The sequence below is a fragment of the Enterobacter cloacae complex sp. HYC042_NIDB genome (assembly GCF_056673315.1).
Genome location: NZ_CP109650.1, coordinates 4,406,249 through 4,517,434, shown reverse-complemented (window position 1 = coordinate 4,517,434; position 111,186 = coordinate 4,406,249). Strand labels below are relative to the sequence as shown.

Below are 111,186 nucleotides of genomic sequence, written 5' to 3'. Positions count from 1 at the left end.
GTGAAGACCAGAAGCAGCACCTGGAGCTGAGCCGTGATATCGCCCAGCGCTTTAACGCGCTTTACGGCGACGTATTCAAAGTGCCAGAGCCGTTTATTCCGAAATCCGGCGCGCGCGTGATGTCGCTGCTGGAGCCAACCAAGAAGATGTCCAAGTCTGACGATAACCGCAACAACGTTATCGGCCTGCTGGAAGATCCGAAATCGGTGGTGAAAAAGCTCAAGCGCGCGGTCACCGACTCCGACGAGCCGCCTGTGGTGCGCTACGACGTGCAGAACAAAGCGGGCGTCTCCAACCTGCTGGACATTCTCTCCGGCGTGACCGGCCAGAGCATTCCCGAGCTGGAAAAACACTTCGAAGGCAAGATGTACGGCCACCTGAAGGGTGAAGTGGCAGAGGCCGTTTCCGGCATGCTGACCGAGCTGCAGGAGCGCTACAACCGCTACCGTAACGACGAAGCCTTCCTGCAGAAGGTGATGAAAGAGGGCGCAGAAAAAGCCAGCGCGCGCGCGTCCGAAACCCTGAAAGCGGTGTACGAGGCGATTGGGTTTGTGGCGAAACCTTAAGCCGCCACCCGACAAATACGGACTCAATAAAAAACCGGGAAATCCCCGGTTTTTTTACGCCTGGAAAACGCTTACTGCTGTGCCGCCGGGCCGCAACCGCCGATGATCTTCGAAATGGAGATCGCCGGGTGCAGCAGGTAATCGTAGCTGCAGTTATTTTTAGTATTTTGAACGTGACCGGTGCAGGCGGTCAGAGTCGATAACAGGCCAACCAGAACGGCGGCTTTTGCCAGCTTGAACATACGCATTCCTTGTCTAAAAATCTTAAATTGGATGTAACACGAGGGAATAAATGGAAAAGTTCCACTATGCGAGCGGTATGTTATCGACTGAGGTATGAAGGGAGTAGTCCGCTTAAGGACTACTCGAAGGGGGGAGAATATGCGTTAGTGATTCGAGAACCAGTTCAGCTTATCGCGCAGTTCAACCACGCGACCCACCACAATCAGCGCCGGGCTTTCGACCTGCTGCGCCAGCTCACCGAGCTGCGTCAGCGCGCCATTCACCACGCGCTGCTTGATTGACGTCCCGTTTTCCACCAGCGCAACGGGCATATCAGCCTCCATGCCGTGTTCCAGCAGTTTCGCCTGGATGGTGGCGGCCTGGTTCAGCCCCATGTAGAACACCAGCGTCTGCTTTTCAGCGGCCAGGTTATGCCAGTCCAGCTCGCTGCCGGTTTTCAGGTGGCCCGTGACCAGACGCACGCTTTGAGCGTAGTCGCGATGTGTCAACGGAATGCCTGAGTAGGCTGAACAGCCGGATGCCGCCGTTATGCCCGGCACCACGGAGAACGGAATGCCTGCATTGCACAGGGTTTCCAGCTCCTCGCCGCCGCGGCCAAAGATAAACGGATCGCCGCCCTTGAGGCGCACCACGCGTTTTCCCTTTTGCGCTTCACGCAGCAGGATCTGGTTAATCTCCTCCTGCGGCACGCAGTGATAGCCTGCCCGTTTACCGACGAAGACGCGGTCGGCGTCGCGGCGCACCAGGTTCATGATGTCATCGGAGACCAGGCGGTCATACACCACGATATCCGCCTGCTGGATCTGCTGGAGCCCTTTCAGGGTCAGTAAACCCGCATCTCCCGGACCAGCCCCGACCAGCACCACTTCACCACGGTGATCCAGCGGCTCGCTCAGCAGCTGCTCGGTCGTCTCTTCAACCGCTTTCGCGTCCTGATTCGCCAGCGACTGCGCCAGCCTGTCGTTAACGAAAAATTTCTCCCAGAAGCGACGACGCTCACCCACGGTTGAGAAGGTTTGCTTCACGCGGGAGCGAAGTTGCCCGGCGTAGTGGGCTATCTGGCCGAGATGCTGCGGCAAAATAGCTTCCAGTTTTTCCCGCAGCAGGCGGGCAAGTACGGGCGAGCGGCCGCCGGAAGACACCGCGATCATCAGCGGTGAACGGTCGATAATCGACGGCATGATAAAGCTGGCCTCTTTCGGCGCATCCACCACGTTGCAGAAGATCCGGCGCGCTTCGCAGGCGTCGCTGACGCGCTGGTTCACTTCATCGTCATCCGTCGCGGCAATGGTCAGCCAGCAGGTATCCAGCAGGGACTCATCAAACTCTCCCTGCACCAGCGTGAGCATCCCTTCCTGCGCCCAGACGTCAAACTGCGGAGCGAAGGTGAGGGCATTGACGGTCAGTCGGGCTCCAGCATCCAGCAACAGGCGCGCTTTGCGTTCAGCCACATCGCCGCCGCCCACAAGCAGGCAGTCGCGATGGCGTAATTGACAGAAAATCGGCAGGTGGTCCACGACGTTACCTCACAGCATTCAAGGAGGGGGTAAGAATTGACGTCAGGATAACAGCAGGAATCGTACAGAACATACGGTTTTTCCTGCCGTTACCCATAAGGGGTCATAAGCCTTTCCTATTGGAAAGGCGGAGGGTTACGCTTTGAGCTGCACCTTGCCGTCCTTCACGCGGGCGTCGTAGTGCTTCACCGAGAAGCTTTCATCTTCCATGCAGTGCCCGTCGGTTAAGCGGAAACGCTGCTTTTTCAGCGGGCTGGCGACCCACAGCTCACTCTGGTGTTCAGCAATCAGACCGCGGGAGAGCACGCTGGCCTCAAAGAACGGATCGATATTGCTGATGGCAAAGACCTGTTCATCGTGGCGAGGGCGGAAAATAGCTACCTGCTCGTTACCCAGCAAAGCACAGACGCCGGTTGCTGGCAGAATGTCGTTAATGTTGCAGATGTTTACCCACTGGCTCATGCGTTTTCCTCCACCAGCATCACCGGAATGCGTTCATACGGGGTTGCAGGACGATGCTGTTCGCGCTCCGGCACTACCTGCACGTTCGGGTCGCGCTGGGTGCTGTTGATAAAGTGTTTGAAGCGCGTCTGCGCCGCCGGGGTGTTGACGGTTTCGGTCCACTCGCAGATCACCGCCTCGCGCAGGCGAGCCATCTCGGATTCCAGCTGTTCGTTCAGACCCAGCTTGTCATCAATGATGACCGACTTCAGGTAGTCGATACCGCCTTCGAGATTATCCAGCCAGGAAGCGGTACGGGTCAGCTTATCGGCGGTACGGATGTAGAACATCATGAAGCGGTCGAGATACTGGATCAGCGTGTCGCGATCGAGATCCGCCGCCAGCAGGTCGGCGTGGCGTGGTTTCATCCCGCCATTGCCGCACACGTACAGGTTCCAGCCTTTCTCGGTGGCGATGATCCCTACGTCTTTACCCTGCGCTTCCGCACATTCACGGGTACAGCCGGAGACGCCGAACTTCATTTTGTGCGGGGTACGGATGCCTTTGTAGCGGTTTTCCAGCTCGACGCCGAATCCCACGCTGTCGCCCACGCCGTAGCGGCACCAGGTGCTGCCCACGCAGGTTTTCGCCATACGCAGCGCTTTGGCATACGCGTGACCGGTTTCGAAGCCCGCTTCAATCAACTGACGCCAGATTTCCGGCAGGTCATCCTTCTGCGCGCCAAACAGGCCGATACGCTGGGAACCGGTGATTTTGGTGTACAGATTAAACTCACGGGCGATACGGCCCACGGCGACCAGCCCTTCCGGGGTGATTTCGCCACCGGCGGAACGCGGAATGACGGAGTAAGTACCGTCTTTCTGGATGTTCGCCAGGAAGTTATCGTTGGTGTCCTGCAGCGGCGTGTGTTCTGGTTTGAGCACGTACTCATTCCAGCAGGACGCCAGCAGGGAGCCAACGGTCGGTTTACATACTTCACAGCCGTAACCCTGGCCGTGTTTCTCCAGCAGTTCGTCGAAGGACTTGATGCCTTCCACGCGGATCAGATGGTACAGCTCCTGGCGAGAGTAGGCGAAGTGCTCGCACAGGTTGTTGTTCACTTCGATGCCCTGTTTCGCCAGTTCAGCGTTCAGCACCTGAGTCACCAGTGGAATACAGCCGCCGCAGCCGGTACCGGCTTTGGTTTCGGCCTTCAGCGCCGCAACGGTGTGGCAGCCTTTGTTGATGGCGGAGATCAGCATGCCTTTGGTGACGTCGAAGCAGGAGCAAATCTGCGCGCTGTCCGGCAGTTTATCTACGCCGATAGATGGTTTACCGCTGGAGGCGTGCGCCGGCAGGATCAGCGCGTCCGGGTTTTCCGGCAGCTCAATGGCGTTCAGCACCAGCTGGAGCAGGTTACCGAAGTCGCTGGTATCGCCCACCAGCACTGCACCGAGCAGGGTTTTGTTGTCCTGGCTGACGATAAGGCGTTTGTAGACCTCTTTGCTTTCGTCCAGATAGACGTAGCTGCGGGAATTCGGGGTGCGGCCATGCGCATCGCCGATACCGCCTACGTCTACGCCCAGCAGCTTCAGCTTGGCGCTCATGTCTGCGCCGGTGAAGGCGTTTTCGCTGCCGAGGATATGGTCCACGGCGACCTGCGCCATTTTGTATCCTGGTGCCACCAGACCGTATACCCGGTTATTCCAGCTGGCGCACTCGCCAATGGCGTAGATATCCGGATCGGAGGTCTGGCAGGTATCGTTAATCATGATCCCGCCGCGCTGGGCTACGGCCAGGCCGCACTGCGTGGCGAGCTTGTCGCGCGGACGAATACCGGTGGAGAAGACGATGAAGTCCACTTCCAGCTCGCTGCCGTCGGCAAAGCGCATGGTTTTACGCGCCTCTGTGCCTTCCTGCACGATCTCTTTGGTGTTCTTGCTGGTGTGAACCTTCACACCCATGCTTTCGATTTTACGACGCAGCTGGTCGCCGCCCATGTGGTCCAGCTGTTCCGCCATCAGCATCGGGGCAAATTCGATAACGTGGGTTTCAACGCCGAGGTTTTTCAGCGCGCCTGCCGCTTCCAGGCCCAGCAGGCCACCGCCAACAACCGCACCGCGTTTGCTTCGACGTGCGCAGGATTCAATGGCGTTGAGGTCTTCAATGGTACGGTAAACGAAGCAATCCTGGGTTTCCGACCCTTTAATCGGCGGGATCCACGGATACGAGCCAGTCGCCATGATCAGCTTATCGTAAAAAACCGTACGCCCGGCGCTGGAGTGGATCACTTTCTCCTGACGGTTGATGGTGATAGCGCGTTCGCCCACCAGCACTTTTACGCCATGCTTCTCGTAGAACCCTTCGCGCACCAGAGAGAGCTCTTCGGCGGTATGGTGAGAGAAGTAGGAAGACAAGTGCACACGGTCGTACGCCTTGCGGGGTTCTTCACAGAACACGGTAATATCGAACTGGTCAGCATCGGCTTTATCGAGAAGATCCTCAATAAAGCGGTGGCCGACCATGCCGTTACCGATGATAGCGAGTCTGACTTTGCTCATTTTTGCCTCGATTTCTTTTCTATTACTGCCTACCTTAACGATTCAGCAGGGGCACTTATTGATGCAAATCAAATACGCCTTCACCTACCCCTTAGTGGGTATATCTATGATTTGTCAGGTTTTTTATAAGTAACGGATATTGTTTGATTTTTGTGCTTGCTTGTTTTTCGCACAAATTTGACGGGGTTTTTTACGAATCGGCAGTCAGAGCGGGTAAGCAGGGTAAAACCCCTTTGCAGAACGCAAAGGGGTTTTGACGATTAGTGGGTAGCCGTTGCCGTATTGTGCTGGCGGTGACGGGTCACGAAGCCCAGAATGAAACACATGATAAACACCACGGCATACAGACCGTTAGCGGTGTGCAGCGCGGCCAGCGGGCCGCTGTGCGCCACAATCGGGCCCGTGACCACGAAGGTCAGCATGGTGCCGATGGTGCCGCAGGTCAGCACGAAGTTCACCAGCTTTGGTGAAGCTACTTTGGTCTGCAGGGAGCCCAGGGTGATGATTGAGGTGTAAATCGCGCTGGAGAAGAAGCCCAGGGTCAGGATGAACCATGGCATATGCTCCGGGGCACCGTTGATGAACAGATACATCAGCACGGTCGCCAGACCCGCCAGGACGGTCAGAATACGTTGCAGGTCGAAGAAGCGCAGGATGAAGCTAAAGGCCCACATGCCGAACATGTAAGACATCCAGAAATCGCTCACCAGTTTGCCCGCGTCGTTCAGGCTCATGCCCAGACCTTTAGCGTATTCAGGTACCCACGAAATAAAGCCCAACTGACCGAGGATGTAGCACAGGGCGGCAATGGAGAGGAACAGCACGCCGATACCCCATTTTTCCTTCGCCACCGGCTCTGAGGTGGTCTGCGCTTTTTTGCCCAGCACCGGGAAGTCACAGCCGAAGGTCAGAATGAAGATCGCGACATAGACCAGACCGATACAGGCGTATACCCAGTACCATTCAATGCTGCGCGCGAGCAGATACGCGGCGACCATCGGGAAAATCATCCCGGCCATGCTGAAGAAGGAGTCGGTAAACAGCAGGCGCGCGCCGCGCTGGCGGCCTTCATACATGTGCGTAATAAGGAACGTACCGATCGACATCGTGATCCCGCTGACAAGGCCCAGCACGAACATGGCGGCGGAGAACAGGGCGATGCTGTGGCTCAACATCAGGCCCGCCACGGCGGCAACCATCAGCACGAAGCCGAAGCGCAGCTGGGTTTTCAGCGGGACGATTTCCATCAGCCAGGCATTCAGGAAAATTGAGATCAGGATCCCCGCGTTGAGGAAGGTGAAGGTGTTACTCATGCTGGAAACGGGCAGCTGGAAGTAGTCTGCGATATTTCCCATCACCATCCCGGTGACGATCACCAACGCGCCGGTCAGGGCGTAGGAGAAGAAGCTTATCCATGTGAGCTTGATGCGATTGCTGTTAGTCATGTCTGGCCTGTTCATAAAAAGAAAAGCGCCGGTAGGGCGCTGAGAGCGGGCAGATTTTAGTCGCTAAAGTGATCTATTCCTATCTTTTAAGGGAAATGAATATGCCATTGCAGGTTTTAGTGTGATCTAAATCACACTAAATGGCGGTATAACCAATCGTTTGCGCAGTAATAATTGTTTCAATTTCGTAAAATTAGGTAAAAGGCTGGTCTCGGTTCATACTGCTCTTTAGAATCAAGCCATTCGCTTTTTATACTGCGCTTTGTTAAGGAATTCTCATGCTCAAATCAACACTGGCGGCTGTCGCAGCTGTGTTTGCTCTTTCTGCCGTTTCCCCTGCTGCGCTGGCAGCCAAAGGGGACCCTCACGTTCTGCTGACCACCTCTGCCGGGAACATTGAGCTGGAACTGAATAGCCAGAAAGCTCCGGTTTCTGTGAAAAACTTCCTCGACTATGTGAACAGTGGTTTCTATAACAACACCACCTTCCACCGCGTGATCCCTGGCTTCATGATTCAGGGCGGCGGCTTCAACGAGCAGATGCAGCAGAAACAGCCTAACCCACCCATCAAAAACGAAGCGGACAACGGCCTGCTGAACAAGCGCGGCACCATCTCCATGGCGCGCACGGCGGATAAAGACAGCGCCACCAGCCAGTTCTTCCTCAACGTGGCGGATAACGCTTTCCTCGACCACGGCCAGCGCGACTTCGGCTATGCGGTCTTCGGTAAAATTGTGAAAGGGATGGACGTGGCGGACAAAATCTCTCAGGTTCAGACCCACGATGTCGGTCCATACCAGAATGTGCCGTCTAAGCCAGTGGTGATTCTCTCCGCGAAAGTGCTGCCGTAATCGTTCTCCCACACGGGCATATCCTGCCCGTGTCTTTCAGCCCTCCCTGCGAAAGCGCGTTTTGCTGCTTATACTTGTGGCAAACGGACTATTCAGGGAGGCGTTAAGTGAAAAAACTCACCGATAAGCAAAAATCCCGTCTCTGGGAGCAACAGCGTAACGTCAATTTTCAGGCCAGTTGTCTCCTTGAAAAAGGTAATGGTCCTTCAGAGCCCGGCATTGAGACGCTGGAGCTTGGGCCTTCGGCGCCCGGGCTACCGCATCTGTGCCTCATTCATCGCCATCTGTATCACAGAGAGATGAAGCAGGCAGGCGAATTCCGTACCGACGATATTTTTAAGGGTGACATTCCCTTCTGCCATTTTGAGTACATCGAGACGATGGGTAACGAACTGATGGCGGCGCTGGAAAGTGATAAGTATCTTGTGGGTCTTGAAAAAGCGGCGTTTGTTGAAAAAGTGAGCCATTACTACTGTGAAATCAATATGCTGCATCCCTTTATGCGCGGTAATGGCATTGCTCAGCGCGTCTTCTTTGAGCAGCTGGCCATCCACGCGAATTACGCGCTGGACTGGCGGGATATTGATCCCGAGCAGTGGGTGGCGGCGAACCGAAGCGGTGCCACGGGCGATTTGACCGCGCTGAGCGCTATCTTTGCCAAAGTAGTGAGCGAAGCGCGGGAATCTGAGTAGAATAGGGCGGCATTTTTTTCGGGAGCCGCCATGATTCTGCTGATTGATAACTACGATTCCTTCACCTGGAACCTTTACCAGTATTTTTGTGAACTGGGTGCAGAGGTGGTTGTCCGCCGCAACGACGAACTCAGCCTGTCTGATATTGAGACGCTGGCTCCGCAGAAAATCGTCATTTCGCCGGGACCGTGTACGCCGTCGGAATCGGGCATTTCTCTGGAGGTTATTCACCACTATGCCGGCAGGCTGCCGATCCTGGGTGTCTGTCTCGGTCATCAGGCGATTGCCCAGGCATTTGGGGCTACCATCGTGCGTGCCGCGAAAGTGATGCACGGCAAAACCTCGCCGGTCACCCACACCGGCACGGGCGTATTCACAGGGCTCAATAACCCGCTAACCGTGACGCGCTACCATTCGCTGGTGATTGACCCACCGACGCTGCCCGACTGCTTCGACGTGACCGCCTGGAGCGATACGCAGGAGATCATGGGGATTCGCCACCGCGAGTGGGATCTCGAAGGCGTGCAGTTCCACCCTGAAAGTATCCTCAGCGAGCAGGGGCACGCTCTGCTGGCAAATTTCCTCAATCGCTGAATATCTGTTGCCTTGTTGTGAGTTTTTATGCATATTTTGTGATTATATTTTCACAATGAATGTGACATAAAATGGATGGGCATGACATGGCAACTGAACAACCAGCAATTACCCGCGCGACATTCGATGAAGTGATTCTGCCGATTTATGCACCGGCTGAGTTTATCCCGGTGAAGGGGAAAGGCAGCCGCGTCTGGGATCAGCAGGGCAAGGAGTATGTGGATTTCGCGGGCGGTATTGCGGTCACGGCGCTGGGCCACTGCCATCCTGCGCTGGTGGACGCGCTGAAAACCCAGGGCGAAACCCTGTGGCACACCAGCAACGTGTTCACCAACGAACCTGCGCTGCGACTGGGCCGTAAGATCATTGATGCGACCTTTGCCGAGCGCGTGCTGTTTATGAACTCCGGCACCGAAGCCAACGAAACCGCCTTTAAGCTGGCGCGTTACTACGCCACCACGCGCCACAGCCCGTACAAAACTAAAATCATCGCCTTCCATAACGCCTTCCACGGACGCTCTTTCTTTACCGTCTCCGTTGGCGGCCAGCCGAAGTATTCCGACGGCTTCGGTCCGAAACCAGCCGACATTATCCACGTGCCGTTTAACGATCTGCACGCGGTGAAAGCGGTGATGGACGACCACACCTGCGCGGTGGTGGTGGAGCCGATTCAGGGCGAAGGCGGCGTGACCGCGGCAACCCCGGAATTCCTGAAAGGGCTGCGCGAACTGTGCGACGAACATCAGGCGCTACTGGTGCTTGATGAAGTGCAGTCCGGGATGGGGCGTACCGGAGAGCTGTTTGCCTACATGCACTACGGCGTGACGCCGGATATTCTGACCAGCGCGAAAGCGCTCGGCGGCGGTTTTCCGGTGAGTGCGGTACTGACGACGCAGGAGATTGCCTCTGCGTTCCACGTCGGGTCTCACGGCTCGACCTACGGCGGTAACCCGCTGGCGAGCGCCGTGGCGGGTGCCGCGTTCGACATCATCAACACCCCTGAGGTGCTAAACGGCGTTAGCGCGAAACGCGAGCTGTTTGTGCAGCATCTCCAGCAGATTAACAATAAGTACGACGTCTTCAGCGAGATCCGCGGCATGGGGCTGCTGATTGGTGCGGAACTTAAGCCGCAGTACAAAGGCCGCGCGCGCGATTTCCTGCATGCCGCCGCTCGCGAAGGGGTGATGGTGCTCAACGCCGGGCCGGACGTGATGCGTTTTGCGCCGTCGCTGGTAGTGGAAGAGAAAGATATTGACGACGGGTTAACCCGCTTTGCCGCGGCGGTCGAGAAGATCGTAAAAGGCTAATACTCGGTTCGCTTTAACCGCCGCGTTAACCAAATGCCGTGATGCGGGCGCTGACGCCATGCCACCGACGAAATGGTGTGCATGGTGTTCAGATGTCCCAGTACGCGCTGCAAATGCTGCTCCAGGGTGCTCATCGGCCCGTGGGTCAGCGTCTCCGGTGCCTCCAGAATGTTCGAATCCCCCGACTCGCCCGGCGCGTCATACTCCAGACGCTGCTGACACCGCTGCAGGGCAATTTCACAGGACTGCAAATAGCGCTGCGCCAGATCCGGCGTCAGCATCGTGTGTTCGCGCGCCAGCGTGGTCATGGCGTTAATGTGCTCGACGATAAACTGGCTGTGCGTGACCCACAGCTTCATATCGGCAAGATAGTGTGAGTTAAAGCCCGGCTCCTGCATCGCCTGGTTGAGCGAGTTAAACAGGGCGTTGTGCGCCTGGTTGACCTTCATCCGCTGATACGCCAGCGGGGAGGGCTGCGGATCGTCGCTCAGGATCAGACGAATGGCCTGCTGATCAGCCTCCAGCGCGTCGTGGGCGTTCTGCCTCAGCAGCCCGCTCTGCCACTGCGGCCACAGCCAGACCATGCCGCCAAAGGCAATCAGGCAGCCGATCAGGGTATCAATCAGCCTGGCGACAATAAACTGTTCGCCGTTAAGCGTCAGCAGCTGAAGGGTATATACCGCCGTCACCGTAAAGCCCACCATCGCCCAGCCGTAGTTTTTGCGAATGATTAGATAGCTTACCAGGGTGATCGCCAGCATGCCCGCCAGGGTATAGCCCTCGGGCACGTGAAAATGCAGCGTCACGCCCGCAATAATCAGCCCCGCCATCGTGCCGCCTGCCCGGTGCAGAATGCGCACCCGCGTGGCGCCATAGCCGTTCTGGGTAACAAACAGCACGGTCATTAAGATCCAGTACGGTTTCGGCAGGTGGAGCGCCATGCCCATCAGGCTGGCGATACTGAGCATGACGCTAATCCTTGCAGCGTTGCGCAGAGCGGAAGATTTCAGAGACAGGTAGCTTCTCAGCGCCGGCAGCAGCGGCAGACGTTTCTGTTTATCCGCCATCAGGTCACGGGAATAAAGCGGGCGCTGGGTGCGCAGCACGCGGGCGATGCGGCTGAAGTGCCAGGCGGCAAACTGGCCGACCGGGTTATCCGGGTGCTGACGGGCGATTTTCTCCAGCGCGCCGAGCTGTTTGTCCATGTTAAAGCGCGTGGGGTAGCGGTGGTAGAGAATATCATCGGCCAGCACCCGCAGGCGCGCGGAGACGGTTTGTGCGTTCCAGCGGATCACCGCTTCGGCATGGCTGCGCTCAACCAGCTTTTGCACCTCCTGCGGGTGGTGAAGGCTAACGGAGATATGCTCCTGAAGATCCAGCCCCACCTGGAAGGTGCGCAACAGCCGTTTATATTCGTGGTTCTTGTTGGCGGCGAGCATATGCAGCTGCTGATAGCACTGGCTTATCAGGTCTACCACCTTTTGCTGGCGCGTCAGCAATGGCGGTAAGGATTTTTCCGGATCCGTATGCTGGGTGAGCAGGGTGTATTTGGCTTCACAGTAATCCGCAAGCTGCACGTAGAGCAGGCTCAGAGATTCGCGCAGCGGCTGCTCCCGCCACAGCCAGAACCAGAACCAGTTAAACAGCCCGTACCACAGCGTGCCGAGGGCGTAGATCAGCAGCGGCTCCCACACGGGCATATTACCGGCGAGGCTCAGGGTGAAGATGGCCGCAATGAGTGACGCGGGAAGCAGCCGGGCATGGAGCGAGCTGATTTCGGCGGTGACGCCGAGGGTCATCGCCAGCACGGTCAGGATCAGCGGCAGGGGAATATCGCGAGCCAGCAGAAGCTGCACCGCGAGGCTACAGCCAGCAAACAGCGAGCCGCCAATTATCAGACGTTTGAAAAAGCGTTTATGGGGCGTGTCCAGACCGGCAATGTTGCAGCAGGCGGGGACGAGAGAAAACAGCAGGCCCTGCTGAAGATGTCCCAGGATCAGGCCCACGGCCACGGGAAGACACAGCACCAGCGTTTGTCGTAGTGCGTAGTTAACTTCCGGGTGATAGATCAGCCTGCGCCACATGGGGAATAGAGACAAAAACGGCGTGACACCTCGCGATGGCACGCCGTTTAGGCAGGATTAACGGGTTCCGTAAACCACGATGGTTTTACCGTGGGCGGAGATCAGGTTTTGATCTTCCAGCATTTTCAGAATACGGCCCACCGTTTCGCGGGAGCAACCGACGATCTGACCGATTTCCTGACGGGTAATTTTAATTTGCATGCCGTCCGGGTGGGTCATCGCGTCTGGCTGTTTCGCCAGGTTCAGCAGAGTCTGCGCGATACGGCCAGTCACGTCCAGGAAGGCGAGGTTACCCACTTTCTCTGACGTCACCTGCAGACGGCGCGCCATCTGGGAAGAAAGACGCATCAGGATGTCAGGGTTAACCTGAATCAGCTGACGGAATTTCTTATAAGAAATTTCAGCCACTTCACATGCTGTCTTTGCACGAACCCAGGCGCTACGTTCCTGGCCTTCTTCAAACAGGCCCAGTTCACCGATAAAATCGCCCTGGTTCAGATAGGAAAGGATCATCTCTTTGCCTTCCTCATCTTTGATCAGCACTGCCACCGAGCCTTTGACGATGTAATACAAGGTTTCCGCTTTTTCACCCTGGTGAATCAGCGTGCTCTTCGATGGGTACTTATGAATGTGGCAATGAGACAAGAACCATTCGAGAGTCGGGTCTGTTTGCGGTTTGCCAAGCACCATGCGCTGTTATCCTCTGTTATAAGCTGTCACCAGAGTCATCAGATGCATCCGGACTCTGGGGTTGCAATCGAATTCTTACCCATACCCTGGGAAGTCGGCTGTCGTAACGTTTCGCAGCCAGTAAAGTTTGATGTCCTCTGCATACATGTGTAACGTCAATGTATTACTGTAGCATCCTGAGTGTTTTAGCATAGCTTTTGCCGCGTGTCTCCTGGTGTCTCGCTTCAGCATGATGCAGGTCGCCTTCCATTGCGAGAAATGTAACGCACGCGTAATCTGTCACCAAAAATGCAACGTTGGAGTTAATGAATATGCAAGCGCGCGTGAAGTGGGTTGAAGGTTTAACGTTCCTGGGCGAGTCCGCATCAGGACACCAGATTTTGATGGATGGTAACTCCGGCGATAAAGCCCCAAGCCCAATGGAAATGGTGCTGATGGCGGCAGGCGGATGCAGCGCGATTGACGTGGTGTCGATTCTGCAAAAAGGCCGTCATGACGTGACGGATTGCGAGGTTAAACTCACCTCAGAACGTCGCGAAGAGGCGCCACGCCTGTTCACCCACATTAATCTGCACTTTGTTGTCACCGGGAAAGAACTGAAAGACGCGGCGGTCTCACGCGCGGTGGATCTCTCTGCGGAGAAATACTGCTCTGTGGCGTTAATGCTGGAGAAAGCGGTAAAAATCACCCATTCGTATGAAGTGATCGAGGCTTAATTATTGGGGCATCGTGCGTGTTGATGCCCTCACCCTAACCCTCTCCCACGGGGCTGAGGGTTCCCCAGAAAAATGAAAAGCACGATGAAGTGTGATCTACTGGTTGCGCTAACAAATCAGAAGAGACCTCATCGTGCCTTTACAGACAGTCTGCCAGAAATTTTTCTCCGCGTCTTTATCTGACATTCACAGCTTCCGGGTTAATGTCCTTGTTTCCATGGCCGTCGCGCTCACCCACGGCGCATCCCTGACCCTGACCAGCCTGGGGCGAACCCTTCCCGGCAGGGCGCACGTCAAAAATAAAATTAAACGTGTTGACCGTGCCCTGGGTAATGCCGCCCTTCACCGTGATATTCCCCGCATTCAGCACCTGCTCACACATACCATCACCTCCCTGATGCCCTTCTGCGTTATCGCTGTCGACTGGACCGGCTGGCATGACAGGAACTGGCATCTTCTGCGGGCAAGCCTGGTCTGTAATGGTCGTTCACTTCCGCTTATGAGTGAGGTTGTCCCCGCAGAGCTGGCGCAGAACAGTGATGTCCAGTGCCGCTTCCTTGACCGCCTGCATGCTGCCATCCCGAAAGATAAAGCCATTACCATCCTTACGGATGCCGGCTTTCGGACAGACTGGTTCCGGCATGTAAGTCAGCTGGGCTGGAGCTTCACTGGCAGAGTCAGGGGCTGTATCAGCTTCCGGCTGGACGGAGATAAAAAGTGGATGAAAATCAGCGAGCTTGAGGCTACCGGGCAACCGGTCTGCGTGGGTTACGGTGTCCTGTCCCGTAAACACCGTATCCCCTGTTACGGCCGGTTTTATCTGCACAAACGCCCGGAGGCAGGGCGTCGCGGAAAGGGAGGCATGCCAAAAACACAGCGGGAACACCGCAGCAGTGCGCGGGAGCCCTGGCTGCTGTTCAGTAATGCAGAAGGGCTGGAACCGCACCAGATAATGGCCCTGTACAGCCGACGAATGCAGATAGAACAAAACTTCCGGGACGACAAAAGCCCACGCTTCGGGTTCGGTCTGAGGCTGAGCCGGAGCCAGGGAAAAGGGCGACTGGAAGTGCTGAATATGGTCGCGGCGATGGCAAGTCTGGTGATGTGGCTGGCAGGTTACAGGGCAGAAAGGCAGTGTTTACACTGGCATTATCAGGCAAGCAGTATCAGGCACAGGCGGGTGCTGTCTTACCTGAGTCTGGCAGAAGAAGTGCTCCGGCATGAACCTGGAAAAGTGAGGCGGCTGAATATAGGTAACGAGATGAAAAAGCTGGGAAAAGAGTACAGTAATATGGTCATGGAGGCATGACCATATTACTGGGGATCCCTCAGCCCACGGGGAGAGGGAACATGTTCACGCGATCTGTTTCCCTTCCATCAGTCGCTCCACCAGCGGCGTCATGATCAGCTCCATTGCCAGCCCCATTTTTCCACCGGGAACCACTAACGTATTCATGTGGGAAATAAACGAGCCCTGCAGCATCGCCAGCAGCCAGGGGTAATCAATGCCTTCAAGATTGCGGAAGTGGATTACCACAAAGCTCTCATCCAACGAAGGGATGCTCTTCGCCGCGAACGGATTGGAAGTGTCCACCGTCGGCACGCGCTGGAAGTTAATGTGCGTGCGGGAGAACTGCGGCGTGAGATAGTTGATGTAATCTTCCATGGAGCGCACCACCGAGTCCATTACCGCCTCGCGCGAATGGCCGCGCTCGCTCATGTCGCGCGTCAGCTTCTGGATCCACTCCAGGTTAACGATCGGTACCACCCCGACCAGCAGATCCACATGGCGCGCCACGTCGTGCTGAGGTGTGACAACGCCGCCGTGCAATCCTTCATAAAACAGCACGTCGGTGGGTTCCGGCAGCGGTTGCCAGGGGGTAAAGGTGCCCGGCACCTGATTCCAGGGTACGGCTTCGTCGTAGGTGTGCAGATACTTACGGGACTGCCCGGTACCGCTCTGACCGTATTCGCGGAAGGTTTGCTCCAGCAGGCCGAAATCATTGGCTTCCGGGCCAAAGTAGCTGATGTGTTTACCCAGATCGCGTGCCTTGCGGATCGCCATGTCCATCTCAGGCCGCGTATAGCGGTGAAAGCTGTCGCCTTCGACCTCCGCCGAACGGAGATTCAGCTGGGCGAAAATCTTGCGAAAAGCGAGGCTGGTGGTGGTGGTTCCCGCACCACTCGACCCCGTAACGGCAATAATGGGATGTCTGGCAGACATAGCAACTCCCTGACGGAAAAGGTTGGAAGATCAGCCGTGAAACGCGTTGCGGGGCATGATATTGACCGTCTCATGCAGTTCTGACCACACCAGCACCACGTCGCCGCTTTTCAGCTGGCGTTTTACATCGTTGACCTTTTGCTCAAGCGAACGCTCATGTTCACCATAATCGGTGCCTTCGCGTAATACAAAGCTTTCAATCAGATTATCGAGCGTTTCGGGAGCCAGATCCTGCCAGGGAATGATCATTTTGCACCATCCAGATAAGGAGTCAGCCAGTCAGGAATGCGCGCTTCCAGCCACATTTTCGGCCTGCGCAGCGTGCCGCCGATGAACCCCACGTGGCCACCATGTTCGGTCAGCTGGTAGTGAACGTTGTCAGGCAGGAATTCCTGCGCGGGAATAGAGTGATGATCCATGAACGGGTCATCTTTGGCGTGAATGATCAGCGTCGGCTGCGTGATTTTGCTGAGCAGCGGCATGGCGCTGCACTGTCGGTAATAGTCGATAGCATCGGCGAAGCCGTGAATTTTGGCGGTGATCAGATCGTCGAATTCGCGGATGCAGCGAACCTTTTTCAGCTGGCGCAGGCTTACCGGCAGGGTATCCGGATAGGCCTTCAGCTTTCGCGCCGCGTTGGCTTTCAGCAGGTTGAGCAGATAGCGCTGATAGACGCGAGAAAAGCCTTTTTCCATGTGGTAGCTGCACTGCTCCAGCATAAACGGTGCGGAGACAATCACTGCCGCATTCAGCGGTACGCTTTCGCCCTCTTTGGCCAGCAGACAGGCGAGCATATTACCGCCCAGCGAGTAGCCCACGGCGGCCGTTGGCGCGGCGCCATAATTTTCCCGCAGCCAGTGCAGAAACCACGTGCCATCTTCGGTTTCACCCGAGTGATAAATGCGTTTCTGACGATTCGGCTCGCCGCTACAGCCGCGAAAATGCATCACCACGCCGAGCCAGCCGCGCGCTTTGGCGGCCTCAATTAACCCATGCGCATACGGACTGTGCAGGCTGCCTTCTAAACCGTGAAAAACCACCAGACGCGGCTTATGAAGAGCCTGTTCCGGCGCTTCGCTCCAGGCGAGATCCAGAAAATCACCGTCCGGCAGATCGAGCCGTTGCCAGTGCGGAGTGAACTGGACCTTGCGGCGGATCAGCCGCGGCAGCATGGTCTGCAAATGGCAGTTGGTCACGCCGCGCATGGGCACGAACTCGGTGCTGTCTTCGGCTGTAATGTCGAAGTCTGATGGAATGATTTGGGTCATAAGGACGATGCTGATTCTTGTCAGAAATTCACTATACCTTCCGAATTGTACCCCGTTTAGCCTGGATTTCCGAACCAGAGATAGATTCCGTTCGCACAACGGGGTAAAAATTCAGTCTGCCTGCAGCATCGCTTCCAGCTGTTCCTGGGCATCCAGCCATGCCATTTCGCACTCTTCGAGGCTGGATTTAGCTTTCGCCTGCGTTTGCAGACAATCCGTTAGCTCCGCTTTACGGCTCTGATCGTACAGGTCGCTGTCGCCCAGCTTCTCTTCGACGGCGGCAAGCGTGGCGTTGAGCTTTTCCATCTCTTTTTCAAGACGGGCAATCTCTTTACGCAGCGGCTGGGTCTGGGTGCGCAGTTCCGCTTCGCGGCGCTTCTGGTCTTTACGCGACTGTGCGCTGTTGACGTTGTCTTTCGCTGACTCTTCCGGCTGGTTTTCCTGCTTTTGTACGTCCGTCAGCCACTGCTGGTAGTCTTCAAGATCGCCGTCGAACGGTTCGACTTTGCCGCCGTGTACCAGGTAGAGATCGTCGGTGGTGGAGCGGATCAGGTGGCGATCGTGCGACACGACAACCAGTGCGCCTTCGAACTCAATCAGCGCTTCGGTCAGCGCCTGACGCATGTCGAGATCCAGGTGGTTGGTCGGTTCATCGAGCAGCAGCAGGTTGGGTCTCTGCCAGACGATCAGCGCCAGCACCAGACGGGCTTTTTCGCCGCCCGAGAAACGCTCGGTGTTTTCGGTCACCTTATCGCCCTGGAAGCCGAAGCCGCCGAGGTAGTCGCGCAGCTTCTGCTCCATTTCCTGCGGCGCAAGACGCGCCAGATGCTGAATCGGGGATTCATCCGCGCGTAAAAATTCCAGCTGATGCTGGGCGAAATAGCCAAGCTTAATGCCCTTCGCCAGGCCGATTTCACCGCTGGTTGGGTTAAGCTCGCCCGCGAGCAGCTTAATTAATGTTGATTTACCGGCGCCGTTGCGCCCCAGCAGGCCAATGCGCGAACCCGGCACCAGGTTAAGCTTGATAGAGTCGAGGATGATGCGATCCCCATAACCCGCGCTGACCTTTTCCATCTTCAGAAGCGGGTTCGGCAGGCTTTCCGGCGCGCGGAAGCTGAAGTGGAACGGGTTGTCCACGTGCGCCGGGGCAATCATCTCCATGCGTTCCAGCATCTTGATGCGGCTCTGGGCCTGCTTGGCTTTTGACGCTTTAGCTTTGAAGCGATCCACGAAGCTCTGCAGGTGCGCCACGCGCTGCTGTTGGCTTTCATACATCGACTGCTGCTGGGCAAGGCGCGTCGCGCGCTGGCGCTCGAAAGAGCTGTAGTTGCCGGTGTACTCGAACATGGTTTGCTGTTCGATATGAATGATTTTATCCACCACCGGGTCGAGGAAGTCGCGGTCGTGGGAGATGAGAATCAGAGTGCCCTGATAGCTCTTGAGCCACTTCTCGAGCCAAATAACCGCATCGAGATCGAGGTGGTTGGTCGGTTCATCGAGCAGGAGCAGGTCTGAGCGGCAGATCAGCGCCTGCGCCAGGTTGAGGCGCATGCGCCAGCCGCCGGAGAAGTCGCTGACCGGGCGTTCAAGCTGTTCATTGCTGAAGCCCAGGCCGTGCAGCAGGCTGGAGGCGCGGGAGCGAATGGTCCACGCGTCGATGGCGTCCAGCTTGCCGTGAACGGTAGCGATGGCGTGACCGTCGTTGCGCTCGTTGGCCGCGTTGAGTTCCGCTTCGAGCTTACGGTATTCGCGATCGCCGTCGATAACATAGTCGAGCGCCGGTTCGCTCAGGGCTGGCGTCTCCTGGTTTACCCACGCGAGCTGCCAGTTCCCCGGGAAGGTAAAGTTACCGCCATCCGCGCTAATCTCGTTTTTCAGCAGCGCCAGCAGGGTGGATTTACCGCAGCCGTTTTTGCCGACCAGACCCACTTTCTGGCCCGGGTTGATGGTAGCAGTGGCGTTATCCAGCAGGACGCGCACGCCGCGACGAATTTGTAACGAGGAGAAAACAATCATAGAAGCGCCGTATGTTCCGACTATGTTAATTTGTCATTATGATAATGTAAGGTGTGGGCCATTTTCCCCACCGGGCCGCCATGGTAGCCCAAAACGACAACAATACACAAAAACAGAACCGGGAGGGGAGTGATGTCTCAGACAGCGAAAGTGCTGCTGCTGTATGCCCATCCGGAATCTCAGGACTCGGTGGCGAACCGGGTGCTGCTTAAGCCGGCCACACAGCTCAGTAACGTCACGGTGCACGATCTCTACGCGCACTATCCTGATTTCTTTATCGATATTCCTTACGAGCAGGAACTACTGCGTCAGCACGACGTGATTGTGTTCCAGCATCCGCTTTATACCTACAGCTGTCCGGCGCTGCTGAAAGAGTGGCTGGACCGCGTGCTGAGCCGGGGCTTCTCCAGCGGGGTGGGGGGCAACCAGCTGGCGGGAAAGTACTGGCGCAGTGTGATCACCACCGGTGAACCCGAAAGCGCTTACCGTCACGACGGGCTGAACCGCTATCCCATGAGCGACATCCTGAGGCCGTTCGAGCTGACGGCGGCCATGTGCCGCATGCACTGGATGAGCCCGATTATTGTTTACTGGGCGCGGCGTCAGGATCCGAAAGCGCTCGCAAGCCACGCCAGAGCCTACGGCGAATGGCTGGCATCACCGATTCCGGCAGGAGGTCGTTAATGGAAGGATCGAATTTACTCCTCGCCGGGGTGTTGTTTTTATTTGCCGCCGTCGTCGCGGTGCCGCTTGCCGCCCGTATCGGCATCGGGGCGGTGCTGGGGTATTTGCTCGCGGGGATCGCCATTGGCCCATGGGGACTGGGTTTCATCAGCGACGTGGATGAAATTCTCCACTTCTCGGAGCTCGGCGTGGTGTTTCTGATGTTCATCATCGGTCTCGAACTGAACCCCTCGAAGCTGTGGCAGCTTCGACGCTCTATCTTTGGCGTGGGCGCCGCGCAGGTGCTGTTTAGCGCCGCGATTCTGGCTGGCCTGTTAATGCTGACCAACTTTTCCTGGCAGGCGGCGGTGATTGGCGGGATTGGTCTCGCAATGTCGTCGACGGCGATGGCGCTGCAGCTGATGCGCGACAAGGGGATGAACCGCAATGAAGCCGGACAGCTGGGCTTTTCGGTGCTGTTGTTCCAGGATTTAGCGGTGATCCCGGCGCTGGCACTGGTGCCGCTGCTGGCGGGCTCGGGCGACGATCACTTCGACTGGGCAAAAATTTCCATGAAGGTGCTGGCCTTCGCGGGCATGCTGATTGGCGGACGTTTCCTGTTACGTCCGGTGTTCCGCTTTATTGCCGCCTCGGGCGTGCGCGAGGTGTTTACCGCCGCGACGCTGCTGCTGGTGCTCGGCTCGGCGCTGTTTATGGACGCGCTGGGGCTGTCGATGGCGCTGGGCACCTTTATTGCCGGCGTGCTGCTGGCGGAGAGTGAATATCGGCACGAACTGGAAATTGCCATCGATCCCTTCAAAGGGCTGCTGTTAGGCCTGTTCTTTATTTCGGTGGGAATGGCGCTCAATCTTGGCGTGCTTTATACCCATCTGCTCTGGGTTGCGGTGAGTGTTGCGATCCTGGTGGCGGTGAAAATGCTGGTGCTGTACGTCATGGCGCGTATCTACGGGTTGCGCAGTTCGGAACGCATGCAGTTTGCCAGCGTGTTGAGCCAGGGTGGCGAGTTTGCGTTTGTGCTGTTCTCCACCGCCTCCTCCCAGAAGCTGTTTAAAGATGACCAGATGGCGCTGCTGCTGGTGACGGTAACGCTGTCGATGATGACCACGCCTCTGCTGATGAAGATGGTGGATAAACTCCTGTCGCGCCGCCTGAATCCGGCAGACGATGAAGATGAAGCGCCGTGGGTAGAAGACGATAAGCCGCAGGTGATCGTCGTGGGCTTCGGCCGCTTCGGGCAGGTGATTGGACGCCTGTTGATGGCGAACAAAATGCGCATTACGGTGCTGGAGCGCGATATCAGCGCGGTCAACCTGATGCGCAAATATGGCTACAAGGTCTATTACGGCGATGCCACTCAGCTTGAGCTTCTGCGCTCGGCCGGGGCGGAAGCCGCGGAGTCTATCGTCATCACCTGCAACGATCCGGAAGATACAATGAAGCTGGTGGAGCTATGTCAGCAGCACTTCCCGCACCTGAATATTCTGGCGCGTGCCCGGGGGCGTGTTGAAGCTCACGAATTGTTGCAGGCAGGTGTGAAACACTTCTCCCGTGAGACGTTCTCCAGTGCGCTGGAACTGGGGCGCAAGGCGTTAATCTCCCTGGGGATGCATCCTCACCAGGCGCAGCGCGCCCAGATGCACTTCCGCCGGCTGGATATGCGCATGCTGCGCGAATTAATGCCTGTGCATAGCGATACGGCGCAGATCTCCCGCGTGCGGGAAGCGCGGCGCGAGCTGGAGGAGATCTTTCAGCGAGAGATGCAGCAGGAACGACGCCAGCTCGACGGCTGGGATGAATTTGAATAAAGGGTAACGAAAGATGGCTGTACGTAAACGCTTTATCGCGGGTGCAAAGTGCCCGTCTTGCCAGGCTCAAGATACGCTGGCCATGTGGCGCGAAAATAATATTGATATAGTTGAGTGCGTTAAGTGCGGTCACCAGATGCGTGAGGCCGACAAAGAAGCACGCGATCACGTTCGCAAAGAAGAGCAAGTGATCGGCATTTTTCATCCAGACTAGCGATATGCTCTGAGTTTTTTTAAGCTTAAGGGTACACGGGTGCAGATTTCCGCTACAATCTGCGCCAGCAATTTTCCCACGCTCAGGAGATATCATGAAAGTAGCAAAAGACCTGGTGGTCAGCCTGGCCTATCAGGTACGTACAGAAGACGGTGTGTTGGTTGATGAGTCTCCGGTGAGTGCGCCGCTGGACTACCTGCATGGTCACGGTTCCCTGATTTCCGGCCTGGAAACTGCGCTGGAAGGTCATGAAGTTGGCGATAAATTCGACGTTGCTGTAGGCGCGAACGACGCTTACGGTCAGTATGACGACAACCTGGTTCAGCGCGTTCCTAAAGACGTGTTCATGGGCGTTGACGAGCTGCAGGTTGGCATGCGCTTCCTGGCTGAAACTGACCAGGGGCCGGTTCCTGTTGAAATCACTGAAGTTGAAGACGACCACGTTGTGGTTGACGGCAACCACATGCTGGCTGGCCAGAACCTGAAGTTCAACGTAGAAGTTGTTGCGATCCGTGAAGCGACCGAAGAAGAGCTGGCTCATGGCCACGTTCACGGTGCGCATGGTCACGACCATGATCACGATCACGGCCACGACGGCTGCTGCGGTGGTCACGGCCACGACCATGGTCATGACCACGGCCACGGTAAAGGTGGTTGCGGCAACGGCGGCTGCGGTTGCCACTAATTCCGTCATGCGGAAAATAAAAAAGCGGGATAATCCCGCTTTTTTTACGCCTCAATAATGAGGTGGTGGCGTCTCTTCCGACTGAGAGGCAATATTTGACGGCTGCGTCGCCTTCAGCTTTTCCGTAAGCAGGCGCATATGATCCCGCAGTTTCGCCATTTCGAGTTCGTGCGCGGTCACGGTCTGGTTAAGCTCTTCGATGGTGATGTCCTGAAAAGCCAGGCGGCTTTCCAGCTCAGCCATTCTCGCTTCTATCATTGTGTCCTTCATCATTCACCTCGTTTATATCTGATACGCCATATTGGCCCAGCGGCGGCGCAGTTTAACTGAGTTTATCCTTAAGTGCAGTCTCTATCCCGTTGGCAAGAAACTTATTTAAACAAAAATAGTCTGAAAAGTGGCGAGAATTGGAAGTGTCTGTCTGTAGATTTCTTCCGCAACGTTTTATAGTACGTCACTCATTTACGTTTAACGCTGGGGTGAGAGTCCCCAGGCCCTGGAGATATGGATGAAATCACTGTTTAAAGTAACGCTGCTGGCGACGACGATGGCTGTTGCACTGAACGCGCCGCTGTCATTCGCTGCTGATACTGCTGCGAAGCCTGCTGCCACTGCAGACAGCAAAGCGGCGTTCAAAAATGACGACCAGAAATCCGCCTACGCACTGGGCGCATCTCTGGGCCGCTACATGGAAAACTCTCTGAAAGAACAAGAGAAACTGGGCATCAAACTGGACAAAGCCCAGCTGATCGCGGGTGTTCAGGACGCTTTTGCTGATAAGAGCAAACTGTCTGACCAGGAAATCGAACAGACTCTGCAGGCGTTCGAAGCGCGCGTTAAGGGTGCCGCTCAGACCAAGATGGAAGCGGACGCTAAAGACAACGAAGCGAAAGGCAAAGCCTACCGCGACACCTTTGCTAAAGAGAAGGGTGTGAAAACCTCTTCTACTGGTCTGGTGTACAAAGTTGAGAAAGAAGGTACTGGTGATGCGCCTAAAGACAGCGACACCGTTGTGGTGAACTACAAAGGTACGCTGATCGACGGTAAAGAGTTCGACAACTCTTACACCCGTGGTGAACCTCTTTCCTTCCGTCTTGACGGTGTGATCCCAGGCTGGACTGAAGGCCTGAAAAACATCAAAAAAGGCGGCAAAATCAAGCTGGTTATCCCACCGGATCTGGCCTATGGCAAAACTGGCGTCCCGGGTATCCCGGCTAACTCCACGCTGGTCTTCGACGTAGAGCTGCTGGACATCAAACCAGCGCCGAAAGCGGATGCGAAACCGGAAGCGCAGGCAGATCAGAAAGCTGCGACAGACGCTAAGAAGTAATGTGATGCAAACCGCCGCCTTTTAAGGCGGCGGTTTTTTATTGTGGGGCAGATATAATTAACACTGGAAAGCGTTAGGCACGCTGTATTAATTTAGTTGTCCGTGTAGATAATGAGCCTGCCCTGAAAACCTAACGACAGGCTCCTGAAAAGGAGTGTTTTTTTCATGTCCAGGTCGCTTTTAACCAACGAAACCAGTGAACTTGATTTGCTGGATCAACGTCCTTTTGACCAGACCGACTTCGATATTCTGAAATCCTATGAAGCGGTAGTGGACGGGTTAGCGATGCTCATTGGTTCCCACTGCGAAATCGTATTGCACTCCCTGCAAGATCTTAAGTGTTCCGCCATCCGCATTGCTAATGGTGAGCATACCGGCCGTAAAATTGGTTCGCCAATTACCGACCTTGCATTGCGTATGTTGCATGACATGACCGGCGCGGACAGCAGCGTCTCAAAATGTTATTTCACCCGCGCCAAAAGCGGCGTGCTGATGAAATCAGAAACCATCGCGATTCGAAATCGCGAGCATCGTGTGATTGGGCTGCTGTGCATCAACATGAACCTTGATGTGCCATTCTCGCAGATCATGAGCACCTTTATTCCGCCAGAAACGCCAGACGTTGGCTCTTCTGTTAACTTTGCCTCCTCCGTTGAAGATCTCGTCACGCAGACGCTTGAGTTCACCATTGAAGAGGTCAATGCTGACCGCAACGTATCGAACAACGCCAAGAATCGCCAGATCGTACTCAATCTCTACGAGAAAGGGATTTTCGACATTAAAGATGCCATCAACCAGGTGGCCGATCGTCTGAACATCTCCAAGCATACGGTTTACCTCTACATCCGTCAGTTCAAAAGCGGCGATTTCGTGGGGCAAGATAAGTAATGCGTTTTGCATTAATGGTGACGGGCCCGGCGTATGGGACTCAACAGGCCAGCAGCGCGCTGCAGTTTGCGCATGCGCTGCTGGCGGCCGGACACGAACTGGCGAGCGTCTTCTTCTATCGGGAAGGGGTGTATAACGCGAACCAGTTTACGTCGCCGGCGAGCGACGAGTTTGATCTGGTCCGCGCCTGGCAGGCGTTAAATGAAAAGCAGGGCGTTGAACTGCATATCTGCGTGGCGGCGGCGCTGCGTCGCGGCGTGACGGATGCAGCCGAAGCCGAGCGCCTGGGATTATCAGGCGCTAACCTGCAGCCTGGTTTTTCGTTGAGTGGTCTGGGCGCATTGGCTCAGGCGGCGTTAACCTGCGACAGAGTGGTGCAATTCTGATGAAGCGTGTGGCATTTGTTTTTACTTCTGCGCCGCACGGCAGCACCTCTGGCCGGGAAGGCCAGGATGCGCTGCTTGCGACATCGGCGTTAACAGAAGATATCGGTGTCTTCTTTCTGGGGGACGGCGTGCTTCAGCTTCTGGCGGGCCAACAGCCGCAGGCCATTCTGGCGCGCGACTACATCGCCACCTTTAAAGTGCTGCCGCTTTACGATATCGAAACCTGCTATGTCTGTGCCGACTCTTTAACGGCGCGCGGTTTAAGCGATAAGACGCCTTTTGTGCTGGATGTGACGACCTTACCTGCCGCAGCACTCCGTGAACAACTCTCCCACTACGACACCATTCTGACTTTCTGAGGCTTCCATGCTCCATATTCTCAGCCATTCACCATGGCAATGTGATATCGACACGCTGTTGAGCATGCTGCGCGAAGGTGACGATCTGCTGCTGATTCAGGATGGCGTGCTCGCTGCGCTTGAAGGCGGCCGTTTCGTTGAAATTCTCACGAACGCCCCCATAACGGTCTCTGCGCTGAAGGACGATCTGGATGCGCGGGGTCTTTCTGGTCAAATTTCAGCCAAAATTGACGTGGTTGGCTATACTGATTTCGTCAATCTTACTGTGACGCACGCCAGTCAAATGAACTGGTGATTTGAGATCGCTGTATATTTCTTGACACCTTTTCGACGTAGCCCTAAAATTTCGCGTCCTCATATTGTATGAGGTCGTTTTATTACGTGTTTACGAAGCAAAAGCTAAAACCAGGAGCTATTTAATGGCAACAGTTAACCAGCTGGTACGCAAACCACGTGCACGCAAAGTTGCAAAAAGCAACGTGCCTGCGCTGGAAGCCTGCCCGCAGAAACGTGGCGTATGTACTCGTGTATATACCACCACTCCTAAAAAACCAAACTCCGCACTGCGTAAAGTATGCCGTGTGCGTTTGACTAACGGTTTCGAAGTGACTTCCTACATCGGTGGTGAAGGTCACAACCTGCAGGAGCACTCCGTGATCCTGATCCGTGGCGGTCGTGTTAAAGACCTTCCGGGTGTTCGTTACCACACCGTTCGTGGTGCGCTGGACTGCTCAGGTGTTAAAGACCGTAAGCAGGCTCGCTCCAAGTACGGCGTGAAGCGTCCTAAGGCTTAATGGTTCTCCGTTAAGTAAGGCCAAACTGATTTATCTTAATGTCAAACTAAACTCGTAGAGTTTTGGACAATCCTGAATTAACAACGGAGTATTCCCATGCCACGTCGTCGCGTCATTGGTCAGCGTAAAATTCTTCCAGATCCGAAGTTCGGATCAGAACTGCTGGCAAAATTTGTAAATATCCTGATGGTAGATGGTAAAAAATCTACTGCAGAAGCAATCGTATACAGCGCGCTGGAGACCCTGGCTCAGCGTTCTGGTAAAAATGAACTGGAAGCTTTCGAAGTCGCTCTCGACAACGTTCGCCCAACTGTAGAAGTTAAGTCCCGCCGCGTTGGTGGTTCTACTTATCAGGTTCCAGTTGAAGTTCGTCCGGTTCGTCGTAATGCCCTGGCAATGCGTTGGATCGTTGAAGCTGCTCGTAAACGCGGTGATAAATCCATGGCTCTGCGTCTGGCGAACGAACTTTCTGATGCTGCAGAAAACAAAGGTACTGCAGTTAAGAAACGTGAAGACGTTCACCGTATGGCAGAAGCCAACAAGGCGTTCGCACACTACCGTTGGTAATCCCTTCGGAGTATTAGTCACCAGGCGGGCGCTTCAGAGAAGCTGCCCGCTCTGGGTAACTTAACTGAACGCCTAAAGAAACAAACGAGGAATCAAATGGCTCGTACAACACCCATCGCACGCTACCGTAACATCGGTATCAGTGCGCACATCGACGCCGGTAAGACCACTACTACCGAACGTATTCTGTTCTACACCGGTGTAAACCATAAAATCGGTGAAGTTCATGACGGCGCAGCCACCATGGACTGGATGGAACAGGAGCAGGAGCGTGGTATTACCATCACCTCCGCAGCGACTACTGCATTCTGGTCAGGTATGGCTAAGCAGTACGAACCGCATCGCGTAAACATCATCGACACCCCGGGCCACGTTGACTTCACCATCGAAGTAGAACGTTCCATGCGTGTTCTTGACGGCGCGGTAATGGTTTATTGCGCAGTTGGTGGTGTTCAGCCACAGTCTGAAACCGTATGGCGTCAGGCGAACAAATATAAAGTTCCACGCATCGCGTTCGTTAACAAAATGGACCGTATGGGTGCTAACTTCCTGAAAGTTGTTGGCCAGATCAAAACCCGTCTGGGCGCGAACCCTGTTCCGCTGCAGCTGGCAATTGGTGCTGAAGAAGGCTTCACCGGCGTTATCGACCTGGTGAAAATGAAAGCCATCAACTGGAACGATGCAGACCAGGGCGTTACCTTCGAATACGAAGATATCCCGGCTGAGATGCAGGACCTGGCTGACGAATGGCACCAGAACCTGATCGAATCCGCTGCTGAAGCTTCTGAAGAGCTGATGGAGAAATACCTGGGTGGTGAAGAACTGTCTGAAGAAGAGATCAAAAAAGCTCTGCGTCAGCGCGTTCTGAACAACGAAATCATCCTGGTAACCTGTGGTTCTGCGTTCAAGAACAAAGGTGTTCAGGCGATGCTGGATGCGGTAGTTGACTACCTGCCATCCCCGGTTGACGTTCCTGCGATCAACGGCATCCTGGACGACGGTAAAGATACTCCGGCTGAGCGTCACGCAAGTGATGACGAGCCGTTCTCTGCACTGGCGTTCAAAATTGCTACCGACCCATTCGTGGGTAACCTGACCTTCTTCCGCGTTTACTCTGGTGTGGTTAACTCTGGTGACACCATCCTGAACTCCGTGAAAGCGGCGCGTGAACGTTTTGGCCGTATCGTACAGATGCACGCTAACAAACGTGAAGAGATCAAAGAAGTTCGTGCGGGCGACATCGCTGCAGCTATCGGTCTGAAAGACGTGACCACTGGTGACACCCTGTGTGACCCGGATCACCCGATCATTCTGGAGCGTATGGAATTCCCTGAGCCGGTAATCTCCATCGCGGTTGAACCAAAAACCAAAGCTGACCAGGAAAAAATGGGTCTGGCTCTGGGCCGTCTGGCGAAAGAAGACCCATCATTCCGCGTATGGACTGATGAAGAATCTAACCAGACCATCATCGCTGGTATGGGTGAACTGCACCTGGACATCATCGTTGACCGTATGAAGCGTGAATTCAACGTTGAAGCGAATGTGGGTAAACCTCAGGTTGCTTACCGCGAAGCGATTCGCGCGAAAGTTACCGATGTTGAAGGTAAACACGCTAAGCAGTCTGGTGGTCGCGGTCAGTACGGTCACGTTGTGATCGACATGTACCCACTGGAGCCGGGCTCTAACCCGAAAGGTTACGAGTTCATCAACGACATCAAAGGTGGTGTAATTCCTGGCGAATACATCCCAGCCGTTGATAAAGGCATCCAGGAACAGCTGAAAGCGGGCCCTCTGGCTGGCTATCCGGTTGTTGACATGGGTATCCGTCTGCACTTCGGTTCTTACCACGACGTTGACTCCTCTGAACTGGCGTTTAAACTGGCTGCGTCTATTGCCTTTAAAGAAGGCTTTAAGAAAGCAAAACCAGTTCTGCTTGAGCCAATCATGAAGGTTGAAGTAGAAACTCCTGAAGAGAACACCGGTGACGTTATCGGTGACTTGAGCCGTCGTCGCGGTATGCTGCGTGGTCAGGAATCCGAAGTAACTGGCGTTAAGATCCACGCTGAAGTTCCGCTGTCTGAAATGTTCGGATATGCAACTCAGCTGCGTTCTCTGACCAAAGGTCGTGCATCATACACCATGGAATTCCTGAAGTATGATGATGCGCCTAACAACGTTGCTCAGGCCGTTATTGAAGCCCGTGGTAAGTAATCCACAGGATTAAAACCTAAGTCCCGTGCTCTCTCCAGAGGGGAGAGCACTATAGTAAGGAATATAGCCGTGTCTAAAGAAAAATTTGAACGTACAAAACCGCACGTCAACGTTGGTACTATCGGCCACGTTGACCATGGTAAAACTACCCTGACCGCTGCAATCACTACCGTTCTGGCTAAAACCTACGGTGGTTCTGCTCGTGCATTCGACCAGATCGATAACGCGCCAGAAGAAAAAGCTCGTGGTATCACCATCAACACCTCTCACGTTGAGTACGACACCCCGACTCGCCACTACGCACACGTAGACTGCCCAGGCCACGCCGACTATGTTAAAAACATGATCACCGGTGCTGCGCAGATGGACGGCGCGATCCTGGTTGTTGCTGCGACTGACGGCCCAATGCCTCAGACTCGTGAGCACATCCTGCTGGGTCGTCAGGTAGGCGTTCCTTTCATCATCGTGTTCCTGAACAAATGCGACATGGTTGATGACGAAGAGCTGCTGGAACTGGTAGAGATGGAAGTTCGTGAACTGCTGTCTCAGTACGATTTCCCGGGCGATGACACTCCAATCGTTCGCGGTTCCGCGCTGAAAGCGCTGGAAGGCGAAGCAGAGTGGGAAGCGAAAATCATCGAACTGGCTGGCTTCCTGGATTCTTACATCCCAGAACCAGAGCGTGCGATTGACAAGCCATTCCTGCTGCCAATCGAAGACGTATTCTCCATCTCCGGTCGTGGTACCGTTGTTACCGGTCGTGTAGAGCGCGGTATCATCAAAGTTGGTGAAGAAGTTGAAATCGTTGGTATCAAAGAGACTGCGAAGTCTACCTGTACTGGCGTTGAAATGTTCCGCAAACTGCTGGACGAAGGCCGTGCTGGTGAGAACGTTGGTGTTCTGCTGCGTGGTATCAAACGTGAAGAAATCGAACGTGGTCAGGTTCTGGCGAAGCCAGGCTCAATCAAGCCACACACCAAGTTCGAATCTGAAGTGTACATTCTGTCCAAAGACGAAGGCGGCCGTCATACTCCGTTCTTCAAAGGCTACCGTCCACAGTTCTACTTCCGTACAACTGACGTGACCGGTACCATCGAACTGCCAGAAGGCGTAGAGATGGTAATGCCAGGCGACAACATCAAGATGGTTGTGACTCTGATCCACCCAATCGCGATGGACGACGGTCTGCGTTTCGCAATCCGTGAAGGCGGCCGTACCGTTGGCGCGGGCGTTGTTGCTAAAGTTCTGGGCTAATTAATTATCCCTGAATAAAAAAGGACGCTTCGGCGTCCTTTTTTGTTTTCTGTACCTTTCCTTGTCACAAAATTTCGCATTTTTTAACCGCTCCCGGCCCGTATCCTGGCGTATGTGCTATTGTAATCATAACCATTCTCACTTACACTTTGCGCATATTTTGAACGGGAGTCTCTATGTACGTTTGTTTATGTAATGGTGTAAGCGACAAGAAAATTCGTCAGGCCGTTCGCCAGTTTCAGCCACAATCTTTCCAGCAGCTTCGCAAATTTGTTCCGGTGGGAAATCAATGCGGTAAATGCGTTCGCGCAGCGCGTGAGATCATGCAGGACGAACTGATGCAGATCCCGGAATTCAAAGAGATCGCGTAAGCCCCTATCTTTTTTTTGACATCCCCGTAGCCCGTTCTACGCTTCAATGAGTGGAAGCGGAGGGACTATATAATGAAAGGTGATGTTAAAATCATAAGTTATCTCAATAAATTATTGGGAAATGAGCTTGTCGCAATCAACCAGTACTTTCTTCACGCGAGAATGTTTAAAAACTGGGGTCTGACACGTCTGAATGACGTTGAGTACCATGAATCTATAGATGAGATGAAACACGCTGATAAATACATCGAGCGTATCTTATTCCTTGAAGGCATCCCAAACCTGCAGGATCTCGGCAAGCTGGGCATCGGTGAGGATGTCGAAGAGATGCTGCGTTCTGACCTCCGGCTGGAGCTGGAAGGTGCGAAAGATCTGCGCGAAGCCATTGCTTATGCTGACAGCGTCCATGACTATGTGAGCCGCGATATGATGATCCAGATCCTTGCCGATGAAGAAGGCCACATTGACTGGCTGGAAACCGAGCTGGATCTCATTAGCAAAATTGGCCTTCAAAACTACCTACAGTCTCAGATCAAAGTGGAAAATTAATCAGATTTTCCCATCCAACGCATAAACCCGCTGCTGCCAGAAATGGTCCAAAAGGCAGTGGGTTTTTTAATGCTCCTTTATCTGAGGTGAGAAATGAAAAAACAAGAATGCAAAGCAGCGCCACAAGCGCGGCGAGTAACGCCAGTTTAGGCAGTATGCACCAGCCATGCCACGCACCAAGTCCTGCCAGATACTTCACATCGCCATATCCCATTCCTTCCCGCCGGCAGATAAGCCGATAGCCCCAGTAAATCGTGGCAAAACCAAGATATCCAGCCACCGCTCCCATTACGGCACTCGGCAGAAAATCAGGATGGATAAAGACCTGGTAGAGCAGGCCCGTCCAGAGCAACGGGCAGAGAAATTTATCGGGCAGCAAACCGTCGCGAATATCAGCGCGTACGAGTAAGGCCGTCAGAGAAAAATAGATCATCAGGAAGGGGAGGGTGGTTAGCATGGAAAAGGCCTCAAAAGGTTTTGAGCGCATACTCGTTACAATCTGCCTGTCCGGCAACGCACAAAAACAGCAATTGCGTAGCGGCTTCAAATAAAAAAATTCAGAAAGGATATACGGCGTAAAAAGTTGCGCAGTCCTACGCATACTGAGCCTTTGACGCTTAATTTCTAAACGGCACTTGCGTCTTTCTCTGATTTACGTATAATGCGCGGGCTTGTCGTAATTGACGGCGGGTTCAATCAGAACCAGAGTAGCTCATTTTGTTACTCAACAATGCTCCCAATTGGGGGGCTACGTAAGAACGGTTACACTCTCCCATCAATCGTAATGGGTTTGAGGAGTAATCATTTTCGTTTATAAAATAATTGGAGCTCTGGTCTCATGCAGAACCAAAGAATCCGTATCCGCCTTAAAGCGTTTGATCATCGTCTGATCGATCAATCAACCGCGGAAATCGTCGAGACTGCTAAGCGCACTGGTGCGCAAGTCCGTGGTCCGATCCCGCTGCCGACCCGCAAAGAGCGCTTCACCGTTCTGATCTCCCCGCACGTCAACAAAGACGCGCGCGATCAGTACGAAATCCGCACTCACAAGCGTCTGGTTGACATCGTTGAGCCAACTGAGAAAACCGTTGATGCTCTGATGCGTCTGGATCTGGCTGCCGGTGTAGACGTGCAGATCAGCCTGGGTTAATCAGGTCATCGAGCGATTGAGAGGTTGAAACAATGATTGGTTTAGTCGGTAAAAAAGTGGGTATGACCCGCATCTTCACTGAAGATGGCGTTTCTATCCCAGTAACCGTAATCGAAGTTGAAGCAAACCGCGTTACTCAGGTTAAAGATCTGGCTAACGATGGCTACCGCGCTATTCAGGTTACCACTGGTGCTAAAAAAGCTAACCGTGTAACCAAACCAGAAGCGGGTCACTTCGCTAAAGCTGGCGTAGAAGCTGGCCGTGGTCTGTGGGAATTCCGTCTTGCTGAAGGCGAAGAGTTCACCGTAGGTCAGGACATTAGCGTTGAGCTGTTTGCTGACGTTAAAAAAGTTGACGTAACCGGTACCTCTAAAGGTAAAGGTTTTGCTGGTACCGTTAAGCGCTGGAACTTCCGTACCCAGGACGCTACTCACGGTAACTCCTTGTCTCACCGCGTTCCGGGTTCTATCGGTCAGAACCAGACTCCGGGCAAAGTGTTCAAAGGCAAGAAAATGGCAGGTCAGCTGGGTAACGAACGTGTAACCGTTCAGAGCCTGGACGTAGTACGTGTTGACGCTGAGCGCAACCTGCTGCTGGTTAAAGGTGCGGTCCCGGGTGCAACCGGTAGCGACCTGATCGTTAAACCAGCTGTGAAGGCGTAAGGGGATAGCAATGGAATTAGTATTGAAAGACGCGCAGAGCGCGCTGACTGTTTCCGAAACTACCTTCGGTCGTGATTTCAACGAAGCGCTGGTTCACCAGGTTGTTGTTGCTTATGCAGCTGGTGCTCGTCAGGGTACTCGTGCTCAGAAGACTCGTGCTGAAGTAACTGGTTCTGGCAAAAAGCCATGGCGCCAGAAAGGTACCGGCCGTGCGCGTTCAGGTTCTATCAAGAGCCCGATCTGGCGTTCAGGTGGCGTGACCTTCGCTGCGCGTCCACAGGACCACAGTCAAAAAGTTAACAAAAAGATGTACCGCGGCGCGCTGAAAAGCATCCTGTCCGAACTGGTACGTCAGGATCGTCTGATCGTTGTCGAGAAGTTCTCTGTTGAAGCGCCTAAAACTAAGCTGCTGGCACAGAAACTGAAAGACATGGCTCTGGAAGATGTGCTGATCATCACCGGTGAGCTGGACGAGAACCTGTTCCTGGCCGCACGTAACCTGCACAAGGTTGACGTACGCGATGCGACTGGTATCGACCCGGTTAGCCTGATCGCCTTCGACAAAGTCGTAATGACTGCTGATGCTGTTAAGCAAGTTGAGGAGATGCTGGCATGATTCGTGAAGAACGTCTGCTGAAGGTGCTTCGCGCACCGCACGTTTCTGAAAAAGCGTCTACTGCGATGGAAAAAACAAACACCATCGTTCTCAAAGTTGCTAAAGACGCGACCAAAGCAGAGATCAAAGCTGCTGTGCAGAAACTGTTTGAAGTCGAAGTCGAAGTCGTTAACACCCTGGTAGTTAAAGGGAAAGTTAAACGTCACGGACAGCGTATCGGTCGTCGTAGCGACTGGAAAAAAGCTTACGTCACCCTGAAAGAAGGCCAGAACCTGGACTTCGTTGGCGGCGCTGAGTAAGTCGGAGGAGTAATACAATGGCAGTTGTTAAATGTAAACCGACATCTCCGGGTCGTCGCCACGTAGTTAAAGTGGTTAACCCTGAGCTGCACAAGGGCAAACCTTTTGCTCCGTTGCTGGAAAAAAACAGCAAATCCGGTGGTCGTAACAACAATGGCCGTATCACCACTCGTCACATCGGTGGTGGCCACAAGCAGGCTTATCGTATTGTTGACTTCAAACGCAACAAAGACGGTATCCCAGCAGTTGTTGAACGTCTTGAGTACGATCCGAACCGTTCCGCGAACATCGCGCTGGTTCTGTACAAAGACGGCGAACGCCGTTACATCCTGGCCCCTAAAGGCCTGAAAGCTGGCGACCAGATTCAGTCTGGCGTTGATGCTGCAATCAAAGCAGGCAACACCCTGCCGATGCGCAATATCCCGGTTGGTTCTACCGTTCATAACGTAGAAATGAAACCAGGTAAAGGCGGTCAGCTGGCACGTTCCGCTGGTACTTACGTTCAGATCGTTGCGCGTGACGGTGCTTATGTCACCCTGCGTCTGCGTTCTGGTGAAATGCGTAAAGTCGAAGCAGACTGCCGCGCTACTCTGGGCGAAGTTGGCAATGCTGAGCATATGCTGCGCGTTCTGGGTAAAGCTGGTGCTGCACGCTGGCGTGGTGTTCGTCCTACCGTTCGCGGTACTGCGATGAACCCAGTCGACCACCCACATGGTGGTGGTGAAGGTCGTAACTTTGGTAAGCACCCGGTAACTCCGTGGGGCGTTCAGACCAAAGGTAAGAAGACCCGCAGCAACAAGCGTACTGATAAATTTATCGTACGTCGCCGTAGCAAATAATTTTAGAGGATAAGCCATGCCACGTTCTCTCAAGAAAGGTCCTTTTATTGACCTGCACTTGCTGAAGAAGGTAGAGAAAGCGGTGGAAAGCGGAGACAAGAAGCCCCTGCGCACTTGGTCCCGTCGTTCAACGATCTTTCCTAACATGATCGGTTTGACCATCGCTGTCCATAATGGTCGTCAGCACGTTCCAGTCTTTGTTACCGACGAAATGGTTGGTCACAAACTGGGTGAATTCGCACCGACTCGTACTTATCGCGGCCACGCTGCTGATAAAAAAGCGAAGAAGAAATAAGGTAGGAGGAAGAGATGGAAACTTTAGCTCAACATCGCCATGCTCGTTCTTCTGCACAGAAGGTTCGCCTTGTTGCTGACCTGATTCGCGGTAAGAAAGTGTCGCAGGCCCTGGACATCCTGACCTATACCAACAAGAAAGCTGCGGTATTGGTCAAGAAAGTACTGGAATCTGCCATTGCTAACGCTGAACACAACGATGGCGCTGACATCGACGATCTGAAAGTCGCGAAAATTTTCGTAGATGAAGGCCCAAGCATGAAGCGCATTATGCCGCGTGCGAAAGGTCGTGCAGATCGCATCCTGAAGCGCACCAGCCACATTACTGTGGTTGTGTCCGATCGCTGAGACTCTGGAGACTAGCAATGGGTCAGAAAGTACATCCTAATGGTATTCGCCTGGGTATTGTAAAACCATGGAACTCTACCTGGTTTGCGAACACCAAAGAATTCGCTGACAACCTGGACAGCGATTTTAAAGTACGTCAGTACCTGACTAAGGAACTGGCTAAAGCGTCTGTATCTCGTATCGTTATCGAGCGTCCAGCGAAGAGCATCCGTGTGACTATTCACACTGCTCGTCCTGGCATCGTTATCGGTAAGAAAGGCGAAGACGTAGAAAAACTGCGCAAGGTCGTAGCGGATATCGCTGGCGTTCCTGCACAGATCAATATCGCTGAAGTTCGTAAGCCTGAACTGGACGCTAAATTGGTTGCTGACAGCATCACTTCTCAGCTGGAACGTCGTGTTATGTTCCGTCGTGCTATGAAGCGTGCTGTACAGAACGCAATGCGTCTGGGCGCTAAAGGTATCAAAGTTGAAGTTAGCGGCCGTCTGGGCGGCGCGGAAATCGCACGTACCGAATGGTACCGTGAAGGTCGCGTACCGCTGCACACTCTGCGTGCTGACATCGACTACAACACCTCTGAAGCGCACACCACTTACGGTGTAATCGGCGTTAAGGTATGGATCTTCAAAGGTGAGATCCTGGGTGGTATGGCTGCTGTTGAACAACCGGAAAAACCGGCTGCTCAACCTAAAAAGCAGCAGCGTAAAGGCCGTAAATAAGGAGCGTCGCTGATGTTACAACCAAAGCGTACAAAATTCCGTAAAGTGCACAAAGGCCGCAACCGTGGTCTGGCGCAGGGTACGGATGTTAGCTTCGGCACTTTCGGTCTGAAAGCTGTTGGCCGTGGTCGTCTGACTGCACGTCAGATCGAAGCAGCACGTCGTGCAATGACCCGTGCAGTTAAGCGTCAAGGTAAGATCTGGATCCGTGTATTCCCGGACAAACCGATCACCGAGAAGCCACTGGAAGTTCGTATGGGTAAAGGTAAAGGTAACGTGGAGTACTGGGTTGCCTTGATCCAACCGGGCAAAGTCCTTTATGAAATGGACGGTGTTCCGGAAGAGCTGGCCCGTGAAGCCTTCGGCCTGGCAGCAGCGAAACTGCCTATCAAAACCACCTTTGTAACTAAGACGGTGATGTAATGAAAGCAAAAGAGCTGCGTGAAAAAAGCGTTGAAGAGCTGAACGCTGAGCTGCTGAACCTGCTGCGTGAGCAGTTCAACCTGCGCATGCAGGCTGCAAGTGGCCAGCTGCAACAGACTCACCTGCTGAAGCAAGTGCGTCGCAATGTTGCACGCGTTAAGACTTTACTGACTCAGAAGGCGGGTGCGTAATGACCGATAAAATCCGTACTCTGCAAGGTCGTGTTGTTAGCGACAAAATGGAGAAATCCATTGTTGTAGCTATCGAACGTATTGTGAAACACCCGATCTACGGTAAATTCATCAAGCGTACGACCAAACTGCACGTACATGACGAGAACAACGAATGTGGTATCGGCGACAAGGTTGAAATCCGTGAATGCCGTCCACTGTCCAAGACTAAGTCCTGGACGCTGGTTCGCGTTGTAGAGAAAGCGGTTCTGTAATACAGTACGCCTTCTCAATACGAATAAACGGCTCAGCGATGAGCCGTTTATTTTTTCTACCCATATTGCAGAAGCGGTGTTATAATGCCGCGCCCTCGATATGGGGCTTTTTAACGGCTCTGATTTTAGAGTCTCAGGTAGTAGTTGACATTAGCGGAGCACTAAAATGATCCAAGAACAGACTATGCTGAACGTCGCCGACAACTCCGGTGCACGTCGCGTAATGTGTATCAAGGTTCTGGGTGGCTCGCACCGTCGCTACGCAGGCGTAGGCGACATCATCAAGATCACCATCAAGGAAGCAATTCCACGTGGTAAGGTCAAAAAAGGTGATGTGCTGAAGGCGGTAGTGGTGCGCACCAAGAAGGGTGTTCGTCGCCCTGACGGTTCTGTCATTCGCTTCGATGGTAATGCATGCGTTATTTTAAACAATAACAGCGAGCAGCCTATCGGCACGCGTATCTTTGGGCCGGTAACTCGTGAACTTCGTACTGAGAAGTTCATGAAAATTATCTCTCTGGCACCAGAAGTACTCTAAGGAGCGAATCATGGCAGCGAAAATCCGTCGTGATGACGAAGTTATCGTGTTAACCGGTAAAGATAAAGGTAAACGCGGTAAAGTAAAAAATGTTCTGTCTTCCGGCAAACTTGTCGTTGAAGGTATCAACCTGGTTAAGAAACATCAGAAGCCGGTTCCGGCCCTGAACCAACCAGGCGGCATCGTTGAAAAAGAAGCTGCTATTCAGGTTTCTAACGTTGCAATCTTCAATGCGGCTACCGGTAAGGCTGACCGTGTAGGCTTTAGATTCGAAGACGGCAAAAAAGTCCGTTTCTTCAAGTCTAACAGCGAAACTATCAAGTAATTTGGAGTAGTACGATGGCGAAACTGCATGATTACTACAAAGACGAAGTAGTTAAGAAACTCATGACCGAGTTTAACTACAATTCTGTCATGCAAGTCCCTCGGGTCGAGAAGATCACCCTGAACATGGGTGTTGGTGAAGCGATCGCTGACAAGAAACTGCTGGATAACGCAGCAGCTGACCTGACAGCAATCTCCGGTCAAAAACCGCTGATCACCAAAGCACGCAAATCTGTTGCAGGCTTCAAAATCCGTCAGGGCTATCCGATCGGCTGTAAAGTAACTCTGCGTGGCGAACGCATGTGGGAGTTCTTTGAGCGCCTGATCACTATTGCTGTTCCACGTATCCGTGACTTCCGTGGCCTGTCCGCGAAGTCTTTCGACGGTCGTGGTAACTACAGCATGGGTGTCCGTGAGCAGATCATCTTCCCAGAAATCGACTACGATAAAGTCGACCGCGTGCGTGGTTTGGATATTACCATTACCACTACTGCGAAATCTGACGAAGAAGGCCGTGCTCTGCTGGCTGCCTTTGACTTCCCGTTCCGCAAGTAAGGTAGGGTTACTGAATGGCTAAGCAATCAATGAAAGCACGCGAAGTAAAGCGCGTAGCTTTAGCTGATAAATTCTTCGCTAAACGCGCTGAACTGAAAGCGATCATTTCTGATGTGAACGCTTCCGACGAAGATCGTTGGAATGCGGTTCTCAAGCTGCAGTCTCTGCCGCGTGATTCCAGCCCGTCTCGTCAGCGTAACCGCTGTCGTCAAACAGGTCGTCCACATGGTTATGTGGGCAAGTTTGGGTTGAGCCGTATCAAACTGCGTGAAGCCGCCATGCGCGGTGAAGTGCCAGGCTTGAAAAAGGCTAGCTGGTAATTACCAATTGAATCACGGGAGTAAAGACAGATGAGCATGCAAGATCCGATCGCGGATATGCTGACCCGTATCCGTAACGGTCAGGCCGCGAACAAAGTTGCGGTCACCATGCCTTCCGCCAAGCTGAAAGTGGCAATTGCCAACGTGCTGAAGGAAGAAGGTTTTATCGAAGATTTTAAAGTTGAAGGCGACACCAAGCCGGAACTGGAACTTACTCTCAAGTATTTCCAGGGTAAAGCTGTTGTAGAAAGCATTCAGCGTGTCAGCCGCCCAGGTCTGCGCATCTATAAGAAAAAAGATGAGCTGCCAAAAGTTATGGCTGGCCTTGGTATCGCAGTTGTTTCTACCTCTAAAGGTGTTATGACTGATCGTGCAGCGCGCCAGGCTGGTCTTGGTGGCGAAATTATCTGCTACGTAGCCTAATCGGAGGAAAGAATGTCTCGTGTTGCTAAAGCACCGGTCGTTATTCCTGCCGGCGTTGATGTAAAAATCGACGGTCAGGTTATTACGATCAAAGGTAAAAACGGCGAGCTGACTCGTACCCTCAACAAAGCTGTTGAAGTTAAACATGCAGATAACGCTCTGACCTTCGGTCCACGTGATGGTTTCGTGGATGGATGGGCTCAGGCTGGTACCGCGCGTGCCCTGCTGAACTCAATGGTTGTTGGTGTTACCGAAGGCTTCACTAAAAAGCTTCAGCTGGTTGGTGTAGGTTATCGTGCAGCTATCAAAGGGAATGCAGTAGGCCTGTCTCTGGGCTTCTCACACCCTGTTGAGCATCCGCTGCCGGCCGGTATCACTGCAGAATGTCCGACTCAAACTGAAATCGTGCTGAAAGGCGCTGATAAACAGCTGATCGGTCAGGTTGCAGCAGATCTGCGCGCCTACCGTCGTCCTGAGCCTTACAAAGGCAAGGGTGTTCGTTACGCCGACGAAGTCGTGCGTACCAAAGAGGCTAAGAAGAAGTAAGGTAACACTATGGATAAGAAATCTGCTCGTATCCGTCGTGCGACCCGCGCACGCCGCAAGCTCAAAGAGCTGGGTGCAACTCGCCTGGTGGTACATCGTACCCCGCGTCATATTTACGCACAGGTAATTGCACCGAACGGTTCTGAAGTTCTGGTAGCTGCTTCTACTGTAGAAAAAGCTATCTCAGAACAATTGAAGTACACCGGTAACAAAGACGCCGCTGCAGCTGTAGGTAAAGCTGTTGCAGAACGCGCTCTGGAAAAAGGCATCAGCAATGTTTCCTTTGACCGTTCCGGGTTCCAATATCATGGTCGTGTCCAGGCACTGGCAGATGCTGCCCGTGAAGCTGGCCTTCAGTTCTAAGGTAGAGGTGTAAGATGGCTCACATCGAAAAACAGGCTGGCGAACTGCAGGAAAAGCTGATCGCGGTAAACCGCGTATCTAAAACCGTTAAAGGTGGTCGTATTTTCTCCTTCACAGCTCTGACTGTAGTAGGCGATGGTAACGGTCGCGTTGGTTTTGGTTACGGTAAAGCGCGTGAAGTTCCAGCAGCGATCCAGAAAGCGATGGAAAAAGCCCGTCGCAATATGATTAACGTCGCGCTGAACAACGGCACCCTGCAGCACCCAGTTAAAGGTGTTCACACGGGTTCTCGTGTATTCATGCAGCCAGCTTCAGAAGGTACCGGTATCATCGCCGGTGGTGCAATGCGCGCCGTTCTGGAAGTTGCTGGGGTTCATAACGTTCTGGCTAAAGCATATGGTTCCACCAACCCGATCAACGTGGTTCGTGCAACTATTGATGGCCTGGAAAATATGAATTCTCCAGAAATGGTCGCTGCCAAGCGTGGTAAATCCGTTGAAGAAATTCTGGGGTAATTGACCATGGCAAAGACTATTAAAATCACTCAAACCCGCAGTGCAATCGGTCGTCTGCCGAAACACAAGGCAACGCTGCTTGGCCTGGGTCTGCGTCGTATTGGTCATACCGTTGAGCGCGAGGATACTCCTGCTGTTCGTGGTATGGTCAACGCGGTTTACTTCATGGTTAAAGTTGAGGAGTAAGAGATGCGTTTAAATACTCTGTCTCCGGCCGAAGGCTCTAAAAAGGCGGGTAAACGCCTGGGTCGTGGTATCGGTTCTGGCCTCGGCAAAACCGGTGGTCGTGGTCACAAAGGTCAGAACTCTCGTTCTGGCGGTGGCGTACGTCGCGGTTTCGAGGGTGGCCAGATGCCACTGTACCGTCGTCTGCCGAAGTTCGGCTTCACCTCTCGCAAAGCAGCGATCACAGCGGAAATCCGTCTGTCTGACCTGGCGAAAGTTGAAGGCGGCGTTGTAGACCTGAACACGCTGAAAGCGGCTAACATTATCGGTATTCAGATCGAGTTCGCGAAAGTGATCCTGTCTGGTGAAGTTTCTACTCCGGTAACTGTTCGTGGCCTGCGTGTTACTAAAGGTGCTCGTGCTGCTATCGAAGCTGCTGGCGGTAAAATTGAGGAATAAGTAGCAGATGGCTAAGCAACCGGGATTAGATTTTCAAAGTGCCAAAGGTGGATTTGGCGAGCTGAAACGCAGACTGCTGTTTGTTATCGGCGCGCTGATTGTGTTCCGTATTGGCTCTTTTATTCCGATCCCTGGTATCGATGCCGCTGTACTTGCCAAACTGCTTGAGCAACAGCGAGGCACCATCATTGAAATGTTCAACATGTTCTCTGGTGGTGCTCTCAGCCGTGCTTCTATCTTTGCTCTGGGTATTATGCCGTACATTTCGGCATCGATTATTATCCAGCTGCTGACGGTCGTTCATCCGGCCCTGGCAGAGCTGAAGAAAGAAGGGGAGTCTGGACGTCGTAAGATTAGTCAGTACACCCGTTACGGTACTCTGGTGCTGGCAATATTCCAGTCGATCGGTATTGCTACCGGTCTGCCGAATATGCCTGGTATGCAGGGCCTGGTGTTAAACCCAGGCTTTGCATTCTATTTCACCGCTGTTGTTAGTCTGGTCACAGGGACGATGTTCCTGATGTGGCTCGGCGAACAGATTACTGAGCGTGGTATCGGTAACGGTATCTCAATCATTATCTTCGCCGGTATCGTTGCGGGACTCCCGCCGGCCATCGCCCATACTATCGAGCAAGCGCGTCAAGGCGACCTGCACTTCCTCCTGTTGCTGTTGGTTGCAGTATTAGTATTTGCAGTGACGTTCTTTGTTGTCTTCGTTGAACGTGGTCAACGCCGCATTGTGGTGAACTACGCTAAGCGTCAGCAGGGTCGTCGTGTCTATGCTGCACAGAGCACACATTTACCGCTGAAAGTGAATATGGCGGGGGTTATCCCGGCTATCTTCGCTTCCAGTATTATTCTGTTCCCGGCAACCATCGCGTCATGGTTCGGGGGCGGTACTGGTTGGAACTGGCTGACAACAATTTCGCTGTATTTGCAGCCTGGGCAACCACTTTATGTGTTACTCTATGCGTCTGCGATCATCTTCTTCTGTTTCTTCTACACGGCGTTGGTCTTCAACCCGCGTGAAACAGCAGATAACCTGAAGAAGTCCGGTGCATTTGTACCAGGAATTCGTCCGGGAGAGCAAACGGCGAAGTATATCGATAAAGTAATGACCCGCCTGACTTTGGTTGGTGCGCTTTATATTACTTTTATCTGCCTGATCCCGGAGTTCATGCGTGATGCAATGAAAGTACCGTTCTACTTCGGTGGGACCTCACTGCTTATCGTTGTTGTCGTGATTATGGACTTTATGGCTCAAGTGCAAACTCTGATGATGTCCAGTCAGTATGAGTCTGCATTGAAGAAGGCGAACCTGAAAGGCTACGGCCGCTAATTGGTCGCCTGAGAAGTTACGGAGAGTAAAAATGAAAGTTCGTGCTTCCGTCAAGAAATTATGCCGTAACTGCAAAATCGTTAAGCGTGATGGTGTCATCCGTGTGATTTGCAGTGCCGAGCCGAAGCATAAACAGCGCCAAGGCTGATTATTTCGCATATTTTTCTTGCAAAGTTGGGTTGAGCTGGCTAGATTAGCCAGCCAATCTTTTGTATGTCTGTACGTTTCCATTTGAGTATCCTGAAAACGGGCTTTTCAGCATGGTGCGTACATATTAAATAGTAGGAGTGCATAGTGGCCCGTATAGCAGGCATTAACATTCCTGATCAGAAACATGCTGTGATCGCATTAACTTCGATCTACGGCATCGGCAAGACCCGTTCTAAAGCCATCCTGGCTGCAGCGGGTATCGCTGAAGATGTTAAGATCAGTGAGCTGTCTGAAGGACAAATCGACACGCTGCGTGACGAAGTTGCCAAATTTGTCGTTGAAGGTGATCTGCGCCGTGAAATCAGCATGAGCATCAAGCGCCTGATGGATCTTGGTTGCTATCGCGGTTTGCGTCATCGTCGTGGTCTGCCAGTGCGCGGTCAGCGTACTAAGACCAACGCACGTACCCGTAAGGGTCCGCGCAAACCGATCAAGAAATAATCGGGGTGATTGAATAATGGCAAAGGCACCAGTTCGTGCACGTAAACGTGTAAGAAAACAAGTCTCTGACGGCGTGGCTCATATCCATGCTTCTTTCAACAACACCATCGTTACTATTACTGATCGTCAGGGTAACGCATTGGGTTGGGCAACAGCCGGTGGTTCCGGTTTCCGTGGTTCTCGCAAATCCACTCCGTTCGCAGCTCAGGTTGCAGCAGAGCGTTGCGCTGAAGCCGTAAAAGAATACGGCATCAAGAATCTGGAAGTTATGGTTAAAGGTCCGGGTCCGGGTCGTGAATCTACTGTTCGCGCTCTGAACGCCGCTGGTTTCCGCATCACGAATATTACTGATGTGACTCCGATCCCTCATAACGGTTGTCGTCCGCCGAAAAAACGTCGCGTATAACGCTCGTTTTTTAGGTTAGTTGGAGATAGAAAATGGCAAGATATTTGGGTCCTAAGCTCAAGCTGAGCCGTCGTGAGGGCACCGACTTATTCCTTAAGTCTGGCGTTCGCGCGATCGATACCAAGTGTAAAATTGAACAAGCTCCTGGCCAGCACGGTGCGCGTAAACCGCGTCTGTCTGACTATGGTGTGCAGTTGCGTGAAAAGCAAAAAGTTCGCCGTATGTACGGTGTGCTGGAGCGTCAGTTCCGTAACTACTATAAAGAAGCAGCACGTCTGAAAGGCAACACAGGTGAAAACCTGCTGGCTCTGCTGGAAGGTCGTCTGGACAACGTTGTATACCGTATGGGCTTCGGCGCTACTCGTGCTGAATCACGTCAGCTGGTTAGCCACAAAGCAATCATGGTAAACGGTCGTGTTGTTAACATCGCTTCTTATCAGGTTAAAGCGAATGACGTTGTTAGCATTCGTGAGAAAGCGAAAAAGCAATCTCGCGTGAAGGCCGCTCTGGAGCTGGCTGAGCAGCGTGAAAAGCCAACCTGGCTGGAAGTTGATGCTGGCAAGATGGAAGGTACGTTCAAGCGTCAGCCTGAGCGTTCTGATCTGTCTGCGGACATTAACGAACACCTGATCGTCGAGCTTTACTCCAAGTAAAGCTTAGTACCAAAGAGAGGACACAATGCAGGGTTCTGTGACAGAGTTTCTAAAACCGCGCCTGGTAGATATCGAGCAAGTGAGTTCGACGCACGCCAAGGTGACCCTTGAGCCTTTAGAGCGTGGCTTTGGCCATACTCTGGGTAACGCACTGCGCCGTATTCTGCTCTCATCGATGCCGGGTTGCGCGGTGACCGAGGTTGAGATTGATGGTGTACTTCATGAGTACAGCACCAAAGAAGGCGTTCAGGAAGATATCCTTGAAATCCTGCTCAACCTGAAAGGGCTGGCGGTGAGAGTTCAGGGTAAAGATGAAGTTATTCTTACTCTGAATAAATCTGGCATTGGCCCTGTGACTGCAGCCGACATCACCCACGACGGTGATGTTGAAATCCAAGCCGCAGCACGTGATCTGCCACCTGACCGATGAGAACGCAGCTATTAGCATGCGTATCAAAGTTCAGCGCGGTCGTGGTTATGTGCCGGCTTCTGCCCGAATTCATTCGGAAGAAGATGAGCGCCCAATCGGCCGTCTGCTGGTCGACGCATGCTACAGCCCTGTAGAGCGTATTGCCTACAATGTTGAAGCAGCGCGTGTAGAACAGCGTACCGACCTGGACAAGCTGGTCATCGAAATGGAAACCAACGGCACAATCGATCCTGAAGAGGCGATTCGTCGTGCGGCAACCATCCTGGCAGAACAACTGGAAGCTTTCGTTGACTTACGTGATGTACGTCAGCCAGAAGTGAAAGAAGAGAAACCAGAATTCGATCCGATCCTGCTGCGCCCTGTTGACGATCTCGAATTGACTGTCCGCTCTGCTAACTGCCTCAAGGCAGAAGCTATCCACTATATCGGTGATCTGGTACAGCGTACCGAGGTTGAGTTGCTGAAAACGCCGAACCTGGGTAAAAAATCTCTTACCGAGATTAAAGACGTGCTGGCTTCACGTGGTCTGTCTCTGGGCATGCGCCTGGAAAACTGGCCACCGGCAAGCATTGCTGACGAGTAACCGGATCACAGGTTAAGGTTTTACTGAGAAGGATAAGGTCATGCGCCATCGTAAGAGTGGTCGTCAACTGAACCGCAACAGCAGCCATCGCCAGGCTATGTTCCGCAACATGGCAGGTTCACTGGTTCGTCATGAAATCATCAAGACGACCCTGCCTAAAGCGAAAGAGCTGCGTCGCGTAGTTGAGCCGCTGATTACTCTTGCCAAGACTGACAGCGTTGCTAATCGTCGTCTGGCATTCGCCCGTACTCGTGATAACGAGATCGTGGCAAAACTGTTTAACGAACTGGGCCCGCGTTTCGCGAGCCGTGCCGGTGGTTACACTCGCATTCTGAAGTGTGGTTTCCGTGCAGGCGACAACGCGCCGATGGCTTACATCGAGCTGGTTGATCGTTCAGAGAAAGCAGAAGCTGCTGCAGAGTAATCTGCAGTAACGTAAAAAAACCCGCCTCGGCGGGTTTTTTTATATCCGCATTATCCCCACTTCTCTACAATACCTGTATCAATTTTGTTCATCCCCTGGAGTTGATGATGTGGTTGCTTGATCAGTGGGCAGAACGCCATATTCGCGATGCCCAAAATAAAGGCGATTTCGACAATCTTCCCGGGAGCGGCGAACCTCTTGAACTGGAAGATGATTCGCATATTGCGCCTGAACTCCGGGCTGGATACCGTTTGCTAAAAAATGCTGGCTGCCTCCCGCCCGAGCTTGAGCAGCGCAGAGAGGCTGTTGAACTTGTCGATCTGCTAAAAGGGATCCGTCAGGACGATCCTCGACATAAAGAACTTAGCCGCAGGCTTGCCCTGATCGAGCTCAAGCTGCGCCAGGCAGGAATGAGCACGGAATTCCTGCATGGGGAATACGGTGAAATATTGATGAAGAAGATAAACGAGGAGTAGCGATGTACCGTATCGGTGAACTTGCAAAGCTCGCGAACGTAACGCCGGACACTATCCGATATTACGAAAAGCAGCAAATGATCGATCATGAGGTACGCACGGAAGGCGGCTTTCGGCTTTATACCGATAACGATCTGCAACGTCTAAGATTCATACGCTACGCCCGACAGCTTGGCTTCACGCTTGATTCGATCCGCGAGTTATTATCGATCCGCATCGATCCTGAGCATCACACTTGTCAGGAATCCAAAAGCATCGTGCAAGCCCGGCTTGATGAAGTTGAAGCCCGTATTCTGGAACTGCAAACCATGCAGCGCTCTTTGCAAAGGTTGAATGATGCCTGCTGCGGAACGGCTCATAGCAGTATTTATTGTTCAATTCTGGAAGCCCTTGAACAGGGAGCCAGTGGAGAAACTCGGGGATGTTGATTTTTAATCTACTCGGGTCTAGACTTCCGTCGTCATAAACCATGCTCAGGAGAAATTATGAGCCGCTATCAGCACACGAAGGGACAAATTAAAGATAATGCCATCGAGGCTTTACTTCACGACCCGCTTTTTCGACAGCGCGTTGAAAAGAATAAAAAAGGGAAGGGGAGTTATCTGCGTAAAGACAAACATGCAAAACGGGGTAACTGGGAGGCCAGTGGCAAGCAAGCGAATCGCTTATTTACCACTGGCCTTCCTGTTTTTAACTGCTGATTAAACGCGGTTATTTTGCTCTTTTAACAGATCGCGAATTTCACTCAGTAACACTTCTTCTTTCGTTGGTGCAGGCGCTGCTGCTGGCTCTTCTTTTTTACGGTTGAGCCGGTTAATCAGCTTGATAGCCATAAAGATAGCAAACGCCACAATCACGAAATCAAATACGTTCTGGATAAACACGCCGTAGTGCATTACAACTGCCGGGATATCACCCTGGGCTTCACGCAGCGTGAACGCGAACTGTTTGAAATCAATGCCCCCGATTAGCAGCCCTAAAGGTGGCATGATGATGTCCGCTACTAATGATGAAACAATCTTGCCGAATGCCGCACCAATAATGACACCCACTGCCAAATCAACCACGTTCCCGCGCATCGCAAATTCGCGAAATTCTTTAATAAAACTCATTATGTTCTCCTTGTGCCAGCTGACGACTATAAGTTTAACAAATGATTAGCCAATTGCCATGCGGGATAATTAAACGTTATGAAAATAAAAGGCACAGAAATAAAGAGGGTAAAGTGCGGGGCTCTATTGAGAGCCCCGACGTATTAAAGGAAGAATGGACTAGGCTGGAATAAACGTTCGACGTCGGTAATAAATTTTTTATCGGTAAGGAACATAATTACGTGGTCACCTTGCTCAATACGCAAATTATCATTGGCGATCATAACGTCATTCCCGCGCACTACGGCGCCGATAATAGTGCCCGGCGGCAGCTTAATTTCGTCGATGGCGCGGCCCACAACGCGAGAGGTGGTTTCATCTCCATGAGCTACTGCTTCAATGGCTTCTGCCACCCCGCGACGCAGAGATGAAACGCCGACAATGTCCGCTTTACGTACATGGCTCAGCAGAGCGGAAATGGTCGCCTGCTGCGGTGAAATGGCAATATCAATAACGCTGCCCTGAACCAGGTCGACATACGCCTTGCGCTGGATAAGCACCATGACCTTCTTTGCTCCCATACGTTTGGCGAGCATGGCGGACATAATATTCGCTTCGTCATCGTTGGTGACGGCAATAAAGAGATCAACTTGATCAATATGCTCTTCAGCCAATAATTCCTGATCCGACGCGTCGCCATAAAATACGATCGTATTTTGCAGTTTTTCCGCCAGCTCAGAAGCACGCTGTTGATCGCGCTCGATCAATTTCACGCTGTAGTCTTTTTCCAGCCTTCGCGCCAGGCCCGCGCCGATATTGCCACCGCCGACCAGCATAATGCGTTTATAAGGCTTTTCGAGACGCTGCAACTCACTCATCACCGCACGAATATGCTGAGAGGCCGCAATGAAGAAGACCTCATCCCCCGCTTCGACAATCGTGGAGCCTTGAGGGCGAATAGGTCTGTCGTGGCGGAAAATGGCGGCGACGCGCGTATCGATATGCGGCATGTGCTCACGCATTGTTGAAAGCGCATTGCCGATCAACGGGCCGCCGTAATAGGCCTTAACGACGGCAAGACTGACCTTACCTTCGGCAAAGTTCACCACCTGCAGTGCGCCTGGATATTCGATCAGACGATAGATATTGTCGATAACCAGCTGTTCTGGCGCGATGAGATGGTCAATAGGAACCGCTTCTGAATTAAAGAGCTTCTCAGCATCGCGGACATAGTCCGGAGAACGGATGCGCGCGATTCGGTTAGGGGTGTTGAAAAGCGAGTAGGCTACCTGACAGGCCACCATATTGGTTTCGTCAGAACTGGTCACCGCAACGAGCATGTCTGCATCGTCGGCGCCGGCCTCGCGTAGCACGCGCGGGTGTGAACCATGGCCCTGCACAACGCGAAGGTCAAATTTGTCCTGTAAAACGCGCAGACGATCCCCGTTGGTATCAACGATTGTGATGTCGTTGTTTTCGCCAACCAGGTTTTCCGCCAGCGTTCCGCCCACTTGTCCTGCGCCCAGAATGATAATTTTCATATCTCGTGACCTGTTCTCAACATCACTCTTTGATTAGCTTAGCGTAAAAGAAGCCATCGCCTTCTTCCGCGCCCGGCAGGTTTTGCTGACCCGGGCATTCAGGCGTTCCCGTATCGCGCAGCGTTGCGTCCGGGGTACGTTTAAGGAAGGCCGTGATTTGCTGGCTGTTTTCTTCTGGCAATACGGAGCAGGTTGCATAAACCAGCGTGCCGCCGGGTTTAAGATGTGGCCAGATTGCGTCAAGTATGTCCGATTGCAGTTGGGCAAGTTCCTTGATATCGCGATCGCGGCGCAGCCACTTGATATCCGGATGGCGACGAATCACGCCTGTTGCAGAGCAGGGCGCATCCAGCAAAATGCGGTCAAACTGGGTTTCACCACACCATTCTGCGGGCTTGCGTCCGTCGCCCTGCTTAACCTGAGCCTTCATGCCCAGACGCTTGAGGTTGTCGTAGACGCGTGACAGGCGCTGCTCATCGACATCCACGGCCATTACGCTGGCCTGCGGAGCCACTTCAAGAATGTGCGTTGTTTTTCCGCCAGGCGCGGCGCAAAGATCGAGGATCTGTTCCCCGTTTGCTGGTTCAAGCCAGGTCATGCAACCCTGAGCCGAGGCATCCTGTACGGTCACCCAGCCTTCATCAAAACCAGGTAAAGCATGTACCGGTGCAGGGGAGGCTAAACGCACGGCATCCGGATAGGCTGCATGCGTGAATCCACTCATTCCGGTTTCTTCCAGTAATGCCAGCCATGCGTCACGGGTGTGGTGATTACGGTTGACGCGTAACCACATCGGTGGGCGTTGATTATTCGCTTCGGCAATGTTTTGCCATTGCTGCGGATACGCTTTTTTAAGGCGATTCAGCAGCCAGTCCGGGTGCAGAAAACGTGTTTCGCTTTGTGCAAATTCAGCCAGTAGCTCATCCTGCTGACGCTGGAACTGACGCAGTACGCCGTTGATCAGCCCTTTCAACTGAGGGCGTTTAATCGCAACGGCACCTTCCACCGTTTCAGCCAGCGCGGCGTGAGGTGGAATGCGGGTATGAAGAAGCTGATAAAACCCCACCATAATCAAATAATGTACGGTGCGCTGTTTGCCAGTCATTGGGCGCGACATCAGCTTATTAATGAGCCACTCAAGCTGAGAAAGGGTGCGCAGGACGCCAAAGCAGAGTTCCTGGAGCAGGGCTTTGTCTTTATCAGATACCTTTTGTTGCAGGGGAGGCAGGATGTTACTCAATGACTGGCCCTGCTCAATAACCTGCTCAACGGCTTTGGCCGCCATACTGCGTAGATTTTGTTTTTTCATAACTATAAAAATAAAAATGCCCGGAAACACCGGGCTTTAAGCATATATTGGATTAGGCAAGACGATTACCAGGTATAAACCATTCGCGACGGGAATTTAATAGATCCTGAGCGCTCATGGCTTTCTTACCGGCCGGTTGCAGCGATTCAAGATTCAGGATCCCTTCTGCTGTCGCAACCTGGATACCGTTCTTGCTGGCGTCGATAATCGTGCCGGGTTCAGCAGCCGTATTGCCATTAATGACTGACGCTTTCCAGACTTTCACTGGCTGCTCATCAATCTCCATCCAGCTCATCGGCCACGGATTAAAAGCGCGGATGCAGCGTTCAAGTTGAGCGGCAGACAAGGACCAGTCGAGCCGGGCTTCTTCTTTACTCAGTTTTTCAGCATACGTCACCAGCGCCTCATCCTGAACTTCCGGCTTCGCCGTATTATCAGCAAGCTGCTGCAGCGTCTCGATAAGCCCTTGCGGACCGAGGCCTGCCAGTTTGTCATACAGCGTAGCGCTGGTATCGTCTGCAGTAATAGGGCACGCCAGTTTATGCAGCATGTCGCCAGTGTCTAAACCTACGTCCATCTTCATGATTGTGACGCCGGTTTCAGCATCCCCCGCCCACAGGGAGCGCTGGATAGGTGCCGCACCACGCCAGCGCGGGAGCAAGGAGCCATGCACGTTGATACAACCCAGACGAGGCATATCAAGCACCGCTTTTGGCAGAATTAAACCGTAAGCCACCACGACCATTACGTCGGCGTTCAGGTCAGCAACCAGCTGCTGATTTTCCTGAGGGCGTAAGGATGCGGGCTGGAAAACAGGAAGCCCATGCTCTTCTGCCAGCACCTTTACCGGGCTCGGCATCAGTTTTTTACCGCGACCAGCCGGACGGTCCGGCTGGGTAAAGACGCCGACAACCTGGTGACCAGAAGATAACAGCGCGTCAAGATGACGCGCTGCAAAATCAGGGGTTCCCGCGAAGATAATACGTAGTGTTTTAGACACGATGATCCTTGTATCCGGGGGGACGTTATGCGCGAGAGCGCAAACGATCCAGTTTCTCTACTTTTTGACGAATACGCTGCTGTTTCAACGGCGAGAGGTAATCGATAAACAGCTTACCGACCAGGTGATCCATCTCATGCTGAATGCAAATTGCCAGCAGGTCATCTGCTTCCAGTTCGAACGGATTACCGTCACGATCCAAAGCGCGAATTTTCACTTTTTCGGCACGTGGCACCAAAGCGCGCTGTTCCGGAATAGAAAGACAACCTTCCTCAATGCCCGTTTCACCGCTCTTCTCAAGCAATTCAGGGTTGATCAGCACCAGACGCTCATCGCGATTTTCAGAAACGTCGATCACGATAATACGCTTGTGAATGTCTACCTGCGTCGCCGCCAGGCCAATGCCTTCTTCGGCGTACATGGTATCGAACATATCATCAACGATACGCTGGATTTCTGCATTCACTTCTTTAACCGGTTCAGCGACGATGCGAAGGCGCTCGTCCGGAATATGTAACACTTGCAAAACTGCCATAAATTTCCAGAGTCGTGTTCAGGAGTTGATAAGAATATTACTTCTATTCTAGACAAATCCCGGGTCGATTGACAGCATCAGTGACCAATCGCAATGATTGCGCAGGCCGCTTATGGCAGGGGGAAAGGATGACGTCTATCGAGATATGGCTACGGCTAGTACACACAGGTTCATTATGTGGCGATGGAATGCTGGAAGCGGCTGCACGGCTGCACAAGCAAAAAAATATCGATGCTTCCGCTGTCAGAGACGCCGGGCTGTCAGCAAAACAGGCTGAACGGTTCTTTGCTCCAGATGAGGGTGAGCTGGAGCGTAGTCTGGTGTGGCTTGAGCAGCCGGGAAATCATTTATTGACGGCAACCCATCCGCTTTATCCTCCTTTACTTCGAGCAATTCCTGATTATCCCGGTGCATTATTCGTAAAAGGTAACCCTGAAACGCTTAATGCTGCCCAGCTGGCGGTCGTGGGTAGCCGTGCGCCGTCATGGTATGGAGAACGATGGGGGAAAATTCTGTGCGAACAACTTTCGCAAAGTGGTTTCACAATCACCAGCGGACTGGCCTGCGGTATAGACGGTGTTGCTCACAACGCCGCGCTGTCTGTAAAAGGGCGTAGCGTGGCCGTACTGGGGAACGGCCTGTTTAGCATTTATCCCCGTCGGCATCAGGCGCTGGCTATGCGGCTTATCGAAGCTGACGGGGCGATAGTGTCTGAGTTCCCTCTTTCGGCGCAGCCCCGGCCGGCAAACTTTCCGCGTCGTAATCGAATCATCAGCGGGCTTAGCCAGGGTGTATTGGTCGTTGAAGCGGCAGTGCGAAGCGGCTCGCTGGTCACTGCACGATGCGCGCTCGATCAGGGGAGGGAGGTTTTCGCCTTACCCGGCCCGATTGGTAACCCGGGGTGTGAAGGACCACACTGGCTGATAAAGCAGGGTGCGACGCCGGTAACAGAAGCGCGGGACATTCTTGAAAATTTGCAATATGGCTTGCAATGTCTGCAGGAAGATCCCGAAAAGCGACATTATTCATCAGATCAGGGAAAGGTGGCATTGCCATTTCCCAAGCTCCTGGCTAACGTAGGAGATGAGGTAACACCTGTTGACGTTGTCGCTGAACGTGCCGGCCAACCTGTGCCAGTAACGGTAGCACAGCTACTCGAACTGGAGTTAGCAGGGTGGATCGCAGCTGTACCCGGCGGCTATGTCCGATTAAGGAGGGCATGCCATGTTCGACGTACTGATGTATTTGTTTGAGACTTACATCCATAACGAAGCAGAAATGCGAGTGGATCAGGACAAATTGACACAGGATCTTACCGATGCGGGGTTTGAGCGGGAAGATATCTATAATGCGTTGATGTGGCTGGAAAAACTGGCTGATTATCAGGAAGGCCTCGCCGAACCGATGCAGCTTGCTTCTGACCCTTTGTCAGTACGCATTTATACCGCAGAAGAGTGTGAAAGGCTGGACGCCAGCTGCCGGGGATTCATCTTATTCCTTGAGCAGATTCAGGTGCTGAACCTCGAAACGAGAGAAATGGTGATAGAGCGTGTCATGGCGCTGGATACGGCAGAATTTGAACTGGAAGATCTGAAATGGGTGATTCTGATGGTTCTGTTTAATATCCCGGGCTGTGAAAATGCCTATCAGCAAATGGAAGAATTACTCTTTGAAGTGAATGAAGGTATGCTGCATTAATTCTATATGTAGCACCAAGAGTTGTTATGGCCAAATCAGCACTATTCACGGTGCATAAAAATGAGCCCTGCCCGCAGTGCGGGGCTGAACTTGTTATTCGGTCCGGGAAACACGGCCCGTTTCTCGGTTGTTCACACTATCCGGAATGTGATTATGTCCGTCCTCTGAAAAGCCAGGCGGATGGACATATCGTTAAAATTCTGGAAGGACAGCTATGTCCTCTTTGTGGTGGTGAACTAGCGCTACGTCAGGGCCGTTTCGGCATGTTTATTGGCTGTAGCCGTTATCCGGAATGTGAGCATACGGAACAAATTGATAAGCCTGATGAAACGGCGATTGCGTGTCCTCAGTGTCAGCGCGGTCAGCTGGTACAGCGCCGTTCCCGCTATGGTAAGACCTTCCATTCCTGCGATCGCTACCCTGAATGCCAGTTCGTTATCAATTTCAAACCGGTAGCGGGCGTCTGCCCTCATTGCAACTATCCGCTACTTATCGAGAAGAAAACGGCGCAAGGTATGAAACGCTTCTGCGCCAGCAAACAATGTGGAAAGCCGGTTACGGCGGATCAAAATAGTGAATAATAACCTGCCATCAGGCTCCATTGCGCATGCTGTGGACGTTCTGAAAAATGAAAAAGTCATCGCCTATCCAACTGAAGCTGTTTTTGGGGTCGGTTGCGATCCTGACAGCGAGACGGCTGTGAGCCGCCTGCTTGCCTTAAAACAAAGACCCGTAGAGAAAGGGTTGATTTTGATAGCTGCGAATTACGAGCAGCTTAAGCCCTACATTGATGACTCTATGCTGACACCGGCGCAGCGCGAGACTATTTTCTCCGCATGGCCCGGACCGGTGACCTTTGTTTTCCCGGCGCAGCCGACAACACCGCGCTGGCTGACCGGACGCTTTGATTCCCTCGCCGTTCGCGTCACCGATCATCCTCTGGTGGTTGAGCTTTGCCTGGCATTTGGTAAACCGCTGGTCTCAACCAGCGCCAACCTGACCGGATTGCCACCTTGTCGTACAACCGAAGAAGTGTTGGCACAGTTCGGAAATGACTTCCCGGTTGCTGTTGGAGAGACGGGAGGACGCCTGAATCCGTCTGAAATTCGCGACGCTTTGACCGGCGAACGTTTTCGCCAGGAGTAATCTCATGGAAACCTATGCTGTTTTTGGTAATCCGATTGCACACAGCAAGTCACCGCTGATCCATCAGCAATTTGCGGAGCAGCTGCAGATAAATCATCCCTATGGCCGCGTACTGGCACCGGTAGATGCATTTATTCCAACGCTTGAGGCTTTTTTCGCCGCAGGTGGCAAAGGTGCGAATGTGACGGTTCCTTTTAAAGAGGAAGCTTTCGAACGTGCTGATGAACTGACCGAGCGCGCTTCTCTTGCTGGTGCAGTAAATACCCTAAAACGGCTTGAGGACGGACGTCTTCTGGGCGACAACACTGATGGAATAGGTTTGCTGAGCGATCTGGAACGACTGTCGTTTATTAAACCTGGGTTCCGGGTCCTGCTGATTGGTGCGGGTGGCGCATCGCGGGGAGTACTGTTACCTCTGCTTTCCATGGACTGTGCGGTGACCATTACCAACCGAACTTTTTCCCGAGCAGAAGCGCTGGCGGCGTTGTTTGCGCATACCGGCAGCGTAAGTGCGGTAGCGCTTGACGATCTTGCCGAACGTGAGTTCGATCTTGTCATTAATGCCACATCCAGCGGCATCAGTGGCGAGATCCCGGCGATCCCCGCTTCGCTGGTCAGCGCGCACATGTACTTCTATGACATGTTTTATCAGAAAGGGAATACGCCCTTCCTGAACTGGTGCGAACAACACGGTGCGAAACAGTTAGCCGATGGGCTGGGAATGCTGGTGGGGCAGGCTGCGCATGCGGTACTGCTCTGGCACGGGGTGTTGCCTGCAGTCGAGCCGGTCATTGAAAAGCTAAAGCAGGAGCTTTCGGCGTGAATCAGGCTATTCATTTCCCGGACAGAGAGAGCTGGGATGAGCATAAGCAGGCGGTCTGTTTTCCGGTGCTGGTGCAGGGGATGCAGCTTACCTGTGCCATCCATGGAGAAGCGCTGTTACATCGTTTTGGCGGCACAGACCCGATAGCCGTTTTTTGCGAAAATCGCTGGGATCTGGAAGAGGAAGCCAGCGATTTAATCCGCGAGCAGCAGGAAGACGATCAGGGTTGGGTTTGGTTATCCTGATCCAAATAGTCATTCTTCCATTTTACGTAGTTGTTCGCCGAGTATTTTAATCCTTCGATCTCTGCCTCCTTCAGGGGGCGGATCTGTTTTACCGGGCTTCCCAGATAGAGATAACCACTTTCCAGACGTTTGTTCTGCGGAACCAGGCTACCGGCCCCAATCATTACGTCTTCTTCTACTATCACGCCATCCAGCAAAATCGATCCCATGCCAACAAGCACCCGATTACCGATAGTGCAGCCGTGAAGCATCACTTTATGTCCGACGGTAACATCTTCTCCAATGATGAGGGGATTGCCCTCCGGGTTATAAGAGGATTTGTGCGTAACATGCAGAACGCTACCGTCCTGAATATTGGTACGGGCACCGATCGACACATAATTTACATCTCCCCTGATGGCGACGAGCGGCCAGATACTGACGTCATCGGCCATTCGGACATCACCAATGACTACGCTGGTGGCATCGATCATCACGCGATCGCCTTTTTGGGGGAACAGATCTTTATAAGGGCGTAACACTGCAGACATAACTACCTCTAAGGATGAGCGCTATACGGAAGACTTGATCATATTATTGGATCGAGGCAAGGCAAAATGCGTCAATATTTAAGCAGAACGGGCGGGATTTCAGCGAAAAGCGCGGAAAATCAGCAGTCGAAAAAAAAGATCTAAAAAACACTTGTGCTAAAAAATGGGATCCCTATAATGCGCCTCCATCGACACGGCGGATGTGAATCACTTCACAGTTAACCCGGTCGGTTGAAGAGAAAAAATCCTGAAATAACGGGTTGACTCTGAAAGAGGAAAGCGTAATATACGCCACCTCGCAACGGTGAGCGAAAGCCGCGTTGCACTGCTCTTTAACAATTTATCAGACAATCTGTGTGGGCACTCAAAGTGACATGGATTCTTAACGTCGCAAGACGAAAAATGAATACCAAGTCTCTGAGTGAACATACGTAATTCATTACGAAGTTTAATTCACGAGCATCAAACTTAAATTGAAGAGTTTGATCATGGCTCAGATTGAACGCTGGCGGCAGGCCTAACACATGCAAGTCGAACGGTAGCACAGAGAGCTTGCTCTCGGGTGACGAGTGGCGGACGGGTGAGTAATGTCTGGGAAACTGCCTGATGGAGGGGGATAACTACTGGAAACGGTAGCTAATACCGCATAATGTCGCAAGACCAAAGAGGGGGACCTTCGGGCCTCTTGCCATCAGATGTGCCCAGATGGGATTAGCTAGTAGGTGGGGTAACGGCTCACCTAGGCGACGATCCCTAGCTGGTCTGAGAGGATGACCAGCCACACTGGAACTGAGACACGGTCCAGACTCCTACGGGAGGCAGCAGTGGGGAATATTGCACAATGGGCGCAAGCCTGATGCAGCCATGCCGCGTGTATGAAGAAGGCCTTCGGGTTGTAAAGTACTTTCAGCGGGGAGGAAGGCGATAAGGTTAATAACCTTGTCGATTGACGTTACCCGCAGAAGAAGCACCGGCTAACTCCGTGCCAGCAGCCGCGGTAATACGGAGGGTGCAAGCGTTAATCGGAATTACTGGGCGTAAAGCGCACGCAGGCGGTCTGTCAAGTCGGATGTGAAATCCCCGGGCTCAACCTGGGAACTGCATTCGAAACTGGCAGGCTAGAGTCTTGTAGAGGGGGGTAGAATTCCAGGTGTAGCGGTGAAATGCGTAGAGATCTGGAGGAATACCGGTGGCGAAGGCGGCCCCCTGGACAAAGACTGACGCTCAGGTGCGAAAGCGTGGGGAGCAAACAGGATTAGATACCCTGGTAGTCCACGCCGTAAACGATGTCGACTTGGAGGTTGTGCCCTTGAGGCGTGGCTTCCGGAGCTAACGCGTTAAGTCGACCGCCTGGGGAGTACGGCCGCAAGGTTAAAACTCAAATGAATTGACGGGGGCCCGCACAAGCGGTGGAGCATGTGGTTTAATTCGATGCAACGCGAAGAACCTTACCTACTCTTGACATCCAGAGAACTTAGCAGAGATGCTTTGGTGCCTTCGGGAACTCTGAGACAGGTGCTGCATGGCTGTCGTCAGCTCGTGTTGTGAAATGTTGGGTTAAGTCCCGCAACGAGCGCAACCCTTATCCTTTGTTGCCAGCGGTTAGGCCGGGAACTCAAAGGAGACTGCCAGTGATAAACTGGAGGAAGGTGGGGATGACGTCAAGTCATCATGGCCCTTACGAGTAGGGCTACACACGTGCTACAATGGCGCATACAAAGAGAAGCGACCTCGCGAGAGCAAGCGGACCTCATAAAGTGCGTCGTAGTCCGGATTGGAGTCTGCAACTCGACTCCATGAAGTCGGAATCGCTAGTAATCGTGGATCAGAATGCCACGGTGAATACGTTCCCGGGCCTTGTACACACCGCCCGTCACACCATGGGAGTGGGTTGCAAAAGAAGTAGGTAGCTTAACCTTCGGGAGGGCGCTTACCACTTTGTGATTCATGACTGGGGTGAAGTCGTAACAAGGTAACCGTAGGGGAACCTGCGGTTGGATCACCTCCTTACCTTAAAGAACCTGCCTTTGTAGTGCTCACACAGATTGTCTGATGAAAAGTAAAAAGCAAGGCGTCTTGCGATTGAGACTTCAGTGTCCCCTTCGTCTAGAGGCCCAGGACACCGCCCTTTCACGGCGGTAACAGGGGTTCGAATCCCCTAGGGGACGCCACTTGCTGGTTCGTGAGTGAAAGTCACCTGCCGTCATATCTCAAAACTGACTTGCGAGTCATGTTTGAGATATTTGCTCTTTAAAAATCTGGATCAAGCTGAAAATTGAAACGACACATCTTTAAGGTGTGTTCGAGTCTCTCAAATTTTCGCAAGTCGATGGTGAATCGAAAGAAACATCTTCGGGTTGTGAGGTTAAGCGACTAAGCGTACACGGTGGATGCCCTGGCAGTCAGAGGCGATGAAGGACGTGCTAATCTGCGAAAAGCGACGGCGAGGTGATATGAACCTTTGACCCGTCGATGTCCGAATGGGGAAACCCAGTGTGATCCGTCACACTATCGTTAACTGAATACATAGGTTAACGAGGCGAACCGGGGGAACTGAAACATCTAAGTACCCCGAGGAAAAGAAATCAACCGAGATTCCCCCAGTAGCGGCGAGCGAACGGGGAGCAGCCCGGAGTCTGAATCAGCTTGTGTGTTAGTGGAAGCGTCTGGAAAGTCGCACGGTACAGGGTGACAGTCCCGTACACGAAAATGCACAGGTTGTGAACTCGAAGAGTAGGGCGGGACACGTGGTATCCTGTCTGAATATGGGGGGACCATCCTCCAAGGCTAAATACTCCTGACTGACCGATAGTGAACCAGTACCGTGAGGGAAAGGCGAAAAGAACCCCGGCGAGGGGAGTGAAAAAGAACCTGAAACCGTGTACGTACAAGCAGTGGGAGCACCTTCGTGGTGTGACTGCGTACCTTTTGTATAATGGGTCAGCGACTTATATTCTGTAGCAAGGTTAACCGTATAGGGGAGCCGCAGGGAAACCGAGTCTTAACTGGGCGTTAAGTTGCAGGGTATAGACCCGAAACCCGGTGATCTAGCCATGGGCAGGTTGAAGGTTGGGTAACACTAACTGGAGGACCGAACCGACTAATGTTGAAAAATTAGCGGATGACCTGTGGCTGGGGGTGAAAGGCCAATCAAACCGGGAGATAGCTGGTTCTCCCCGAAAGCTATTTAGGTAGCGCCTCGTGAACTCATCTTCGGGGGTAGAGCACTGTTTCGGCTAGGGGGCCATCCCGGCTTACCAACCCGATGCAAACTACGAATACCGAAGAATGTTATCACGGGAGACACACGGCGGGTGCTAACGTCCGTCGTGAAGAGGGAAACAACCCAGACCGCCAGCTAAGGTCCCAAAGTCATGGTTAAGTGGGAAACGATGTGGGAAGGCACAGACAGCCAGGATGTTGGCTTAGAAGCAGCCATCATTTAAAGAAAGCGTAATAGCTCACTGGTCGAGTCGGCCTGCGCGGAAGATGTAACGGGGCTAAACCATGCACCGAAGCTGCGGCAGCGACACTATGTGTTGTTGGGTAGGGGAGCGTTCTGTAAGCCGTTGAAGGTGTGCTGTGAGGCATGCTGGAGGTATCAGAAGTGCGAATGCTGACATAAGTAACGATAAAGCGGGTGAAAAGCCCGCTCGCCGGAAGACCAAGGGTTCCTGTCCAACGTTAATCGGGGCAGGGTGAGTCGACCCCTAAGGCGAGGCCGAAAGGCGTAGTCGATGGGAAACAGGTTAATATTCCTGTACTTGGTGTTACTGCGAAGGGGGGACGGAGAAGGCTATGTCAGCCGGGCGACGGTTGTCCCGGTTTAAGCGTGTAGGTGTGTGTTCCAGGCAAATCCGGTTCACTTTAACACTGAGGCGTGATGACGAGGCACTACGGTGCTGAAGTGATAAATGCCCTGCTTCCAGGAAAAGCCTCTAAGCATCAGGTAACACGAAATCGTACCCCAAACCGACACAGGTGGTCAGGTAGAGAATACCAAGGCGCTTGAGAGAACTCGGGTGAAGGAACTAGGCAAAATGGTGCCGTAACTTCGGGAGAAGGCACGCTGATATGTAGGTGAAGTCCCTGCGGACGGAGCTGAAATCAGTCGAAGATACCAGCTGGCTGCAACTGTTTATTAAAAACACAGCACTGTGCAAACACGAAAGTGGACGTATACGGTGTGACGCCTGCCCGGTGCCGGAAGGTTAATTGATGGGGTTAGCGGCAACGCGAAGCTCTTGATCGAAGCCCCGGTAAACGGCGGCCGTAACTATAACGGTCCTAAGGTAGCGAAATTCCTTGTCGGGTAAGTTCCGACCTGCACGAATGGCGTAATGATGGCCAGGCTGTCTCCACCCGAGACTCAGTGAAATTGAACTCGCTGTGAAGATGCAGTGTACCCGCGGCAAGACGGAAAGACCCCGTGAACCTTTACTATAGCTTGACACTGAACACTGGTCCTTGATGTGTAGGATAGGTGGGAGGCTTTGAAGCGTGGACGCCAGTCTGCGTGGAGCCGTCCTTGAAATACCACCCTTTAATGGCTGGTGTTCTAACGTGGACCCGTAATCCGGGTTGCGGACAGTGTCTGGTGGGTAGTTTGACTGGGGCGGTCTCCTCCCAAAGAGTAACGGAGGAGCACGAAGGTTAGCTAATCCTGGTCGGACATCAGGAGGTTAGTGCAATGGCATAAGCTAGCTTGACTGCGAGAGTGACGGCTCGAGCAGGTGCGAAAGCAGGTCATAGTGATCCGGTGGTTCTGAATGGAAGGGCCATCGCTCAACGGATAAAAGGTACTCCGGGGATAACAGGCTGATACCGCCCAAGAGTTCATATCGACGGCGGTGTTTGGCACCTCGATGTCGGCTCATCACATCCTGGGGCTGAAGTAGGTCCCAAGGGTATGGCTGTTCGCCATTTAAAGTGGTACGCGAGCTGGGTTTAGAACGTCGTGAGACAGTTCGGTCCCTATCTGCCGTGGGCGCTGGAGAATTGAGGGGGGCTGCTCCTAGTACGAGAGGACCGGAGTGGACGCATCACTGGTGTTCGGGTTGTCATGCCAATGGCACTGCCCGGTAGCTAAATGCGGAAGAGATAAGTGCTGAAAGCATCTAAGCACGAAACTTGCCCCGAGATGAGTTCTCCCTGAGACTTTAAGTCTCCTGAAGGAACGTTGAAGACGACGACGTTGATAGGCCGGGTGTGTAAGCGCAGCGATGCGTTGAGCTAACCGGTACTAATGAACCGTGAGGCTTAACCTTACAACGCCGAAGCTGTTTTGGCGGTGAGAGAGACAATCAACTTTCAGCCTGATACAGATAACAGAATTTGCCTGGCGGCTTTAGCGCGGTGGTCCCACCTGACCCCATGCCGAACTCAGAAGTGAAACGCCGTAGCGCCGATGGTAGTGTGGGGTCTCCCCATGTGAGAGTAGGGAACTGCCAGGCATCAAATTTAGCGTGCTGATATGGCTCAGTTGGTAGAGCGCACCCTTGGTAAGGGTGAGGTCCCCAGTTCGACTCTGGGTATCAGCACCACTTTATACTTAGGTTAAAGTTCGGCAAGAAGTAAAAGAATTTGTCTGGCGGCTTTAGCGCGGTGGTCCCACCTGACCCCATGCCGAACTCAGAAGTGAAACGCCGTAGCGCCGATGGTAGTGTGGGGTCTCCCCATGTGAGAGTAGGGAACTGCCAGACATCAAATAAGTGAAAAGGCCATCCGAAAGGATGGCCTTTTTGCGTTTCTGCGCTGCACAAATCGTAGGCCGGGTAAGGCGAAGCCGCCACCCGGCAGAGCAAACGACTAATGAATTACCTGCGATAAAAATGCTCGCGTACGTTCTGACTTCGGATGCGCAAAGAACTCATCCGGCGGTGCCTGCTCAACAATCTCGCCGCGGTCCATAAAGATCACCCGGTCGGCCACGGTTCTCGCGAATCCCATCTCATGCGTGACGCACAGCATGGTCATGCCGGATTGTGCCAGCCCAATCATGGTATCCAGAACCTCCTTCACCATTTCCGGATCCAGCGCAGATGTTGGTTCGTCAAACAGCATGATTTTGGGTTTCATGCACAGCGAACGGGCGATAGCCACGCGCTGCTGTTGCCCGCCCGAGATCTGACCTGGAAACTTATTGGCATGCTCCGCGATACGTACGCGTTCAAGGTAGTGCATCGCCAGCGCCTCCGCTTCCTGTTTCGGCATCTTTCGGACCCAAATCGGCGCAAGCGTACAGTTCTGCAGAACGGTCAGGTGTGGAAACAGATTAAAGTGCTGAAATACCATTCCCACTTCCTGCCGCACGCGTTCGATATTGCGGATATCTTCATTCAGTTCAATACCATCAACCACAATGCGCCCTTGTTGATGCTCTTCAAGATGGTTAATACAGCGAATGGTTGTGGATTTACCTGAACCGGAAGGGCCGCAAAGGACGATGCGTTCGCCCTGCTTTACCTTAAGATTGATGTCCTTCAGGACATGAAACTGTCCATACCATTTATTGACGTTTTCCAGCGTAATCATCGCGTTGGCGGTTGTCATAGTCATTTGGCTCATAATTTCCTCAGTGCGGTGTACGCCCGGTGTTAAAGCGCTTTTCCAGATGCTGGCTATAGCGCGACATGCTAAAACAAAAGATCCAGTAGATCAGAGCGGCAAAGACATATCCCTCGGTGGACATACCCAGCCAGACAGGGTCAACGGTTGCCTGCTGCACGCTGCTAAAGAGATCGAACAATCCGATGATGATCACCAGGCTGGTATCTTTAAAGAGAGCAATGATCGTATTGACCAGCCCAGGGATAACCAGCTTGAGCGCTTGCGGAAGGATCACCAGCCCCTGCGTTTTCCAGTAACCGAGCGCCAGCGATTCCGCCGCTTCGTACTGGCCTTTAGGCAATGCCTGCAGGCCACCGCGTACAACTTCAGCGACATAGGCGGACTGGAAGAGAATCACACCGACCAGGGCACGGATCAGCTTGTCGATCGTTGTACCTTCCGCCATAAACAGTGGCAGCATGACCGACGACATAAACAGTACGGTGATAAGCGGTACGCCGCGCCAGAACTCAATAAAGATAACGGAGAGCACGCGTACGACCGGCATTTTTGAACGGCGACCCAGGGCGAGTAAAATGCCCAACGGTAGCGCGCCGGCGATCCCTACTGAAGCGATAATCAACGTCAGCGTCAGCCCACCCCACTGGCGTGTTTCAACGCGTTCCAGCCCCAGAAAACCGCCATACAGCAGCACCCAGACAATAATCGGATAAACCACCGCCCAGACGGCAATATAGCGTCCACGGTGAGGCAGCTTTTTCCAGAACATGACTGCAACAGAGAGCAGGCCGATAACCAGCGCCAGATTAATCCGCCAGCGCTGTTCATGCGGATACAATCCATACATGAACTGACCGAAGCGCTCATGAATAAACACCCAGCAAGCGCCAGCTTTAGTACAATCTGCCCGGGTTGTACCGACCCAGTTGGCCTGTAAAAACGCCCAGCTCAGCAGGGGAGGAATCAATTCCCACATGAGCCACAGGCAGACAATCGTCAGCAGGCTATTACTCCAGCTGGAGAACAGATTCTTGCGTGCCCAGAGAATAAAACGTCCACCCGTCGAGCTGGCAGGGCGTGAGGAGTGCGACAGTATCGCTTTTGTCATCATAGATCCTTAGCGCTCGACCAGTGCTATACGACGGTTGTAAAGGTTCATCAGCAACGAAATGGCCAGACTGATGATTAGATAGACGGACATGGTGATGGCAATGGTTTCTATGGCCTGTCCGGTCTGGTTAAGCACGGTTCCGGCGAAGAGAGACACCATATCCGGATAACCAATGGCAGCTGCCAGCGATGAGTTTTTGACAATGTTGAGATACTGGCTGGTCAGGGGCGGAATGATCACCCGTAAAGCCTGCGGAATAATGACCTGGCGAAGCGTCACGGTATTCGGCAAACCGAGTGAACGTGCCGCCTCGTGCTGCCCGTAAGGCACGGCCTGGATCCCGGAGCGGATGATTTCCGCAATAAACGCGGAGGTATAAATTGAAAGCGCCAGCGTGAGTGCTGCCAGTTCAGGAATTAACACCATACCACCCTGGAAGTTGAACCCGCGTAGGTGAGGAATATCCCAGTGCAAGGCTGCACCAAAAAGCCAGTGAGCAACTAAAGGTAAGCCAACAATCAGCGCAGCGGCAACTGGCCATGTTTTACGAAGCTGTCCGGTTTTAATCTGATGCTTACGGTTATAGCGGAACAGGCCGACGGAAATCGCGAGCGCAACAATAATGGCGACGATAAAGGCGTAAATCCCTTCGGCCACCTGCGGAGAGGGAATGTATAACCCACGATTACTCAGGAAAAACAGCTCAAACGCATCGACGGCCTGGCGGGGACCGGGAAGATTACGCAGCACCGCGAAATACCAGAAGAAGATCTGCAGCAGCGGCGGGATGTTGCGAAACGTCTCAATATAGATGGTGGAAAGCTTTCGCAGCAGCCAGTTTTCAGAAAGACGCGCCAGCCCAATAAAGAAGCCCAGGACGGACGCGAAGACAATACAAAGTGCCGATACCAACAGCGTATTCAGTAAACCGACCACAAACACGCGTCCGTACGTGTCACCCTCCTGATAGTCGATAAGGTGCTGAACAATCCCAAAGCCCGCGCTGCGATCCAGAAACGCAAACCCGGAGGTGATACCGCGATTATTCAGGTTAGTGATGGTGTTATGGATGAGATACACGGCGATAAGAACAACCGCAACAATAGCAATAATCTGGAATAGCCAGGCGCGGACCGCGGGATGAGAAAAGGATAGCGATCCTTTTACGGCTGAGCGGCGATGGGACATAAAGAAACCTCAGTAACCATGACTCTGGAGTGGGCACTGCCCGAGCAGTGCCCGTTACAGCTATGACTTAACGTACTGGTGGCGCGTACTGAATACCGCCGTTATTCCAGAGATTGTTCTGGCCGCGTTTGATCTTCAGCGGGCTTTCCGATCCCACGTTACGCTCGAAGATCTCTGCGTAGTTACCCACCTGTTTGATGATGTTGTAAGCCCACTTGTTATCCAGCTTCAGATCCTTGCCGAAATCACCTTCTTTACCGAGCAGGTGCGCCATATCCGGGGTGGAAGGATTCGCCGCTTTCTCATCAACGTTTTTCGAGTTGATGCCCATCTCTTCTGCATTCAGCATGGCAAACAGCGTCCAGCGAACGATAGAGAACCAGTCTTCATCGCCACGACGCACAACCGGTCCGAGAGGTTCTTTGGAGATCACTTCAGGCAGGACAATCCATTCCGCCGGATTGCTCAGCTTAATGCGTAAGGCATACAGCTGTGACTGGTCAGAGGCCAGGGTGTCGCAGCGACCGGATTCCAGCGCTTTGGCTGATTCATCCGAGCGGTCGAAAGTCACAGGGGTGTATTTCATCTTATTTGCTTTGAAATAATCCGCGACGTTCAGCTCGGTATCGGTACCCGCCTGGATACACACGGTGGCGCCATCCAGTTCTTTAGCGCTTTTCAGGCCCGCTTTATTGTGGGTCAGGAAGCCGATGCCGTCATAATAGGTCACGCCCGTAAATGACATCCCCATACCTGCATCGCGGGAGGAGGTCCAGGTGGTATTACGCGAGAGCATGTCAACCTCGCCGGACTGCAGCGCCGTAAAGCGCTCTTTCGCCGTCAGCGGGGTGTATTTTACTTTGCTGTCATCACCAAAAACCGCTGCTGCGACGCCACGGCAGACATCCACATCAATACCGGTAAATTTGCCGTTCGCATCGGCATAAGAGAAGCCAGGCAGACCGTCGCTGATACCGCATTGAACAAAACCTTTCTTTTTAACGGCATCCAGCGTCGTTCCCGCATGGGCTTGACCGGCTATGGCAAACAACATGCCTGCAGCGGTCAGGCTGGCTATCATCGTCTTTTTCATAATGGATCCTGTGTGGCGAAATTTATTGTTATAGAAGCGTTTTTAAGCGCTTAACCTGTCTGTGGCATTGGCCAACGTTTATAAAGCAAACGTAATGCCAGTTTTGAGTTCAGCGAGATAAGAGAAAACTGAACGCTTAATGCAGAGTGTAGACAGGCTTAAATAAAATGAGCGCCCCGAAACAGTGCGAAATTACAACCTGTGCCACAAATTGGAGCAAAAGTTTTAACCGGGATGAAATAAAAAGAAGAGATAGTTTCTTAGGTGAATATTGGCAGAGTATTCAATAGTATTAATGTATGAGAATCATCAGAGATAAGAAAAAGGTGTTGATAGCGGTTGGTTGAAATGAAATATAAGAATAAATGCGGAACTTTTTTATTTATTAGAAAATGGTGCACTCATTAAAAGCAAAAGCGCGGCCGGAGCCGCGCTTTCTGAACAAATGTTACTTCGTCAGGGCAACAATACCTAACGTTAAACCCGCTACTGCGGCAGCGCCGCCGGCGATGGCACCCGCTGTTTCCCAGTTGTCCTGGGTGGTGCCTTTCATACAGGTATTGGTATGAACCAGTCGGCCCTGATCATCGTAAACCGGTACACAAGGAGAGTCGTGCGCGCAACCAGCAAGCAGCGCAGCGAGAAGTGCAACGGAAATGAATCTTTTCATGATGTTACCTCAGTATTATTTCTTATTCGCTACAAAGCCAGGAGGGCTATTAACGAACTGGAGATTATTTTACCACCAGGGTAAGTTCCCGTTACACGTGGAATAATCTCAAATTATGTAGTTTGTAAAAATCATGGAGAAAAAGCATTTTCTGGATAAATTCATGGAGAAATTATGGAGTCGCAAGAGGGCGCTTTTACTTAACGCAAACTCATGAATTTTTAATATGCGATTCAATAATGACTAATCCATTGTTTATATTAAAATAAAAAAGGCACCAAACGGTGCCTTCAGGGATACGTTAATCCTTATGGTTGGTAAACCGTCTCCGGACAACCACAAAGAAAACGGGCACAAAGAAAATAGCCAGAAGCGTTGCGGAAAGCATGCCTCCCATCACACCCGTACCGACGGCGTTTTGCGCGCCGCTCCCGGCTCCGGTGCTAATTACCAGCGGCATGACGCCAAGAATGAAGGCCAGGGAGGTCATCAGGATCGGGCGAAGGCGCATTCTTGAGGCTTCCAGCGTGGCCTCAATGATACCTTTACCTTCTTTATCCATCAGATCCTTAGCAAATTCGACGATCAGGATGGCGTTTTTCGCCGATAACCCAATCGTTGTCAGCAGACCGACCTGGAAATAGACGTCATTGTTTAACCCGCGCAGCGACGCTGCGAAAAGAGCCCCGATGACGCCTAACGGCACAACCAGCATGACAGAGAAGGGTATGGACCAGCTTTCATACAGTGCAGCCAGGCACAGGAACACCACGATCAGTGAAATGGCGTACAGTGCAGGCGCCTGGTTACCGGAAAGGCGTTCCTGATAAGACATTCCCGTCCAGTCATAGCCGATGCCGGAAGGCAGTTTTGCCGCCAGGCTTTCCATCATCACCATGGCCTCACCGGTACTTTTCCCTGGGGCTGACTCACCGAGGATCTCCATGGACGGCATGCCGTTATAGCGTTCCAGACGAGGAGAACCGTAAACCCAGTGAGCGCTGCTAAAGGAGGAGAACGGCACCATTTCCCCATTCGCGCTGCGCACGTAGAGATTGTTGATGTCCCCCGGCAACATTCGGAATTTCGCATCCGCCTGGACGTAAACTTTTTTCACGCGGCCATGATCGATAAAGTCATTCACATAGGTACCACCCAACGCCGTCGATATCGTCTGGTTGACGTCAGAAATGCTAATCCCCAGCGCCTGCGCTTTCTCCTGATCGACATCCAGTTTGAACTGCGGTGTATCCTCCAGGCCGTTAGGACGCACGCGAACCAGCAGGTCAGGGTGCTCTTTCACCATGCCGAGCAGCTGATTACGCGCCTGCGTCAGCTGGGTATGCCCCAGGTTTGCCTGATCGATAAGTTCAAAGTCGAAGCCCGTTGCGGTTCCCAGTTCGATAATGGCAGGCAGGTTAAACGGAAATACAAGGCCGTCTTTAATCTGGCTGAACGCTTTTGTCGCTCGGCCCACGATGGCCTCAACGCTATTTTTCTCCCCAGAACGTTCTTCCCAGGGCTTCAGGCTGACGAAGGCGATACCGGAGTTCTGGCCCTGACCGCTAAAGCTAAAGCCGTTAACGGTAAAGACGGATTCAACGTTCGCTTTCTCTTGGGTCAGATAATAGTCCTGAACCTGGTCGAGAACCTGCTGAGTACGCGTCTGGGTCGCACCCGCCGGGAGTTGAACCATCGTCATAAATACCCCCTGATCCTCTTCAGGCAGGAAGGAGGTAGGTAAGCGCAGGAACAGCACCGCCATCCCACCGACAATAATGACGTACACCACCAGATAGCGGCCGGTCTTACGCAAAATACCGCTTACGCTGTTGCTGTAGTGCTCCACGCTCTTATCAAAGAGCGCATTGAACCAGCCAAAGAACCCCCCTTTCTTCTCATGATGATCGCCAGAGACGGGCTTAAGCAGCGTTGCGCAGAGTGCGGGCGTCAGGATCAGCGCAACCAGCACGGAGAGCGCCATGGCGGAAACGATAGTCAGCGAGAACTGGCGATAGATGGCGCCCGTCGAGCCACCAAAAAAGGCCATCGGGACAAAGACCGCCGAGAGAACCATCGCGATCCCCACCAGCGCGCCCTGGATCTGCTCCATCGACTTCTGCGTGGCCTCTTTCGGCGGCAGCTTGTCCTCTACCATCACGCGCTCAACGTTCTCGACCACCACGATGGCGTCATCAACGAGTAGCCCTATCGCCAGTACCATCCCGAACATCGTCAGGGTGTTGATGGAGAAACCGAACGCCGCAAGAACCGCGAAGGTACCCAGCAGAACCACCGGCACCGCGATAGTCGGAATGAGCGTCGCGCGCAGGTTTTGCAGGAACAGATACATGACCAGGAAGACCAGAACGATCGCTTCAAACAGGGTCTTCACCACTTCATGAATAGAAATTTTCACAAAAGGCGTGGTGTCATAGGGATAGACGACCTTCAACCCCTGCGGGAAGAACTGTTGCAGTTGCGCCAGTTTGCTCTTGATGGCTGCCGCGGTATCCAGCGCGTTTGCCCCGGTTGCCAGCTTAATCCCCAGGCCGGTTGCGGCCTGCCCGTTGATTTTGGTCACCATATTGTAGTTTTCGCCGCCGAGCTCAATGCGAGCGACATCCTTCAGGTGAACCATCGAGCCGTCCTGGTTCACCTTGAGCGTCACGCGGCCAAACTCTTCCGGTGATTTCAGGCGAGTTTGCGCGATGATGGAGGCATTCAACTGCTGTCCAGGAACCGATGGCGTACCGCCCAACTGACCTGCCGCTATCTGGTCGTTCTGCGTTTTCAGCTGGTTGATAATATCCAGCGGCGTCAGCTGGTATTTATTCATCGCGTTGCTGTCGAGCCAGATGCGCATCGCATACTGGGCGCCAAACAGCTGAACGTCGCCGACACCCGTCGTTCGGCTGATAGCATCTTTGACGTTCGAGGCGACATAGTCGGAGATATCATCCTGAGTGAGGTTTTTGTTGTCCGAAACAAAACCGGCGACCAGCAGGAAACTGCTGCTGGATTTCTCAACGCCAATCCCTTGCTGCTGTACCTCTTGCGGCAGCAGCGGCATGGCGAGCTGCAGTTTGTTCTGCACCTGCACCTGGGCGATGTCCGGATCCGTTCCTGACTCGAAGGTCAGTGTGATGGTGACATTACCTGCTGAATCGCTGGTGGAAGACATGTACATCAGGTTGTCGATACCGTTCATGTTCTGTTCGATAACCTGGGTCACGGTATCCTGCACCGTCTGGGCATCAGCGCCGGGGTAGGTCGCAGAAATCGCCACGGCTGGCGGAGCAATCGTCGGATACTGGGCGACGGGCAGTTTGAGAATGGCCAGCCCGCCTGCAATCATCAAAATGATGGCAAGTACCCAGGCGAAAACCGGCCTTTGAATAAAGAAATTAGCCATGTCGTCGTTCCTTAACTGGCGGGAGTCGTGGTGGTATCTGGCGTGGCGACGACGGTAGCCCCTGGTCTGACTTTTTGTAATCCGCTGACAATCACGCGGTCACCGTTTTTCAGCCCTTCCGTCACCAGCCAGCGGTCGCCAATGGCCTGAGGCGCAACGACGGTACGTGATTCAACCTGGTTTTTATCATTAACCACCAGCACGGTTGCGTCGCCTCGCGGCGTTCGGGTCACGCCCTGCTGCGGAACCAGAATGGCATCTGGCTGTGTGCCTTCATCAATGCGGGCGCGAACGAACATCCCCGGTAACAGCAGGTGTTGAGGATTCGGGAAAATGGCGCGCAGCGTGATTGAGCCGGTGCTTTCATCCACCGTAACGTCGGAGAACTGCAGGGTGCCTTTCAGAGGATAGGGCTGACCATTCTCCATCAGCAGCTCAACGCTGCTGGCCGTGTCGCCTTTTTGCAGGCTCGTCTGCTTCAGGCGCATAAATTCATTGCTCGACTGGGTCACATCGACATAAATCGGATCAAGCTGCTGGACCGTCGCCAGCGCTGCGGCCTGCCCGTTCGTCACGAGCGCCCCTTCCGTCACGCTGGATTTGCCGATGCGGCCATCGACAGGGGACGTTACTTTGGTATACGCAAGGTTGATACGTGCGCTTTCAACGCCCGCTTTTGCGGCGACAACGCTGGCATCTGCCTGCTGGGCCGTAGCCACGGCCTGGTCATACTCTTGTTTACTGACATACTGTGTTCCCACCAGTGGGAGATAACGTTTCACCGTCAGGTGTGCAATATTGGCCGCCGCCTGCGCCTTTGCCAGCTCGCCTTTCGCGCTGTCGTAAGCCGCCTGATAGGTCGCAGGATCAATTTGATAAAGTGAGTCCCCAGCTTTTACATCGCTACCTTCCGTGAAGTTGCGACGCAGAATGATACCGCTAACCTGTGGACGAACCTCCGCAACGCGGAACGCATCTGTTCTGCCCGGGAGTTCAGTTGTGACGGCCAGCGGCGCACTTTTCACGATATGGACGCTGACCTGAGGCGCCTGTGCATGTTGTTGTTGATTTTCCTGGCCATCGCATCCAGTGAGCAGTACAGCGCAGACAATGAAACCGGCTAAGGGTAAACGTCTGAAATGATTCGTCATGACTGTTCCTTTAAATCCCCATTAACCGATGTTTGCCGTAGATCGGTAGTGAGGCAGAGGGAAAAAATAAAATGTAGCTGCGTATAATAATGAGGGTATTTAATGTTTTTTAATTTATAAGTGCGAATAACGAGGCCTGAGAGGAAAATCAGAATCAGTCCCGTAGAAAATACGGCTATACTTCTGCCCGCTAAATCAGGCTAATAGAGCTTAACCGGTAAATTTATTCATTCCGTGAATTTAATCCCGGGCATGTATTTAGATTGTTTATAGATTAAGTAAATTGACTTTTTTTGTGCAAAATTAAAACGGCTTTTAGTGAATACTTCCAGCCATCCGAACCTGATGTTATGTATATACCCTGCGAGTAAAGAGTAGCTGTCAATGGCGCGTAAAAAGAAAGAAGAGGCTCAACAAACCCGACAGCAGTTGATTGAGGCGGCTATCGGGCAGTTTGCGACGCGAGGCGTAGCCAGCACGACGCTGACGGATATCGCCGATGCCGCAAAGGTTACGCGTGGTGCTATCTACTGGCACTTTACCAGTAAAGCAGAGATATTTAATGCCATTTGGGAACAGCAATTACCGCTACGTGACATCATTCGCGACAGGCTTTCTCTCTCCGAAAATGATGATCCGTTGTTAATACTTCGTGAGCAATTCATTACTGCGCTTCAGTATATCGCACGCGAACCCCGTCAATGTGCGCTATTACAAATTTTGTATCATAAATGTGAATTTACTAGCGATATGATTTCAGAGGATGAAATTCGGAAACGTATTGGGTTCAATTATGATTCTTTGCGCGTTACGCTGGAGAAATGTATTTCTCGAAACATCATTTCGTCGCAGGTGAACGTTGAGCTGACCATGATCGTATTCCACGGTTTTTTTAGCGGCATCATTAAAAACTGGTTAATGAATACCGACAGTTTTAATCTTTATCAGCAGGCGCCAGCCCTGGTCGACAGTATTCTGGCGACACTCCCTCTCTTGCGCGTGTCGCCTCATAATGATTACGGCTCAGCGCCTGGCAACATTTCGCCCCGTGCACAAAGCGCCTCGATGGTCTGCACGCTGGCGGGTTTACCTAACAGATAACCCTGTAAGGTATTACAGCCCAGCTCCGTCAAAAAGGCTTGCTGCGCTTCGGTTTCCACACCTTCGGCCACGACTTTCAGGTTAAGCGTTTTCGCGAGGGCCACAATCGCAGAGACAATGGTGGCATCCTCGCTTTCACCGCTTAACTCTTTCACAAACGCTCTGTCTATCTTCAGTTCACAGGCCGGTAAACGCTTGAGATACAGCAGGCTCGAATATCCGGTCCCAAAATCATCAATCGAGGCTTTCACCCCAGCATCCGTCAGCTCTGTCAGCACCCGCACACTCTCATCGGGGTTGCTCATCGCCGTAGTTTCCGTGACTTCCAGGATCAACATTTCCGGCGGGACGTGATGACGCTCCAGGCAGTCGAGCACTGTTTTAACCAGCGAGGGCTGTTCGAACTGCAGCGTCGACAGGTTTACTGCCATTGACCAGTTTCGATGTCCCTGCAGATGCCATTCTCTCAGCTGGCGACAGGCTTCATTGAGCACCCAGTTACCAATAGGGATGATAAGCCCGGTTTTTTCCGCCAGCGGCAGGAAAAGATCCGGCGTCAGTAAACCCTGCTTAGGATGCTGCCAGCGCAGCAGCGCTTCAAACCCGAGGAGAGGGCCCGCGGGCGCGTGAAACTTTGGCTGATAAAGCAGGCGCAGTTCATTACGATCGACGGCCATCCACAGATCGTTCATTAACTGAAGATGGGTCTGCGCCAGAGTGTTCATGGAGGGCTGGAAAAAGTGATAGCCGTTTCGGCCCATATGCTTGGTGTGATACATCGCCGCGTCGGCGTTAAACATCAGCTCACGTTCGGTTTTGCCGTCGTGAGGGTACAGGGCGATACCAATGCTAAGCGTTACCACCAGTTCGTAGGGGTCGAGAGTGAACGGGCTATCGATCGCCCGCACCAGCGAATTTGCCAGCGAGGCCGCATCGTCCGGACCTTCTCCCTCAGCCAGCAGAACAAACTCATCGCCGCCAATGCGTGCAAGGGTAAACTGGCCCTTCAGGAGATGCAGCAGACGCTGCGTAACGGCGACCAGCAGCCTGTCACCGACATCATGGCCGTAGGCGTCATTGATGGCTTTAAAACCGTCGAGATCCATGAACATCAGGGCGAAATGGGTACCTTCACGGTCAGCTTTGCTGATGGCCTGATCGAGCCGGTCCTCCAGCAGGATACGGTTGGGCAGACGCGTCAGCGTATCGTGCAGCGCCAGCCGCGCAAGTTCCCGGTTCGCTTCTGCCAGCGACGAGGCCAGAAGGGCGGTTCGTGCCTGCAGGCGGGCATCCAGCATCGACACCAGCAGGGTGATCCCAAGAATAGAGAGCGCGACGACGCTGACCAGCACGGCCAGCCAGCTGCCGTTAATACCATGATGGTGAACCATGGTGGACATTGGAAACTGCGCGGCCTTCATCCCGGCGTAGTGCATACCGGCGATAGCAATTCCCATCGTGATGGCGGCACCCAGGCGCATCAGCACCACCTGAGCGGCTTCGTGACGCAGGCGGAAGGTCAGCCACAATGCTGCAAGCGAAGCGGCAAGCGCAATCACGACCGAAATGGCCACCCACAGCGTATCCCAAACGATCCCCGGCCTCACCTCCAGCGCCGCCATACCGGTGTAATGCATGGCAACAATGCCGATTCCCATCACCAGAGCGCCGGGGAGCAGGCGGCGCATGCGCAGCTGTTCACAGCTGACGAGCCATAGCGCAAACAGTGACGACCCCACGGCGATGACCATAGATAAAATCGTCAGGGTCGCGTTGTAGCTCATGCTCATGGAGAGATCCATCGCCAGCATGCCGATAAAGTGCATGGCCCATACGCCAATGCCCATCGCAACACCGCCTCCCGCCAGCCAGACGCGCGCTGCGACGCCCTGACTCCCGGCGACGCGTGCAGCCATATTCAGCGCGGTGTAAGCAGCAAGGATGGCAACAGCAAAGGAGAGGGCTACAAGGATAGGGTTGTATTGGCTAACCAGCATGGTCGGTTCTACTCGAGTATGACGTTACGCAGGAGAGGTTGAGAAGGGCGAGACATTATCACCGTCAGGTAACGGCTCAAAGGGATTTAAATCCCCGTTTTTAGTGGGCAATACGGGGAGGCCGATGACGGCAGGGTGTTAATCGAGTTCTGAACAGTTCACTAATTTCAGCGGATTGACGGAGTTCATATTGCGGCACTTGTCGGTTTCGGTGCTCATCAGTTCAATCCACTGCATCAGGAGGGCATCGAATAGAAAAACGGAGATTGCAAAGACGACCAGCCACCAGTATTTACGAATCATTGTGTCATTCCGCGAGAAGAGAGCCACTGATGTGGTGGAAATATACACGAAAAGAAGCGGTTTAAAAGCGAGATAAGCAAAGGTTTACAAAGCGTTGACGGTGAAAGAATAAGACAATAAAAAAGGCGCATCCCCATGCCAGGTAGCGCCTTTTTAAACAAGCAGTTAGCTAATCGAAATTAGTTCATGCCGTATTTTTTCAGTTTCTTACGCAGAGTACCACGGTTGATACCCATCATCAGCGCAGCGCGGGTCTGGTTACCGCGGGTGTATTGCATCACCATGTCCAACAGTGGCTGTTCAACTTCAGCCAGTACCAGCTCATACAGGTCATTAACATCCTGACCATTCAGTTGAGCAAAATAGTTCTTCAGTGCCTGTTTAACCGAGTCACGCAGGGGCTTTTGAGTTACCTGATCCTGAGAGTTAACGGTAGAAACGGTCAGTACGTCAGAATTTACGCGTTGTTCGAACATAGTTCTGTCAGCTCTTTATTTCATTACGCAAGATTTTCGAAGTATGCCTCCAACGCCTCCAGCTGTTCGCTGGCATCCTCAATGGCGTTGAATGTGCGCCGAAACTGGTCATCTGGAGCGTGCTCCTGGAGATACCAGGAGACGTGTTTACGCGCAATTCGGTACCCTTTTGCCTGACCGTAGTGGTCATGCAGTTCCCGAACATGCGAACAAAGCAAGCGCTTTACCTCTGCCAGAGGCAGTGGGGCAAGCAGCTCCCCAGTGTCCAGATAATGCTGGATTTCCCGGAAGATCCAGGGTCTTCCCTGAGCTGCACGTCCTATCATCAGAGCATCAGCTCCCGTATAGTCGAGTACAGCCCTGGCTTTAAGCGGGTCAGTTATGTCGCCATTCGCGATAATCGGAATGGAAACCTTCTGCTTAACTGCCCGAATGCTGTCGTATTCAGCTTCACCATTGAACAAACAGGCGCGAGTGCGTCCGTGGATGGTCAGGGCCTGAATACCACAATCTTCGGCCAGTTGGGCAATCTCTACACAGTTACGGTGTTCCGGCGACCAACCCGTGCGAATCTTCAACGTAACAGGAACGTCCACTGCGCTGACAACCGCCGTCAGGATAGCTTTCACCTGGTCGGGGTATTGCAGAAGGGCTGAACCTGCAAGCTTGCGATTCACCTTTTTGGCCGGGCAACCCATATTGATATCAATAATCTGGGCACCACTTTCCACGTTAATACGCGCGGCATCTGCCATCTCTTCAGGCACGCTTCCGGCAATTTGCACGGTGCGAATACCTGGTTCATCAATGTGCACCATCCGAAGGCGGGATTTATCGCTTTCCCAAACCTGCGGGTTAGACGACATCATCTCGGATACGGTTAAACCGGCTCCCATCTCATAGCACAGCGTCCTGAACGGCCGGTCGGTAATACCTGCCATTGGGGCTGCGATCAGGCGATTTCTAAGCTGGTGGTGTCCGATGCGCATGAGTTAAGAAATGACCATACTGTGACTGCAAGGCGGCGTATATTACGCATTTTTTGCACGAGATGAAAGGCCAAACTTTGAACAATCCACTGTTGTAGATCAAGGAATCGCCGCGCAATCTTTTCGTTTAAAATTATTCATTATTGAAATCATTGAGTTATGCGCTGATGGCTATTTTATGTGCGCTTACAATTTCCCGTAACTTCTCATCATTTCTGAATAAATGCGACAGATGAGCGGGATAATCTGCTGTTTTTAACAGCAGATTTCCCCACTTCTTTGCGATCTGCGTCGCATTTTAGAACATGATCTCAGGGCAAAAAATAGACGTTATTCGAGGATAACACGACCATGGAGGGACTGTACCGGCCGGTTATTATCGTGATGCATTGTGTGGGTGAATTTCTCGAGCTGCCCGGCGGAGACCGTCAGAGGATGCTTAAGCACGATCCAGGTGACGCCTTCTGAACACGGTGGCGTTGTCAGCGAGCCGCTAAAGCGCCAGTACGTTTTATCTTCCGGCAGCAGCTTATTCAGGTTGAGCTCCTGCTTGATGGAGACGTTCAGCTCAGCCTGCTGAGGCATGACGTCCCACAGTTTATCAAGTTCACGGTTCTCTGCCCCTTTGTCGAACATGACCGCGACCACCGCCAGTTCCCCCTTCGCATTTTTATGCACAAGGTGCATTTCCATCGCGTAATGCTTGCCGTGTACGGTGTTTTCGCTCGGCGCGTGGAAGTGGAACTGCTGTAATGTCCAGGTTTGCTTATCCAGCGTGATAGTGTCGCGAGTGTCGGCCTGCTCGCTTGCCTGAATAGTATGGCCATTGTTTGTCAGCGTCACAGGGCCGTCAACGTAGTGCGTTTGCAGCGGGGAGAGATGGGCGTTAGCGGTTGAATCAATATCAATGGGAGACTGGTTCATTCCACTGTTACAGGTCTTGTACGCTTCATCCAGTTCACCCCAGTGCTCCGGTGAACTTTCTCCTTTGTAGCTCCAGTGTGATGCGCATGCTGAAGCCGAGATCATGCTCAGCGCTAACAGCGCTGCCTTGCTATAAACGTGTTTCATAATATTCTTCCCGTGAATTTTTATTATCCAAATCAAAATTTATCAGTATGATTTGTGGGGTTATTTTACTGGAGGCAGGCCAGGGGCGGGAGGAATATTGAGGAGAAAAGGCGTGGTCAGAGGACCACGCCAAATGCTTATTTTTTACGACCGGTAATGCGGCACCACTCTTCTTTCTCGACGACCGGGTCGAGCGCAAAGAGATCGGCGTAGGCTTCGCAAACGCTCTCCGCCTGGCTTGCCAGGATGCCGGAAAGTCCCAGCAGACCGCCCTCAACCGGCAGCACGCTGATTAATGGCGCCAGTTCACGCAGTGGGCCAGCGAGAATGTTTGCGACCACCACATCGGCTTTCATGGCTTCTGGCTGCGCTTCCGGCAGGTAGAGCTCCAGACGATCGGACACGCCGTTACGCTCAGCATTATCGCGGCTGGCCTGAATGGCCTGCGGATCGATATCGATCCCGATGGCTTTCGCCGCGCCCAGTTTCAGAGCGGCAATCGCGAGGATCCCGGAACCGCAGCCGAAGTCGATCACCGTCTTACCTTCCAGATCCAGACCATCCAGCCACTGCAGGCACAGAGACGTGGTTGGATGGGTGCCGGTGCCAAACGCCAGGCCTGGGTCAAGCATCACGTTCACCGCGTTTTCATCGGGAACCTCGCGCCAGCTTGGGCAGATCCACAGACGTTTGCCGAACTGCATCGGGTGGAAGTTGTCCATCCACTCGCGTTCCCAGTCTTTGTCTTCCAGCTGTTCGATTTTATGCGCGAAGCCTGCGCCCAGCAGCGGATGGTTTTCCAGAATCGCCACCACCTCTTTCATGTCGGTTTCGGCATCGAACAGGCCGATCACGTCGGTATCACCCCACAGGCGCGTTTCGCCCGGCAGCGGTTCAAAGACCGGCGTGTCGTGCGTGTCCTGAAAGGTGATGGAGACAGAGCCGGCTTCCATCAGCGCATCGCTTAGCTCTTCGGCGTTCGCGCCGGTTGTGTTCAGTTTTAGTTGGATCCACGGCATGGCAAAACTCTTTATTTATCAGTAGAAATCATAGCGGGTTGTGGGGCGGGCTGACCGAAACGGTTCCCCACCACAAACGCCAGTAAACTTAGCAGTAACGAAGGCACAATCGGATGGAAGCCCAGATACTGAATCTTAAATGTCGCAAGGATGGCATACAGCACACCGCCAACAATCATCGCGCTCAGCGCGCCTGCAGCGTTCGCGCGTTCCCAGTAAAGACCTAATACCAGCGGCCACAGGAAAACGGCTTCAAGACCGCCAAACGCCAGCAGGTTCAGCCAGATGATCATCTCCGGCGGACGCCATGCAGCTAGCATCAGCAAAGCTCCTAACACCAGCGTAATGACGGCAGACATCCGCTTCAGGCGACGTTCATTTTCAACCTGCTCAGGGCGCAGGTTCAGATAGAGATCTTTAATGATCGTAGCGGAACTTTGCAGTAACTGGGCGTTAATGGTCGACATAATGGCGGCCATTGGCGCTGCGAGGAAAATTCCGGCGGCGAAGGGCGGCAGCACTTTAACCATCAGCGTCGGGATCACCAGATCCGGCACGGTAAGGTCGGGGATCACCGCGCGCCCTAACGCACCTGCCAGGTGCATACCAAACATCAGGACCGCGACCACAATCGTCCCGATGATGATGCCCTTGTGAACGGCTTTACTGTCTTTATAGGAGATACAGCGCACGGCGGTATGCGGCAGACCAATCACCCCGAAGCAGACTAACACCCAGAACGAGGTCATAAAGGTCGGCGAGAGGATATCATCCGCGCCCTGCGGTGAAATCAGTTTCGGGTCAATCGCTTCCAGGGTTTCCACCGCATGAGTGAGTCCACCCGCGGCATGAACAATCCCCACCAGCAGAACAATCGTGCCGATGAGCATGACCATTCCCTGCAGCGTATCGTTCAGCACGCTGGCGCGGAACCCGCCAAACGCGGTATAGAGCGCGATGCTTACCCCGAAGATAAGCAGTCCTGTCTCGTAAGGGATCCCGGCCGCCGTTTCCAGCAGGCGTGCCCCGCCGATAAACTGTACGGTCATCGCGCCAATAAAGGCGACCAGCAGGCTTAAACTCGCCAGCCACACCAGTAAGCGGCTCTGGTAACGGGCAAACAGCATGTCGTTGAGCGTGACGGCATTATAGCGGCGCGCCAGGATGGCAAATTTCTTACCAAGAATACCGAGGGAGAGCCAGACTGCAGGCAACTGGATCATAGCCAGCAGTACCCAGCCTAACCCGTACTTGTAGGCCGCACCGGGGCCGCCAATAAACGAACTGGCGCTGATATAGGTCGCGGTCAGCGTCATTGCCAGCACAACGCCGCCCATCGAACGGCTGCCGAGGAAATACTCGTTCAGAAAAGCACCGGTCGTTCTTTTGCGCATGGCGTAAATGGATAAACCAAACACGACCAGCAGGTATGCGACAAGCGGCAGAATGACTTCAAGCTGCATCATCGTCCTCCAGCGGAATATCGCGATAGATGAATTTCACCATTGCCCAGCACAGCAGGATAAACACCAGCGGTACCAGCAGGCAGGCCATTTCGAACCAGTGCGGCAGGCCGGTGATGCCAATAGCGGAGTCAGGTAAGTAAGCAGTTACTAACCATGCAGCAAGATAGAGAAGGGTCAGCCACAGCGCCCAGCGCGCTTCTTTATGGGCCTGAACAAAACGTTTGTCCATTTTTTGTCCCTTTTGGATGCAGAAAGCGGGGATTGTACATGATGGGGCTTTGCGATCCCCAGAAATAAAAAAAGGCCGGATAATCCGGCCTTTTAGCAACACAGCTCTCTTACTTCTCGTTCAGGCCGAGTTTTTTCTCCAGGTAGTGGATATTGGTTCCACCATTCTGGAAGTGCTCGTCGCTCATGATACGCATCTGCAGATCAACGTTGGTTTTAATACCGTCGATGATCAGCTCCTGCAGGGCGTTCTTCATGCGGGCAATCGCCACGTCACGGTTTTCGCCGTAGCAGATGAGCTTACCGATCATTGAGTCATAGTACGGCGGTACGGTGTAGCCGGCGTAGATATGAGATTCCCAACGCACACCAAAGCCACCCGGCGCGTGGAAACGCGTGATTTTACCCGGGCTCGGCAGGAAGGTGTTCGGGTCTTCGGCGTTGATACGGCACTCTACCGCATGGCCTTTCACCACAACTTCTTCCTGCTTGATGGACAGAGGCTGACCGGCTGCGATACGCAGCTGCTCTTTGATCAGGTCAACGCCGGTGATCATTTCGGTAACCGGGTGTTCAACCTGAATACGGGTGTTCATTTCAATGAAGTAGAACTCGCCGTTTTCGAACAGGAACTCAAAGGTACCCGCCCCGCGATAGCCGATATCGACGCACGCTTTGGCGCAACGCTCGCCGATGTAGCGACGCAGTTCCGGGGTAATGCCCGGCGCTGGCGCTTCTTCGACCACTTTCTGGTGACGACGCTGCATGGAGCAGTCACGTTCTGCCAGATAGATCGCGTTACCCTGACCGTCAGCCAGCACCTGAATTTCGATGTGGCGTGGGTTTTCCAGATATTTTTCCATGTACACCATGTCATTGCTGAAAGCCGCTTTCGCTTCCGCTTTGGTCATGGAGATGGACTGCGCCAGTTCAGCATCGCTGCGCACAACGCGCATACCGCGACCGCCGCCGCCGCCGGACGCCTTGATGATAACCGGGTAGCCAATGCGTTTAGCATGAGCACGGTTAGCATCCATGTCGTCGGTCAGAGGGCCGTCAGAGCCTGGCACGGTTGGGACACCGGCTTTTTTCATTGCGGTGATTGCAGACACTTTGTCGCCCATCAGGCGAATGGTGTCGGCTTTCGGACCGATGAAGATAAAGCCAGAGCGTTCAACCTGCTCAGCAAAGTTGGCGTTCTCAGAGAGGAAGCCGTAACCCGGATGAATTGCCACCGCGCCGGTGATTTCAGCGGCGCTGATGATAGCCGGGATGTTCAGATAGCTTTTTACGGACGGAGCCGGGCCAATACAGACCGTCTCATCCGCCAGCAATACGTGTTTTAAATCGCGATCCGCGCTTGAGTGCACGGCCACGGTCTTGATGCCCAGTTCTTTACAGGCACGAAGAATACGCAGTGCAATCTCGCCACGGTTGGCGATAACAATTTTATCCAGCATGTTCGCCTCGTTACTCGATGACGACCAGCGGCTCGTCAAATTCAACCGGCTGACCACTTTCGACCAGAATCGCTTTCACAGTACCTGACTTGTCAGCTTCGATCTGGTTCATCATTTTCATCGCTTCAACGATGCACAGGGTATCGCCTACGTTGACTTTCTGACCCACTTCGATGAACGCCTTCGCGTCCGGGCTCGGGGTGCGGTAGAAAGTACCAACCATTGGGGAACGTACGATGTGACCACTGATTTCTGCTGCAGCGGCAGGTGCGGCTTCAGCTGCTGCTGGCGCAACGGCTGCGGAAAGCGCAGGCTGCTGCACTGGCGCAGCGTAAGCTTGCTGCATTACCGGGAAGCTAGCGGCTGGGGCTGCACGGCTGATGCGTACAGACTCTTCGCCTTCAGAAATTTCCAGTTCGGAGATGCCTGATTCTTCAACCAGCTCGATCAGTTTTTTAATCTTACGAATATCCATGAGTGGGTTCCGTACTCTTGTTTAGTGTGATTGTGACAAGCGTTTTACCGCTGTCTGTAAAGCGTATGAATAGCCGTCTGCGCCCAGTCCGCAGATAACGCCAGCAGCGATATCCGACAGATACGAATGGTGGCGGAACGGCTCTCGGGCGTGCACGTTACTCAGGTGGATCTCGATAAACGGGATACTCACCGCGAGCAGTGCGTCGCGGATAGCAACACTGGTGTGCGTAAACGCGGCCGGATTGATCAGGATATAGTCCACAGTGTCTTTAGCCTGATGAATACGGTCGATGATTGCGTACTCCGCGTTTGACTGAAAATGATCCAAATCCACATTCAGCGAGGCTGCTTCCGTGCTCAGACGGTTAACAATTTCGCTCAATGTCAGCGTGCCGTACTTCTCTGGCTCACGGGTGCCGAGCATGTTCAGGTTCGGTCCGTTTAAAACTAAGATGTGGAACTTATCAGTCATTATGCCGCTATCTCCTGCGATTTTCGGGTAAAAAACAAAATATACCGTCGAAGCGCAAATGTCACCTTTTCAGAGGCCCAAAACCGCTGTCAGGCGAACCAAGGTCGCACATTATAACGATTTCGTAGCATTTGGCAGCTAAATACTGGTCTTATCAGGGAAGATTATCAACCGCAATCCAAAAAAGATTTGCGGTTGAGAGGTAATCTGCGGGAAAACGCACAGTTTCGCGAACTATCGCAACCACTGGCGGAACTTCTTGTAACGCCATGCTAAAAGCGCCACGGCTGCCAGCGCGTAAAGGACCGGCTGCGGAGAGAGGATCTTCACCGACCACAGATAATGAATGGGGGCGAGGATCGCGACAAGATAGACGAAGTTGTGCAGCAACTGCCAGCGACGGCCCAGCTTTCGCTGCGCATATTGCGTGGATGTCAGCGCTAACGCCAGCAGGATCAGCCAGCTAACAATGCCCAGCATCAGGTAAGGGCGTGTTACCAGCTCGCGGCCAAGCAGTGTCAGATTGTTAATTCCCAGTTCCAGCAGGGCGTAACTGGTGAGGTGCAGGGTCGCCCAGGCAAAACACCATAGCCCCAAAAGCCGACGGGTGCGTATCAATAATGGCTGTTTAGCGTAGCGCGCCAGCGGCGAGACGAGCAAGGTGGCCAGTAAAAATTTCAGAGCCATCCGACCGGTAAAATGCTGGATATCCTTTGCCGGATCGGCGCTAAAGAGGCCCTGGCTGGCTGCCCAGAACAGCCAGATAAAAGGAAGTATCCCGGCTAAATGCAGCAGCACTTTCAGCCAGGTAATCTGCTTTGCCGTTAAACGCACTCAGAAGTTCTCCCGTAAATTGAGGCCACGGTAAAGGGACGCCACTTCATCCGCATACCCGTTAAACAGCAGCGTGGGCTGGCGCTTCACGTCCAGCGCGCCGCCGGAGCCAATAAAGCGTTCCGTCGCCTGCGACCAGCGGGGATGATCCACATGCGGGTTCACGTTGGCGAAGAAGCCGTATTCACCCGGCGCCGCCAGGTTCCATGTCGTCGGCGGACGTTCGCGGGTCAACTTAATGCTGACGATCGATTTAATCCCTTTGAAACCGTATTTCCACGGCACGGTTAAACGGATGGGGGCACCGTTCTGCGGCGGAAGCGCCTTGCCGTAAACGCCGACGGTCAGGAGGGTAAGGGGATGCATGGCTTCGTCAAGACGTAACCCTTCAACGTAGGGATACTCCAGCCCGCCGCCGATGAACCGGTCTTTCTGGCCCGGCATCTCGTCCGGGGCGTAGCGCGTCTGGAAGGCGACGTATTTTGCGTTGCTGGTGGGTTCAACCATCGCCAGTAGCTTATGCAGCGGGAAGCCTACCCAGGGCACCACCATCGACCAGGCCTCTACGCAGCGCATGCGATAGATACGCTCTTCAAGCGGGAAGCGGGTGGTCAGATCGTGATGGTCCAGCGTCAGAGGTTTTGCCACTTCACCGTCGATTTTCAGCGTCCACGGATCGGTTTTCATGCTGCCGGCATTGGCGGCAGGATCGGCTTTATCCAGACCAAATTCGTAGAAGTTGTTGTAGCCGGTGACTTTATCTTCCGGCGTGAGCGCCAGCGTGTTTTGCCATTCGGCGGGTTTGGTAAAGGTAAGCGGGGCACCGGAAGGCGCCTTAGGGCGATCGTTGCCTTTAAACCAGTCGAGCAGGTCGGCGTGTGCCGCTGGAGAGAGCGTCAGTGCCGTGGCGCTGATGCCAAGCATTTTCAGGATCTGGCGGCGCTGTAACATAAAGACAGACTCAGACGTTACGTCGGCTTCCGTCAGTTTTCGGTTTTTCATGGCATCCTCCGTCATGCGTTTTTCTAAGCATGACGGAGGAGAAGCGTTAGCGCGAATATGTCACGAAAATTTGAAGATTAGGCGATTTTCACCAGCGCGCGGCCGTGGAACTGGTTATCCATGATCTTACGGGCATATTTAGGTGCCTGGCTGAGCGTAATTTCGGTAGCGCTCTGGGTATAGAACGATTCCGGCAAATCGCGCACCAGACGCTCCCATGCCTCTGCACGGCGAGCCGCAGGCGTCATCACGGAATCCACGCCCTGCAGGCGGACGTTTCGCAGAATAAATGGCATGACGGTCGTTGGCAGGGCAAATCCGCCCGCCAGGCCGCAGGCTGCCACGCAGCCGCCGTAGTTCATCTGCGCCAGGACTTTTGCCAGCACCTTGTCACCGACGGTATCCACCGCACCTGCCCAGACCTGTTTTTCCAGCGGGCGGGTCTCGGCAAACTCATCGCGGCCAAGAATGCGGCTGGCGCCGAGCTGGCGCAGATAATCATGCGTGCTTTCACGGCCGGAAACCGCCGCAACCTGATAACCCAGCTTGTGCAGCAGCGTGACCGCCGTGCTGCCCACGCCACCGCTGGCCCCGGTCACAACAATTTCACCCGACTCGGGGCGAACACCCGCCTCTTCCAGCGCCATCACGCACAGCATGGCGGTAAAGCCTGCGGTACCAACGATCATCGCTTTGCGGCCATCTATGCCTTTCGGCATAGGCACCAGCCAGTCGCCCTTCACGCGCGCCTGCGTTGCCAGCCCGCCCCAGTGATTTTCGCCCACGCCCCAGCCGGTGAGCAGCACCTGCTGGCCCGCATGAAAACGGGGATCTTCGCTGCTATGAACCCGGCCAGCAAAATCAATACCCGGCACCATAGGGAAATTTCGGATGATTTTACCCTTGCCGGTGATCGCCAGCGCATCTTTATAATTTAAACTGGACCAGTCGATGTCGACGGTGACGTCGCCTTCCGGCAGGCGAGTTTCTTCTAAGGCCTGTACTGAGGCAAGCGTTTTGCCGTCCTGCTGTTCTAAGATTAAAGCCTGCATACGGGGTCCTCACGGCTCAGATGATTGGAAAAGAGTTCCTGAAGACTATACTCGCTCAGGGTAAAGCAATGCCGATTTAACGCAATAAATTGCCAGATACGCCAGGTTTGGTAGTATGCCGCATTTGAAATGCAAGTTAGCGCTTACTCGCTACCCCATCAACCCACGGAGTAATCTCAAGGATGCGATTAACGACGAAGTTCTCGGCTTTTATCACCCTGCTGACGGGGCTTACCATCTTTGTCACGCTTCTTGGTTGCTCTCTGAGCTTTTATAACGCCATTCAGGACAAACTGGTCAACCGGGTGCAGTCCGTTGCGTCGGTCATTGATACGCGTCTGTTGACCACTCCACTTCCTGAGCTATCCCGGGAGCTGGATGAGTTGATGGTGCCGGTTGATATTATTCAGATCGACATCCAGCAGGGAAAGCATCCGGTTTTAAGCCATGAACGACAGGACAGCTATCGACCTGCGGGCGTGGTGAGCCAGTATCGGGAAGTAACGGTGCACTCCCTCAAAAATCCGGGGATGACCATACACATGGTCTACCTCGATCCGATGGCCAGCTATTTCCGTTCTATGATGACCACCGCGCCGCTCACTGTTGCCGTCGCCTTCATTATTTTGCTGATTTTTCTCGCGGTCCGCTGGCTGCGCCGCCAGCTTTCAGGCCAGGAACTGCTGGAGATCCGCTCCGTGCGTATCCTGAACGGTGAACGTGGCCCGCAGGTTCGCGGCTCGGTCCATGAATGGCCCTCACGCGCCAGCAGCGCGCTGGATACGCTGCTCTCAGAGATCCAGTTTGCCAGCGACCAGCGCAGCCGAATGGATACGCTGATCCGCTCTTATGCCGCGCAGGATAATAAAACCGGCCTGAACAACCGCCTTTTCTTTGACAATCAACTCGCCACGCTGCTCGACGACCCGGAAAAAGTGGGCACGCACGGGGTGGTGATGATGATTCGCCTGCCCGATTTCGATCTGCTGCGCGACACATGGGGGCAGCGGGCGGCGGAAGAAAATCTCTTTACGCTGATCAACCTGCTCTCCACCTTTATTATGCGCTATCCGGGGGCGCTGCTGGCCCGCTACCACCGCAGCGACTTTGCCGTATTGCTTCCGCATCGCACGTTGAAGGAATCAGAAAGCATTGCCAGCCAGCTACTTAAGGCCGTCGACGCGCTGCCGCAGAGCAAAATGCTCGACAGAGACGATATGGTCCATATGGGGATTTGCGCCTGGCGCGGCGGACAGTCGACAGAGCAGGTGATGGAGCATGCGGAAGCGGCCACCCGCAACGCGGTATTGCAAGGGGCGAACGGATGGGCGGTCTATGATGATTCGCTGCCTGAAAAAGGGCGTGGAAACGTGCGCTGGCGTACTTTGATTGAGCAAATGCTGAGTCGCGGCGGGCCGCGTATTTATCAAAAACCGGCGGTCATGAAGAACGGTTTTGTCCACCACCGGGAATTGATGTGCCGTATTTTCGACGGAACGGAAGAGGTTATTTCTGCGGAATATCTGCCGATGGTTCTGCAATTTGGGCTCTCCGAAGAGTATGACCGCCAGCAAATTACACGCTTGATTCCATTTTTATCATTCTGGCCTGAAGAGAATCTGGCGTTACAGGTTACCGTTGAGTCATTAATACGCCCGCGTTTTCAGCGCTGGCTGCGTGATACATTAATGCAATGCGAAAAATCGCAACGCAAACGCATTATTTTTGAACTTGCTGAGGCGGATGTGGGTCAACACATCAGCCGGTTGCGTCCGGTGGTCCGTTTGATCAACGCGCTCGGTGCCCGTGTCGCGGTAACGCAGGCGGGTTTAACGCTGGTCAGTACCAACTGGATCAAGGAGCTGGATGTGGAGCTATTAAAGCTACATCCGGGGCTGGTAAGGAATATTGAGAAGCGCACGGAAAACCAGCTGCTGGTTCAGAGTCTGGTTGAAGCGTGTAAGGGAACGCGAACACAGGTATTTGCCGCAGGCGTGCGCTCCAGAGGCGAATGGCAGATGTTAACAGAGCGCGGAGTGACGGGCGGTCAGGGCGATTTTTTTGCCGCCTCTCAGCCGCTTGACACCAACGTGAAAAAATATTTGCAAAGATACTCTGTTTGACCTGCCGTTTACGTTGTTTTCACGTAGAATATCGCGCCTGTAGCTTTGAGTATGTCGAGCAAAAAGCCAGTGAACGACCTTTAATGGGTTACAAATATCAGTGAGGAACACGACTGTTTACTCAGCCCTGAGGGAGTCAGGGGATGAATTTGTAACAACAGGAAACGTACTGCACAAATTTTCACCGTTGCAGATGATTTTTGCGCCTTGTCGCTGCTGCGTGTGGTTGGTAAAGTAAGCGGATTTTGTTTTCCGCCCCAGCTTTCAGGATTATCCCTTAGTATGTTGAAAAAATTTCGTGGCATGTTTTCCAATGACCTGTCCATTGACCTGGGTACCGCGAATACCCTTATTTATGTAAAAGGACAAGGCATCGTATTGAATGAGCCTTCTGTTGTGGCCATTCGTCAGGATCGTGCAGGCTCGCCGAAAAGCGTGGCCGCAGTGGGTCATGACGCGAAGCAGATGCTGGGTCGTACCCCTGGCAACATCGCCGCTATTCGCCCAATGAAAGACGGCGTTATCGCTGATTTCTTCGTGACTGAAAAAATGCTTCAGCACTTCATCAAGCAGGTTCACAGCAACAGCTTCATGCGCCCAAGCCCGCGTGTTCTGGTGTGTGTGCCGGTTGGCGCAACCCAGGTAGAACGTCGCGCAATCCGTGAATCTGCCCAGGGTGCAGGCGCACGTGAAGTGTTCCTGATTGAAGAGCCAATGGCTGCGGCAATCGGTGCGGGTCTGCCTGTTTCTGAAGCCACCGGTTCTATGGTGGTGGATATCGGTGGTGGTACCACTGAAGTGGCCGTTATCTCACTGAACGGCGTGGTGTACTCCTCCTCCGTACGTATCGGTGGTGACCGCTTCGATGAAGCCATCATCAATTATGTGCGCCGTAATTACGGCTCTCTGATCGGTGAAGCCACCGCAGAGCGTATCAAACACGAAATCGGTTCTGCATATCCGGGCGATGAAGTGCGTGAGATCGAAGTGCGTGGCCGTAACCTGGCGGAAGGTGTTCCACGCGGCTTTACCCTGAACTCCAACGAAATTCTGGAAGCACTGCAGGAACCACTGACGGGCATCGTGAGCGCGGTAATGGTTGCGCTGGAACAGTGCCCACCAGAGCTGGCGTCCGACATCTCCGAGCGCGGTATGGTTCTGACCGGTGGTGGTGCGCTGCTGCGTAACCTCGACCGCCTGTTGATGGAAGAGACAGGTATTCCTGTCGTAGTTGCAGAAGATCCACTGACTTGCGTCGCCCGCGGTGGTGGCAAGGCGCTGGAAATGATCGACATGCACGGCGGCGACTTGTTCAGCGAAGAGTAGTCATGGTGAAAGGGTAGCGAATCGCTACCCTTTCTCTCTGACACGAGAATACGCATAGCCTATGAAGCCAATTTTTAGCCGTGGCCCATCGCTACAGTTTCGCCTCATTCTGGCGGTTCTGGTTGCGCTTGGCGTCATTATTGCCGATAGCCGCCTCGGTACGTTCAGCCAGATCCGAACGTACATGGATACCGCCGTCAGTCCTTTCTACTTTATATCAAATGGTCCCCGTGAACTGCTCGACTCCGTTTCTCAAACGCTGTCTTCACGAGACCAGCTCGAACTTGAAAACCGGGCATTACGCCAGGAACTGCTGCTGAAAAACAGCGAGCTGCTGATGCTGGGGCAATATAAGCAGGAAAACGCACGCTTGCGTGAACTGCTTGGCTCGCCGCTGCGCCAGGATGAACAGAAAATGGTCACCCAGGTGATCTCCACCGTAAACGATCCCTACAGCGATCAGGTGGTGATTGATAAAGGCAGCGTGAACGGCGTATACGAAGGTCAGCCTGTGATCAGCGATAAAGGCGTTGTGGGCCAGGTCGTGGCGGTTGCCAAACTGACCAGCCGCGTGCTGCTGATTTGCGATGCTACCCATGCGCTGCCGATTCAGGTGCTGCGTAACGACATTCGCGTGATTGCCGCCGGCAATGGCTGTACGGACGATCTTCAGCTTGAACATCTGCCAGCCAACACGGACATCCGCGTGGGCGACGTGCTGGTGACGTCCGGTCTGGGCGGTCGTTTCCCTGAAGGCTACCCGGTTGCGGTGGTCTCTTCGGTTAAGCTGGATACGCAGCGTGCATACACTGTGATTCAGGCCCGTCCAACCGCCGGTTTACAGCGTCTGCGCTACCTGCTGCTGCTCTGGGGGGCCGATCGTAACGGTGCTAACCCGATGACGCCTGAAGAGGTGCATCGCGTGGCGAACGAACGCCTGATGCAGATGATGCCGCAGGTTCTTCCGCCAGCGGACTCTATGGGGCCGCCTGCGCCCGTGCCTGCGCCGGCAACCGGGTTAACGCAGCCGCAGCCTGATGCGCCGCCACCGCCTAAACTCTCTTCGGGAGGGCAGTAGTGGCAAGCTATCGTAGCCAGGGACGCTGGGTCATCTGGCTCTCGTTCCTCATTGCACTGTTGCTGCAGATTATGCCCTGGCCGGATAACATTCTCGTTTTCCGGCCAAACTGGGTCTTGCTCATTTTACTTTACTGGATCCTTGCCCTGCCGCATCGCGTAAATGTCGGCACGGGTTTTGTGATGGGTGCCATACTGGATCTCATTAGTGGCTCTACGCTGGGCGTGCGCGCCCTGTCCATGAGCATTATTGCGTACCTCGTCGCACTGAAATTCCAGCTCTTCCGTAACCTCGCGCTCTGGCAACAGGCCCTGGTCGTGATGCTGTTGTCGCTTGCTGCGGATATCGTTGTTTTCTGGGCAGAGTTTTTAGTGATCAACGTCTCTTTCCGACCGGAAGTGTTCTGGAGTAGTGTAGTAAACGGTGTGCTCTGGCCGTGGCTATTCCTGCTGATGCGTAAGGTTCGCCAGCAGTTTGCTGTGCAATAAAAGGTTTCTATGACGTCTCTGTATCTTGCTTCCGGCTCCCCGCGCCGTCAGGAACTCCTGACGCAGTTAGGGGTCTCTTTTGAACGCATCGTGACCGGCATTGAAGAAAAACGTGCTGAGGGCGAAAGTGCTCAGCAGTACGTGTCTCGCCTGGCACGCGAGAAAGCGCAGGCGGGCGTGGCCTGTGTGCCGCGCGATCTGCCCGTGCTGGGAGCAGATACCATCGTTATCCTTAACGGTGAAGTCCTCGAGAAACCGCATGACGCCGGCCATGCGGCGCGCATGCTGCGCAAGATGTCCGGGCAAACGCACCAGGTGATGACGGCCGTCGCGCTGGCGGACAGCCAGCACGTGCTGGATTGCCTGGTGGTTACGGATGTCACGTTCAGAGTGATTACCGACGACGAGATCGCCGCTTATATTGCCAGCGGTGAACCGATGGATAAAGCAGGTGCATACGGTATTCAAGGGTTGGGTGGCTGTTTTGTCAGGAAGATTAATGGCAGCTATCACGCCGTAGTCGGCTTACCGCTGGTGGAAACGTATGAGTTGCTGAGCAATTTTAACTCACTGCGTGAGGGAAGGGATAATTATGACGGCTGAATTGTTGGTAAACGTAACGCCATCGGAAACCCGTGTGGCCTATATTGACGGTGGCATTCTTCAGGAAATTCATATTGAGCGTGAAGCGCGGCGCGGAATAGTAGGCAATATCTACAAAGGTCGTGTCAGTCGTGTACTGCCGGGTATGCAGGCGGCTTTTGTAGATATTGGACTGGATAAGGCGGCATTTTTACATGCCTCCGACATCATGCCGCACACCGAGTGCGTCGCGGGCGAAGAGCAAAAGCAGTTTGCCGTGCGCGACATTTCCGAGCTGGTGCGTCAGGGCCAGGACTTAATGGTGCAGGTGGTGAAAGATCCCCTTGGCACCAAAGGTGCCCGTCTGACCACCGACATTACCTTACCTTCCCGCTATCTGGTCTTTATGCCCGGCGCGTCACATGTGGGCGTTTCGCAGCGTATTGAGAGCGAAAGCGAGCGCGAGCGGCTGAAGAAAGTGGTCAGCGCCTACTGCGATGAACAGGGCGGGTTTATTATCCGTACCGCTGCAGAAGGGATCAGCGAAGAAGACCTGGCGTCGGATGCGGCTTACCTGAAGCGCGTCTGGACCAAAGTGATGGAGCGTAAAAAACGCAACCAGACTCGCTACCAGCTGTACGGTGAGCTGGCGCTTGCGCAGCGCGTGCTGCGTGACTTTGCCGATGCCCAACTCGACCGCATTCGCGTGGACTCTCGCCTGACGTATGAAGCGCTGCTGGAGTTTACCGCTGAATACATCCCGGAAATGCCGGGCCTGCTGGAGCATTACACCGGGCGTCAGCCGATCTTCGATCTTTATGATGTCGAAAACGAGATCCAGCGAGCGCTAGAACGCAAGGTCGAACTGAAGTCCGGCGGCTATCTGATCATCGATCAGACCGAAGCGATGACCACCGTCGATATCAACACCGGCGCGTTTGTCGGTCATCGCAATCTGGACGACACCATCTTCAACACCAACATCGAAGCCACGCAGGCGATTGCGCGTCAGCTTCGTTTGCGCAACCTCGGCGGCATTATCATCATCGACTTTATCGATATGAGTAATGAAGACCATCGTCGTCGTGTGCTGCACTCGCTGGAACAGGCGCTGAGTAAAGATCGCGTGAAGACCAGCATCAACGGCTTCTCGCAGCTCGGCCTGGTGGAAATGACCCGGAAACGGACCCGCGAAAGCGTGGAACATGTCCTGTGTAATGAGTGTCCAACCTGCCATGGACGCGGAACGGTAAAGACGGTGGAGACGGTCTGCTACGAGATCATGCGTGAAATTGTCCGTGTCCATCATGCCTACGACTCAGACCGTTTTCTGGTCTATGCTTCCCCTGCGGTGGCTGAAGCCCTGAAAGGCGAAGAGTCGCACGCGCTGGCGGAAGTGGAAATCTTTGTCGGCAAACAGGTAAAAGTACAAATTGAACCGCTCTATAACCAGGAGCAGTTTGACGTCGTAATGATGTAAAACGCAGTACGCTGCGTGACGAAAGCTGACAAGGAGAGATGCGTGAGGCGATTGCCGGGGATTTTAGTGCTTACAGGGGCAACGCTGGTCGTGATTGTCGCGTTGCTCGTGAGCGGGCTACGCCTCGTTTTACCGCATCTGGACAGCTGGCGTCCGCAGCTGCTGGCGAAAATCGAATCCACCACCGGCGTGCCGGTCGACGTAAGCCAGGTTAGCGCCAGCTGGCAGAATTTTGGCCCGACGCTGGATGTCCGTGACATCAACGCCAGCCTGAAAGATGGCGGTCATCTCAAAATCAAACGCGTAACCCTGGCGCTGGACGTCTGGCAAAGCCTGCTGCATCTGCGCTGGCAGTTTCGCGATCTCACCTTTTATCAACTCCAGTTGCTGACCAATACGCCGCTGACGGGCGGTGATAACAATCAGGGCCTGGAAGCCAACCGCTTCAGCGATCTCTTCCTCCGCCAGTTCGATCATTTCGATCTGCGCGACAGCGAAGTGAGCTTTATTACCCTTTCTGGCCAGCGCGCCGAACTGGCGATCCCGCAGCTGACCTGGCTTAACGGCAAGGATCGACACCGCGCCGAGGGGCAGGTCAATCTTTCCAGCCTGAACGGCCAGCACGGCGTCATGCAGGTGCGTATGGACTTGCGTGACGATGACGGCCTGTTAAACAACGGCAAAGTCTGGCTGCAGGCCGACGATGTGGATGTAAAGCCCTGGCTCGGCGACTGGCTGCAGCAAAACATGCAGCTGGAAACCGCCCGTTTCAGCCTTGAGGGCTGGATGACCCTGACGAAAGGGAAATTTGCCAGCGGCGATATCTGGCTGAAGCAAGGGGGCGCGAGCTGGAAGGGTGAAAGACAGCAGCATCAGCTTTCCGTCGATAACCTCACCGCGCACGTGACGCAGGAAAAAGAGGGCTGGCAGTTCGCCATCCCGGATACGCGCATCACGATGGACGGCAAGGCGTGGCCGCGCGGTGCGCTGACGCTGGCCTGGATGCCGGAGCAGGACGTGGGCGGCGCGGCGAGTAAACGCAGCGATGAGCTGCGCATCCGCGCCAGTAACCTGGATCTGGCGGCCATTGAAGGCCTGCGCTCCATGGCGGCAAAGCTCTCCCCGGACCTGGGCGAAATCTGGCTGGCAACGCAGCCGAGCGGAAAAATTGATTCTCTGGCGCTGGATATCCCGCTTCAGGCGACGGAAAAAACCCGTTTCCAGGCAACATGGAAAGATCTTGCCTGGAAGCAGTGGAAGATGCTGCCGGGCGCGGAGCATTTCAGCGGCAAGCTGGAAGGCAGCGTGGAGAACGGCAGGCTGACGGCCGATATGCACAACGCTAAAATGCCTTACGAGACGGTCTTCCGCGCGCCGCTGGAAATTGAGCAGGGCAGCGCGGTGCTTAACTGGCTCCGTAACGATAAGGGCTTCCAGCTTGATGGTCGCCATATTGACGTCAAAGCCAAAGCGGTACACGCGCGGGGTGACTTCCGCTATTTACAGCCGCAGGGTGACGAACCGTGGCTGGGCATTCTGGCCGGGATCAGTACTGATGACGGTTCTCAGGCCTGGCGCTATTTCCCGGAAAATCTGATGGGTAAAGCGCTGGTCGACTATCTGAGCGGCGCAATTCAGGGCGGTCAGGCGGAAAACGCCACGCTGGTCTACGGCGGTAACCCGCATCTTTTCCCGTACAAACATAATGAGGGGCAGTTCCAGGTGCTGGTGCCGCTGCACGACGCCACCTTCGCGTTCCAGCCGGGCTGGCCCGCGCTGAAAAACCTGAATATCGAGCTTAACTTCCTCAACGACGGATTATGGATGAAGGCGGACAGCGTTGCGCTGGGAGGCGTAACGGCCAGCAACCTGACGGCCAACATCCCGGACTACTCAAAAGAGAAACTGCTGATTGATGCCGACATCAACGGCCCGGGGAAAGCGGTGGGGCCGTACTTTGAGGAGACGCCACTCAAAGAGTCGCTGGCGGCGACCCTTCAGCAGCTCCAGCTCGATGGCGATGTGAATGCTCGCTTACATCTTGATATCCCGCTGGACGGTGAAATGACCACCGCCAAAGGTGACGTCCGTCTGAAGAACAACAGCCTGTACATTAAACCGCTTGATAGCACCCTGAAAGACCTCAGCGGACAGTTCAGCTTTGTGAACGGTAATTTGAAAAGCGAACCGCTGACCGCCAGCTGGTTTAATCAGCCGGTGAATATCGACTTCTCAACAGCCGAGGGGCAAAAGGCTTATCAGGTAGCCGTTAATCTGGACGGCAACTGGCAGCCGTCGCGTATGGACGTCCTGCCGAAGCCGATTGAGGCGTCAGTAGCGGGCGCGGTCACCTGGCAGGGCAAAGTGGCAATCGACCTGCCTTATCACGCGGGTGCACACTATAAGGTCGACATTACGGGTGACCTGAAGAATCTTCAAAGCCAGCTGCCTGCGCCGCTGGATAAACAGGCCGGACAGCCGCTGCCGGTGAAGCTTAACGTGGATGGCAATCTGGACAGCTTCGCGCTGACCGGAAGCGCGGGCGGAACAAACCACTTTAACAGCCGCTGGCTGCTTAACCGCAAGCTTACCCTCGACAAAGCCATCTGGACGACGGACAGCAAAACCACGCCGCCGTTGCCTGAGCATGCGGGCGTTGAGCTGAATCTCCCGCCGATGGACGGCGCGGAGTGGCTGGCGCTGTTCCAGAAAGGCGTTGGGCAAAACGTTGATGAGGCCGCCCAGTTCCCGCAGACCATTACCGTACGCACGCCGTCGCTGATGCTGGGCGGACAGCAGTGGAACAATCTGAGCATTGTCTCCCAGCCAACCGCTAACGGCTCAAAAGTGGAGGCGCAGGGCCGGGAGATCAACGGCACGCTGACCATGCGCAATAACGCGCCGTGGCAGGCAGCGATCCGCTATCTCTACTACAACCCGGCTGCTGCGAGTAAAGATAAACCGGCGAATACATCGCCGCTGAGTAATACTTCCCGCGTCGATTTTAGCGGCTGGCCCGATCTGCAGCTGCGCTGCGCGGAGTGCTGGCTGTGGGGGCAAAAATATGGCCGTATCGACGGTGATTTTGCCATCCAGGGGAATACGCTCAAGCTCTCCGGCGGATTGATCGACACCGGCTTTGGCCGCATGACGGCGGGTGGAGAGTGGGTGAATAACCTGGGCGAGCAGCGCACGTCTCTGAAGGGCGACATTAAAGGCAACAAGCTGGATGCGGCAGCCAACTTCTTTGGCATCAGCACGCCGCTGCGCGGCTCCTCGTTTAACGTTAATTACGATCTTCACTGGCGTGCCGCGCCGTGGACACCGGACGAAGCGTCACTGAACGGTATTCTGAAAACACACTTTGGCAAAGGTGAAATCGCCGACGTGAGCACGGGGCGTGCCGGGCAGATCCTGCGTCTGCTGAGTTTTGATGCGCTGCTTCGCAAGCTGCGCTTCGATTTCAGCGACACCTTCAGCGAAGGTTTCTATTACGATTCCATCCGCAGTACGGCTTGGATCAAGGACGGCGTTCTGCACACGGACGACACGCTGGTGGATGGGCTGGAAGCGGACATCGCCATGAAAGGCTCAGTCAACCTCGTGCGTCGCGAACTGGATATGGAAGCCGTGGTGGCGCCGGAAATTTCCGCCAGCGTGGGCGTGGCGGCGGCCTTTGTGGTTAACCCGATTGTCGGTGCGGCGGTGTTTGCCGCCAGTAAAGTGCTGGGGCCGCTGTGGAGCAAGGTCTCCATTCTGCGCTACCGCATTACCGGTCCGGTGGATAAACCGCAGATTAACGAGGTGCTGCGCCAGCCGCGCAAAGATGCACAGCAATGATTTGACGTGGGCTGGTAATTGCCTCACTCTCAATAAATACGATCTTTATACCGCCACGGGCGGCAACGAACGAGTAGCAATACGATGAGTCTGAACCTGGTAAGTGAACATTTGCTCGCAGCGAACGGCCTGAGCCATCAGGACCTGTTCTCCATTCTTGGTCAACTGACCGAACGCCGTCTCGACTACGGCGATCTCTATTTCCAGTCGAGCTATCACGAATCCTGGGTTTTAGAAGACAGCATCATCAAAGATGGCTCATATAACATTGACCAGGGCGTCGGCGTGCGCGCCATCAGCGGCGAAAAAACCGGTTTTGCCTATGCCGACCAGATTAGCCTGGCCGCGCTAGAGCAGAGCGCGCAGGCCGCGCGTACCATTGTGCGCGATGCCGGCGACGGTCGCGTGAAAACCCTGGGTGAAGTGCAGCACTCCGCGCTTTATACCAGCATCGACCCGCTGCAGAGCATGAGCCGCGAAGAGAAGCTGGACATCCTGCGCCGCGTGGACAAAGTGGCCCGCGCCGCCGACAAACGTGTTCAGGAAGTCTCCGCCAGCCTGAGCGGTGTGTATGAACTGATTCTGGTGGCGGCAACGGACGGTACGCTGGCGGCCGATGTGCGTCCGCTGGTGCGTCTCTCCATCAGCGTGCAGGTCGATGACAACGGCAAACGCGAGCGCGGCTCAAGCGGCGGCGGCGGTCGTTTCGGCTATGACTGGTTCCTGGGTGATGTTGACGGCGAAGCGCGCGCTGACGCGTGGGCTAAAGAAGCCGTGCGCATGGCGCTGGTGAATCTTAATGCTGTTGCGGCGCCGGCCGGGACATTCCCGGTGGTGCTGGGCGCAGGCTGGCCGGGCGTGCTGCTGCACGAAGCGGTGGGCCACGGTCTGGAAGGCGATTTTAACCGTCGTGGGACGTCCGTGTTCAGCGGCCAGATCGGACAGCTCGTCTCCTCTGAGCTTTGCACCGTAGTAGATGATGGCACCATGCTTGACCGCCGCGGCTCGATTTCTATAGACGATGAAGGTACGCCAGGCCAGTACAACGTGCTGATCGAAAACGGCGTTCTGAAAGGCTACATGCAGGACAAACTCAACGCGCGCCTGATGGGCGTAGCGCCAACGGGTAACGGCCGCCGTGAATCTTACGCGCACCTGCCGATGCCGCGCATGACCAACACTTATATGCTGCCGGGCAAATCCACGCCGCAGGAGATTATCGAATCCGTGGATTACGGTATCTTTGCGCCAAACTTTGGCGGCGGCCAGGTGGATATCACTTCCGGTAAGTTTGTCTTCTCGACTTCAGAAGCGTACCTGATCGAGAAGGGCAAAGTGACCAAAGCGGTGAAAGGCGCGACGCTGATTGGCTCCGGCATTGAAGCGATGCAGCAGATTTCCATGGTCGGTAACGATCTGAAGCTGGATAACGGCGTGGGTGTTTGCGGTAAAGAAGGCCAGAGCCTGCCGGTTGGCGTGGGTCAGCCAACGCTGAAAGTGGATAATCTGACGGTGGGCGGCACGGCCTGACCTGAGCAAACATAAAAAATGGCGCTACAGATGTAGCGCCATTTTTTTAACGTAAGTTACCCAGCGGGATCTCCGGATCCGGCTCGCGAGTAATGCGGTTACGCAAGTCACGTCGAATGATTTCGATCGACCAGAACCAGACCAGATGACCCACGATCTCTGACACGTGTTCATACCAGGGCAGATCAAACAGCGGTGGCGTCAGCCCCATCAGCGGGAAGGAGAGCATGTGAACAAAAAGCTGTGCCAATGCACCCGCCAGCAAACCCTGCCAGAGTTTAATTTTCGGGAAGACTTCAGCAACGACACAATACCCAACCGCGAAGACGATTGAGAAAATAATATGCGTTACGCCGACCCAGTTAAATATATGCCCGGCAAAGGTATAAACTGCTGCGTTAGGATCAACTACGCCCAGCCAGTCGCGTAAAAAAACATAGGGTGGATTTAAAAAATTGCGGGAGCAATCAATTTGGCCTGCGGCTCTTATTAATTGCTCAGGGCCGCATGCGCCGGTAAATAAATCGGTGGGACTGCGTGGCGGGAGAGGTACCTCGGCTCCCCATTTGACAAACGCGGAGACAATTCCTGCAATTAAGCCAATGAACGCGGCGAGTCCGTAGCGCCTGCGTGACGGCGGTGTTTGTTCAAATAGATTCATTTCGTTTCCTTGTTTAACGTCATCCTGCGAAATACATTTTATTATTCAAATCAGCAACAAAATAATAACAGTCTGAATGCCAGACTGTTTATAAGGTAAAGGGCAGGCGGCGGCAGTGTCAATTCGCTATTCCTGATAGAAGCTAAAGAATATCCCTGGATGAAGGCCGGCTTCATCCTGAAATATTAATGGCGCGGATATTTCAGAAATTAATTACTTATTCCTTTCTTCTACCGCGCATTCCCTGAAACAGCTCTGCTACGTCGACAAAATAGTCGGTCAGATAGTTAATACACACCTGTACTTTGAGGGGCAGCTTGTCCTTCTCGGTATACAGGGCGTAGACCGGGCGTGGATCGGACTGATAGCGCGGGAAGAGGATCTCCAGCACGCCGCTGTTGATCTCATTGATCACCCACATCAGCGGCACATAGGCGATCCCGGCGCCGGCCACCAGCCAGCGCGAAATGGTCATCGGATCGTTGGTGACGAACCGGCCTTCCGGCAGCAGCCTGGTGGAGATCCCTTCTGGAGCAATTAGCTCAAATTCATTATCGGGGCGGACGCTGTACTCCAGCCAGGAGTGGTTAGCGAGATCGGCAGGTTTCTCCGGCACACCGTACTGCGCCAGATAGCTCTTCGAGGCACAGACCACCATCGGCATGCTCCCGAGGCGACGCGAGAACAGGCTGGAGTCCTGCAACGCGCCAACGCGGATCACCACGTCTAATCCATCGGCGATCAGGTCTGGGGCAGGGATGCCCGTCACCAGATTGACGGTAAGCCCAGGGTACTCTTTCAGCATGTCCGCCGTCATGGCAGCGAGAACATTTTGTGCCATAGTTGAAGAACACCCTATACGCAGCGTGCCGATGGGCGTGTTGTTAAAGGCATAGAGTTGTTCGTGAACATCCTGCACTTCATGCAGCATGCGGCGACAACCCTGATAGTAAATTTTACCGGCTTCCGTCAACCCGATGCTGCGGGTGCTGCGGTTGAGCAGCTTAACCTGAAGCTCATCTTCCAGTTTGGACACCGTCTGGCTGATGGATGAGACGCTCATCTGAAGCTGGCGCGCAGCGGCGGTAAATGAGCCGAGTTCAACCACTTTGGCGAAGACGGACATGCGTTTTAAACGTTCCATTGTTCACTCTGGCTTAAAAGTGATTTAGATCACATATGATAGATAACAGCATAACAGTTACGTTAATATATTATTAATTACATAACGGCTGCGCCATTCTCGCCCTGCGTTTCTAGCTCTCCTGCGATGGCGTGCGCTAAAAAATTCTGAAGCCTGCACTCTCTCTTATCAAGGTCAACATGAGTCTGTTTCCCGTTATCGTGGTGTTCGGTCTGTCGTTCCCACCGATATTTTTCGAGCTTCTTTTATCACTGGCGATCTTCTGGCTGGTGCGCAAGGTGCTGGTCCCGACCGGGATCTACGATTTCGTCTGGCACCCTGCATTGTTCAATACCGCGCTGTATTGCTGCCTGTTTTACCTGATATCGCGCATGTTTGTCTGAGGTTGATGTGAAAACGCTAACAAGAAAAATCTCCCGCACCGCCATTACCATGGCGCTGGTTATCCTCGCGTTCATCGCTATTTTTCGCGCCTGGGTTTATTACACCGAATCACCGTGGACGCGTGACGCGCGCTTTAGCGCCGATGTGGTGGCAATTGCCCCCGACGTGGCCGGCCTTATCACGGCGGTTAACGTTCACGATAACCAGCTGGTGAAGAAAGATCAGGTCCTGTTCACCATCGACCAGCCTCGTTACCAGAAGGCGCTGGAGGAAGCAGAAGCAGACGTGGCCTATTACCAGGCGCTGGCTGCAGAGAAACGCCGTGAGGCAGGCCGTCGTAACCAGCTGGGCGTTCAGGCCATGTCCCGCGAAGAGATTGACCAGTCCAACAACGTGCTGCAAACCGTGCTGCACCAGTTAGCGAAAGCGCAGGCAACGCGCGATCTGGCGAAGCTCGACCTGGAGCGTACCGTGATCCGCGCGCCGGCCGATGGCTGGGTGACCAACCTGAACGTCTATGCCGGGGAGTTTATCACCCGTGGCTCAACCGCCGTGGCGCTGGTTAAACAGAACTCCTTCTACGTGCTCGCCTATATGGAAGAGACCAAGCTGGAGGGCGTTCGTCCGGGTTATCGCGCAGAAGTCACGCCGCTTGGCAGCAACCGCGTCTTTAAAGGTACCGTCGACAGCGTCGCCGCAGGGGTAACCAACTCCAGCAGCTCTAACGATGCTAAAGGGATGGCGACGGTGGATTCTAACCTGGAGTGGGTGCGTCTGGCGCAGCGCGTGCCGGTACGTATTCATCTGGATGAGCAGCAGGGCAACCTGTGGCCAGCGGGTACCACGGCGACGGTGGTGATCACCGGAGAAAAAGATCGGGATGCCAGCCAGGACTCCCTCTTCCGTAAAATTGCCCATCGCCTGCGCGAGTTTGGTTAATCGCCATGGGTATCTTTTCCATCGCCAGCCAGCACATTCGCTTCGCCGTGAAGCTGGCGTGCGCCATCGTGCTGGCGCTGTTCGTTGGCTTCCACTTCCAGCTTGAAACCCCTCGCTGGGCGGTGCTGACCGCCGCGATTGTCGCGGCGGGCCCTGCCTTCGCCGCGGGTGGAGAACCCTACTCTGGTGCGATCCGCTATCGCGGGATGCTACGTATCATCGGGACGTTTATCGGCTGTTTCGCGGCGCTGACCATTATTATTCTGATGATCCGCACGCCGCTGCTGATGCTAATGGTGTGCTGCATCTGGGCGGGTTTCTGCACCTGGGTCTCGTCTCTGGTAAAAGTCGAGAACTCCTACGCCTGGGGGCTGGCGGGCTATACCGCGCTGATCATTGTCATCACCATCCAAAGCGAACCGCTGCTCGCGCCGCAGTTTGCCGTGGAGCGCTGCAGCGAGATTGTGATTGGTATTGTCTGCGCGATCGTGGCTGACCTGCTTTTCTCCCCGCGCTCGATCAAGCAAGAGGTGGATCGCGAGCTGGACGCGCTGATCGTTGCCCAGTACCAGCTGATGCAGTTGTGCATTAAACACGGCGACAGCGAAGAGGTGGATAAAGCCTGGAGCGGGCTGGTTCGTCGTACGCAGGCGCTGGAAGGGATGCGCAGTAACCTTAATATGGAGTCGTCTCGCTGGGCGCGGGCGAATCGTCGCCTTAAAGCCCTGAATACCGTCTCCTTAACGCTGATTACCCAGGCCTGCGAAACCTATCTTATCCAGAACACCCGCCCGGAAGCGGTCACCGACACGTTCCGTGAGCTGTTTGCCGAGCCGGTGGAAACCGTACAGGACGTGCATAAGCAGCTTAAGCGCATGCGCCGGGTGATTGCCTGGACCGGGGAGCGCGAGACGCCGGTGACGATCTACACCTGGGTTGGGGCCGCAACGCGCTATCTGCTGCTTAAGCGCGGCGTGATCGGTAACACCAAAATCAGCGCGGCGGAAGAAGAGGTGCTCCAGGGCGAAGTGGTGATCAAGGCGGAGTCTGCCGAGCGCCATCACGCGATGGTCAACTTCTGGCGTACCACGCTTGCCTGTATGCTCGGCACGCTGTTCTGGCTGTGGACGGGCTGGACGTCCGGCAGCGGCGCGATGGTGATGATTGCCGTCGTGACCGCACTGGCGATGCGTCTGCCTAACCCGCGCATGGTCGCCATTGATTTCCTTTACGGCACCATCGCCGCGCTGCCGATAGGCGCGCTCTATTTCCTGGTCATCATCCCGTCGACGCAGCAGAGCATGCTGCTGCTCTGTATTAGCCTGGCGGTGATGGCGTTCTTTATCGGCATTGAAGTGCAAAAGCGCCGCCTGGGATCGCTGGGGGCGCTGGCGAGTACGATTAACATCATCGTGCTGGATAACCCAATGACCTTCCACTTCAGCCAGTTCCTCGACAGCGCGCTGGGTCAGCTGGTGGGCTGCTTCCTGGCGATGATGGTGATTCTGCTGGTCCGGGATAACTCGCAGGCGCGGACGGGGCGCGTATTGCTGAACCAGTTTGTATCGGCTGCCGTGTCGTCGATGACTACCAATACCGCGCGTCGTAAAGAGAACCACCTGCCCGCGCTCTACCAGCAGCTGTTTTTACTGCTGAACAAGTTCCCGGGCGACATAGCGAAGTTCCGCCTGGCGTTAACCATGATCATCGCGCACCAGCGTCTGCGCAACGCGCCGGTGCCGATCAACGACGATCTCTCGGCCTTCCACCGTCAGCTGCGTCGTACCGCCGACCATGTGCTTTCCGCCAGCAGTGACGACAAACGCCGTCGTTACTTTACCCAACTGCTTGAAGAACTGGATATTTATCAGGAAAAACTCAAGCACTGGCAAGCGCCTCCACAGGTGACCGAGCCGGTAGGGCGGCTGGTGTTTATGCTGCATCGCTACCAGAATGCCCTCACGGATAACTGACTGAAGTAAAAAAACCGACGCCAAAAGCGCCGGTTTTTTTGTGGCTATACTTATTCCAGCACGTACTTACATTCAGGAAGGGAGGACACATGACGACTCAGGCGCTTCAGGACAACACTCTTTTTCAGACCGGCTATCTGGTCGATGGCATCTGGAAAACGCTGGACACAACGTTTGATGTGCTGAACCCCGCGACCGGTGAGGTCATCGCTAAAGTTGCGAAAGCGGGTAAAGCGCAAACCGAAGAAGCGATCGCAGCGGCCACCAAAGCCTTCCCGGCATGGCGTGCCAAAACCGCGAAAGAGCGTTCGGCGATTCTGTACCGCTGGTACGAACTGATTATTGAAAATAAAAGCTGGCTCGGGCGGTTAATGACCACCGAGCAGGGCAAGCCCCTGAAAGAGGCGGAAGGGGAAGTGGAGTATGCCGCCAGCTTTATCCAGTGGTTTGCCGAAGAGGCCAAGCGCGCGAACGGTGAGATTATTCCGCCAATCAAGCCCGGCTCGCGCATTCTGGCGACCCGTGAGCCCATCGGCGTTGTCGCGGCCATCACGCCGTGGAACTTCCCGATGGCGATGCTCACCCGCAAGCTAGGCCCGGCGCTGGCAGCCGGGTGTACCGGTGTCATCAAACCGGCCAATAACACGCCGCTCAGCGCCTTTGCGCTGCTGACGCTGGCAAAACAGGCGGGCGTGCCCGACGGTGTACTCAACGCGGTGGCCGGAAATACCCATGAAATCAGCGATGCGATCATGGCCAGCCACGATGTGCGTAAAATCTCCTTTACCGGTTCGACCTCCGTCGGCAAAACGCTGGTGCGCAACGCCGCAGAAACCATGAAAAAAGTCTCGATGGAGCTGGGGGGAAATGCTCCGTATATCGTCTTTGAGGATGCCGACATCGAGGCTGCGGTAAAAGGCGCGATCGCCAATAAATTCCGCAATGCCGGGCAGGTCTGCGTCAGCGTGAACCGCTTCTACATTCAGGAAACCGTCTACGACAAGTTTGTGAATAAGCTCGCAGATGCGGTTAATGCCCTTAAGGTGGGGAATGGCCTTGAGGACGGCGTCGTCGTCGGGCCGCTGATTGAATCCGCCGCGGTCGACAAGGTCCGTGAGCATGTTGAAGATGCTGTCACACGAGGGGCGACCGTGCTGGCGGGCGGCAAACCCCATCCGCTGGGCGGTAATTTCTGGATGCCAACCGTGCTGGGCGACTGTCACGAAGGCATGAAGCTGGCAGAAGAAGAGACGTTTGGTCCGGTTGCGGCGTGTTTCCGCTTCACCTCGGAAGATGAAGTCATCCAGCGTGCGAATAACACGCCTTACGGGCTGGCAGCTTACTTCTACACCCAGAACCTTTCCCGGGTTTTCCGCGTTTCACAGGCCATCGAGAGCGGGATGATTGGCATTAACGAGTGCGCCGTTTCCACCGAGCTGGGGCCTTTCGGCGGCGTAAAAGAGTCCGGTCTTGGACGTGAGGGATCCGTGCTGGGGCTGGAAGAGTATCTGGAAGTTAAAACCCTGCATATCGGGGGATTATAATAGACTGGGCGGCATCTGCCGCCCGCCTGGACTGGGTGGCTGGCAATGAAAACCTATACTTTTGATTTTGACGAAATCGACAGTCAGGAAGACTTTTATCGGGAATTTATCCGGGCGTTTGATCTTGAACGGGAAAGCGTGACCAATCTGGATACGCTGTGGGACGTGGTCACCGGCAGCATGCTGCCGCTACCGCTGGAGATTGAGTTTATCCATCTGCCCGATAAGCTGCGCAGACGTTTCGGCGCGCTGATATTACTCTTCGATGAAGCGGAGGAAGAGCTTGAAGGACAGCTTCGCTTTAACGCGCGGCATTAAATGAAAAAAGCCCCTGACCACGAGGCCAGGGGCAAGTCGTATGATGAGATACGACGAGGGTTTATTTATACAGTTCAGCCGTGGCGTGCCAGTGGTCACCCTGATTCAGTTCGGTGACACGATAGCTGCTGGCGCCTGCTTTTTCAGCTTTGGCGGCAAGTTCCTGACGAATGTCCATCGGGGAGCCGGTGACTGACGTCACGGAGACGCTGCCCATTGGCTGCAGATTTTGTGCCTGATCGGCATTCACTTGCTGTACGGCTGCGCTTGCGCCGAAAGAGAGAGCGGATGCCAGACCCAGGGTTGCGATGATCAATTTGGTTTTCATAGTCTTTACTCCTGAACAGGTTTTTTGCTCAACGGCGAGAAGGGTTGAACTGCTATTTTTATGCCTGGTGCCGTTGAGTGGAGAGTTATGTCTTCAGTGATTACTTAAACTTATTTGTACAGCTCGGCGGTGGCGTGCCAGTGGTCACCGGAACGCGCTTCGATAATGCGATAGGATGACGCACCTTTTTCTTCCGCTTTTTTGTTCAGCATCTCATGCATGTCCATTGGAGACGTGCCAACAGCGCCGACAGAAACCGTACCGATTGCCTCACGGGATTGCGCCTGGTCAGCATTAATAGCGTCAGCCGCGAAAGCACCGAAGGACAGGACAGACAGGACGCTCAGCGCCGCTACAGTAGTTTTGATTTTCATGATTCTTACCTCGTCGAATTTTTTAGTGGGGTCTTGTTTCGTGACCCTCATCACAAAATCAAGTATACACTAATAACGTAAAAAATTAATACCAGACTAATGGTTTCTCTTGTTATTACGTGTTAAACACGCTTTTTTTTATAACCAAATTGCATAATGTTGGGTGTTTTATGAGCAATTTGTGTTGGTGTTTATAAGAAAATCATAGGGATAATGCATTTTGATTTTTTGTGCGATTTGCGGGATTGTTATTCACTGGATGAATGTTAATGAGTGGTAAAAAGCACTAATCGTCAAAGCAAGGGCAGTGAAATAATGGGGGAAATGATGCGAGAGCAGAATGATCCCCGCAGCGGCGCTACGGGGGAGGGCGCATTACAGTTCCTGTTCGAACAGAACCAGAATCGCTTCGTGGAGATCCTTCACGGAGAAACCGCTAGCCGGGGTGGTAAAGATAGTGTCATCACCGGCAATGGTGCCGAGAATACCCTCTGTTTTACCTAACGAGTCCAGCATGCGGGCAATCAGCTGCGCGGCACCCGGGCTTGTGTGGATGACCACAACGGCGTCGTTATAGTCGATATCCAGAACCAAATTCTTGAGCGGGCTGGAGGTGGTCGGCACGCCAAGTTCAGCCGGCAGGCAATAGACCATCTCCATCTTGGCGTTGCGGGTACGCACCGCGCCAAACTTGGTTAACATGCGGGAGACTTTCGACTGGTTGATGTTATCGAAGCCTTGTTCCTGCAGCGCCTGAACAATTTCACCCTGAGAACTGAATTTCTCTTCTTTAAGTAGCGCCTTAAACGCTTTTACCAATTCTTCTTGCTTAGACGAGCTTCGCATAAGTCACCCGGAATATGACGAAAGAAACAACATTATTATGCATGTGGATGAATTTTTATGCAAATGATCTGCTCAACGGCAGGCTGAAATAATGTTATGAAAGGGAGTGATTTTATCAGATTTCGTTATCAGAAAACATGCCTGGGTCACGCCGCGCAAATAAGCTTAAAAGTAAATTAAATGTTATCAAAATGATGTTGTTTTGGTGGCGTGGCAGGGTGTATTGTAACCACCTCTTAATTCGTTGCCATCTGTCGTCAGATAGCTTTCTGGTGAGAGATAAAGTCGTGTGACCTCAAATTCTTTAGCTTCGAAAATTGTAATTAAAGACATGCTGATTTAAGGTCGCGGCAACGGATTTACAGATACTTAAGTTAACCATAATAAGGAGTTTAGGATGAAAGTCGCAGTCCTCGGCGCTGCTGGTGGTATCGGCCAGGCGCTTGCCCTACTACTGAAAACCCAACTGCCTTCAGGCTCAGAACTCTCCCTGTACGATATTGCTCCGGTAACCCCAGGCGTGGCGGTTGACCTGAGCCACATCCCGACCGCTGTAAAAATCAAAGGCTTCTCCGGTGAAGATGCGCGTCCTGCGCTGCAGGGTGCTGACGTGGTCCTGATTTCTGCAGGCGTGGCGCGTAAGCCAGGCATGGATCGTTCAGACCTGTTCAACGTCAACGCGGGCATCGTGAAAAACCTGGTGCAGCAGATCGCTGAAGTGTGCCCGAAAGCATGCATCGGTATCATCACTAACCCGGTGAACACCACCGTTGCTATCGCAGCCGAAGTGCTGAAGAAAGCGGGTGTGTACGACAAAAACAAACTGTTCGGCGTGACCACGCTGGATATCATCCGTTCCAACACCTTCGTTGCTGAGCTGAAAGGCAAACAGCCAACAGAAGTGGAAGTGCCGGTTATCGGCGGCCACTCTGGCGTGACTATTCTGCCTCTGCTGTCGCAGATCCCGGGCGTGAGCTTCACCGAGCAGGAAGTGGCTGACCTGACCAAACGAATCCAGAACGCGGGCACCGAAGTGGTGGAAGCGAAGGCGGGTGGCGGTTCTGCAACCCTGTCTATGGGCCAGGCGGCTGCACGTTTCGGTCTGTCACTGGTTCGCGCTCTGCAGGGCGAGAAAGGCGTTGTTGAATGTGCTTACGTTGAAGGCGACGGCGAACATGCCCGCTTCTTCTCTCAGCCGCTGCTGCTGGGCAAAAACGGTATTGAAGAGCGTAAGCCTATCGGTACGCTGAGCGCGTTTGAGCAAAACGCGATGGAAGGCATGCTGGACACGCTGAAGAAAGATATCACTCTGGGTGAAGAGTTCGTTAACAAGTAAAACGAAGTGTCTCCCGTAGGCCGGGTAAGCGTTAGCGCCACCCGGCAAAAAAACCGAAGCCAGTAAGTGCTTCGGTTTTTTTATGGGGCTAGTTTGTTGCCGGATATTCCTGAATCGTCACGTGCAGCGTCATTTTCTTATCGTTGCGCATGATTTCCACAGGGATGATCGAGCCAGGGCGAATTTCGGCCACCTGGTCCATCGTCTCCAGGGCCGAGACTGCCGGCGTGCCGTTGACCGACACGATGACATCATTAACCTGAATCCCCGCGTTAGCCGCCGGGCCACCCGGTGCCACCTCGTTGACGACGATGCCCTGAATCTGATCGATACCGCCGCCCTGAGTATGCATTGGCGCAATTTCGCGCCCGCCGATACCGATATAGCCGCGGATCACGCGTCCGTCGCGGATCAGCTTATCCATAATCTTGGTCGCCAGCTGGAACGGAATAGCAAAGCCGATCCCTTCCGGCGTCTCGCCGTCGTTGCTTTTATCGAACGAGAGGGTGTTGATGCCCATCAGTTCGCCCAGCGAGTTGACCAGCGCGCCGCCGGAGTTGCCGTGGTTGATTGACGCATCCGTCTGCAGGAAGTTCTGCCGTCCTGACGGGTTGAGGCCGATTCGACCGGTCGCGCTGATAATCCCCTGCGTGATGGTCTGGCCCAGGTTGTACGGGTTACCGATCGCCAGCACCACATCGCCGATGTGCGGCGTACGTTTACGGTTGATCGGAATGACCGGCAATCCGCCCGTGGCGTTAATCTTCAGCACGGCCAGATCGGTCAGGCTGTCTGAACCCACAAGCAACGCCTCAAACACGCGGCCATCCTGCAGGGCGACGATGATCTGGTCGGCATCGTTGATCACGTGTTTGTTCGTAATAATGTAGCCGCGCTCGTCCATAATCACCCCGGAGCCAAGGGTGCGGATCTCAAGCTGGTTATGTGCCGAACTGTTGAGGCCGCGGTTATAAACGTTAACCACGGCAGGGGCGGCACGGCGAACGGCCTGGTTATAGGTCGCCGGCGTTTCATCCGTGCTGTCGAACTGGGGGGCAGACAGCTTATTAAACTGACGCAAAGACGGCATCGCCAGCAGCAGCAGGCCAGCGACAATCAAACCGATGACTATGGAACGTAAGAGCTTTAAAAGCATGATGCGCGTGTCGTGAAAAAAGGAACGATTTGCAGCATAACATGAGTTATCCGGACATCACACGCAGCGGTGATGTCCGGGATCGCAAATGCTTAGCGCAACAGAATGTAGATAGAATCATTGCCACGCATGACCTGCAGGGCAATGACCGCCGGTTTGCTCTCCAGCACCTTGCGTAGTTCGGCAATGGACTGCACGCGATTGCGGTTCACGCCAATGATGACATCATCCTGATGCAATCCGGCCTGCGCGGCAGGGCTGCTCTTCTCGACGGTGTCCAGGCGAATGCCTTTCGTACCGTCTTTCAGCTGCCCATCGCTTAACGTTGCTCCCTGCAGCGCCGGGGCGATAAGCTCCGCGCTGGCAGAGGACGAGGTGCTTTTATCCAGCGTCACTTCGACATTCAGCGGCTTACCGTCACGGATCAGGCCCAGCTTCACTTTGGCCCCCGGTTCGGTAGTGGCAATACGCGAACGCAGTTCAGCAAAGCTGCTAAGCGGCTTGTCGTTAAGGCTGACGATCACATCGCCCGATTTGATGCCTGCTTTTGCCGAGCCGGAGTTTGGCAGCACTTCACTGACAAACGCACCGCGCTGCACGTTGATATTGAACGCTTTCGCGATATCCGCGCTCATCTCCATGCCTTTAATACCCAGCAGTCCACGTTTGACTTCGCCGAACTGGATTAGCTGCTGCGCCAGCGTTTTAGCCATATTGCTCGGGATCGCAAAGCCAATCCCAATGCTGCCGCCGCCCGGAGCCAGAATTGCCGTGTTAATGCCAATCAGCTCGCCGTTAAGGTTGAGTAATGCCCCGCCGGAGTTGCCCCGGTTGATTGAGGCATCGGTCTGGATGAAGTTTTCCAGACCTTCCAGATTCAGGCCACTGCGTCCCAGCGCCGAGACTATGCCGGAGGTGGCGGTTTGACCTAAACCAAAGGGATTGCCCACGGCGACGGCAAAATCACCGACGCGCAGCTTGTCGGAATCCGCAATGGCAATCTGGGTCAGGTTGCTCGGGTTCTGCACCTGCAATAGCGCGATGTCGCTCTGATCATCGCCGCCAATCAGTTTGGCATCAAATTCACGACCATCGTTCAGCTGGACGCTGATTTTATCGGCCTGGCTGATGACATGATTGTTGGTCAGGATATAGCCTTTAGCCGCATCAATGATGACGCCAGAGCCCAGGCCTTCAAAAGGCTGAGCCTGCTGGTTGGGGGACTCATCGCCAAAATATTTTTTCAGTTCTTCCGGTACGCGCTGGCTTTGAACCGCCGTGCCTTCTACCTGAACGCTCACGACCGCGGGCAACACTTTTTCCAGCATCGGCGCGAGGCTGGGAGTGGCTGCCTGTCCCGGCACCTGCGAAGGCAGCGCCGCACCGGCAGGGAAGGACGCCGAGAGAGATAACCCGACACTTAACGCTATAGCGCTCAACAGCTGGTTTTTTTTCTTCATTGATGCTGACTCTCGTATCCTGGAATGAAAGAAGAACGGCCCAAAATCATGATGATGTTATTGAATTTTATACCGCTGAACAATGAGGTGTTTGACTAAATAATAGCTGGGGACGGGAAGAAAGGACGGGCGCAAGAGATGCGCCCGTAAAATATATTTATGTTGTGCGATTAATCGCGTTTTGCGCCACCGCGCAGCAGGCCGGACGCGCCGTCAGAGTAGTCGCGTGGCATCTGAACCGGAGCCTGATCGTTACCCGCTTCTGAGTCGGCCAGACGGTTGCGGAACGGGTTAGTCTCCGCGGTCATTTCCGGCAGCAGGCTGCTGGAGCTTTTCGCCATATGCTGATACAGCTGACGGTAGTCGGTCGCCATGTTGTCCAGCAGCTCGGCGCTACGGGCAAAGTGGCTGACCAGCTCTTCACGATACTCTTCCAGCTCTGCTTTATTCTTTTCCAGTTCGTACTGCAGTGACTGCTGCTGACGCAATTTGCGGTTGCCGAAACGCATGGCCACAGCACCGATCACGATGCCGACGACTAAACCGATTAGCGCATATTCCCAGGTCATGAACTTCTCCCGTTGTCTTGTTGTTCCGTAGGGTGTTGGCTCGGCTCCTGCCTGTGCCTGATAATGCCACTATAACCGCTATTTCCGCAGAAGTGGAATCCTGACGTATCATCGCGTAGTGTAGAACGGCCTTTTTTTCATCAGTCACGCCTGCTGATGAGCATTAATTGAAGGAATAACAATAAGATTATGCAAATCCTGTCCCCTGCATCGCGATATCAACTGGCCCTGAATGAGGGTACTCATCAGCCTGATGACGTTCAACGTGAGGCGGTAAACCGTCTGGAGATGATTTATCAGGCGCTCACGGCAAAACCTGCTGAAGTAGAACAGAGTGGTGGGCTCAAAGCGGCGTTTGGCCGACTGC

122 protein-coding genes, 2 tRNA genes, 4 rRNA genes and 1 pseudogene (2 of these 129 only partly in view) are annotated in these 111,186 nt (G+C 53.8%); 81 read left to right on the top strand and 48 right to left on the bottom strand.

Features of this window, described 5'->3' with window-relative positions; genetic code table 11:
• Window positions 1-566 carry the 3' portion of a tryptophan--tRNA ligase gene (trpS, locus tag OKF39_RS21695; RefSeq protein WP_041911924.1) on the top strand. 439 nt of this gene lie to the left of the window's left edge, so only the last 566 of its 1,005 coding nucleotides appear in the window; the start codon falls outside the window, past its left edge; its stop codon occupies window positions 564-566.
• A gap of 71 nt (window positions 567-637) precedes the next feature.
• Here the strand turns inward: trpS and OKF39_RS21690 are convergent, their stop codons facing one another.
• From OKF39_RS21690 to tsgA, 5 genes are all read right to left on the bottom strand, one after another.
• Window positions 638-808, bottom strand: a complete 171-nt coding sequence (locus OKF39_RS21690) for a YhfL family protein (RefSeq protein WP_008503029.1) — start codon at window positions 806-808, stop codon at window positions 638-640.
• Between the two features lie 144 nt (window positions 809-952).
• Window positions 953-2,326: a siroheme synthase CysG gene (gene cysG / locus OKF39_RS21685; RefSeq protein ID WP_028014655.1), complete on the bottom strand. Its 1,374-nt coding sequence runs from the start codon at window positions 2,324-2,326 to the stop codon at window positions 953-955.
• 135 nt (window positions 2,327-2,461) lie between these two features.
• Window positions 2,462-2,788: a nitrite reductase small subunit NirD gene (gene nirD / locus OKF39_RS21680; RefSeq protein ID WP_248215503.1), complete on the bottom strand. Its 327-nt coding sequence runs from the start codon at window positions 2,786-2,788 to the stop codon at window positions 2,462-2,464.
• Entirely contained in the window at window positions 2,785-5,328 is a 2,544-nt protein-coding gene (nirB, locus tag OKF39_RS21675) for a nitrite reductase large subunit NirB (RefSeq protein WP_028014653.1), read from the bottom strand. The genes nirD and nirB overlap by 4 nt, the downstream gene beginning before the upstream one ends.
• A gap of 260 nt (window positions 5,329-5,588) precedes the next feature.
• Complete coding sequence (tsgA, locus tag OKF39_RS21670; RefSeq protein WP_045259345.1) at window positions 5,589-6,773, bottom strand: MFS transporter TsgA; 1,185 nt, start codon at window positions 6,771-6,773, stop codon at window positions 5,589-5,591.
• 278 nt (window positions 6,774-7,051) lie between these two features.
• Here tsgA and ppiA point away from each other — a divergent pair, with 278 nt between their 5' ends.
• The 4 genes from ppiA (at window position 7,052) to argD (ending at window position 10,217) form a co-directional block, all read left to right on the top strand.
• Complete coding sequence (gene ppiA / locus OKF39_RS21665) at window positions 7,052-7,624, top strand: peptidylprolyl isomerase A (protein WP_032644556.1); 573 nt, start codon at window positions 7,052-7,054, stop codon at window positions 7,622-7,624.
• Between the two features lie 107 nt (window positions 7,625-7,731).
• Window positions 7,732-8,316: a putative adenosine monophosphate-protein transferase Fic gene (locus OKF39_RS21660; protein ID WP_028014650.1), complete on the top strand. Its 585-nt coding sequence runs from the start codon at window positions 7,732-7,734 to the stop codon at window positions 8,314-8,316.
• A gap of 30 nt (window positions 8,317-8,346) precedes the next feature.
• Complete coding sequence (gene pabA / locus OKF39_RS21655) at window positions 8,347-8,910, top strand: aminodeoxychorismate synthase component 2 (protein WP_028014649.1); 564 nt, start codon at window positions 8,347-8,349, stop codon at window positions 8,908-8,910.
• 86 nt (window positions 8,911-8,996) lie between these two features.
• Window positions 8,997-10,217 carry a bifunctional acetylornithine/succinyldiaminopimelate transaminase gene (gene argD, locus OKF39_RS21650; RefSeq protein WP_479983340.1) on the top strand — a complete coding sequence of 407 codons (1,221 nt, stop codon included), beginning with the start codon at window positions 8,997-8,999 and terminating at the stop codon, window positions 10,215-10,217.
• Here the strand turns inward: argD and OKF39_RS21645 are convergent.
• Window positions 10,214-12,301, bottom strand: a complete 2,088-nt coding sequence (locus OKF39_RS21645) for a YccS/YhfK family putative transporter (RefSeq protein ID WP_045630318.1) — start codon at window positions 12,299-12,301, stop codon at window positions 10,214-10,216. The genes argD and OKF39_RS21645 overlap by 4 nt on opposite strands.
• Window positions 12,302-12,358: 57 nt before the next feature.
• Window positions 12,359-12,991, bottom strand: a complete 633-nt coding sequence (crp, locus tag OKF39_RS21640) for a cAMP-activated global transcriptional regulator CRP (RefSeq protein WP_000242758.1) — start codon at window positions 12,989-12,991, stop codon at window positions 12,359-12,361.
• A gap of 311 nt (window positions 12,992-13,302) precedes the next feature.
• On the opposite strand from crp, the gene OKF39_RS21635 reads away from it, so the two are divergent.
• Entirely contained in the window at window positions 13,303-13,707 is a 405-nt protein-coding gene (locus OKF39_RS21635; protein WP_008503018.1) for an OsmC family protein, read from the top strand.
• A 133-nt stretch (window positions 13,708-13,840) separates the two neighbouring features.
• Window positions 13,841-15,016, top strand: a complete 1,176-nt coding sequence (locus tag OKF39_RS21630) for an IS4 family transposase (protein ID WP_232929599.1) — start codon at window positions 13,841-13,843, stop codon at window positions 15,014-15,016.
• Between the two features lie 45 nt (window positions 15,017-15,061).
• Here OKF39_RS21630 and OKF39_RS21625 read toward each other — a convergent pair whose 3' ends face one another.
• From OKF39_RS21625 to OKF39_RS21610, 4 genes are all read right to left on the bottom strand, one after another.
• A complete protein-coding gene (locus OKF39_RS21625; protein WP_028014646.1) occupies window positions 15,062-15,931 on the bottom strand; it encodes a phosphoribulokinase in 870 nt (289 codons plus the stop codon).
• Between the two features lie 30 nt (window positions 15,932-15,961).
• Window positions 15,962-16,180, bottom strand: coding sequence for a YheU family protein (locus tag OKF39_RS21620; RefSeq protein WP_013099053.1), 219 nt, complete (start codon window positions 16,178-16,180; stop codon window positions 15,962-15,964).
• Complete coding sequence (locus OKF39_RS21615; protein ID WP_048998964.1) at window positions 16,177-17,199, bottom strand: hydrolase; 1,023 nt, start codon at window positions 17,197-17,199, stop codon at window positions 16,177-16,179. Before OKF39_RS21615 ends, OKF39_RS21620 begins: the two co-directional genes overlap by 4 nt.
• Before the next feature lie 111 nt (window positions 17,200-17,310).
• On the bottom strand, window positions 17,311-19,215 hold the full coding sequence (locus OKF39_RS21610) for an ABC transporter ATP-binding protein (protein WP_028014644.1): 1,905 nt from the start codon (window positions 19,213-19,215) through the stop codon (window positions 17,311-17,313).
• A 132-nt stretch (window positions 19,216-19,347) separates the two neighbouring features.
• Between OKF39_RS21610 and kefG the strand changes: the two genes are divergently transcribed.
• The 4 genes from kefG (at window position 19,348) to slyD (ending at window position 22,603) form a co-directional block, all read left to right on the top strand.
• A complete protein-coding gene (gene kefG / locus OKF39_RS21605) occupies window positions 19,348-19,899 on the top strand; it encodes a glutathione-regulated potassium-efflux system ancillary protein KefG (RefSeq protein ID WP_006812200.1) in 552 nt (183 codons plus the stop codon).
• Window positions 19,899-21,704 carry a glutathione-regulated potassium-efflux system protein KefB gene (gene kefB, locus OKF39_RS21600; protein ID WP_028014643.1) on the top strand — a complete coding sequence of 602 codons (1,806 nt, stop codon included), beginning with the start codon at window positions 19,899-19,901 and terminating at the stop codon, window positions 21,702-21,704. The genes kefG and kefB overlap by 1 nt, the downstream gene beginning before the upstream one ends.
• Before the next feature lie 13 nt (window positions 21,705-21,717).
• Window positions 21,718-21,918, top strand: a complete 201-nt coding sequence (locus tag OKF39_RS21595; RefSeq protein WP_003861689.1) for a YheV family putative zinc ribbon protein — start codon at window positions 21,718-21,720, stop codon at window positions 21,916-21,918.
• Between the two features lie 94 nt (window positions 21,919-22,012).
• Complete coding sequence (gene slyD, locus OKF39_RS21590) at window positions 22,013-22,603, top strand: peptidylprolyl isomerase (protein WP_003861691.1); 591 nt, start codon at window positions 22,013-22,015, stop codon at window positions 22,601-22,603.
• Window positions 22,604-22,654: 51 nt separating this feature from the next.
• Here the strand turns inward: slyD and OKF39_RS21585 are convergent, their stop codons facing one another.
• Window positions 22,655-22,873, bottom strand: a complete 219-nt coding sequence (locus OKF39_RS21585; RefSeq protein WP_028014642.1) for a protein SlyX — start codon at window positions 22,871-22,873, stop codon at window positions 22,655-22,657.
• A 238-nt stretch (window positions 22,874-23,111) separates the two neighbouring features.
• On the opposite strand from OKF39_RS21585, the gene fkpA reads away from it, so the two are divergent.
• The 11 genes from fkpA (at window position 23,112) to bfr (ending at window position 31,312) form a co-directional block, all read left to right on the top strand.
• Window positions 23,112-23,933, top strand: coding sequence for an FKBP-type peptidyl-prolyl cis-trans isomerase (fkpA, locus tag OKF39_RS21580; RefSeq protein ID WP_023331457.1), 822 nt, complete (start codon window positions 23,112-23,114; stop codon window positions 23,931-23,933).
• 165 nt (window positions 23,934-24,098) lie between these two features.
• A complete protein-coding gene (locus OKF39_RS21575) occupies window positions 24,099-24,821 on the top strand; it encodes a helix-turn-helix transcriptional regulator (protein WP_014885489.1) in 723 nt (240 codons plus the stop codon).
• Window positions 24,821-25,207 carry a sulfurtransferase complex subunit TusD gene (gene tusD, locus OKF39_RS21570; protein WP_028014640.1) on the top strand — a complete coding sequence of 129 codons (387 nt, stop codon included), beginning with the start codon at window positions 24,821-24,823 and terminating at the stop codon, window positions 25,205-25,207. The genes OKF39_RS21575 and tusD overlap by 1 nt, the downstream gene beginning before the upstream one ends.
• Window positions 25,207-25,566, top strand: coding sequence for a sulfurtransferase complex subunit TusC (gene tusC / locus OKF39_RS21565; protein WP_479983339.1), 360 nt, complete (start codon window positions 25,207-25,209; stop codon window positions 25,564-25,566). The genes tusD and tusC overlap by 1 nt, the downstream gene beginning before the upstream one ends.
• Window positions 25,567-25,573: 7 nt before the next feature.
• Complete coding sequence (tusB, locus tag OKF39_RS21560) at window positions 25,574-25,861, top strand: sulfurtransferase complex subunit TusB (protein ID WP_041911943.1); 288 nt, start codon at window positions 25,574-25,576, stop codon at window positions 25,859-25,861.
• Window positions 25,862-25,985: 124 nt separating this feature from the next.
• Window positions 25,986-26,360 (top strand): 30S ribosomal protein S12, encoded by a 375-nt coding sequence (gene rpsL / locus OKF39_RS21555; protein ID WP_000246815.1) that lies wholly within the window; start codon window positions 25,986-25,988, stop codon window positions 26,358-26,360.
• Window positions 26,361-26,456: 96 nt separating this feature from the next.
• The gene (rpsG, locus tag OKF39_RS21550) at window positions 26,457-26,927 is read left to right on the top strand and encodes a 30S ribosomal protein S7 (RefSeq protein WP_003861706.1); all 471 of its coding nucleotides are present in this window, start codon (window positions 26,457-26,459) and stop codon (window positions 26,925-26,927) included.
• A gap of 96 nt (window positions 26,928-27,023) precedes the next feature.
• Complete coding sequence (fusA, locus tag OKF39_RS21545; protein WP_028014637.1) at window positions 27,024-29,138, top strand: elongation factor G; 2,115 nt, start codon at window positions 27,024-27,026, stop codon at window positions 29,136-29,138.
• A 69-nt stretch (window positions 29,139-29,207) separates the two neighbouring features.
• Window positions 29,208-30,392, top strand: coding sequence for an elongation factor Tu (gene tuf, locus OKF39_RS21540; protein ID WP_014068448.1), 1,185 nt, complete (start codon window positions 29,208-29,210; stop codon window positions 30,390-30,392).
• Between the two features lie 176 nt (window positions 30,393-30,568).
• Window positions 30,569-30,763, top strand: coding sequence for a bacterioferritin-associated ferredoxin (gene bfd / locus OKF39_RS21535; RefSeq protein WP_003863268.1), 195 nt, complete (start codon window positions 30,569-30,571; stop codon window positions 30,761-30,763).
• A gap of 72 nt (window positions 30,764-30,835) precedes the next feature.
• A complete protein-coding gene (bfr, locus tag OKF39_RS21530; RefSeq protein WP_028014636.1) occupies window positions 30,836-31,312 on the top strand; it encodes a bacterioferritin in 477 nt (158 codons plus the stop codon).
• Here the strand turns inward: bfr and OKF39_RS21525 are convergent.
• Complete coding sequence (locus tag OKF39_RS21525) at window positions 31,296-31,769, bottom strand: prepilin peptidase (RefSeq protein WP_059357746.1); 474 nt, start codon at window positions 31,767-31,769, stop codon at window positions 31,296-31,298. The genes bfr and OKF39_RS21525 overlap by 17 nt on opposite strands.
• Before the next feature lie 381 nt (window positions 31,770-32,150).
• Between OKF39_RS21525 and rpsJ the strand changes: the two genes are divergently transcribed.
• The 31 genes and pseudogenes from rpsJ to OKF39_RS21370 all read left to right on the top strand — a co-directional run bounded on the left by rpsJ (window position 32,151) and on the right by OKF39_RS21370 (window position 46,978).
• On the top strand, window positions 32,151-32,462 hold the full coding sequence (gene rpsJ, locus OKF39_RS21520) for a 30S ribosomal protein S10 (protein WP_001181005.1): 312 nt from the start codon (window positions 32,151-32,153) through the stop codon (window positions 32,460-32,462).
• 32 nt (window positions 32,463-32,494) lie between these two features.
• On the top strand, window positions 32,495-33,124 hold the full coding sequence (gene rplC / locus OKF39_RS21515; RefSeq protein WP_003863274.1) for a 50S ribosomal protein L3: 630 nt from the start codon (window positions 32,495-32,497) through the stop codon (window positions 33,122-33,124).
• A gap of 10 nt (window positions 33,125-33,134) precedes the next feature.
• Window positions 33,135-33,740 (top strand): 50S ribosomal protein L4, encoded by a 606-nt coding sequence (gene rplD, locus OKF39_RS21510; protein WP_000424395.1) that lies wholly within the window; start codon window positions 33,135-33,137, stop codon window positions 33,738-33,740.
• Window positions 33,737-34,039, top strand: coding sequence for a 50S ribosomal protein L23 (gene rplW, locus OKF39_RS21505; RefSeq protein WP_000617546.1), 303 nt, complete (start codon window positions 33,737-33,739; stop codon window positions 34,037-34,039). The genes rplD and rplW overlap by 4 nt, the downstream gene beginning before the upstream one ends.
• 17 nt (window positions 34,040-34,056) lie before the next feature.
• Window positions 34,057-34,878, top strand: coding sequence for a 50S ribosomal protein L2 (gene rplB, locus OKF39_RS21500; RefSeq protein ID WP_000301859.1), 822 nt, complete (start codon window positions 34,057-34,059; stop codon window positions 34,876-34,878).
• A gap of 16 nt (window positions 34,879-34,894) precedes the next feature.
• The gene (rpsS, locus tag OKF39_RS21495) at window positions 34,895-35,173 is read left to right on the top strand and encodes a 30S ribosomal protein S19 (protein ID WP_001138117.1); all 279 of its coding nucleotides are present in this window, start codon (window positions 34,895-34,897) and stop codon (window positions 35,171-35,173) included.
• A gap of 14 nt (window positions 35,174-35,187) precedes the next feature.
• Window positions 35,188-35,520, top strand: coding sequence for a 50S ribosomal protein L22 (gene rplV, locus OKF39_RS21490; RefSeq protein ID WP_002919773.1), 333 nt, complete (start codon window positions 35,188-35,190; stop codon window positions 35,518-35,520).
• Between the two features lie 17 nt (window positions 35,521-35,537).
• Window positions 35,538-36,239 (top strand): 30S ribosomal protein S3, encoded by a 702-nt coding sequence (rpsC, locus tag OKF39_RS21485; RefSeq protein WP_000529945.1) that lies wholly within the window; start codon window positions 35,538-35,540, stop codon window positions 36,237-36,239.
• Between the two features lie 12 nt (window positions 36,240-36,251).
• Window positions 36,252-36,662 (top strand): 50S ribosomal protein L16, encoded by a 411-nt coding sequence (gene rplP, locus OKF39_RS21480; RefSeq protein WP_002919759.1) that lies wholly within the window; start codon window positions 36,252-36,254, stop codon window positions 36,660-36,662.
• The gene (rpmC, locus tag OKF39_RS21475; RefSeq protein ID WP_003863282.1) at window positions 36,662-36,853 is read left to right on the top strand and encodes a 50S ribosomal protein L29; all 192 of its coding nucleotides are present in this window, start codon (window positions 36,662-36,664) and stop codon (window positions 36,851-36,853) included. Before rplP ends, rpmC begins: the two co-directional genes overlap by 1 nt.
• Window positions 36,853-37,107, top strand: coding sequence for a 30S ribosomal protein S17 (gene rpsQ, locus OKF39_RS21470; protein WP_008503489.1), 255 nt, complete (start codon window positions 36,853-36,855; stop codon window positions 37,105-37,107). The genes rpmC and rpsQ overlap by 1 nt, the downstream gene beginning before the upstream one ends.
• Window positions 37,108-37,273: 166 nt before the next feature.
• Complete coding sequence (rplN, locus tag OKF39_RS21465; protein WP_002919748.1) at window positions 37,274-37,645, top strand: 50S ribosomal protein L14; 372 nt, start codon at window positions 37,274-37,276, stop codon at window positions 37,643-37,645.
• A 10-nt stretch (window positions 37,646-37,655) separates the two neighbouring features.
• The gene (gene rplX / locus OKF39_RS21460; RefSeq protein ID WP_003863287.1) at window positions 37,656-37,970 is read left to right on the top strand and encodes a 50S ribosomal protein L24; all 315 of its coding nucleotides are present in this window, start codon (window positions 37,656-37,658) and stop codon (window positions 37,968-37,970) included.
• Between the two features lie 14 nt (window positions 37,971-37,984).
• Window positions 37,985-38,524, top strand: coding sequence for a 50S ribosomal protein L5 (gene rplE, locus OKF39_RS21455; protein WP_001096202.1), 540 nt, complete (start codon window positions 37,985-37,987; stop codon window positions 38,522-38,524).
• A gap of 14 nt (window positions 38,525-38,538) precedes the next feature.
• The gene (gene rpsN / locus OKF39_RS21450) at window positions 38,539-38,844 is read left to right on the top strand and encodes a 30S ribosomal protein S14 (protein ID WP_003863291.1); all 306 of its coding nucleotides are present in this window, start codon (window positions 38,539-38,541) and stop codon (window positions 38,842-38,844) included.
• Window positions 38,845-38,874: 30 nt separating this feature from the next.
• Window positions 38,875-39,267 (top strand): 30S ribosomal protein S8, encoded by a 393-nt coding sequence (rpsH, locus tag OKF39_RS21445; protein WP_006178918.1) that lies wholly within the window; start codon window positions 38,875-38,877, stop codon window positions 39,265-39,267.
• A gap of 12 nt (window positions 39,268-39,279) precedes the next feature.
• Window positions 39,280-39,813 (top strand): 50S ribosomal protein L6, encoded by a 534-nt coding sequence (gene rplF, locus OKF39_RS21440; protein WP_003863296.1) that lies wholly within the window; start codon window positions 39,280-39,282, stop codon window positions 39,811-39,813.
• 9 nt (window positions 39,814-39,822) lie between these two features.
• Complete coding sequence (rplR, locus tag OKF39_RS21435; protein ID WP_003863297.1) at window positions 39,823-40,176, top strand: 50S ribosomal protein L18; 354 nt, start codon at window positions 39,823-39,825, stop codon at window positions 40,174-40,176.
• 14 nt (window positions 40,177-40,190) lie between these two features.
• Window positions 40,191-40,691 (top strand): 30S ribosomal protein S5, encoded by a 501-nt coding sequence (gene rpsE / locus OKF39_RS21430; RefSeq protein ID WP_003863299.1) that lies wholly within the window; start codon window positions 40,191-40,193, stop codon window positions 40,689-40,691.
• A gap of 6 nt (window positions 40,692-40,697) precedes the next feature.
• On the top strand, window positions 40,698-40,877 hold the full coding sequence (gene rpmD / locus OKF39_RS21425) for a 50S ribosomal protein L30 (RefSeq protein WP_003863301.1): 180 nt from the start codon (window positions 40,698-40,700) through the stop codon (window positions 40,875-40,877).
• Window positions 40,878-40,880: 3 nt separating this feature from the next.
• Window positions 40,881-41,315, top strand: coding sequence for a 50S ribosomal protein L15 (rplO, locus tag OKF39_RS21420; RefSeq protein WP_014885468.1), 435 nt, complete (start codon window positions 40,881-40,883; stop codon window positions 41,313-41,315).
• A gap of 7 nt (window positions 41,316-41,322) precedes the next feature.
• Window positions 41,323-42,654 carry a preprotein translocase subunit SecY gene (gene secY / locus OKF39_RS21415; RefSeq protein ID WP_003863305.1) on the top strand — a complete coding sequence of 444 codons (1,332 nt, stop codon included), beginning with the start codon at window positions 41,323-41,325 and terminating at the stop codon, window positions 42,652-42,654.
• 31 nt (window positions 42,655-42,685) lie between these two features.
• Entirely contained in the window at window positions 42,686-42,802 is a 117-nt protein-coding gene (gene rpmJ / locus OKF39_RS21410) for a 50S ribosomal protein L36 (RefSeq protein WP_000868187.1), read from the top strand.
• Window positions 42,803-42,948: 146 nt separating this feature from the next.
• Entirely contained in the window at window positions 42,949-43,305 is a 357-nt protein-coding gene (rpsM, locus tag OKF39_RS21405; RefSeq protein ID WP_013099021.1) for a 30S ribosomal protein S13, read from the top strand.
• A gap of 16 nt (window positions 43,306-43,321) precedes the next feature.
• Window positions 43,322-43,711, top strand: a complete 390-nt coding sequence (rpsK, locus tag OKF39_RS21400) for a 30S ribosomal protein S11 (RefSeq protein ID WP_003863312.1) — start codon at window positions 43,322-43,324, stop codon at window positions 43,709-43,711.
• Window positions 43,712-43,743: 32 nt separating this feature from the next.
• Window positions 43,744-44,364: a 30S ribosomal protein S4 gene (gene rpsD / locus OKF39_RS21395; RefSeq protein ID WP_004868345.1), complete on the top strand. Its 621-nt coding sequence runs from the start codon at window positions 43,744-43,746 to the stop codon at window positions 44,362-44,364.
• Window positions 44,365-44,389: 25 nt separating this feature from the next.
• A pseudogene (locus OKF39_RS21390) lies at window positions 44,390-45,377 on the top strand (DNA-directed RNA polymerase subunit alpha).
• A 40-nt stretch (window positions 45,378-45,417) separates the two neighbouring features.
• Window positions 45,418-45,801, top strand: coding sequence for a 50S ribosomal protein L17 (gene rplQ / locus OKF39_RS21385; protein ID WP_001216368.1), 384 nt, complete (start codon window positions 45,418-45,420; stop codon window positions 45,799-45,801).
• Window positions 45,802-45,908: 107 nt separating this feature from the next.
• Window positions 45,909-46,277 (top strand): DnaJ family domain-containing protein, encoded by a 369-nt coding sequence (locus tag OKF39_RS21380; RefSeq protein ID WP_045630324.1) that lies wholly within the window; start codon window positions 45,909-45,911, stop codon window positions 46,275-46,277.
• 2 nt (window positions 46,278-46,279) lie between these two features.
• Window positions 46,280-46,705 carry a Zn(2+)-responsive transcriptional regulator gene (zntR, locus tag OKF39_RS21375; RefSeq protein WP_028014633.1) on the top strand — a complete coding sequence of 142 codons (426 nt, stop codon included), beginning with the start codon at window positions 46,280-46,282 and terminating at the stop codon, window positions 46,703-46,705.
• A 57-nt stretch (window positions 46,706-46,762) separates the two neighbouring features.
• Complete coding sequence (locus OKF39_RS21370) at window positions 46,763-46,978, top strand: alternative ribosome-rescue factor A (protein ID WP_045630326.1); 216 nt, start codon at window positions 46,763-46,765, stop codon at window positions 46,976-46,978.
• Here the strand turns inward: OKF39_RS21370 and mscL are convergent, their stop codons facing one another.
• The 5 genes from mscL to def form a co-directional block, all read right to left on the bottom strand.
• The gene (gene mscL / locus OKF39_RS21365; protein ID WP_028014631.1) at window positions 46,979-47,389 is read right to left on the bottom strand and encodes a large-conductance mechanosensitive channel protein MscL; all 411 of its coding nucleotides are present in this window, start codon (window positions 47,387-47,389) and stop codon (window positions 46,979-46,981) included.
• Window positions 47,390-47,532: 143 nt separating this feature from the next.
• A complete protein-coding gene (gene trkA, locus OKF39_RS21360) occupies window positions 47,533-48,909 on the bottom strand; it encodes a Trk system potassium transporter TrkA (RefSeq protein ID WP_014885463.1) in 1,377 nt (458 codons plus the stop codon).
• 22 nt (window positions 48,910-48,931) lie between these two features.
• Complete coding sequence (gene rsmB, locus OKF39_RS21355; protein ID WP_479983338.1) at window positions 48,932-50,218, bottom strand: 16S rRNA (cytosine(967)-C(5))-methyltransferase RsmB; 1,287 nt, start codon at window positions 50,216-50,218, stop codon at window positions 48,932-48,934.
• Between the two features lie 52 nt (window positions 50,219-50,270).
• Window positions 50,271-51,218, bottom strand: coding sequence for a methionyl-tRNA formyltransferase (gene fmt / locus OKF39_RS21350; protein ID WP_047363717.1), 948 nt, complete (start codon window positions 51,216-51,218; stop codon window positions 50,271-50,273).
• 25 nt (window positions 51,219-51,243) lie between these two features.
• Entirely contained in the window at window positions 51,244-51,753 is a 510-nt protein-coding gene (gene def, locus OKF39_RS21345) for a peptide deformylase (RefSeq protein ID WP_006812188.1), read from the bottom strand.
• A gap of 128 nt (window positions 51,754-51,881) precedes the next feature.
• Between def and dprA the strand changes: the two genes are divergently transcribed.
• From dprA to OKF39_RS21315, 6 genes are read left to right on the top strand one after another with little or no spacing between them, the layout of a single operon-like run.
• Entirely contained in the window at window positions 51,882-53,006 is a 1,125-nt protein-coding gene (gene dprA, locus OKF39_RS21340) for a DNA-protecting protein DprA (RefSeq protein ID WP_479983337.1), read from the top strand.
• Window positions 52,978-53,451: a DUF494 family protein Smg gene (gene smg / locus OKF39_RS21335; RefSeq protein WP_008503477.1), complete on the top strand. Its 474-nt coding sequence runs from the start codon at window positions 52,978-52,980 to the stop codon at window positions 53,449-53,451. The genes dprA and smg overlap by 29 nt, the downstream gene beginning before the upstream one ends.
• 26 nt (window positions 53,452-53,477) lie before the next feature.
• Window positions 53,478-54,032: a DNA topoisomerase family protein gene (locus OKF39_RS21330; RefSeq protein WP_028014627.1), complete on the top strand. Its 555-nt coding sequence runs from the start codon at window positions 53,478-53,480 to the stop codon at window positions 54,030-54,032.
• Complete coding sequence (tsaC, locus tag OKF39_RS21325) at window positions 54,025-54,597, top strand: L-threonylcarbamoyladenylate synthase type 1 TsaC (protein WP_479983336.1); 573 nt, start codon at window positions 54,025-54,027, stop codon at window positions 54,595-54,597. The genes OKF39_RS21330 and tsaC overlap by 8 nt, the downstream gene beginning before the upstream one ends.
• Before the next feature lie 4 nt (window positions 54,598-54,601).
• Complete coding sequence (gene aroE, locus OKF39_RS21320) at window positions 54,602-55,420, top strand: shikimate dehydrogenase (RefSeq protein ID WP_479983335.1); 819 nt, start codon at window positions 54,602-54,604, stop codon at window positions 55,418-55,420.
• Window positions 55,417-55,665, top strand: coding sequence for a DUF1488 family protein (locus OKF39_RS21315; protein WP_028014624.1), 249 nt, complete (start codon window positions 55,417-55,419; stop codon window positions 55,663-55,665). The genes aroE and OKF39_RS21315 overlap by 4 nt, the downstream gene beginning before the upstream one ends.
• Here the strand turns inward: OKF39_RS21315 and OKF39_RS21310 are convergent.
• Entirely contained in the window at window positions 55,641-56,195 is a 555-nt protein-coding gene (locus tag OKF39_RS21310) for a gamma carbonic anhydrase family protein (RefSeq protein WP_028014623.1), read from the bottom strand. The genes OKF39_RS21315 and OKF39_RS21310 overlap by 25 nt on opposite strands.
• A 470-nt stretch (window positions 56,196-56,665) precedes the next feature.
• Here OKF39_RS21310 and OKF39_RS21305 point away from each other — a divergent pair.
• The 6 genes from OKF39_RS21305 (at window position 56,666) to rrf (OKF39_RS21280) (ending at window position 61,897) form a co-directional block, all read left to right on the top strand.
• Window positions 56,666-58,205: ribosomal RNA gene (locus OKF39_RS21305) — 16S ribosomal RNA — on the top strand.
• Window positions 58,206-58,290: 85 nt separating this feature from the next.
• Window positions 58,291-58,366: transfer RNA gene (locus OKF39_RS21300), tRNA-Glu, on the top strand.
• 192 nt (window positions 58,367-58,558) lie between these two features.
• Window positions 58,559-61,462 (top strand): 23S ribosomal RNA (locus OKF39_RS21295).
• A 70-nt stretch (window positions 61,463-61,532) separates the two neighbouring features.
• Window positions 61,533-61,648: ribosomal RNA gene (gene rrf, locus OKF39_RS21290) — 5S ribosomal RNA — on the top strand.
• 14 nt (window positions 61,649-61,662) lie between these two features.
• Window positions 61,663-61,738, top strand: a tRNA-Thr gene (locus OKF39_RS21285).
• Window positions 61,739-61,781: 43 nt separating this feature from the next.
• Window positions 61,782-61,897 (top strand): 5S ribosomal RNA (gene rrf, locus OKF39_RS21280).
• Together the 16S, 23S and 5S rRNA genes with 2 tRNA genes alongside form the textbook arrangement of a ribosomal RNA operon.
• Window positions 61,898-62,003: 106 nt before the next feature.
• Here the strand turns inward: rrf (OKF39_RS21280) and OKF39_RS21275 are convergent.
• The 7 genes from OKF39_RS21275 to OKF39_RS21245 all read right to left on the bottom strand — a co-directional run bounded on the left by OKF39_RS21275 (window position 62,004) and on the right by OKF39_RS21245 (window position 71,393).
• Window positions 62,004-62,762: an amino acid ABC transporter ATP-binding protein gene (locus tag OKF39_RS21275; RefSeq protein ID WP_041907797.1), complete on the bottom strand. Its 759-nt coding sequence runs from the start codon at window positions 62,760-62,762 to the stop codon at window positions 62,004-62,006.
• Between the two features lie 7 nt (window positions 62,763-62,769).
• A complete protein-coding gene (locus tag OKF39_RS21270) occupies window positions 62,770-63,873 on the bottom strand; it encodes an amino acid ABC transporter permease (protein WP_059357177.1) in 1,104 nt (367 codons plus the stop codon).
• Between the two features lie 9 nt (window positions 63,874-63,882).
• Window positions 63,883-65,064, bottom strand: a complete 1,182-nt coding sequence (locus tag OKF39_RS21265) for an amino acid ABC transporter permease (RefSeq protein ID WP_136484863.1) — start codon at window positions 65,062-65,064, stop codon at window positions 63,883-63,885.
• 67 nt (window positions 65,065-65,131) lie between these two features.
• Window positions 65,132-66,157 (bottom strand): amino acid ABC transporter substrate-binding protein, encoded by a 1,026-nt coding sequence (locus OKF39_RS21260; protein ID WP_028014619.1) that lies wholly within the window; start codon window positions 66,155-66,157, stop codon window positions 65,132-65,134.
• 448 nt (window positions 66,158-66,605) lie between these two features.
• Complete coding sequence (locus OKF39_RS21255; protein WP_008502867.1) at window positions 66,606-66,827, bottom strand: lipoprotein; 222 nt, start codon at window positions 66,825-66,827, stop codon at window positions 66,606-66,608.
• 301 nt (window positions 66,828-67,128) lie between these two features.
• Window positions 67,129-70,242, bottom strand: a complete 3,114-nt coding sequence (locus OKF39_RS21250; protein ID WP_045630750.1) for an efflux RND transporter permease subunit — start codon at window positions 70,240-70,242, stop codon at window positions 67,129-67,131.
• A gap of 11 nt (window positions 70,243-70,253) precedes the next feature.
• Window positions 70,254-71,393 carry an efflux RND transporter periplasmic adaptor subunit gene (locus tag OKF39_RS21245; protein ID WP_028014617.1) on the bottom strand — a complete coding sequence of 380 codons (1,140 nt, stop codon included), beginning with the start codon at window positions 71,391-71,393 and terminating at the stop codon, window positions 70,254-70,256.
• A gap of 384 nt (window positions 71,394-71,777) precedes the next feature.
• On the opposite strand from OKF39_RS21245, the gene envR reads away from it, so the two are divergent.
• The gene (gene envR / locus OKF39_RS21240) at window positions 71,778-72,494 is read left to right on the top strand and encodes an acrEF/envCD operon transcriptional regulator (protein WP_063155260.1); all 717 of its coding nucleotides are present in this window, start codon (window positions 71,778-71,780) and stop codon (window positions 72,492-72,494) included.
• Here envR and OKF39_RS21235 read toward each other — a convergent pair.
• The 14 genes from OKF39_RS21235 to acuI all read right to left on the bottom strand — a co-directional run bounded on the left by OKF39_RS21235 (window position 72,410) and on the right by acuI (window position 85,340).
• The gene (locus OKF39_RS21235) at window positions 72,410-74,491 is read right to left on the bottom strand and encodes a putative bifunctional diguanylate cyclase/phosphodiesterase (protein ID WP_479983334.1); all 2,082 of its coding nucleotides are present in this window, start codon (window positions 74,489-74,491) and stop codon (window positions 72,410-72,412) included. The two genes, envR and OKF39_RS21235, sit on opposite strands and share 85 nt — an antisense overlap.
• Before the next feature lie 138 nt (window positions 74,492-74,629).
• A complete protein-coding gene (locus OKF39_RS21230; protein WP_014885446.1) occupies window positions 74,630-74,794 on the bottom strand; it encodes a DUF2556 family protein in 165 nt (54 codons plus the stop codon).
• 179 nt (window positions 74,795-74,973) lie between these two features.
• The gene (fis, locus tag OKF39_RS21225) at window positions 74,974-75,270 is read right to left on the bottom strand and encodes a DNA-binding transcriptional regulator Fis (protein ID WP_000462905.1); all 297 of its coding nucleotides are present in this window, start codon (window positions 75,268-75,270) and stop codon (window positions 74,974-74,976) included.
• A gap of 23 nt (window positions 75,271-75,293) precedes the next feature.
• A complete protein-coding gene (gene dusB / locus OKF39_RS21220) occupies window positions 75,294-76,259 on the bottom strand; it encodes a tRNA dihydrouridine synthase DusB (RefSeq protein ID WP_008502861.1) in 966 nt (321 codons plus the stop codon).
• Window positions 76,260-76,589: 330 nt separating this feature from the next.
• Entirely contained in the window at window positions 76,590-77,330 is a 741-nt protein-coding gene (locus OKF39_RS21215; RefSeq protein WP_041907814.1) for a carbonic anhydrase, read from the bottom strand.
• A gap of 137 nt (window positions 77,331-77,467) precedes the next feature.
• The gene (gene prmA / locus OKF39_RS21210) at window positions 77,468-78,349 is read right to left on the bottom strand and encodes a 50S ribosomal protein L11 methyltransferase (RefSeq protein WP_028014613.1); all 882 of its coding nucleotides are present in this window, start codon (window positions 78,347-78,349) and stop codon (window positions 77,468-77,470) included.
• A gap of 11 nt (window positions 78,350-78,360) precedes the next feature.
• The gene (gene panF, locus OKF39_RS21205) at window positions 78,361-79,812 is read right to left on the bottom strand and encodes a sodium/pantothenate symporter (protein ID WP_028014612.1); all 1,452 of its coding nucleotides are present in this window, start codon (window positions 79,810-79,812) and stop codon (window positions 78,361-78,363) included.
• Complete coding sequence (locus OKF39_RS21200) at window positions 79,802-80,044, bottom strand: YhdT family protein (RefSeq protein ID WP_006178860.1); 243 nt, start codon at window positions 80,042-80,044, stop codon at window positions 79,802-79,804. The genes panF and OKF39_RS21200 overlap by 11 nt, the downstream gene beginning before the upstream one ends.
• Before the next feature lie 109 nt (window positions 80,045-80,153).
• Window positions 80,154-81,503, bottom strand: a complete 1,350-nt coding sequence (gene accC, locus OKF39_RS21195) for an acetyl-CoA carboxylase biotin carboxylase subunit (protein WP_003860388.1) — start codon at window positions 81,501-81,503, stop codon at window positions 80,154-80,156.
• A 10-nt stretch (window positions 81,504-81,513) separates the two neighbouring features.
• Window positions 81,514-81,978: an acetyl-CoA carboxylase biotin carboxyl carrier protein gene (gene accB / locus OKF39_RS21190; RefSeq protein WP_008502856.1), complete on the bottom strand. Its 465-nt coding sequence runs from the start codon at window positions 81,976-81,978 to the stop codon at window positions 81,514-81,516.
• Window positions 81,979-81,999: 21 nt separating this feature from the next.
• A complete protein-coding gene (gene aroQ, locus OKF39_RS21185; protein ID WP_028014610.1) occupies window positions 82,000-82,452 on the bottom strand; it encodes a type II 3-dehydroquinate dehydratase in 453 nt (150 codons plus the stop codon).
• A 234-nt stretch (window positions 82,453-82,686) separates the two neighbouring features.
• Window positions 82,687-83,286 carry a protein-methionine-sulfoxide reductase heme-binding subunit MsrQ gene (gene msrQ / locus OKF39_RS21180; protein WP_028014609.1) on the bottom strand — a complete coding sequence of 200 codons (600 nt, stop codon included), beginning with the start codon at window positions 83,284-83,286 and terminating at the stop codon, window positions 82,687-82,689.
• Complete coding sequence (msrP, locus tag OKF39_RS21175) at window positions 83,287-84,288, bottom strand: protein-methionine-sulfoxide reductase catalytic subunit MsrP (protein ID WP_028014608.1); 1,002 nt, start codon at window positions 84,286-84,288, stop codon at window positions 83,287-83,289.
• A gap of 77 nt (window positions 84,289-84,365) precedes the next feature.
• Window positions 84,366-85,340, bottom strand: a complete 975-nt coding sequence (gene acuI / locus OKF39_RS21170) for an acrylyl-CoA reductase (NADPH) (protein ID WP_479983333.1) — start codon at window positions 85,338-85,340, stop codon at window positions 84,366-84,368.
• Window positions 85,341-85,522: 182 nt separating this feature from the next.
• Here acuI and csrD point away from each other — a divergent pair, with 182 nt between their 5' ends.
• From csrD to tldD, 8 genes are all read left to right on the top strand, one after another.
• Window positions 85,523-87,463, top strand: coding sequence for an RNase E specificity factor CsrD (csrD, locus tag OKF39_RS21165; RefSeq protein ID WP_063943756.1), 1,941 nt, complete (start codon window positions 85,523-85,525; stop codon window positions 87,461-87,463).
• A gap of 282 nt (window positions 87,464-87,745) precedes the next feature.
• Window positions 87,746-88,789: a rod shape-determining protein MreB gene (gene mreB / locus OKF39_RS21160; RefSeq protein ID WP_000913396.1), complete on the top strand. Its 1,044-nt coding sequence runs from the start codon at window positions 87,746-87,748 to the stop codon at window positions 88,787-88,789.
• 61 nt (window positions 88,790-88,850) lie between these two features.
• Complete coding sequence (gene mreC / locus OKF39_RS21155) at window positions 88,851-89,867, top strand: rod shape-determining protein MreC (protein ID WP_028014605.1); 1,017 nt, start codon at window positions 88,851-88,853, stop codon at window positions 89,865-89,867.
• On the top strand, window positions 89,867-90,355 hold the full coding sequence (mreD, locus tag OKF39_RS21150) for a rod shape-determining protein MreD (RefSeq protein ID WP_008502849.1): 489 nt from the start codon (window positions 89,867-89,869) through the stop codon (window positions 90,353-90,355). Before mreC ends, mreD begins: the two co-directional genes overlap by 1 nt.
• A gap of 9 nt (window positions 90,356-90,364) precedes the next feature.
• Complete coding sequence (locus OKF39_RS21145; RefSeq protein ID WP_041907832.1) at window positions 90,365-90,958, top strand: Maf family protein; 594 nt, start codon at window positions 90,365-90,367, stop codon at window positions 90,956-90,958.
• Window positions 90,948-92,417: a ribonuclease G gene (rng, locus tag OKF39_RS21140; protein WP_008502847.1), complete on the top strand. Its 1,470-nt coding sequence runs from the start codon at window positions 90,948-90,950 to the stop codon at window positions 92,415-92,417. Before OKF39_RS21145 ends, rng begins: the two co-directional genes overlap by 11 nt.
• A 42-nt stretch (window positions 92,418-92,459) precedes the next feature.
• Window positions 92,460-96,257, top strand: a complete 3,798-nt coding sequence (gene yhdP, locus OKF39_RS21135) for an AsmA2 domain-containing protein YhdP (protein WP_479983332.1) — start codon at window positions 92,460-92,462, stop codon at window positions 96,255-96,257.
• Window positions 96,258-96,341: 84 nt separating this feature from the next.
• Complete coding sequence (gene tldD / locus OKF39_RS21130) at window positions 96,342-97,787, top strand: metalloprotease TldD (protein WP_028014602.1); 1,446 nt, start codon at window positions 96,342-96,344, stop codon at window positions 97,785-97,787.
• Between the two features lie 46 nt (window positions 97,788-97,833).
• Here tldD and OKF39_RS21125 read toward each other — a convergent pair whose 3' ends face one another.
• Window positions 97,834-98,448: a YagU family protein gene (locus tag OKF39_RS21125; protein ID WP_194386447.1), complete on the bottom strand. Its 615-nt coding sequence runs from the start codon at window positions 98,446-98,448 to the stop codon at window positions 97,834-97,836.
• A 217-nt stretch (window positions 98,449-98,665) separates the two neighbouring features.
• Complete coding sequence (gene aaeR, locus OKF39_RS21120) at window positions 98,666-99,592, bottom strand: HTH-type transcriptional activator AaeR (protein ID WP_028014600.1); 927 nt, start codon at window positions 99,590-99,592, stop codon at window positions 98,666-98,668.
• A 179-nt stretch (window positions 99,593-99,771) separates the two neighbouring features.
• Here aaeR and aaeX point away from each other — a divergent pair, with 179 nt between their 5' ends.
• From aaeX to OKF39_RS21095, 5 genes are all read left to right on the top strand, one after another.
• A complete protein-coding gene (gene aaeX, locus OKF39_RS21115; RefSeq protein ID WP_003860416.1) occupies window positions 99,772-99,975 on the top strand; it encodes a p-hydroxybenzoic acid efflux pump operon protein AaeX in 204 nt (67 codons plus the stop codon).
• A gap of 7 nt (window positions 99,976-99,982) precedes the next feature.
• Entirely contained in the window at window positions 99,983-100,915 is a 933-nt protein-coding gene (gene aaeA, locus OKF39_RS21110; protein ID WP_028014599.1) for a p-hydroxybenzoic acid efflux pump subunit AaeA, read from the top strand.
• 5 nt (window positions 100,916-100,920) lie between these two features.
• Entirely contained in the window at window positions 100,921-102,888 is a 1,968-nt protein-coding gene (aaeB, locus tag OKF39_RS21105) for a p-hydroxybenzoic acid efflux pump subunit AaeB (RefSeq protein ID WP_047364742.1), read from the top strand.
• Window positions 102,889-102,977: 89 nt separating this feature from the next.
• Window positions 102,978-104,432 (top strand): NAD-dependent succinate-semialdehyde dehydrogenase, encoded by a 1,455-nt coding sequence (locus OKF39_RS21100; protein ID WP_028014597.1) that lies wholly within the window; start codon window positions 102,978-102,980, stop codon window positions 104,430-104,432.
• A 45-nt stretch (window positions 104,433-104,477) separates the two neighbouring features.
• Window positions 104,478-104,750 (top strand): barstar family protein, encoded by a 273-nt coding sequence (locus OKF39_RS21095; protein WP_028014596.1) that lies wholly within the window; start codon window positions 104,478-104,480, stop codon window positions 104,748-104,750.
• A 61-nt stretch (window positions 104,751-104,811) separates the two neighbouring features.
• Here the strand turns inward: OKF39_RS21095 and yhcN (OKF39_RS21090) are convergent, their stop codons facing one another.
• From yhcN (OKF39_RS21090) to argR, 3 genes are all read right to left on the bottom strand, one after another.
• Entirely contained in the window at window positions 104,812-105,078 is a 267-nt protein-coding gene (yhcN, locus tag OKF39_RS21090; RefSeq protein ID WP_028014595.1) for a peroxide/acid stress response protein YhcN, read from the bottom strand.
• 110 nt (window positions 105,079-105,188) lie between these two features.
• A complete protein-coding gene (gene yhcN / locus OKF39_RS21085) occupies window positions 105,189-105,452 on the bottom strand; it encodes a peroxide/acid stress response protein YhcN (RefSeq protein ID WP_014885423.1) in 264 nt (87 codons plus the stop codon).
• A gap of 375 nt (window positions 105,453-105,827) precedes the next feature.
• A complete protein-coding gene (gene argR, locus OKF39_RS21080; protein WP_008502836.1) occupies window positions 105,828-106,298 on the bottom strand; it encodes a transcriptional regulator ArgR in 471 nt (156 codons plus the stop codon).
• A gap of 397 nt (window positions 106,299-106,695) precedes the next feature.
• On the opposite strand from argR, the gene mdh reads away from it, so the two are divergent.
• On the top strand, window positions 106,696-107,634 hold the full coding sequence (mdh, locus tag OKF39_RS21075) for a malate dehydrogenase (RefSeq protein WP_028014594.1): 939 nt from the start codon (window positions 106,696-106,698) through the stop codon (window positions 107,632-107,634).
• Between the two features lie 88 nt (window positions 107,635-107,722).
• Here mdh and degS read toward each other — a convergent pair whose 3' ends face one another.
• From degS to zapG, 3 genes are all read right to left on the bottom strand, one after another.
• Entirely contained in the window at window positions 107,723-108,790 is a 1,068-nt protein-coding gene (gene degS, locus OKF39_RS21070) for an outer membrane-stress sensor serine endopeptidase DegS (protein WP_028014593.1), read from the bottom strand.
• 92 nt (window positions 108,791-108,882) lie between these two features.
• Complete coding sequence (gene degQ / locus OKF39_RS21065; protein ID WP_479983331.1) at window positions 108,883-110,250, bottom strand: serine endoprotease DegQ; 1,368 nt, start codon at window positions 110,248-110,250, stop codon at window positions 108,883-108,885.
• A gap of 170 nt (window positions 110,251-110,420) precedes the next feature.
• Complete coding sequence (gene zapG, locus OKF39_RS21060) at window positions 110,421-110,819, bottom strand: Z-ring associated protein ZapG (RefSeq protein ID WP_010436126.1); 399 nt, start codon at window positions 110,817-110,819, stop codon at window positions 110,421-110,423.
• A gap of 189 nt (window positions 110,820-111,008) precedes the next feature.
• On the opposite strand from zapG, the gene zapE reads away from it, so the two are divergent.
• Window positions 111,009-111,186 carry the start of a cell division protein ZapE gene (gene zapE / locus OKF39_RS21055; RefSeq protein WP_041907841.1) on the top strand. Its footprint extends 947 nt past the window's final position, so the window shows 178 of its 1,125 coding nt (coding positions 1-178); the start codon lies at window positions 111,009-111,011; the stop codon falls past the right edge of the window.

Excerpts from the sequence above, each read along its gene's own strand:
- OKF39_RS21690 (WP_008503029.1), bottom strand. The coding sequence starts at position 808 with ATGTTCAAGCTGGCAAAAGCCGCCGTTCTGGTTGGCCTGTTATCGACT.
- nirD (WP_248215503.1), bottom strand. The coding sequence starts at position 2,788 with ATGAGCCAGTGGGTAAACATCTGCAACATTAACGACATTCTGCCAGCA.
- nirB (WP_028014653.1), bottom strand. The coding sequence starts at position 5,328 with ATGAGCAAAGTCAGACTCGCTATCATCGGTAACGGCATGGTCGGCCAC.
- tsgA (WP_045259345.1), bottom strand. The coding sequence starts at position 6,773 with ATGACTAACAGCAATCGCATCAAGCTCACATGGATAAGCTTCTTCTCC.
- ppiA (WP_032644556.1), top strand. The coding sequence starts at position 7,052 with ATGCTCAAATCAACACTGGCGGCTGTCGCAGCTGTGTTTGCTCTTTCT.
- pabA (WP_028014649.1), top strand. The coding sequence starts at position 8,347 with ATGATTCTGCTGATTGATAACTACGATTCCTTCACCTGGAACCTTTAC.
- argD (WP_479983340.1), top strand. The coding sequence starts at position 8,997 with ATGGCAACTGAACAACCAGCAATTACCCGCGCGACATTCGATGAAGTG.
- OKF39_RS21645 (WP_045630318.1), bottom strand. The coding sequence starts at position 12,301 with ATGTGGCGCAGGCTGATCTATCACCCGGAAGTTAACTACGCACTACGA.
- crp (WP_000242758.1), bottom strand. The coding sequence starts at position 12,991 with ATGGTGCTTGGCAAACCGCAAACAGACCCGACTCTCGAATGGTTCTTG.
- OKF39_RS21635 (WP_008503018.1), top strand. The coding sequence starts at position 13,303 with ATGCAAGCGCGCGTGAAGTGGGTTGAAGGTTTAACGTTCCTGGGCGAG.
- OKF39_RS21625 (WP_028014646.1), bottom strand. The coding sequence starts at position 15,931 with ATGTCTGCCAGACATCCCATTATTGCCGTTACGGGGTCGAGTGGTGCG.
- OKF39_RS21620 (WP_013099053.1), bottom strand. The coding sequence starts at position 16,180 with ATGATCATTCCCTGGCAGGATCTGGCTCCCGAAACGCTCGATAATCTG.
- OKF39_RS21615 (WP_048998964.1), bottom strand. The coding sequence starts at position 17,199 with ATGACCCAAATCATTCCATCAGACTTCGACATTACAGCCGAAGACAGC.
- OKF39_RS21610 (WP_028014644.1), bottom strand. The coding sequence starts at position 19,215 with ATGATTGTTTTCTCCTCGTTACAAATTCGTCGCGGCGTGCGCGTCCTG.
- kefG (WP_006812200.1), top strand. The coding sequence starts at position 19,348 with ATGTCTCAGACAGCGAAAGTGCTGCTGCTGTATGCCCATCCGGAATCT.
- kefB (WP_028014643.1), top strand. The coding sequence starts at position 19,899 with ATGGAAGGATCGAATTTACTCCTCGCCGGGGTGTTGTTTTTATTTGCC.
- OKF39_RS21595 (WP_003861689.1), top strand. The coding sequence starts at position 21,718 with ATGGCTGTACGTAAACGCTTTATCGCGGGTGCAAAGTGCCCGTCTTGC.
- slyD (WP_003861691.1), top strand. The coding sequence starts at position 22,013 with ATGAAAGTAGCAAAAGACCTGGTGGTCAGCCTGGCCTATCAGGTACGT.
- OKF39_RS21585 (WP_028014642.1), bottom strand. The coding sequence starts at position 22,873 with ATGAAGGACACAATGATAGAAGCGAGAATGGCTGAGCTGGAAAGCCGC.
- fkpA (WP_023331457.1), top strand. The coding sequence starts at position 23,112 with ATGAAATCACTGTTTAAAGTAACGCTGCTGGCGACGACGATGGCTGTT.
- OKF39_RS21575 (WP_014885489.1), top strand. The coding sequence starts at position 24,099 with ATGTCCAGGTCGCTTTTAACCAACGAAACCAGTGAACTTGATTTGCTG.
- tusD (WP_028014640.1), top strand. The coding sequence starts at position 24,821 with ATGCGTTTTGCATTAATGGTGACGGGCCCGGCGTATGGGACTCAACAG.
- tusC (WP_479983339.1), top strand. The coding sequence starts at position 25,207 with ATGAAGCGTGTGGCATTTGTTTTTACTTCTGCGCCGCACGGCAGCACC.
- tusB (WP_041911943.1), top strand. The coding sequence starts at position 25,574 with ATGCTCCATATTCTCAGCCATTCACCATGGCAATGTGATATCGACACG.
- rpsL (WP_000246815.1), top strand. The coding sequence starts at position 25,986 with ATGGCAACAGTTAACCAGCTGGTACGCAAACCACGTGCACGCAAAGTT.
- rpsG (WP_003861706.1), top strand. The coding sequence starts at position 26,457 with ATGCCACGTCGTCGCGTCATTGGTCAGCGTAAAATTCTTCCAGATCCG.
- fusA (WP_028014637.1), top strand. The coding sequence starts at position 27,024 with ATGGCTCGTACAACACCCATCGCACGCTACCGTAACATCGGTATCAGT.
- bfd (WP_003863268.1), top strand. The coding sequence starts at position 30,569 with ATGTACGTTTGTTTATGTAATGGTGTAAGCGACAAGAAAATTCGTCAG.
- bfr (WP_028014636.1), top strand. The coding sequence starts at position 30,836 with ATGAAAGGTGATGTTAAAATCATAAGTTATCTCAATAAATTATTGGGA.
- OKF39_RS21525 (WP_059357746.1), bottom strand. The coding sequence starts at position 31,769 with ATGCTAACCACCCTCCCCTTCCTGATGATCTATTTTTCTCTGACGGCC.
- rpsJ (WP_001181005.1), top strand. The coding sequence starts at position 32,151 with ATGCAGAACCAAAGAATCCGTATCCGCCTTAAAGCGTTTGATCATCGT.
- rplC (WP_003863274.1), top strand. The coding sequence starts at position 32,495 with ATGATTGGTTTAGTCGGTAAAAAAGTGGGTATGACCCGCATCTTCACT.
- rplD (WP_000424395.1), top strand. The coding sequence starts at position 33,135 with ATGGAATTAGTATTGAAAGACGCGCAGAGCGCGCTGACTGTTTCCGAA.
- rplW (WP_000617546.1), top strand. The coding sequence starts at position 33,737 with ATGATTCGTGAAGAACGTCTGCTGAAGGTGCTTCGCGCACCGCACGTT.
- rplB (WP_000301859.1), top strand. The coding sequence starts at position 34,057 with ATGGCAGTTGTTAAATGTAAACCGACATCTCCGGGTCGTCGCCACGTA.
- rpsS (WP_001138117.1), top strand. The coding sequence starts at position 34,895 with ATGCCACGTTCTCTCAAGAAAGGTCCTTTTATTGACCTGCACTTGCTG.
- rplV (WP_002919773.1), top strand. The coding sequence starts at position 35,188 with ATGGAAACTTTAGCTCAACATCGCCATGCTCGTTCTTCTGCACAGAAG.
- rpsC (WP_000529945.1), top strand. The coding sequence starts at position 35,538 with ATGGGTCAGAAAGTACATCCTAATGGTATTCGCCTGGGTATTGTAAAA.
- rplP (WP_002919759.1), top strand. The coding sequence starts at position 36,252 with ATGTTACAACCAAAGCGTACAAAATTCCGTAAAGTGCACAAAGGCCGC.
- rpmC (WP_003863282.1), top strand. The coding sequence starts at position 36,662 with ATGAAAGCAAAAGAGCTGCGTGAAAAAAGCGTTGAAGAGCTGAACGCT.
- rpsQ (WP_008503489.1), top strand. The coding sequence starts at position 36,853 with ATGACCGATAAAATCCGTACTCTGCAAGGTCGTGTTGTTAGCGACAAA.
- rplN (WP_002919748.1), top strand. The coding sequence starts at position 37,274 with ATGATCCAAGAACAGACTATGCTGAACGTCGCCGACAACTCCGGTGCA.
- rplX (WP_003863287.1), top strand. The coding sequence starts at position 37,656 with ATGGCAGCGAAAATCCGTCGTGATGACGAAGTTATCGTGTTAACCGGT.
- rplE (WP_001096202.1), top strand. The coding sequence starts at position 37,985 with ATGGCGAAACTGCATGATTACTACAAAGACGAAGTAGTTAAGAAACTC.
- rpsN (WP_003863291.1), top strand. The coding sequence starts at position 38,539 with ATGGCTAAGCAATCAATGAAAGCACGCGAAGTAAAGCGCGTAGCTTTA.
- rpsH (WP_006178918.1), top strand. The coding sequence starts at position 38,875 with ATGAGCATGCAAGATCCGATCGCGGATATGCTGACCCGTATCCGTAAC.
- rplF (WP_003863296.1), top strand. The coding sequence starts at position 39,280 with ATGTCTCGTGTTGCTAAAGCACCGGTCGTTATTCCTGCCGGCGTTGAT.
- rplR (WP_003863297.1), top strand. The coding sequence starts at position 39,823 with ATGGATAAGAAATCTGCTCGTATCCGTCGTGCGACCCGCGCACGCCGC.
- rpsE (WP_003863299.1), top strand. The coding sequence starts at position 40,191 with ATGGCTCACATCGAAAAACAGGCTGGCGAACTGCAGGAAAAGCTGATC.
- rpmD (WP_003863301.1), top strand. The coding sequence starts at position 40,698 with ATGGCAAAGACTATTAAAATCACTCAAACCCGCAGTGCAATCGGTCGT.
- rplO (WP_014885468.1), top strand. The coding sequence starts at position 40,881 with ATGCGTTTAAATACTCTGTCTCCGGCCGAAGGCTCTAAAAAGGCGGGT.
- secY (WP_003863305.1), top strand. The coding sequence starts at position 41,323 with ATGGCTAAGCAACCGGGATTAGATTTTCAAAGTGCCAAAGGTGGATTT.
- rpmJ (WP_000868187.1), top strand. The coding sequence starts at position 42,686 with ATGAAAGTTCGTGCTTCCGTCAAGAAATTATGCCGTAACTGCAAAATC.
- rpsK (WP_003863312.1), top strand. The coding sequence starts at position 43,322 with ATGGCAAAGGCACCAGTTCGTGCACGTAAACGTGTAAGAAAACAAGTC.
- rpsD (WP_004868345.1), top strand. The coding sequence starts at position 43,744 with ATGGCAAGATATTTGGGTCCTAAGCTCAAGCTGAGCCGTCGTGAGGGC.
- rplQ (WP_001216368.1), top strand. The coding sequence starts at position 45,418 with ATGCGCCATCGTAAGAGTGGTCGTCAACTGAACCGCAACAGCAGCCAT.
- OKF39_RS21380 (WP_045630324.1), top strand. The coding sequence starts at position 45,909 with ATGTGGTTGCTTGATCAGTGGGCAGAACGCCATATTCGCGATGCCCAA.
- zntR (WP_028014633.1), top strand. The coding sequence starts at position 46,280 with ATGTACCGTATCGGTGAACTTGCAAAGCTCGCGAACGTAACGCCGGAC.
- OKF39_RS21370 (WP_045630326.1), top strand. The coding sequence starts at position 46,763 with ATGAGCCGCTATCAGCACACGAAGGGACAAATTAAAGATAATGCCATC.
- mscL (WP_028014631.1), bottom strand. The coding sequence starts at position 47,389 with ATGAGTTTTATTAAAGAATTTCGCGAATTTGCGATGCGCGGGAACGTG.
- trkA (WP_014885463.1), bottom strand. The coding sequence starts at position 48,909 with ATGAAAATTATCATTCTGGGCGCAGGACAAGTGGGCGGAACGCTGGCG.
- rsmB (WP_479983338.1), bottom strand. The coding sequence starts at position 50,218 with ATGAAAAAACAAAATCTACGCAGTATGGCGGCCAAAGCCGTTGAGCAG.
- def (WP_006812188.1), bottom strand. The coding sequence starts at position 51,753 with ATGGCAGTTTTGCAAGTGTTACATATTCCGGACGAGCGCCTTCGCATC.
- dprA (WP_479983337.1), top strand. The coding sequence starts at position 51,882 with ATGACGTCTATCGAGATATGGCTACGGCTAGTACACACAGGTTCATTA.
- smg (WP_008503477.1), top strand. The coding sequence starts at position 52,978 with ATGTTCGACGTACTGATGTATTTGTTTGAGACTTACATCCATAACGAA.
- OKF39_RS21330 (WP_028014627.1), top strand. The coding sequence starts at position 53,478 with ATGGCCAAATCAGCACTATTCACGGTGCATAAAAATGAGCCCTGCCCG.
- aroE (WP_479983335.1), top strand. The coding sequence starts at position 54,602 with ATGGAAACCTATGCTGTTTTTGGTAATCCGATTGCACACAGCAAGTCA.
- OKF39_RS21310 (WP_028014623.1), bottom strand. The coding sequence starts at position 56,195 with ATGTCTGCAGTGTTACGCCCTTATAAAGATCTGTTCCCCCAAAAAGGC.
- OKF39_RS21275 (WP_041907797.1), bottom strand. The coding sequence starts at position 62,762 with ATGAGCCAAATGACTATGACAACCGCCAACGCGATGATTACGCTGGAA.
- OKF39_RS21270 (WP_059357177.1), bottom strand. The coding sequence starts at position 63,873 with ATGACAAAAGCGATACTGTCGCACTCCTCACGCCCTGCCAGCTCGACG.
- OKF39_RS21265 (WP_136484863.1), bottom strand. The coding sequence starts at position 65,064 with ATGTCCCATCGCCGCTCAGCCGTAAAAGGATCGCTATCCTTTTCTCAT.
- OKF39_RS21260 (WP_028014619.1), bottom strand. The coding sequence starts at position 66,157 with ATGAAAAAGACGATGATAGCCAGCCTGACCGCTGCAGGCATGTTGTTT.
- OKF39_RS21255 (WP_008502867.1), bottom strand. The coding sequence starts at position 66,827 with ATGAAAAGATTCATTTCCGTTGCACTTCTCGCTGCGCTGCTTGCTGGT.
- OKF39_RS21250 (WP_045630750.1), bottom strand. The coding sequence starts at position 70,242 with ATGGCTAATTTCTTTATTCAAAGGCCGGTTTTCGCCTGGGTACTTGCC.
- OKF39_RS21245 (WP_028014617.1), bottom strand. The coding sequence starts at position 71,393 with ATGACGAATCATTTCAGACGTTTACCCTTAGCCGGTTTCATTGTCTGC.
- envR (WP_063155260.1), top strand. The coding sequence starts at position 71,778 with ATGGCGCGTAAAAAGAAAGAAGAGGCTCAACAAACCCGACAGCAGTTG.
- OKF39_RS21235 (WP_479983334.1), bottom strand. The coding sequence starts at position 74,491 with ATGCTGGTTAGCCAATACAACCCTATCCTTGTAGCCCTCTCCTTTGCT.
- OKF39_RS21230 (WP_014885446.1), bottom strand. The coding sequence starts at position 74,794 with ATGATTCGTAAATACTGGTGGCTGGTCGTCTTTGCAATCTCCGTTTTT.
- fis (WP_000462905.1), bottom strand. The coding sequence starts at position 75,270 with ATGTTCGAACAACGCGTAAATTCTGACGTACTGACCGTTTCTACCGTT.
- dusB (WP_008502861.1), bottom strand. The coding sequence starts at position 76,259 with ATGCGCATCGGACACCACCAGCTTAGAAATCGCCTGATCGCAGCCCCA.
- OKF39_RS21215 (WP_041907814.1), bottom strand. The coding sequence starts at position 77,330 with ATGAAACACGTTTATAGCAAGGCAGCGCTGTTAGCGCTGAGCATGATC.
- prmA (WP_028014613.1), bottom strand. The coding sequence starts at position 78,349 with ATGCCGTGGATCCAACTAAAACTGAACACAACCGGCGCGAACGCCGAA.
- panF (WP_028014612.1), bottom strand. The coding sequence starts at position 79,812 with ATGCAGCTTGAAGTCATTCTGCCGCTTGTCGCATACCTGCTGGTCGTG.
- OKF39_RS21200 (WP_006178860.1), bottom strand. The coding sequence starts at position 80,044 with ATGGACAAACGTTTTGTTCAGGCCCATAAAGAAGCGCGCTGGGCGCTG.
- accC (WP_003860388.1), bottom strand. The coding sequence starts at position 81,503 with ATGCTGGATAAAATTGTTATCGCCAACCGTGGCGAGATTGCACTGCGT.
- accB (WP_008502856.1), bottom strand. The coding sequence starts at position 81,978 with ATGGATATTCGTAAGATTAAAAAACTGATCGAGCTGGTTGAAGAATCA.
- aroQ (WP_028014610.1), bottom strand. The coding sequence starts at position 82,452 with ATGACTGATAAGTTCCACATCTTAGTTTTAAACGGACCGAACCTGAAC.
- msrP (WP_028014608.1), bottom strand. The coding sequence starts at position 84,288 with ATGAAAAACCGAAAACTGACGGAAGCCGACGTAACGTCTGAGTCTGTC.
- acuI (WP_479983333.1), bottom strand. The coding sequence starts at position 85,340 with ATGCAGGCTTTAATCTTAGAACAGCAGGACGGCAAAACGCTTGCCTCA.
- csrD (WP_063943756.1), top strand. The coding sequence starts at position 85,523 with ATGCGATTAACGACGAAGTTCTCGGCTTTTATCACCCTGCTGACGGGG.
- mreB (WP_000913396.1), top strand. The coding sequence starts at position 87,746 with ATGTTGAAAAAATTTCGTGGCATGTTTTCCAATGACCTGTCCATTGAC.
- mreC (WP_028014605.1), top strand. The coding sequence starts at position 88,851 with ATGAAGCCAATTTTTAGCCGTGGCCCATCGCTACAGTTTCGCCTCATT.
- OKF39_RS21145 (WP_041907832.1), top strand. The coding sequence starts at position 90,365 with ATGACGTCTCTGTATCTTGCTTCCGGCTCCCCGCGCCGTCAGGAACTC.
- rng (WP_008502847.1), top strand. The coding sequence starts at position 90,948 with ATGACGGCTGAATTGTTGGTAAACGTAACGCCATCGGAAACCCGTGTG.
- tldD (WP_028014602.1), top strand. The coding sequence starts at position 96,342 with ATGAGTCTGAACCTGGTAAGTGAACATTTGCTCGCAGCGAACGGCCTG.
- OKF39_RS21125 (WP_194386447.1), bottom strand. The coding sequence starts at position 98,448 with ATGAATCTATTTGAACAAACACCGCCGTCACGCAGGCGCTACGGACTC.
- aaeR (WP_028014600.1), bottom strand. The coding sequence starts at position 99,592 with ATGGAACGTTTAAAACGCATGTCCGTCTTCGCCAAAGTGGTTGAACTC.
- aaeX (WP_003860416.1), top strand. The coding sequence starts at position 99,772 with ATGAGTCTGTTTCCCGTTATCGTGGTGTTCGGTCTGTCGTTCCCACCG.
- aaeB (WP_047364742.1), top strand. The coding sequence starts at position 100,921 with ATGGGTATCTTTTCCATCGCCAGCCAGCACATTCGCTTCGCCGTGAAG.
- OKF39_RS21100 (WP_028014597.1), top strand. The coding sequence starts at position 102,978 with ATGACGACTCAGGCGCTTCAGGACAACACTCTTTTTCAGACCGGCTAT.
- OKF39_RS21095 (WP_028014596.1), top strand. The coding sequence starts at position 104,478 with ATGAAAACCTATACTTTTGATTTTGACGAAATCGACAGTCAGGAAGAC.
- yhcN (WP_028014595.1), bottom strand. The coding sequence starts at position 105,078 with ATGAAAACCAAATTGATCATCGCAACCCTGGGTCTGGCATCCGCTCTC.
- yhcN (WP_014885423.1), bottom strand. The coding sequence starts at position 105,452 with ATGAAAATCAAAACTACTGTAGCGGCGCTGAGCGTCCTGTCTGTCCTG.
- argR (WP_008502836.1), bottom strand. The coding sequence starts at position 106,298 with ATGCGAAGCTCGTCTAAGCAAGAAGAATTGGTAAAAGCGTTTAAGGCG.
- mdh (WP_028014594.1), top strand. The coding sequence starts at position 106,696 with ATGAAAGTCGCAGTCCTCGGCGCTGCTGGTGGTATCGGCCAGGCGCTT.
- degS (WP_028014593.1), bottom strand. The coding sequence starts at position 108,790 with ATGCTTTTAAAGCTCTTACGTTCCATAGTCATCGGTTTGATTGTCGCT.
- degQ (WP_479983331.1), bottom strand. The coding sequence starts at position 110,250 with ATGAAGAAAAAAAACCAGCTGTTGAGCGCTATAGCGTTAAGTGTCGGG.
- zapG (WP_010436126.1), bottom strand. The coding sequence starts at position 110,819 with ATGACCTGGGAATATGCGCTAATCGGTTTAGTCGTCGGCATCGTGATC.